Below are 105377 nucleotides of genomic sequence, written 5' to 3' on the forward strand. Positions count from 1 at the left end.
GGGCTGCCGGTGGAATTCGCCGACCTGCTGGCGGACATGACCGCCCTGGAGGAGCGGGACCGCCCGACGGCCCGTGACTGCGCCCGCACGCTGGCGGCGTGGGCCGACCCGGCCGGCCTCGCGGCCGACCCGCCGGCGCCGACCGGGAACCTCGTTCCCTCGCCCGCGGCGACGCGCTCGGACGACCGTACGCATCCGAAACCGTCGTCCTTCGGGGACCGGACCGCTCCCCGTGCCGCGCCCGCGCGACGGCGCACGCTCGTGGCGGGTGTGAGCGTCACGCTCGTCACCGTCCTGGCCACCGCCCTCACCGTCGCCGACGACTCCGCACCCCAGGGGCACGACCGAAGCGCGACCGAGGCCAGCGGCGCTCCCACCGGAGACGTGCATGCTCCACGCACCAAGCGGGAGACCGAGGCGTCAACGCCCGCTGCCGCGACACCGCCGTCCTCCGGCCACAATGCCTCCGACGAAACCGACCGGCAGGCCCCCTCCCCGTCCCAGGGCTCCGACCGTGCATCCGGTGCCGGCACGGCTGCGCACGACTCCGTGGCGCGGGGTGCGGCACGCGGCACGCGCGTCCCGCCTTCGTCGGCGGGACGCGGCCCGGCGGGCAAGGCCCCGGGCCATCGACCGCCCGGTCAGGCCAAGAAGACCGAACAGGCCGGTGACAAGCGACCGGGCAAGAGGGCCGAGCCGCCGAACGCGAGACGCTGAGGAGCCGTGAGGGGCGTCCGCTCCTGATCACCGCGCGGGTCGGGACCCGGTGGCGGGAGGTGGGTTCCGCTGCACCACCGGGCCCCAACTGTGAAAGCTGATGCCCGGGAAAGTGGCATTCGCACCCATTGCGGCACAACCGGCTTCCGGCGTCGGACATGCCGGTGGGCCCCGGACAGTGTCCGGGGCCCACCGATGGCTCGGGCCGGCTGGCGCTGCGCGGCTGTGCCGCGTCGGCTACCAGCGATACCAGCGGCCCTTGCGGCCGCCGCTGTCCGCGGAACGGACGACGAAGCCCAGCAGCCAGACCACCAGCACGATGACAGCGATCCACCACAGTGCCTTGAGGGCGAAGCCCGCACCGAACAGGATCAGAGCCAGCAGAAGAACGAGAAGCAGGGGAACCATAGTTATCAACCTCCGCCGCACCTCGTGCCCGCCACCAGGCAGAACACACACCTGACCGCCCTGATTTCTTCACGGCCCGACCACGGGCCGGGGTCACTCGTCGACGGCCGCGCCGAACCGTGCGTCGGCCGCCGGAGCTCCGAGGCGTGCCCCGTCGTAGGTCCAGGTGCCGGCGGCGACCAGACCCGACGGCGACGCGGGCAGCACCCAGATGAAGCCGTCGTCGCCGTTCTCACCCGGTGCCGCCGCCAGAAGTCCGTGGAGACCGTCCTTGTCGGCGTCGATCAGCCGGACCTGAGCGCCCCAGCGGTCGGACCTCTCCGCCGTTCCGGGAATGGCGGCGAGCTGCTGGTCGAAGCTCTTCACGCCCGTGCCGCTCAAGCCGGTCCGGTCGCCGCGCAGCACCCACACCGCGCCCGCGTCGGGCACGCTGCCGATGTCCTCGCCGGGCGCCCCGACGGCGAGGTCGGGGTGGCCGTCGCCGTCGGTGTCCCCGGCCGACAGTTCCGCGCCCCACTGGTCGCCCGCTTCCGCGGTCCCGGGCACTCCGGGGGAGTCCTGGGTCCAGTACTGCGCCGGCTCGGGCTCCAGCCCGGACAGGTCCCCGCGGCCGAGGTACAGGGTGATGCCACCTCCCGTCGGTGCGCCGGCCCCGGTGTCGCCGATGACGAGATCGTCCTGACCGGTGCCGTCCCAGTCGCCCGAGACGACGGCCGGACCACCCGGGAACGTGCCCCCGTCGCCGAGAGCACCGGAGTCCGGCGCGCCGTGCAGGACGTGCACCGTGCCCACACCCGGCCGCTCTCCGGTGGTGACGCCGGAGACGGCCAGGTCGGCCCAGGAGTCCTCGTTGTAGTTGCCGTGAGACAGGCTGCGGAACTCGAAGCCGGTGCCCGACGGCGCCAGATCACTCGCCCGCACACGGTGCTCGGACAGGGTGGGCTGCCGTGCCGACAGTCCGGGCGTGAGGGTGAAGAAGAGCAGGGTGTCGTCCTCCAGGACGGCGAGGGAATCACGCGGGTCGGCGTCCGGATCCGCCGGATCGGGGGCGAAGTACCGGGCCGCCTCGACCGCCCGTCCGAAGCTCGCTCCGGCCCGCGGGGCTTCGTCCTCCAGCCAGGTGCTGTCGGACCCGTGCAGTCCGGTGGGCGATCCCCAGAACACGACGGCGCCGCCCGCGTCGGACAGACCCCCGAGATCCTCGCCCGGTATGCCGACGACGGCGTCGTCGTACCCGTCGTCGTCCAGGTCACCGGAGGCGACGGCCGCGCCGAAGCCGTCACGGGCCTCCGCGCCGCCGGGGACGCCGGGGACGTTCTGGTGGAGCACGCTCTTTCTCGTCGTGCTCAGACCACCCGACGAGCTGTACTGGACGGAGACGTAGCCGGCACCCGGGGAGCCGCCCACCGTGGCTCCGGGGGCACCGGTCAGCACGTCGTCGTGACCGTTGCCGTCGTAGTCGCAGTTGCGCTGCTGCCACCCGATGGACGGGAAGGGCACGGGGGCCGGGGCCGCGGCCGCCGAGGGGGCTGTGGCCACCGCGCCGCCGAGACCGATGAGCGCGACCGTCGCGACGACCACTCGTCCGAAGTGACGTACCGGAAGGCGTACAGGAAGACGCACAAGAAGACGCACAGGAAGACCTCCCTGGTCTCCGGGACCGACCGCGGTCCATGCCGACCGCGGCGGGTACGGGCGAGGGTGTGCGACGCCCCGCGCGCCGGACACCAAGAGAGGGACTGGTGCGCGCCTGCCGCACGGCACCGGTCCGCGCCGCAGCCTCCAGCAGGTGAAGGACGTGCGGCCGTGTGCGTCTTCCGCCGTCGTGCAGTGCGGTGAGGGCACGGACCTTGTTGCGTTCACCGAGTAGACAACCGCGCGTCGTCGAAGGTTGTACGCACACCGGTGCGGGCTACGAGGTCGTCGCGGGATGCCGAGCGGAGCGCAGGGAGGGTCCGCCCCGCCCTCAGGCGGACCCGTGCTTCTCCTGGGGCTCCGTGCGGGATCCGGAGGGGACCGACGACGGCTGCCTCACCCACGCCAGCGCCTCTTCGCAGTCCAGCCGCGGGATCCAGGCGTCGGACCGACCGCAGTCGCCGCCCTCGGGCAGTGGTCCCACCCCGAGCACTCGCAGGCCCGCACGGGCCGCCGACTCGATACCCGTGAGGGAGTCCTCGACGGCGAGCGCGGCCTGCGGCGGAACCCCGCAGAGGCGGGCGGCCCTGCTGTACACGTCGGGCCACGGTTTGGGCCGTACGGCCTGCTCCGGTGCTTCCTCCGTCACCGGCCTCGGCCCGCCGGAGTCTCCGGGCTGCACCGTGGGCACGACGACATGCCGGAAATACCGTCGCAGCCCGGCGCGGTGAAGGCTCTCGTCCACGACCTCCAGCGGGCAGTTGCTCGCGACGGCCAGGGGCAGCCGGCGCGCGCACAGCCGTACGAATTCCGAGGCGCCCGGCATGGTCAGCGGGTCCTCCGCGACGAGCGACAGGAAGTGCCGGAGCAGGGACGCGGAGAGATCGGCGGCCAGGTCGGGTTTGTTCGTCTCCTGCGCCATCAGGCGGCCGCAGTCGAGGTAGTGCACTCCCTTGGCCCGGTCGGCGAAACCCGGAGGAGTGGGCAGTCCGAACTCGCGGAAGGCGCGGGTGCGGGCGTCCTGCCAATGCCGTTCGGTGTCCATCAGGGTGCCGTCGCAGTCGAAGACGACGGCCTCGGGTGACCAGTTGCGCAGGGTGCGTGAGATCGGCGCCACGGTGCCTCCTGGGGTGGGCGGTGCCGCGTGGGGCAGGACCGCGTTCGTGGTGATGCCGCGTGGCGTGACGCGCGGTACGGACCGCCGCCGTTTCCTCCCGGGCTCCGGCCAGGGATGAGCATTACGGGCATCAGACGCAAAAGGAAAACATTGCGACGGCTACGTTATTTCCGGCCCGAAATGCGACGCAATCACCATTTCGAGTGCTCGCTCTTCGGGCGTTCGTGGTGTATACGCTATGGCGCGGAGGCAATTGCCAGTGGCCTGACGGTCAGTCATGAGCGGTGCAGCACAGTCGACTTGAGGCGTCTCGCCCGCCAGGCATTTCCTGCCGGGACGCGGTGACCGTGCGGCAAGGTCGACCAGGAATCGCGTCCAGCGGGGTCACAGGCCACCCGCACGCGTGCATCTTCGAAAGGAATGTGGAACATCCGCGCACGGTTGACGCTCGATTGCTCCAGGCGTACGCGGGCGCACTACATTTTCCGTCATTCATTCCATGACGACCCGAAAGCGCGGAACCTTGCAGGAACGGGCCAGAGCAACCCGCAGATCTCTCCTCGAGGCGGCCGCCTGCCTCTTCGCCGAGCACGGATACGCGGGGACCAGCGTCAATGACATAAGCGCCCGCTCCGGTCGCACCAGCGGGTCCGTCTACTTCCACTACACCAGCAAGGAGGGCATCGCGCTGGCCGTCGTCGAAGGCGGTTTCGCCACCTGGTCCGGCCTCGCCACCCGCTACGTCGACCACGCCGTGCCGCCGCTGGAACGCCTCGTCGTGCTCAGTCACGAGGTCGCCCGCGCGCTCTCCGAAGACCCACTGACCCGGGCCGGTGCCCGTCTGTGGGCGGAGCGCGACACCATCAACGTGCACCTCCCCGACCCGTTCGTCCTCTGGACGACCGCTGTGACCCGTCTGCTGGCCCAGGCCCGGATCACCGGGCACCTGGCCGCCCACGTGCGGCCGGCCGGCACCGCACGGACGCTGGTGCGTGCCTTCTTCGGCTTCTGCACCCTCACCGACGCGCTGGAAGGCCCGCACGCCGTCAGCGGTCGCGTCACCGACTGGTGGGAGCTGACGCTGCCCGCCCTCCAGTCGGAAGCGCGCCCGGTCGGCGGCGCGGCCCGCTCGGCGTGAGGCGGGAACACTGACGCGGAAGGCATCCGCCGGGCTCGTCGGGGCATGCGCACACCACGGCAACTCGTCCCCGGGCACACAGAGATGAGCGTGAAGAAGTGGCCTTCCCCGAACATCCCGGAACACCCGCCGACTCGACGCAGTCCTACTCCACGGCTGGGCGCGGCAACGGACTGGCCGTCGCCGCGCTCGTACTCGGCATCCTGGCCGTCCTCTTCTTCTGGACCGTCATCGGCGGCGCGGTCCTCGGACTCCTGGCGTTGATCTTCGGCATCATCGGCGCCCGCCGGGCCCGGGGCGGCCGGGCCCCACGCGGAAAGATGTCCGTCATCGGAGCGGTGCTCGGCGCACTCGGGCTCGTCGCCTCGATCGTGATCATCGCCATCGGTGCGTCGATCCTGAACTCGGACGAGTTCAAGGACTTCGACGACTGCGTCCAGCACGCGGACAGCCAGAGCGAGCGGGACGCCTGCGCGGACGACTTCAACGAGGACGTCAACCGCTGACGCGCTCGGTGCCGGTGGCGCGCGAAGGGCAGCGGGTCCTCGGCCCGCGGCGCCGTCTCCGTGAGCAGCCGGTCCGACGGCCGCCGCTGTCGCTGCGAGGGCGGCCCGGCCGTGCCGCCCGTTCCGCGTGCGGGCCTCCTGCGCGACCGCGGAGGTGGTCCCTGCCATGGCATCGACGCCGGCCGTCGGCGGGCGGTGAGCCCCGGCGTCCCGTACGGCGACGGCCACCGTCGTGCCCCTCCCGCTGGCGACATGCAGCCCGCAGCGGCACGCTGGAAAGGTGAGCAGCGCCCCCATAGTCGTGCACCGGCCCTCTGTAGCAGGCGGCCGGAGAGTCAGCGTGCACCATCACGGACGGGACGAGGTCCTCGGCACCGCCTACAGCGACCACGACCTGGTCGTGCTCCTGGAAGGCGCCGGCATGACCGACCCGGAGGACGTCCTCGACCAGCCGCAATGGGTGGAATGGCGCGAGGCCCCCGCTCACGATTTCGGTGCCGGCTGACGGGCGCGCCATGGGAGGCATCACCCGTGACGCGGAAGGCGCCGGCTCGGAGTTCTCACGCCTGCGGCGGGCCATGCCCCGGCCGGGAATCGGCCGCTCGGTCCTCGCACGTCACGCCGGGCTGTCACGCGGCCCGACGACGAGGGCGTCTCGATCTGGGGTGGCAGGCGGAAGGCCGCACGGACCCGTCCGCGTCCTGGACGGCGGACCGGTCCGCGTCCCGGATGTGTCAGCGTCCCCTCGACTACGTCTAGGCTTCCCCCCGGGTCAGCGGCGCGCCGAGGACTTCGCCCACCGCCCGGGCCGGACGCACGGCCTGCTCGTACCGCAGGCGGCGTACGGGGGAGGGGCCGGTCCGGGCGCGCGCATGAGGATGTGAGGACGACGCCAGTGGAGAACCTGGTCGAGGACGCCGGCTGTACCGCGCAGCCGGACGACGGCATGATGCGCAGCGACTGTGTGATGCGCAGCGCCTACGTGCTGGACGCGGAAGGCGACGGCTGTATCGGGGACGCCCGCCACCACGCCGTGACCTTCCTCGACCGGGCCGCCCGAGAGCACCGGCTGCCGGTCTCCGCACGGACGAGGGACCTCACCCAGCTGGTGGTCAGCGAACTCGTCACCAACGCCCGCAAGTACGCCCCGGGGCCGGTCCGAATAGCGCTGCGCATCAGCTCCCGCGCCGTGGACGTCGTCGTGTCGGACACCCACACCGCGGTGCCGGCCGCTCGTTCCGCCGATCCCCGCAGGATCGGCCAGCACGGCCTGGAGATCGTCAAAGCGGTCTCCGAGGAGCTGTTGGTGGAGCGGGAGCCGGGCGGCAAACGCATCACCGCCCGCATATCACTGGACAGCGCCCGGGCCACCGGGACCAGTACGACGCCGGCATAGCCGACGCGCCACGCCGCTCAGCCGTCCGTTCAGCGCGCCCACGTGCACAGCGCGCCGCTGACCCCGGCCGCACACCCGGCCGCACACACCGCCACGCCGACGCCCACGCCGCACGGCATCGGAGCAGATCGCGCCGCAGTCGCCGGCAGCGGGCCTCGTGGCGCGACGGCCGAGGCGGTACCCGGGGACGGGACGCGAGGGGGCCGGTCGGTCATCTCCGGTCGCCTTTGTGACCGCTCGGATCCAGGGCGTCGCGTTGCCCGGTTTGCTCCGCCTGGTCGAGACCGGCCATCGCGGGGTGGTGCAGATCGAAGGCGGGCGACTCGGAGCGGACCTTCGGCAGGGTGACGAAGTTGTGCCGGGGCGGCGGGCAGGACGTCGCCCACTCCAGCGAGCGACCGTACCCCCAGGGGTCGTCGACCTCGATGCGCTTCCCGCGCTGGGCGGTCTTCCAGACGTTGTAGAGGAAAGGCAGGGTGGACAGTCCGAGGAGGAAGGCGCCGATGGAGGAGACGGTGTTGAGAGCGGTGAAGCCGTCCGCGGCGAGGTAGTCGGCGTAACGGCGCGGCATGCCCTCGGCGCCGAGCCAGTGCTGGACGAGGAACGTCGTGTGGAAGCCCACGAACAGCGTCCAGAAGTGCACCCTCTCCAGTCGGTGGTCGAGCATGGTGCCGGTCATCTTGGGCCACCAGAAGCTGAAGCCGCCGAACATGGCGAAGACGATCGTGCCGAAGAGCACGTAGTGGAAGTGGGCCACGACGAAGTAGCTGTCGGTGACGTGGAAGTCGAGCGGTGGCGAGGCCAGGAGGACACCGGTCAGGCCACCGAAGAGGAACGTGACCAGGAAGCCGGCCGCCCACAGCATCGGTGGCTCGAACGACAGGGACCCCTTCCACATGGTGCCGATCCAGTTGAAGAACTTCACCCCGGTGGGGACGGCGATGAGAAAGCTCATGAACGAGAAGAACGGCAGCAGCACCGCGCCGGTGGCGAACATGTGGTGCGCCCAGACCGTGACCGACAGGCCGGTGATGGCGATGGTGGCGCCGATCAGCCCCAGGTACCCGAAGACCGGCTTCCGCGAGAAGACGGGGATGATCTCGCTGATCACCCCGAAGAAGGGCAGCGCGAGGATGTAGACCTCGGGGTGGCCGAAGAACCAGAAGAGGTGCTGCCACAGGACCGCTCCGCCGTTCTCCGCGTCGAAGACGTGGGCGCCGAACTGCCGGTCGGCCTGGAGCACCAGCAGGGCGGCCGCCAGCACGGGAAAGGCGAGGAGGACGAGCACCGAGGTGAGCAGCACGTTCCAGGTGAAGATCGGCATCCGGAACATGGTCATGCCCGGAGCACGCATGCAGATGATGGTGGTGATGAAGTTGACCGCGCCGAGGATCGTGCCGAACCCGGAGAGCGCCAGCCCCATGACCCACATGTCGGCCCCGTCGTAGGGGGTCCGCTCGCCGCCGCTGAGGGGTGCGTAGGCGGTCCAGCCGAAGTCGGCGGCCCCCTGAGTGGTGAGGAAGCCGGCCAGCACGATCAGGCCACCGAGGGCGAACAGCCAGTAGGACAGCATGTTCAGCCGGGGGAACGCGACGTCCGGGGAGCCGATCTGAAGCGGCATGATGGCGTTGGCGAACCCGGCGAACGTCGGCGTCGCGAACAGCAGCAGCATGATGGTGCCGTGCATCGTGAACGACTGGTTGTACTGCTCCGCCGACACGATCTGCAGGCCGGGCCGGGCCAGCTCCGCCCGGATCACCATGGCCAGCGCCCCGGCGACGAGGAAGAACGCGAACGACGTGATCAGGTAGAGGTGCCCGATCTTCTTGTGGTCGGTCGTGGACAGCCAGGTGATCATGACGTGACCCCCGCCGCGCCGCTCGGCCACGGGGACGGGAGCCACCGGCTCGGTATGAGTCGCCATCATGTCCTCACTGGGCGCAGCAGGTGACCGAGGACGGCGCCGCTCGGCCCCCTCCGGCCCTGGACCGGGCAGTGCGTGTCCAGCCCGGTGAAAAGTAGCCGTCCCCGCTCCCCGCCGCGTCCCCGCTCAGCCGTTCCTGGTCCGAAGAGCCGCATGTTCCAGCCGGACGGGTGAGACCCGGGCGTGTCTGCGCCCCGGCCCCGCAGCCCGTCACGGGCCGCCGCCCCCACGGCCCGTCACAGGCCGCCGCCCCCGCCCGGGTGACGACGGCCTGTACCTGGCGATGCTCAGTGCACTCAGGCCGGCGACGGCGGGTCGGCACGCTGGTTCCGAGCAGTCTCGAGCAGGGTCTCGACGAATGCGTGCACCTCCGGGGTGCTGTTCGCGGCTGCCCACAGGAGACCGTACGAGACCCCGTACTACTGCTTGGCCGACGAGGTGATGTGCGATCCGGCGGGGGCTGCGGAGTCCGGCACCCCCGCGTAGTCGGGGAGTTCGATGCCGTCGATCGCGCGCCCGACCAGCTCGGCGAACCATTCTCCGGCGAAATCGGGGAGCGGCTCCGCGTCCGGCCCGGGGAGGTCGCGACTCCGGGCGTTCAACCGGCCGATCTCCTGGTTGGCCTCGACGTACGGGCGCATTCTCGACTCGTAGCGGGCGAACCCGGCATCGGGATCCCACCCGGCGGCGGCCAGCTCTCCGGCGAGCACGTAGGCGCCGACCAGTGCCAGCCCGGTGCCCTGCCCCGACATCGGCGACGAGCTGAACGCCGCGTCCCCGAGCAGCCCCACCCGTCCGCTCGACCAACGGTCCATCATCACCTGAGCGACCTGGTCGAGATAGAAGTCCGGGGTGTCGTCCAGGTGCGCGAGGATGTCCGGGACCAGCCAGCCCAGGCCCGCCATCCGCTCACGCAGCAGGCGCTTCTGGGCCACGACGTCACGGTGGTCGACGTCGAAGTCGGACACGGCGAAGTAGAACATGGTCATCGCCCGGGTGGCGTCCTGGATGGGGCGCAGGAGGGCGGAGCGCCCGGACTCCGGGTCCTGATACTCGAGCAGCCAGCGGTCCAGGCCGAACGCGTTGGGCACACTGTAGAAGGCGAGCACGTGGCCGAGGTGGCGGAGGAACCGCTCATGGGGGCCGAAGACCATCGCCCGCAGCGGCGAGTGCAGCCCGTCGGCCCCGACCACCAGGTCGAAGCGCCTCCGGTCGCCGCCCGCGAAGACCACGTCGACCCCGTCCGCGTCCTGGGAGAGGCCGGCGATCCGGTCGCCGAAGAGGTACTCGACGCGGTCGCGGGTGTCGTCGTGGAGCAGTTGTGACAGATCCCCGCGGAGGATCTCGATGTCCGCGATGAACCCGTCGCCACCCTCGTCGTCCGCGCGGAAGGTCTCCAGCACCTGCCCGTGCACGTCCACGGTGTGCGCGCCGGCGGTGTCGGTGCACGCCGCGCGGACCGCCGCGTCCAGCCCCATGCGCCTGATGACCTCCTTGGCGACACCTCGTGCGTCCACCGCCTGCCCACCGGGCCGCAACTCGGGAGCCCGCTCCACCACGGTCACCTCGGCCCCCCGCCGATGCAGCCAGTGCGCCAGCGCGGGTCCCGCGATGCTCGCCCCCGCCACCAGCACCGCGGGACGGCCCACCCGCGTCCGCCGCTCGCCCGCCCGGGTCGTGCCGTCCTGCTCGGAGTCGTCGACGCCCATCACTGCCTCCATGCGCTTCCTCCCGCGCCGGATCGTCCCCAGCACAGGCCCACCTCTCTCGGCGGATTCGGCAGTCACGACTCCGGAACCGCACAGAACTCATCGGTACGCCGAAGTCGTGACCTGCACGCAGCGCAGGGAGCCCCTGGAAGTCATCGCGCACGGGCGGACCGGAGAGGTCATTGCACGCCGGTGCTCCAGCACTGCGGTCGAGGCCTGTCTCGGCGGATCTTCGGTCGGTATCGTCAAAGGATCATGCGATCTCTCGTCTTGTTGATGACTGTCCTGGTCGTTTTCGTCATGCCGACCTCAGCGGTCTGGCTGCTGGGACGGCGGGCGAGGATTGCGCGCGGGTTGCTGGTCGTGTTCTTGCTGACCGGGTGGCTGACCGTGCTCATCGGAACCGCCCTCTCGCAGCGGGCGCAGCCGGGCCTGTTTCCCGAGATGTCACCCTGCGGGAGGCACGGCTCTCCCGTCTCGCAGTACTTCCCGCCGGACTCGTTCTGCCGCGGCGCGGAGGGAGAGTTGCGGACGGTCAACGGCCCGGACGCCAAGCTCGTCTTCTGGACTGTCGCCAACACCACCGTGGCTACGGCGATCGCCGCCGTCTTCGTACGCCGCCGCCGGCGAGCTTGATCGGCGTGCCCCTCAGGGGCAGCCAGGACGGCACCGTGTCAGTGCCGTGCCGTACCTTGCCGTGTATCACGTGTTCCCGGCGACGAGGGGGATGGGAGTGCGAAGGCCGGTTGAGGGCGAAGTCCACGTCGACTACGGCCAGATCTATGTCATGAGTGATCCGGAGAGCTACGGTCCGGACCTTCAAGAGTCCTTCGCGGGTCAGAGTGCCGGGCTGTGCGGGGCCGCGACACCGGGCGTGCTGTGGTTGTCGACCGGGCTGCACACGGGCAACGTCTCCTTCGCCGTCGAGGTGCACGACGAGGCGCCACCGCTGGATCCGGCATGGGAGGACGTCGTTGAGGTGTCCTTCCGGCCCGTCTCGGCGGACAGCGCCCTCGTACAGTGGGCGTGTGAGGCCTCCTGGGAGCTCCATCTCCAGGAGACGGATTACCGGGTGCGCTACTGTGCCCAGGGCATGGACGCGGCACACCGGCAGGGCACCCGCCTGGACGCCGAGCCACCGCTGGATCGCTACCTGTTGCAGTTCTGGCCCGCTCCGCCCGCACCGGACGAGGTCCTGAAGCAGACCTCGAAGACTGCCGCCTACTGGCACGGCTACGCCCGTCAGCAGCCGGCTCCCCCTACGCCTGCCGAACGCGCCGAGGCCGAACGCCAGGACCGCCTCGCGCAGGAACACGCCGACGAAGAACGTCGGATTGCCCTCGAACGACGGCAGTGGGGCGGACGCCCGCCGAGCCACGCCCTGCGGAGGGTCGGAGGCAACGTGCGCGGTCTGCTCGGTTTCGACCCGGCCCTCGTCCACGCTATCGACGCCGCTACGCCGGAAACCCAGCGGGCGACGGCACTGCTGGCCGCGTGCCGCGCCTGTGAGGCGGCGGGACTCGCCGGACTCGACTGGATCGCCGCAGGGCTGACCGCCCTGGCCGAGGGGCGCCCGCTGCCGCCGCCCCTCGACGACCCGGCCCAGGCGTGGCGATGCCTGGAAGCGGACCCGCGAGTCCCGGACAGAACCGTCGGCCGGGCCGTCCCGCCCGAACGGTCCCTCTTTCCGCCGCCGGCCCACGGTGACACGCTCACGCCGACGCCCAAGCCCCAATCTCTGCCGGGGGGTACCGGCCCCGCGGCCGTCCTCGCGCAGCCCCCCGACCGTGCCGCACCACCGACAGCGCAGCCCGAGGGCGGGGTGCCGTACACGCTGAGCGTCACCATCGGCGAGCCGGACCCGGTTCTGCGGATGTCCCAGCCGCACATGGCTCTGCCGGCGCTGCTCGGCGCGGCCGAATCCGACCCGCTCCAGGCGGCCCTTGACGCGGTGTACGCGGCCGTGGCCGCTTATGGGGAGGACTACCGGACACTCCTGCAAGAGGTCTGGTCCGTCTGCCAGGAGCTGTGAAGAACAGTGCGGTGCGGCAATCTCCGAGGGCACGAGGTCAGCTGTGACCTTGCCGTCCGGGAAGGCGGGCGCAGCCGTCGCCCGTGTGCCGACGCGGCCTTCCGACCATTTCGGAGGTCGCAGGCCGTGCGGGGAAAGGAGGAGGGTTCGCGTGATTCTCACTCGATCGTGTAGATCGAACGACCATATGACTACAAGGCTTCTGGTCGCCGGTTAGCGTGCCTGCTCGGTCGGCCCACCAGGGCCGGCCCGGGGTGGGCGGGACCAGGGGAGGTTCTCAGAGATGGCGGACGAGTCTTCGGTTGAGGGTGGCGGGCTGTCGCGGCGCAGGCTGCTCGCCTCGTCCGTCGTCGCGGGTGGCGGGGTCTGGTGGTTGCGCGGGATGGTCCGGCCCGGCAGTGCCTACGCCGACGCCCCGTCACCGCCCGGCTTCCCGACCGGACTCGCGGTCTATCGGCGCGTCTACGAGAACTGGGCCGGTGAGATCCGCGCCGACCAGCTGTGGACGTGCGCGCCGCGCACTCCGCAGGACATGCTCGACGTCGTGAACTGGGCGCACGGTGCGGGCTGGACGGTACGTGCCCAGGGCAAGCGGCATGGCTGGGCTCCGCTCACGGTGGCCGACGGCACACCCGCCGCGACCCGGGTCGTCCTGGTGGACACCACCGCGCACCTCACCGGGATGTCGCTGGAGCGGCAGGACGCCGACGGTTCCGCTCTGGTCCGGGTCCAAGCCGGGGCCCTGCTGGAGAGGCTCCTGGCGTTCGCAGGCTCGCACGGATACGGGGTCGTCTCCGCGCCCGCGCCGGGGGAGCTGACGGTCGGCGGCGCCCTGGCCATCGGCGCGCACGGCACGGCAGTTCCCGCCACCGGTGAACGACCGTCCCCCGGGCAGGGCTACGGCTCGCTGAGCAACCTGGTCACCGAGCTGACCGTGGTCGTCTGGGACGCCGGAGCCGGGCGATACGTCCTGCGGACGGTCGGCCGGGCCGATCCCGACTGCGACGCCCTCCTCACCCATCTCGGTCGCTCTCTCGTCACCGAAGCCGTGCTGCGGATGGGCGCCGACCACAACCTGCGCTGCCGGTCCTTCCTGAACATCCCCGCGGCCGAGTTGTTCGCCGCCCCCGGGGCCCCGGCCGGTACCAGGACCCTGGCTGACTTCGTGGACAGGACCGGTAGGGCGGAGGCGATCTGGTTCGCGTTCACGGACAAGCCCTGGCTGAAGGTATGGAGCGTCGCCCCCGAGCGGCCGTTCGCCTCCCGGACCGTCGACGGTCCGTACAACTACCCGTTCTCCGACTCGCTCCCCGAGCCGGTTGCGCGGCTCGCCGGAACGCTCGTCTCGGGAGCATGGGCGAGCGCCCCGCTCTTCGGTCAGGTCCAGTACCTGCTGGCCAAGGTCGCACTGACCGGTGACATCACCGACGTTCTGCTCTCGCCGACCCTCGTGCGGGACGTGCTGACCGGCGACGTGCTCACCCACCTGCTGGCGGGCGGGCTGCGCTCGGACCTGTGGGGAGCCTCCCGCAACCTGCTGGAGTACGTGCGACCGACCACGCTGCGCGAGACGGCCAACGGCTATGCCGTCCTCACCCGCCGCGCCGATCTGCAGTGGGTGGTCAGCCGGTTCGCCGATTTCTACGGCACGCTGCTCGCCGAGTACGCGGCACGAGGCGAGTACCCGGTCAACGGCCAGGTGGAGATCCGGGTGACCGGCCTGGAGGATCCGTCCGTGTGCGGTGTCCCCGGAGCCCGGCCACCACTGCTGTCCGCCCTGCGGCCCCGTCCGGACCGGCCGGACGTCGACACCGCCGTATGGATCGACATCCTCTCGTTGCCGGACACACCCGCCCTGCACCGCTTCTACCGGGACATCGAGCTGTTCCTCCTGGCCCTGGACGAAGACCGGGCAACCGTACGTGTGGAGTGGTCGAAAGGCTGGGCCTACTCCGACACCGCCGCGTGGTCCGACCCGGACGTCCTCACCCGGGCCGTACCCGCCGCCCTGCGCGCGGGAGGCGGCCCGGGCTGGGACGAGGCGGTCGCGACCCTGAACCGGCTCGACCCCCACCATGTGATCTCCAGCCCTTTCCTCGACGCGCTGCTGCGCTGAAACCGTCAGCGTGCTCCACGTGGCGACAGCGACCTGGAGCACGCTGCCCCTGACCGGCCCCCGACCTGGAGTTGCACGTGCGGTCGCCGCTCATGACACGGCCGGACGTCGCACAGGAGCGTAGGAATGGCATCCGTCGGCGATCGGGGCGCAGGCCGGATCCACGAGGTGGCTGGGGAGTCCGAGTCCGTATCAAGTCCGTCAGCGGACGGCGCAGACCCGCCGACGCGTCCGCCGCGCGCCCGCGGCCCGGCCTGCCGGAGGGCGGCCGGGCGCGGGGCCGGGTCAGGAGGGGCGGGTCAGGAGGTGCGGCAGACCGTGCCGTTGAGGGTGAACGTGGTCGGTACGGGGTTGGCGCCGTCGTTGGCTCCGACGAAGCCGAAGGTGGCGGTGGTGCCGCCGCGCGGGGCCAGCTCGGCGTTGGCGCCGTTGTCGGTCACGTGGACACGCGTGCCCGAGCCGGTGACGTTCGCGTTCCAGGAGCTCTGCACGGACTGGCCGGAGGAAGGCCACGTGAAGTCCAGGGTCCAGCCGTTGACCGGGGCGTCACCGACGTTGGAGACCGTGACGGTGGCGACGAATCCGCTGCCCCAGCCGCTGTCCACCCGGTACGTGACCAGGCAGCTGCTGTCGCGCGGAGCCGTGGTGGCGAAGGTCAGCGGCTCGGAGGGCCGTGACAGGCGGCCGTCTGCGTCCCGGGCGAGGACGTTGACCGTGTGCTCGGAGCCCGGCGGCAGGTTGTGCAGAGTCGCCGAGGTGGAGGTCGAGGTGGCGAGCAACTGGGCGTTGGTGCCCAGGCGTTCGTACACCTCGTAGCGCACCGCCCTGCCGTTCGCAGGGGCCGGCCAGCTCACCGTGGCGGTCGAGTTGTCCACGGCGGTGGTCCTCGGTGCGCCGGGCGCGCCGAGCGAGGCCGCGGCGGCGTGCGGGGCCACGGTGATCGTGGTGATCGAGTACGGCGGCAGCACCTGGTCGCTCCCGGCGGTGGCGGCCACCCGGGTGACGTCGGTGTCGCCGCGGCCGTAACGGTGCACGACCGGTGCCTGCGCAGTGGGGGTGTAACCGGAGTAACTGATGGCCGCGGTACGGGCGTTCAACGGATCCTTGTTGATCAGCATCACGCTCAGCGTGCCGTCGGCCCGGTGCACGGCGTGCGCGGAGACCTGGTCGCTGTCGGTGGAGGAGGCGACCATCGTGTCGCCGGGACGGCCCAGCTCGGTCAGCGACTTGATGCCGAAGTACGGGTGGAACGGCGTGTTCACGGCCGGCTGGCAGACCTCGTCGACGCAGCCGCCGCTGGAGAGCAGACCGAAGTCGTTGAAGTCGGTGTCACCGTCCACCGTCTCCACCTTGGTGGGCCCGTTGTGGACGTTCCACCAGTCGACGTTGAAGACGCCGTTCTCCAGCGCCGTCATGTAGGTGTCCGCGGCGAACAGGCCGTTGGGGCGGCTGTTCATCTGGACGTTGGAGTTGACCTCGGTGAGCGCGATGCCGATCTTCGACGAGCGTTCCCCGGCGTACCGGTCGATCTGCCGGCGGACCTCGCGGAGCTGTCCGGGCAGCCGCGCGGTCCGGTCCAGGGCCTCGTCGGCGGTGGCGCCGCCCGGGTAGGAGTGCACGATGGCGAAGTCGATCGTCCCGGCGACCGCGGACAGCACGGTGTGGTTCCAGTCGGCCGAGTCGTCCGGGCCGGTGATGCCGTCCGGCCAGTCGCCCGGCGTGGTCAGCACGGCACCGATCTTGATCGTCGGGTCGACCGCCTTCATCGCCTCGGCGTAGGAGAGGACGTTGCGGGCGTACTCGCGCGGGCTCTTGTCCGGGTGGTCGTCGGCCTCCCAGCCGCTGCCGTAGTGGCCGTTGCCGTAGATCTCGTTGCCGATCTCCCAGTACTTCGCCCCGTAGCCGCGGGTGACGTTGGCGTACCGGACCCAGTCGGCGGCCTCCTGCGGGGTGCCCGTGCCGTAGTTGGCGATGATCATAGGCTGGGAGCCGGCGGCGCGGACGCTGCCCATGAACTCGTCGAAGGTGGTGCCGGGGGCCACGTAACCGCCGGGAGCGGAGTGGTCCTTCCAGTGGTAGATGTCGCCGTAGGAACCGCCGGGATAGCGCATGACACCGACGCCCGCCTCCTCCAGCAGGCCGGTCACCTCCGGGTCGTTCATGTGGGAGTCCCAGAGGGCGTGGTTGACGCCGAACGCCGCCTTGTCGATGGTGCCGAGACCCACCCCCGCGTTGACGGAGACCTCGACGGGCGACGCCACGTCGGAGGCCGTCGCCGTGGTGGCAGGGTCCGCGGCGGCCCGGCCGGTCGCGGCGGGCGCCGGGGGAGCGGCGGCGAGAGCGGCGACCGTGGCCAGGGCGCAGACGAGCGCGGCCGCGGGGCGTCTGCCCGCGGTTCTTCCGGCTCTGCCGGGTGGCCGGCCGGGACGGCCGGTGGCGGGGAGGTGTGCGAGCGGCATGACGTGTCCTCCTCGGACGAGCGCCGCGTCGGTCGGAGAGCCCGGTGCGAGTGGTCGATCGGGCTCTGTGATGCGGCGTGAGTGGGAGCGCTCCCACGATGATGCGAGGGAGGCATGACCGCGTCAATGGTGCGGACGAGGGCGATCTGATCTCCCGTCACCCCCGCGCCGCCGTACGGCGAGCCGTCCGGCCTCCGCGTGCCACCAGGTGGGAGGAGGCGGGCCGGTGACGCGGGCGGCCGTCTGGTCCGGGTGCAGCCCCGGCCGGTACAGGGTGTCGGGGCGGACGCGGGCCCGCGCGCCACGCACTGCCGGGTGCCTGCCTCGTCGTCGGGCGGGGCCGGGGCACCGGACGAGGTCCGGGCGCGTCTCCTCGGCGGCGAACGGCATCCGGTCGATGCCGCGCTCGCGCAGTCGGGCGCGGAGAGCCGCCGCCGGAAGCCGGAAGCCGGAAGCCGGAAGCCGGAAGCCGGAAGCCGGAAGCCGGAAGCCGGAAGCCGGAAGCCGGAGGTGTTCGGGTGTGCTCGACGAGGATCCACGCTTCCTCGTGGGCGGCTTCGGCGCAGGCACTCATGCGGCAAGGACACCCCTCGCGCGCCGCGCCTGCCTCGTCGCCGCCGCCGCCGGAGGAGGAGCGGCTCTCGCCTCCGTCTCGGCAACGGCATGAGGCTGATGCGACCGTGCCGGAGCGCGGGTCATGCCGCTGCCGGGTTCATCGGTCGGCGCCCAGTACCGCGGCGAGGCCTTCCCGCAGGTCCTCGACGAAGGGTTCGGGAACCTCCAGTGACGGGAAATGACCCCCCTTGTCGGGCAGGCCCCAGCGGACGATCCGTCGGTAACGCTGCTGCGCCCAGGGGCGCGGGCACTTCTCGACATCATGGGGGTAGGCAGTGATCGCTGAGGGGACGTCGACCCGGAGTTCCGGGTCCAGCGAGTTGTGGCTCTCGTAGTAGATACGGGCGGCGGACGCTCCGCTGCGCGTCAGCCAGTACAGCGTGACGTTGTCGAGGATGCGGTCCCTGGGGATGGTTTCGAACGGGGTGTCCTGGGTGTCCGACCATTCGGCGAACTTGTCGAGAATCCAGGCGAGGAGCCCGACCGGTGAGTCGACGAGCGCATAGCCGATGGTCTGCGGTCGGGTCGCCTGCTGCTTCGCGTACGCGGCGCGGTGGCGCCAGAAGTCACGGGTCTCCTCGGCCCATCGGCGCTCCGTCGCCGTCAGTCCCTCCGTCGTAAGCCCGGGCGGTCCCTCGGCGAAGGTGGTGTGGATGCCGAGGACGTGTGCCGGGAACCTGCCGGCGAGGACCGTGGTGATATTGCCTCCCCAGTCGCCGCCGTGGGCCAGGAACCGCCGGTAGCCGAGCCTGCCCATCAGTTCCACCCAGGCGGCCGCGGTCCTCTCGGTTCCCCACCCGGTGGTGGCGGGCTTGTCGCTGTAGCCGAACCCCGGCAGCGACGGGACCACGACGTGGAAGGCCGGCGTGTCCTCGTGCCTCGGATCCGCCAGCTCCTCCACCAAGTGGCTGAACCGGGCGACGCTGTCAGGCCAGCCATGCGTGAGAAGGAGGGGAGTGGCATCGGTCCGCGCTGACCGGCGATGCAGGAAGTGGATCCCCAGGCCGTCGATGGTCGTGCGGAACTGGCCGATCTGGTTGAGGTGCTCCTCGAACGCCCGCCAGTCGTACCCGGTACGCCAGTACTCCACGAGATCGGTGAGGTCGGCGAGCGGAACGCCCTGTTCCCACCGCCCGGGGCCGGGTGGAGCGCCATGAACGGTCTCGGCCTCCGGCAGCCGCGCCGCTGCCAGTCGCGCACGCAGGTCGTCGAGGTCCGCCTCCGTCGCATGAGCTTCGAATGCCTGCACGTTGCTGGTGGGGCGGGGCATGGGGCCTCCTGGCCGTCGCTTGCGCTGCAACCTGTAGTGAACCGGCTATGACGGTTCTACTATGTCCTCCTGTGAGCGTGCAACCGGCTATGGTGGTTCCATGCGTTCGGAATTCCCTGACTTCCGCCTGGGCACCGTGCTGGCGACCAGCTTCACGGGCACCTTGTCGGAGCGGCACGGCGATGCCGTGGAGCGCATCCCCACACCGCAGCGACTCGTCGACTGGCTGGCGGTGTACGGCCTGGCCGTGGACTCCTGCACCACCGCCCAGCTGGAGCTGGCCCGGCGACTGAGGGAGTCGATCCACGCCGCCGCGACGGCGGCCGCGCTCCAGTCGCCCCTGCCCACGGCCGCCGTCCAGGTCATCAACGACTGCAGCACCCGAGGGAGGGCAGCGGCCGTCCTGACGCCTGAAGGCACGCGGGAATGGCAGCTCGCCTCGACCGACCGCGTGGAAGACGCCCTCGGCGTGATCGCCGCCGACGCGGTCAGCGTCATCGCCGGGGAACGAGACGGAAAACTGGCCCTGTGCGCGTCACCGACCTGCCGAGCCGCGTTCTTCGACACCAGCCGGAGCCGCACCCGCAGGTGGTGCGACATGAACACATGCGGGAATCGGCAGAAGAAGGCGCGCTTCAACGCCAGTCGGGGCAAAGACCCCGCGTAGGCCGGGTGTGGCAGGACGAGAGACGGACCCGGGTCAGGTCGGGCGAGGCATGGCCCGCGGCCCGGGACCGCCGGCGCCCGACCGGATCACGACGTCGTGGTCAGGCATTCGGCGAGCAGGTCGACGACGTCGCGCCAGGCTCGCTGCGCGTGCCGTGCGTGGTATCCGACGCCGGGCACCACGGGGTGGTCGACCGGCGGGTGGTGGAACGCGTGCAGGGCGCCGCCGTAGACCACGAGGCGCCAGTCGACGCCCGCGGCCTGCATCTCGGCGGTGAACGCGCTCCGTTGCGCGGGCGGCATGATCGGATCTTCCGATCCGACCCCGGCCCACACCGGGCAGCGCATGCGCGCCGCCTCGCCCGGTCGGCCCGTGGTCAGGGCGTTGACTGTTGCGATCGCGCGCAGGTTGACGCCGTCGCGCCCGAGTTCCAGCCCGACGGCGCCCCCGGTGCCGTAGCCGACGGCGGCGATCCGGTCGGGGTCGGTCCGTGGCTCGGCGCGCAACACGTCGAGCGCCGCGTGACCGATGCCCCGCATCCGGTCGGGACTGGCGAGCAGCGGCATGCAACGGGCCAGCATCGCCTCAGGGTCACTGAGATAGCGCCCACCGTGCAGGTCGAAGGCCAGCGTCACATATCCCAGCTCGGCGAGAGCCTCGGCCCGGCCGCGCTCGACGTCGCTCAGCCCCATGCCCTCCGGCCCGAGCAGCACCGCGGGCCGGCGGTCGGCACCGGCCGGGAGCGCGAGGTGCCCGATCATCGTCAGGCCGTCGGCCGGGTACTCGACCGTACGCGTCGTGATCTTCGTCATGGGACTGGACTGTAGCGATCGTCGAGCCCCCTCCGGCCGGTGTTCTGCCGCGGGCAGAGCGGCACGTCTGTTCTCCGGGACACGGGGAGGGGCTGGCGCCCGGGGCTCCATGACGTCGCTTCGGCGTTCGCGCATCTCGGATGTCCCCCACGGTTTCTGTGACGCGAGCGTCGTAGGCCGGCCGTCTACCTTCCGAGCGGAGCCACTAGCCTCCGTCGCCGTCCGTCCGTTGCGAGGACGGCCGGTCGCCCGGCCGGGGCTGGTCACCGGGCCGGGGAGCGGAGCCGGGATCCGGAAGCACGGGGCTGGTGATGCCGGCTCGGGCGGCCTCCAGCTGGGCCGCGAACGCCACGCCCAGGAAGAGGGCCACGCCGGCCATGTTGGCCCACAGGAACAGGGCCATCAGCGCGGTCAGCGGCCCGTACAGCGAACCGAAGGACCCGCTGTACGCCACGTAGAGCGCCAGCAGCCAGGTAGCCGTGATCCACAGGACGAGCTGCACGACGGACCCGAACACCAGCCAGGTGTAACCCGGTTGGGCACGCCTGGGCGCCCACCGCAGGACGACGGCCGACGCCATGCAGGCGAGCGCCACGCCCACCGGGACCTTCCCCCATTCCCACCAGCTCAGCCACGCCCCGTGCCGGCCGAACACCTCCGCCACCGCCCTGCCCACCGCGCCGCCAGCCACCGTCACGAGAAAGCCCAGCACCAGCGGCCCGCCGGCACCGACCGCCAGCAGCAGGCTGCGGCCGTACTTCTCCAGGAACGGCCGGTCGCGTTCGATGCCGTAGATGCGGTTGCATCCCCGCTCGATCTGGCCCATCGCCGATGCGAGGTTCAGGACGGCGAAACCGAGGCCCAGCCACATGGCCACGGTGCCCGCCGCATCGGCGTCGGCATGCGTACGGGTCGTCAGCAGCCCCTCGCGCACGAGCTCGGCGCTGGCCGACGGAACGATCTCGGTCAAGGTCAGTTCGATCAGCCGTCCGACGCTTTCCGTGTGGATGGCCGCGGAGACCCCCACCAGGGCGATGGCGAGCGGCACCATCCCGATGACCAACTGGAAGGCGAGGGCCCGCGCGAAACTGAATCCGTCGGCGTACCGGAAGCGCAGGAACGCGTCGGTCACCAGCCGGCGCCCCCCGTAGCGGCGCAGCGCGGCCCAGGCTTCGTCCCCGGACAACTCGTCACCGATCATGTCCCTCGTCTGCGGTACGTGCACCACTGTTCCCATGCAGGAGGTGTGCTCCGCCGACCCGTTTCCATGCGGACGGGCGCCACCGTGCGCAGGTAACCCGGTGACGGGACCGGGTTCTCCTCGTCAGACGGCCGCCACGCAGTTGTCCGAGCTGTGGGTGCCGTGGACGGTGACCACGCCGGACGAACCGTCGCCGAAGAAGCGGGCCAGTATCCCGGCCGGCCGGCCGCCGAAGAGGAGCGGGCCGAGGACGGGCGCCACCTGGGCGAGGTGAGGCTCCGCCGCGCCGTCGGCGGCCAGGTACAACGGGCAGGTGCGCGGGGAGACGAAGTCCTGCACGACGCTCGTCCCCGACTCCGCGGCGGCGACCACCGCCGACTCCCACTGCTGGGGAGACTGCTCGCGGCCGATGGCGACCTGCTTGCCGCTCATTCCGATCCCCGCCTTGAGTACGAGCTGCTCACGGTTGGCCACGGCGTACGGCACGAGGTCCACCTTGCGACCGGCCCGGTGCGTGAAGCGGTGGGACAGCACCCGGGTCCACGGAACGTACCGTTCGACCAGGTGCTGTTCGGCGGCGCTCATCCAGGGACGTCCCTCCGACAGGAAGCCCAGGGTGAGCTTGCTGGACAGGAACGTGGACGTCTGCGTGCCCACCAGCAGGCAGCCATGATCGAGGGCGTCCTGCACGGGAGCGGTGTCGATGCCCAGTTCGAGCCAGTCCGGGATGGTGAAGTCCCTCAGCCCCACCCGGTAGCGCAGGTGCGGTGGGCAGTCCCAGGCCTCGTGGAGATCCTCCGGCTCGAAGAAGCGGGCGGCCAGCCCCCGGCCGGCGAAGTACTCGGTCTGCATGTCGAAGTACCGGGTCGAGCCGCCCTGGTCGCGCGCGCTGCCGAGGACCGCGACACGGGGGGCGACGCCCAGCTCGGCACACAGGCCGCGGAACATCTCGGCGCGTACGGCGAAGGGGTCCGGGCTGCTGAACGGCAGCCGTCCCTGGTCGTCGGTGTACAGGGCGCGCCAGACAGCCATGCGGGACCGCACCTCGACCGGGCCACCGAGCGCGCCGCTGACGTTGAACTCCACGAACCGCGGGCCGTCCGGGCCGACGACCACGTCCGGCCGGGTCACACAGTCCGCGTAGCGCTCCTCGGTGAACTGGTCGGTCAAGAAGAGCCGGTGCTCGCTCTCGGGCATGCGGTACGCGGCCAGCCGCCCCTGGGTGGTGGGCGCCGTCTCCAGCGCGGTGCGGCGCACCAGGTCGAGCAGCGCCGCGGTCACCCTGAACAGCTCCGCGCAGGACGCGTGCGGCAGCACGAAGGGGGCGGCGGGGAGCAGCCGCTGGTAGGGCCAGCCGGTGTCCCGTATCTCGTGGTCCAGCATCCGGCGGATCACGGCCGGGGGCACGGCGGGCGGGACTACGTGCCGGTCGCCGAACCACGGGTGGCCTGACGGTCCCCGCCTGCCGGTCTCCACGGCTGAGCTCATCGGGCGGCTCTCCTTCTCCTGCCCTCTCGGGCATGTCGCGGCCTGATGGGCCGGATCCGCGGCGGGCTGCGCCCCGGCGGTGGATGGCGTACGGTCGTCGCAGCTTTCGGCTACCGTGACGTGCAAGGGGGATCTACGCATGACGCTGCGCCGCGTCGGGGACGGCGAGTACGTGGAGGAACACGGCGGGGACTACGAGGACTTCGCCCCCGGGATGCTGATCAGGCACTGGCCGGGCAGGACCATCACCGAGACCGACAACACCTGGCTGACCCTGCTCACCATGAACCAGCATCCGTTGCACTTCGACCGTGCCTACGGCGAGGGCGCCGAGTACGGGCGGGTGCTCGTCAACAGCGGGATCACTCTCTGCCTGGTCGGCGGCATGACCGTGCAGGCCCTGTCCGCGCGGGCGGTGGCCAACCTCGGATGGGACAAGGTCCGTCTGAAGGACCCGGTGTACGTGGGCGACACGCTGTACGCCGAGAGCCGGATCCTGCACAAGCGGCTGTCCGGGTCCCGTCCGGGCCAGGGCATCATCACGGTGGAGACGACGGGACGGAAGTCGTCCGGGGAACCGGTGATCGTCTTCGAGCGCTCCTTCATGGTCCGCTGCCGCGAGTCGCGGGAGCAGCCCCCCGAGCCGACCGCCCCTCAGCCGCACGAGGCCTCGTAGAGGGCCGCGGCCGCAGCCGTGTCCTCGATGGCCATGCCGACGCCGCGGAACACCGAGGTACGGCTGTGGTCCGGCCGGGCCTCCGGGTCCGTCAGCGTGCCCAGTTCGGTCAGCTGATCCTCCCGCAGCAGCCCCGCGGCGAGTGCGGCCCGCACCTCGCCCGCCTCGGCGACCGCCGCCGCGCGTTCCTCGACCACGACCAACGCGTCCGCGAGCAAGGTGGGTTCGACCTCGACGGCGTCTTCGTGCGTGCCGCCGATCACGTTGACGTGTGCTCCGGGGGCCACCCAGTCGGCCGCCAGCAGTGGCTCGTCGTCGTCGGTCGAGGTCGCCGTGCAGATGATCCCGGCGTCCCGCACGGCGTCCCGGGCCGTGTCGCAGACCGCGACCCGCACCCCGGGACCCGCGGTGTCGCGCACCCACCGGGCGAACGCCTCCGTACGGGCACGGGTACGGGAGTACACCCGCACCGAGCGGACCGGTCGGACCGCCGACACCGCCCGCACCAGCGCACGGGCCTGCACACCGGCCCCGACGAGGGCCAGGTCACCGGCGTCCGGCGGGGAGCACAGGCGGGTCGCGAGAGCCGCGACCGCGCCGGTGCGCAGCGCGGTCAGTTCGGCGCCGTCCAGCAGCGCCGTGATGCGCCCGGTCTCGAGGTCGGTGAGCACCACAAGGCCGTGGATCAGCGGAAGCCCGCGGTCCCGGTTGTCCGGGGTGAGCGAGGTGATCTTGACGGTGCCTGCTCCGCGTCCGGCCCAGACCGCCGTGCCCGCCAGCAGTTCCCGCTGCGGTCCGTGCTGGACGACCGTCCGCGGCGGCGAGGAGGTCCGGCCCGCCGAGAGGTCGGCCAGGGCTTCGGCCAGCGCGTCGACCACCCGCAGCAGACGCCCGTCCCCGGCCATGTCCTCGGCCGTGATCATCGGTACTCTCACGAGGCCACGTCCTTGCCGCGGGTGCTCAACTCGGCGACGACGTCGACGATCAGGTCCTCCTGACCCGCCACGGCCTGGCGTCTTCCGAGCTCGAAGAACACGTCCCGCGGATCGACCCCGGCGCGCTCCGCCTGGTCCAGCACGTGGTGCTTGAACCCCGAGAAGACCCCGGCCAGACCGCTGACGATGCTCAGCGAACCGGTCACCGGCGGCGCGGGCATGAGCTTCCACTCCGCGAACTCGGCGGCGTCGAGCAGCCGGTAGAGGTCGATCCCCGTGCGGTACCCGGTGCGCTCCAGCACCGGAACGAGTACCTCAAGCTGCGTGTTGCCCGCTCCGGCGCCGAAGCCCCGGGCGCAGCCGTCGATGATGGTCGCGCCGCCTTCCGCGGCGGCCACGGAGTTGGCGACGGCCATGCCGAGGTTGTTGTGCCCGTGGAAGATCACCGGCACGTCGACAGCCGCGGCGATGGCACCGATCCGCTCGGTGACGTCGGCGGGCAGGAAGTGGCCGGCGGAGTCCATGATGCCGACCGCCTGCGCCCCGTACTCCACGGTCTTCGCCGCGTGCTCGGCCAGCTCGGCCGGTGTCGCCATGTGGCTCATCATGAGCACGCAGTGCGCCTGCGCGCCCTCGGACCGCAGGAACTCGAGGTGGCGCTCGGCCAGCGAGGTCTCGGTGCAGTGCACTCCGATACGCAGGACGTCGGCACCGTGCGAGATCGCCTTGCGCAGATCGGCGGAGGTGCCCCAGCCGGGCAGCATGAAGACACCCATCCGGCTGCGGGTCAGCGCCTCCCGTACGGTCGACAGCATCTCGTCGTCGCTGACGGCGGCCCGTCCGACCTGCAACGAGGAGGCGCCCAGGCCGTTGCCGTGGCCCACCTCCACCACCGGGATGCCCGCGGCGTCGGCCGCCTCGGCGTACCCGCGCAGCGCGGCGGCGTCGAGCCGGTGCCGTACCGCGTGCTGGCCGTCGCGCAGCGTCGGGTCGTGGATCGTCACGTCGGTCACCGGCCCGCCCCCGTCCGAGCAGCCGCGGAGAGCCGGACGGCGTGCTGTTCGGCGACCATGACGGCCGCGGAGTTGATGATGTCCAGGTTGCCGGCGTACGGCGGCAGTACCTCGCTGTCGGCGACGACTTCCAGGGAGACGGTGATCCGGTCGCCGTTCACCGAGCAGGCTACGGCCTGGTAGCCGGGCTGGGCGGCGCGGACGCGCTCGGCCGCCGCGGCGACGACGGCGCGCACTTGCTCGGCATCGGCTCCGGGGGCGATCGCGTGGACGGCCGTCCGGAACGGGGCCGGAGGCACGGCGGGGCTGATGTTGAGCACCGCCTTGGTGTCACCGACCCCGGAGAACGAGGTGACCGCGTGCTGGGTGGTGGTCACGTACTCGTCGAGGTTCAGCCGGGTCGCCCGGCCCGCGATGGTCGAGGCCACGGTCGAGACCACCTCGATGTACTCCACGTCGAAGCGCTGCGCGAGGGCGTGGGCGATCGGCACCGACGCCTGGCCGCCGCAGCTGATCAGGTTCACGTTCCGCACGGCCGGGGGCTGCGGGCCGGTGACGGTCGGCACCACCATCTGCCCGATCCTGCTGGGCGTCATGTCGATCACCAGGGCGCCCAGTGGTTCGAGCAGACGCCAGTGCTCGGCGTGCGCCATGGCGCTGGTGGCGTCGAAGACCACGTCGAACGCCCGTGGTGCGCCGAGGACCGCGTCGATGCCGTCCGCCGATGTGGGGGAGCCCAGCGCGGCGGCGTGGCGGAGTCCGGCGGAGCCGGGGTTGCGTCCGGCCACCAGGCCGCACGTCAGGAACGCGGAACGGTGCACTTTGGCGACCAGGTCCTGGCCGATGGCGCCGGTGCCGATCACGGCGACCGACACCGGTCGCACGCGGCCCGTACCGGCACTCGCGGTGCCCTCAACGACGGTCATCGGCGGTCTCCCCCAGCTCGCTCCACACGCCGCCGGCCCGGCGCCCGAAACGCTGCGCCCACGCGTCCCCGAGCATCACGGTGGCCCGGGCCCGGCGGGCGAACGGCGGGCCGACCATGCTTCCGTCGAGGAGGGCGACACCGCCGTCGGCGGCCTCCACCGCTTCGGTGACGCGTCGCGCGCGCTGCAGTTCCTCCGGCCGGGGCCGCAACGCGCGGTTGATGGCGTCCAGTTCGGCCGGGTGCACGGTCACCTTGCCCAGGAAGCCCAGCTCGACGGTCCGGGCGATCTCCTCGGCCAGCGCCGCGGGGTCACCGAGGCGGAAATTGGCGGTGTCGACGCAGGCCGCACCGTGCCGGGCGCTCGCCAGGGCCATGGCCTGCCGTGCGGGGAGCATGTTCGCCCAGGTGATCTCCACCCCCATCGTGGCCGCCAGGTCGGCGGAGCCGAGTATCAGACCGTCGGCGGCCTCGGCGATCGCGTCGATGCGGGCGAGGGCAGCGGGTGTCTCCACGGTCACGTAGATCTCGGGCCGGACGCCGGCCGAGGCGAGGGTGTCCCGCAGCAGGGTCACCTCGACCGCCGAGTCGACCATGGTCATCACCACGAAGCCCGGCTTGACCGGGCACTCGGCGAGCAGCAGCAGATCGTGGACCGCGTCCATGGTGCCCAGCGCGTTGACGCGCACCGCGACGTTGGCCGGTTCGGGAGCCTTCTCCAGGGCCGCCCGGCACACGTCCCGGGCCGCCGCCTTCCGTCCCGGCGGCACCGCGTCCTCCAGATCCATGACGTGGAGGTCGGCGTCGTACGACCAGGCTCTGACGACCTGGTCGAGCCGGAGCGCCGGCGTGTAAAGGAGGCTGCGGGGGACGGCCCGGCCCGTGCGGGTCACCGGGGTACCCCGGTCGCGGCCGGAGCGGCCGGAGCAGCCGGGCGGGCGCCGGCCTCGACGAGCACCTTGCACAGGTCGCGGATCTGCTGTTCGCTCTGGCCGGCTCGCATCATGACGCGCAGGCCCGCCGTGCCGCGCGCGACGATCGGGAAGAACACCGGGGAGACGTAGAATCCGGCCTCGATGATGCGCCGGCCCGCCTCGATGACCGTGGTGTCGCTCATCGGCACCAGCCGGATCGGGAAGGTGCCGTTGCTCTGGTCGGTGTGGACCAGTGAGTCGAAGAGCTCGATGTTGCGGTAGAGACGATTCTGCAGCGTGGTCAGCTCGTCGGTCCGGTGGATCTCGGCCGAGGCGAGGCCTGCGCCGACCGAGGCGGTGTCCAGCAGTTGGGAGTAGTTCAGGGCGCCGCCGAACCGTTCGACGACGCGCAGTGTCTTCCGGGACTGCCCGTCGAGCACGATCGCCGCGCCGCTCGTGCCGTAGGCCTTGTTCAGCGTGACCACCGTGATCGTGCGGTCGTTGCGGGCCGGGTTGTGGGTGCGGACATAGCCGATGCCCCGCTCGCCGTAGGCCGACAGCGAGTGCGAATCGTCGTAGTAGACCAGCAGGCCGTACCGGTCCTGCAGTTCCGCCAGCTCCTTGACCGGGGCGTAACCGCCCAGACTGTCGCTGCCGTCGCAGACGTAGGCCACCCGGTCGTACTTCCGGCACATGTCCTCGATGAAGTCGAGGTCGTGATGGCGGGAGGTGACCACCTCGGTCTCGTCGGCGCAGACCGGCTTGACGTTCGCCATGGACACGTGGGCGTTCTTGTCGAAGATCATCAAAGGGCGGACGCCGTCGCCCAGATGCCCCGAGGCGATCAGTGGCAGCAGCCCGAAGGTGGCGGTGCTGGCCGCGATGGAACACACGACCTGGGCGTCGAACAGCTCACCGAGCGAGGTCTCCAGCTCCAGCATGGCCGGAATCTGGACGCGGCTGCGTGCGATGCAGTGGTCCAGTACGCCGTAGCGGCGCAGCGCCCGGACCGCGCCCTCGATCACCTCGGGGTGGGAGTCGAGGTCCAGGTACGAGCAGCAGCTGAAGTTGACGAACTCGTGGCCCTCGGGAAGGGTCTCGTGGCCGTCCCGGGCCCGCAGGACGCCCGTCCCCGTGTCGTAGTCGGCCACGATGCCCGCCAGGCCGTGGTGCTCCGACATGTCCCAGAACTCGTTGCCGATGCCGATCAGCTTGTCGTTGTTGCGGTACTGGTGGGCCGGGGTGATGGTCCTGGGCTCGGTCATGAGGTGGTGTCCGCCGGTTCGTAGTTGTAGACGCCCTTGAGCTTGCGGTAGACGGCGGTGTAGACCGCCACCCCGAGCACGTAGGGGCGGCGGAAGATCTTCGGATCGCGCAGCCAGAAGTTCATGTTGATGTTCATGTCGTCCAGTGACTCGGCCTGGTGCCACCAGCCGAGCGGCAGGTAGAGCATCTCCCCGGGCCGCAGGATCAGTTCGCGTCGCTGGGCGAGTTTGGCGGCGAGCTTCGGGTAGCGGGCCCAGTCCACGTCGTCGAAGTCGAAGACCTTCGACTTGTCACCGAACCCGCGCCGCAGCGATCGCGGGTAGTACTCCCAGAACCCCGGCGGGGCCAGCACGAACCGCTTGCTGCCCTCCAGGCAGACGTTGAAGTTCTCCAGCTCGTCGAAGTGGCTCTGGGTGAACACGCCCTTGTGGCTGATCCACAGGTTGGCGGCGTTCATCGGGCCGCGGTAGTCGAAGAGCCTGCCCGCGTCGAAGCCCAGGACGGCGTTGACGTCGGCGGGGCTGTTGCGGAAGTTCGAGACGATGCGGTTCCAGGTGTGGGGGTCGTTCATGTACCGGTCGTCCTCGAAGAACTCCCGGAGCCTGATCTCGCGCGTGGTCCACCGCTGCGAGTTCTGCTTGTCGCCCGGCTCGGTGAAGAGGGTGACCCTCATGTCGCCGAGGCGCTCGGCCACACCGTCACGGCCCAGACCCTGGATTCCCTTCGGCAAGGTGATGACCACGGGGACGTCGGCCCGGATCAGGGCCTCCCGCCCGAAGGCCAGGAACTCGTCGAACGAGATGCGGGGAACCGGTAGGCCCCCGAGGGCTTCTCGCCCGGACACAGGATGCGCTGTCGTCACAACTCTGTCCTCGTTCCTCAGTGTTCTGCTGCTGTCATGTCCGGTGCCGGCCGCGCGGCCGGCCTGCCCGCGCGCAGCACGGGCTGCCCGACGAGGCTCAGTACCAGGGCGACGAGACCGCCGGCCGCCCCGGCCCACGCGGCGTGCGCGGACGTACCCACGTCGGCGAGGCGACCGCCGACGGCCGTACCCGACGCGATGCCCATCGCGCCGAAGCTGTTGAGCCATGAGAAGGCCTCGGACAGAGCTCCCTTGGGAGCCACCGATTCGAGGAGCGTGCTGCCCGCGATCAGGGCGGGCGAGACCGCGACGCCCGCGACGACCGCCAGGACCGCCATCACCGGGAGGGAGCCCGCGAAGGCCAGCGGGACCGCGCTGAGCGTCAGCACGGACGTGGTGAACACGAGCAGCGTGACCTGTGACACCCGCCAGTCGACGGCACCGTACGCGATTCCGGCGAAGAGGCTGCCCACCGCGATCAGGGCCAGCAGCACACCGGCGAGCCCCGGCGCGGACCGCTCCTCGGCGAACGCGATCATCGTGACGTCGATCGCGCCGAACAGAAAGCCCATCCCGGCGTAGGTGATCATCAGTACCCAGACCGCGGGCACCCCGATCGCCCTTCGCGGACGCTCGCCCGGCCGCTGGGCGCCGGCCGGTTCGGACCGTCGGTGCAGTGCCACGAAGACCGATCCGGTCACGGTCAGGACCGCGCAGGCGACCAGCCCTCCCGCCGGGTGCACCGACGAACTCAGCACGGTGACCAGCAGGGGTCCGAGCAGGAAGATCGTGTCGTCGAGCATGGACTCCATGGCGTACGCGGTGCGCAGCGTGCGCTGGTCGACGAACGACGCCCAGCGCGCCCGCATGAAACCGGTGAACGACACGGAGGTGCAACCGGTGAGTACGGCGGCGGCGACCATCATCCCGAGCGGCAGCTCCAGACCGACCGCGAGCAGGAGCAGGGTCATGCCGACCGCGTGTCCGAGACAGGCGCCGAGCAGCACCCTGCGCTGGCTGTGCCGGTCGGCCAGGCGCCCGAGGAACGGGGCGGCCACTCCCTGGGAGACGAGCATCGCCGCTGCCACCAGACCTGCGTCCCCCAGCGAACCGGTGACGGCGGAGATCAGCATGAGGCAGCCGATGGAGCGCATGGCGATCGGAAAGCGGCCGACCATGCCCCAGAACGCCAGCGAGGGGGCACCGGGCGCTCTCATGAGCCGGAGATAGGTACCCAGGCCGGAATTCGACGGCGACGCACTCCCGGACACATTTCTCCCGTGGCTGCAGAAAAATGACGCTGAAAATAACCCAGGTTTCCGGGGCGGATAACCTGATCGGTGGAGCGATCAGAAACCTCAGTGAGTGCCGGTGGCCTGAACCCCCGTTCGACCGGCCGTACGTAACGGTCCGTCATGCTAGGTGTGCCGTTCACAGCGTGTCAACGGTCATATTCGGCTGTGTGAAGACCCCGTCCTCCATTTACATCGGTCAAAACGCCTTGTCCTGCCGTGAGAGCGTCATTTCGGGCGGAGTATTATTCGCGCTTTCTTCGGCAAGGCGGCCCGCCCTTCGCACCCGGAGGCGGCCGGCGCGACAACCAGGAGGCGGCGTGACCGAGCGGACGCTCGCGACCCAGGAACCGGACGACCGGGGGGCTGGCCAGGAACCCCCGCAGCGGAAGAACGGTCTGTACCACGAGGTGAGTGAGGAACTCGCCGCGAACATGAGCCAGGGCTGGGCCGACACCGAGCGGCCGGACCTGCGGCCGATCCCCCAGGCGGGGCACACCGCCCGCCGCCGGACCGAACTGTCCGCCCGTTTCCCCGGGGAACGCCTGGTCGTCCCGGCCGGGACCCTGAAGACGCGCGCCAACGACATGGTCTACCGGTTCCGTCCCTCCTCCGACTACGTGTACCTGACGGGTGACCAGTCGGAGAACGGTGTCCTGGTCCTGGAGCCGCGGGAGGAAGGCGGACACGAGGCGACCGTCTTCCTGCTCCCGCGCTCCGACCGGGCCGACGGCGAGTTCTGGCTCTCCGACCGGGGCGAGCTGTGGGACGGGCGCCGCAACAGCCTCGGCGAGAACCGGCGGCTGCTCGGTCTGGCCTGCGGTGACGTGCGCGCCCTCGCGGGCACGCTGGAGGAGGGCACGGGCCCGGTCCGTCTGCTGCGGGGCCACGACGCCGGTGTCGAGGAGGCGCTCAGGGACAAGGTCACCGCGGAGCGCGACGAGGAGTTCCGGGTCTTCCTCTCCGAGATGCGCCGGGTGAAGGACGACTTCGAGATCGCCGATCTGCGCTTCGCCTGCGAGGCCACCGCCCGGGGCTTCGAGGACGTCGTGCGCTCCCTCGGCCGGGCACGGGCCACGTCCGAGCGGTACATCGAGGGCACGTTCTTCCTGCGGGCCCGGGTCGAGGGGAACGACGTCGGCTACAACACGATCGCCGCCGCCGGGCCGCACGCCACCACCATCCACTGGATGCGCAACGACGGTGCGGTGCGCGACGGCGATCTGCTGCTGCTCGACGCCGGTGTGGAGACCCGCAACCTCTACACCGCCGACATCACCCGGACCCTGCCGGTCAGCGGCCGGTTCTCGCCCCTCCAGCGCAGGATCTACGACGCGGTGCTGGAGGCACAGGAGGCCGGTATCGCGGCCGTCGGGCCGGGTGCCGCGTACCGGGACTTCCACGACGCGGCCCAGCGCGCCCTCGCCGTCCGGCTCGTCGAGTGGGGTCTGCTCGGCGACCTGACCGTGGAGAAGGTGCTGGAGCTGGGACTGCAGCGGCGCTGGACCATGCACGGCACCGGCCACATGCTCGGCCTGGACGTGCACGACTGCGCCGCGGCCCGGACGGAGGCGTACGTCGACGGCCCGCTGGAGCCGGGCATGTGCCTGACCGTGGAGCCCGGCCTCTACTTCCAGCCGGACGACCTGACGGTGCCGGAGGAGTACCGGGGCATCGGCGTGCGCATCGAGGACGACATCCTCGTCACCGAGGACGGCAACGAGAACCTCTCGGCCGCCCTCCCGCGCCGGGCGGACGAGATCGAGGCGTGGATGGCCCGGCTGCGTGCCTGACCGGCCGTGGGGCGCCACCCGGGGCCAGGGGTGGCGCCCCACGGGCGTACCGGTCCCGGAGGGCCGGTAATGCGCAGCAACATTGCGGAATTCCGCGCTCCGGCCGGATGCGGGGGGCCAGTTCGGCCACTTTGATCAGTGCGGGTCCTCGTCCCGACCAGCCGGATCACTTCCCGCCGGGGTGATGCGCCCTCATCTTCCGGCCATTACTTCAATTTTGCTGACCGGGGAATTCACAGCCGTGGCATGAACGGCATACAGCGCACCAGGTTGTTGATCCCATTTCATGATGGCGTGCTTTGCGGCCCGAACGGCACGACGCCCGGCAGCCGCTGGCGGAATTCGAGCTCTCTTCTGCTGAGTCGCCGTTACCCCGAGAACGGTGAACCATAGGGGCTTCTGGGGCCAGCCTTCGCCCGGATCCTCCTTGCCCGTACGCCAGTTCGGCACGCACCGCCGCGGCCGACTCGGCAGCCCCTCCGGGCGACGGGTCCGAGGCCTCCCGCTTGCCGCGGAATCGGCTGTAGCGAACGGGTCGGCTGCACTCGATGCGGTCGGCGAGCCGGCCGGTGGTGATGGCGTCCCGGCCCTCCTGTTCGGCGAGTTCGCAGATGACCGCCACGATGAGGCGCTCCGGCCGTTCCCGCAGCTTGTGTTCTTCTTCGGCACGAGTCTCTTCCTAGCAACGCTAGACAATCGAGCGTCAGCAGTACTAGCGTTGCCTCAACAGCTAGCGTCGCTAGATCGGTTACGGGAGAGGTCATCATGCTCAACGCACTCGAGGTTTTCACCACCGTGATCGTCGGCCTGATGGTGGGAGTGGAGTTCTCCGTCGCCTTCGTCATGAACCGGATCTTCGACGCCCTGCCCGAGGACAGTGACCAGCTCGCCCGCGCTCACGGGGGCCGGATGCTGGGCGCCCTCATGCCGTTCTGGTACATCGGCTCGCTCGTCCTCAGCGCGCTCTGGGCCATCGCCGGATGGGACCGCCCCGGCTCCGGGCTCGTCGTCATCGCCGCCGCGCTGCTGATCGTGAGTGTGATCATGTCGCTCCTGCTGCTCGTCCCGATCAACAACCGGGGCAAGACGTGGACCCCCGAGAACCGCCCCGCGGACTGGAAGGAGCAGATGAACCGCTGGGACCGCTACCACTACGTCCGCGTCGCCGTCATCGTCGCCGCCTTCGCCCTACTGGTCACCGCCCTTGTCTGAGCAGGACCTACCAGGCGGGTGCTTCGGCGTCGACCTTGAGTGCGTGAGTCCGCGGCCGGACCGGAATGCGTGAGCACCGCAACAAGGCATCCTCCCTGGGCATTGCCGGCGAAGCGCGACGATCACCAGGGTTCCGATCCAGGCCTGGAGTCCGGATCTCCGGGCGACGTCCTCGAAGTCCGTGAACGGACCTGAGCCCGGCGACTACGCACCGGCCACACGGATGCGACTACCGAGAGGACACCTGGTGAAGCGTCGGCGCCCCACACGAGCAGGAGAAGAACGCCGAACCGGCCGCCGTCGCTCATGGCCACTTGCGTATTCCTTGCACTGTCGTTGGGGCTCGGCGACGAACTGTGGGATCTGGCCGGCGTCTGGCACCGGGTTCGGCGCCGCCGTCGGAGTGCTGCTGCCGATCACGTTCACAGCGGCCGAACGCTCCTTCCGCCGGGCCGGCTCGGTCGGGAACACGCCCTCGCCTCGGTGGGCCGTGACTGGCGCGGACTACGCGACGGCAGCCTCGGTGAGCGGGATGGCCGCAGCCCGCGCGGTCCCCGGAAAGGGTTCCTCGGCCTCCTGTCACTGTGGGTGGCAACCATGCTGGGTGGGCCACCTCTATCCAGGTGCTTTCCTTGTGACACTGGGCAGCTTCGCCATGACGGTCGCCCTGCTGCACGGGCTGCCGAGACGGCTGTCCAAGGTGCGCCCGCGGCCCGGTCGATAGCTGCCGAGACAGCGGGGCAAAGGGACGGGACGCGTACGGAACCGCCCGGGGGATCGCACGGCTTGACCCGCGACCGCACGATCCCGGAGGCCGTGCCTTGGCCGGACGCCGTGTCCGCCGGAGCGCCGGAGAAGATGGCGACCGCGGCGGTCCTCCAGCGATTCTTCCGAGGTAGCTCTGCCAACTGGCTCAGCACGAACGCTCGGCCCCTGCGACGAGATGCGGCTTGCCAGCCGGCAAATCGCCATGCCCCCCTCGTCCCGGCTATGCCCGTCACGATCAAGGCCGGCTCCGGCCCACAGGCCGGGACGTGGAAAACCGGGTGACAGGCGACCTCCGGCAGACTGAGATGGCCCCAACGTCTGCCGCACGGGGCGGGCCGTTCCAGGAGCTGCTCTTGACAACCGAGAGAACCGCGGCCGCCCGCCCCACCATCGATGCCACTCTGGTGCGGCGCCTGGTCGAGACGCAGTTCCCCCAGTTTGCCGCTCAACCTCTGCAGCTGCTCGACCCGGCCGGCTCGGACCACGTGATCTACCGGTTGGGCGAGGAGCTGTCCGTCCGGCTGCCGCGTCATATCGGTGCCGTCGGACAGGCCGGCAAGGAGTACGAGTGGCTGCCCCGGCTCGCTCCGCACCTGCCCCTGACCGTCCCGGTCCCGGTGGGGGTCGGGAGGCCCGACTTCGGTTACCCGTGGCCGTGGGCGGTGTCCCGTTGGGTGGACGGTGACGTGGCGACCGCCGAGACACTGGCCGACTCACCCGATGCCGCCGTCGAGCTGGCAGAGTTCCTCAGCGCCCTTCAGCGTTTCGAGCCCGAGACGATCCCGAACCAGGACATGAGTGAGAGTCTTGCCGGCCAATCGCTGATCGCGCGGGATCCGTCGACGCGGGCCGCTATCGCGGAGGTCGACGGGGTGTTCGACGCTGTGGCCATGACCGAGCTGTGGGACGCAGCGATCAGCGCCCCCGAATGGGATGGTCCTCCGGCCTGGTTCCACGGCGACTTCCACACCGGAAACCTGCTGACGGTCGACGGCCGCCTCAGCGCAGTCATCGACTTCGGCGGACTCGGCATCGGTGACCCGGCCTGCGACCTGATGATCGCCTTCACGCTGATGTCGTCGCGGAGCCGGGCCGTTTTCCGCGCCGTGCTCGGCGTGAACGACGCCACCTGGGCCCGAGGCCGCGGCTGGGCACTGACCACGGCCCTGAGCGCCTACACCCACTACGCCACCGTGGATCCCCGGGTGGCCGCGCAGACCACCCGTCAGATCGCTGAGGCTCTCATCGGCTAGACAGCTGGGGCACAGGCGCCAGGCATCACCGGTGACCGGCCCAGGCGGCTACCCTGACCCGCCTCGGGCGAGCCAGGGACGCCTCAGGAAACGTTCGCCCGGTCCCCGTCCTCTGAGGCAGGGGTGAGTGTGGTCAGTCGGTTCGCGATCTCCTCTGCGGACAGCACGAGCGCGAACCCTTTGCGTAGGACGGCGAGTTCTGGTTCCTGCCGGGACTCGTCGTCGGTGGCTGTGACGTCAGACCCGACGACGACCTTGTAACCACGTTCGTACGCCTGACGGGCGGTGGTGCCGCAGCAGTAGTTGGTGAGTGTTCCCGTGACGATGACTGTGTCACGGGAGAGGTTGCGCAGCATCGTGTCGAGCGGGGTGTCGTAGAACGCGCCGTAGGAGGGCTTGCGGATCAGCGCCTCGTCGGGGCGGTGGTCCATCGGGGCCCAAACCTCGGCAGGCTCGGGCCGGCGCCAGTCGGTGTCGGCGTGTGGGAGGAACCGCAGGGCGTGCGGCCGGTCCAGTCCGAGATGGGTGTCGTCGAAGATGGTCCAGATCACCGGCACTGAGACGGCCCGGCACACCTCGACCAACTGCCGCAGCCGGGGTGCCATACGAGTGGCCGCGGGTACCCAGTAGGGGCTCCATCCGGGCCGGACGAATTCGTCCTGCATGTCGATGACCAGCAGCGCCGTCCGTTCGGGCTGTATGTCGAACGATGCCCGGCCGTGCTCGTAGGCGTTCCGTGCCCGTGCGGTCACCCATTCCTCGGTATACGTCATCCCCACCTCCTACATCGATTCGAGGTACATCGTTTCGATGTGCGAGAGTAGCAGCATGCTCGAACTCGCGATCCTGGGATTCCTGGCCGAGCGACCGCTGCACGGCTACCAACTGCGCCACCGGATAGCGCAGTTGTCCGGCCATGCCCGGCCGATCAGCGACGGCAGCCTCTATCCTGCGATCAACCGGCTGGTCAACGCCGGGCTGCTGGACCGGCGCACCGAACCGGGCGCCTCGGCCGCCCAGCGGCACACCCTGCACCTGACCGACGCCGGCCGCCGCGAACTGCTGCGCCGACTGAGGGACGCCGACGGCCTGGACATCAGCGACAGCACCCGGTACTTCACGATTCTGGCCTTCCTCTCTCAACTGCCTCGCACCGCTGACCAGCACGCAGTACTGCGTCGGCGGTTGGAATTCCTGGAACAGCCCGCGAGCTTCTTCCGTGACGGCGACCGCCCGCTGAGCGCCGAGGACACCGACGACCCTTACCGCCGTGGCATGCTCACCATCGCCCGCGCAACGAGCCGCGCGGAACGGTCCTGGCTGCGGGAAGTCCTGGACTGAGGACGCGCCGGCCCCTCGTCCGTTCTCACTCCGGACGCTCTCTTCCCGTGCGGCCGCGAGTCGCAGAGCCGGTACGGGTCCGTGAGATCGGCAGGCGTCAAGATCAGCTCACAACGTAACTGGATCGTTCCGGCTCACGGCGCGGCACGCTGCGCGGCGTCTGGAGGCATCGACGGCGCATCGGTGGCGCAGAGGAAACTCAAGTGCCCGCTCTCCCACCGCGGCTGACAGAAGCTCGTATCCGTACATCAGCCGGCCGATGGTCCCGGAGAGCAGCGGACCACCCTCGGTCCCGCCCATTGCCTGCCTGAACCGAGCCGACAATCGATTCACGTCGCCGCTTCGGCCGGACGCAGGCCGGCTTTCTCCGCCGAGTAGGACGAGGCGAAGGTGAACGCGTCCGGGCTCGGCCCGTGGGCGCGCAGTGTCGCCAGTCGGTCCAAGGCCTCCTCGACGGTGGGGAGGTGACCGACCGGGACCCACCAGAGCACCAGGTGTGCCTGCACGTGCCGGTCGAACCATTCGCGTCGGCGCCGCATCACCTCAAGATGCCCGCTGCGGTAGGTGAAGTCCCACAGCGCCTCCTGGCTCTCCCATACCGAGAGGTTGACGACCACGTCCTCGCCCGCGGGCCGCAGTCCGGTGGCGTCGTTCGCCCCGTCGGCCACAAGCCGCCACACGAAGCCCGGTGCGGCATCCGCGTCGGCGTTGATCGGGTCGAGCTGTGCGACGAACTCTGCCATGTGCGGGTCGTCGAAGGAGTGGCGAAGGGTGACGACGTTCAACTCGGCCAGGTTGAAGGCGTGTTGGGGTGTGGTCATGGTGACATCCCAACATGAGGCCGACTCTATGTCAACGAACGTTGTTTTTAGAGTTCCCGTCATTCCTTGAGTCTTCGAGGACCACGCAGCACCCTCCCGGCCGAGCCTCCATCCGCACCGCCACCGGGCCGTCTCCGATCAGCCCTTCGAGCAGGGCCAGATTCATACCGCAGACGAGCGGCGGAAAGCGTTCGGCGACCGTGTGGAAGGGGCAGTTGCGCATACGGACGACGCGTGGGCCCGCCTCGCCGTCCTCTCCGCCGCCCTCCAGTTGCGGCGCGTAGCCTCGGGCTGCCAGCACCCCCATGGCCTCCTCCAGATCCCCACAGGGCGTCACGGGTCCGCGGTCGGCCTCGCCCCGTCGTCGGGCCGTCGCGAAAAGCCGGCTGTCGAGCCCCGCCTCCTCGGCGGCTTCCGCGAGGAGGCTGGCGACCGTGCGGTAATCCCGGGCGGGCAGCGACACCGACCGCTCCGTGCGGGCGGGTGAGTAGACCTTGGCAGGGCGGCCCGCGCCGGGTCCCGAGCGGCCGGTCAGGCGGCGGTTGCCGCTGTTCAGCAACCCGACCTCGGTGAGCTTGTCCAGGTGGTGGGCGGCCAGGGTCCGCGTCACGCCGACCGCTTGGGCCGCCTCGTTGCGCCCGACCTCACGTCCCTGCTCCACCACGTACTCGTACAGGCGCCTGCGCACCGAGTCCTGCAAGGCCGCGATCGCTTCGATGTCTTCCACCGGGCCAGTCTATGAACAACGCAGGTTGGCGGTAGAGAGGTGCGGGAGCGGTTGGGCCGGTGCCCGGCAGCCTGGTCTGGCCGGAGTGGCGGTGCAGGGCGAGCAGGGTGATAGCCGGGCACCCGAGCACCGTTCAGGTGGGTCCTCGGCGTTCGTCGCTCGGTAGGTGTGCCAGGCAACACGCGATGTCTTCTCGGAACCGGGTCGCCACCGGGGTCGCGTCGATGAGACGGTTCTGATGGACTCACCGCATGACGAGACTGCCGCGACGTCTGCTGCTGGCCCTCGACGGGTTCAACGCCGCTCACCCCTGGGACCACAACGCCCATTACCACCGGTGGATCATGAGGCAGCTGCTCGGGAGCTTCGGCACCGCCCTGGACGTCGGCTGTGGCACCGGGGAACTGGCCAGACTGCTGGTCACGCGAGCCGCTGCGGTGGAGGCAGTCGATTCTGATCCAGCGGTGATCGCCCGGGCGCAGGAACTGACCTCTCCCGAGACTCCGGTGACCTTCACCACCGCGGACGCGCTCACCGGGGTCCCGGCGGGTTCCTACGACGTCATCACCTGCGTCGCCGCCCTTCACCACCTGCCCTTCGCCGACGCCCTCGCCCATTTCCGCCGGCACCTGGCGCCCGGTGGGACTTTGGTTGTCGTCGGACTCTGGCGTGCTCGGACTCCTGCCGACCACCTGCTCGGAGCCGCCGCCATTGTTCCCAATGCCGTCACGGGCTGGATCAAGAACAAGGGCCGCACGGCATGTCTGCCGGCCTCGATGACGGCGCCAGTGCGACCAGCGACCATGAGCTATTCCGAGATCGTCCACGAAGCCCGACGCATACTGCCCGGGGCACGAGTGCGCCGTCGGCTGTTCTGGCGCTACACGCTGGTGTGGCATCAAGGCTGAGCCGAGAGTCTGATCCTGTCAGACGGCGTTACGGATCAGCTGCTGGAGCACCTTCAGCGTGGTGACGTAGTCGGCGTCGTCGATGCCCTCGTGCAGGGCAGCACGGATTGCGGGGGCATTGCTGGCCAGGTCGACACGGGCCTGTTCGCCCTCCGTGGTGAGCCGCAGCCGGTCCTCTGCTTCCCGGGTCAGCCAGCCGCGTTCCAGGAGCACCTCGGCCTCCGCCGCCAGGTCGTCCTCGGGGCGGATGTAGGAGGCCATGGCTCGGCGCAGCTCGAGCAGGGTCATTCCCTCGCCGTCAGGCGAAAGGTCGTTCTTCGAGAGGTTGCGCAGTATCCAGAACTGGGGCTGGGTGTAGCCCTTTTCGGCCTGTCGGGCCCGGGTGTACGCGATGAGCGCCTCGTAGGCGACACCGGTCCAGTACGCGGCGGGTTGCCCGGCGAGTTCGGTGTCGGAGATCTGCTCGGTCGTCATGGGGGGTCCCTCCGGGTTCTTCTGAGCGGAGCCCGCACACCGTGCAGGCCGTGGGAAGAAGGTAGGACCTCAAGTTTGGTTGAGGGCAAGCCCGTGACCGTAGTGGCGCTGTGCTCTGGTCACGGTGGACGGCTCCCGGCGGACCGTGGGCACGGCGGGGCCCGGCAGGCGGGCGCCTGTGGCGGTCGGGCTCCCGCCGCCGTCGAGAGGCCTGCGGTGGTGCCGGAGCTGTCCCCGCTGCGGATCACGGCCAGGTGACCGTCCTGGGGCCGTGGGAGTCTCGTGAACGGGGAGTTGCCGGTCAGGGACGAATGAGGGCCTTGAGGGCGCGGCGGTCGGCCATCGCCCGGTAGGCGTCCGGCGTCCGGTCGAGAGGGAAGGTCCCACTGAAGACGAGCCCGGGGACGATCGTGCCGTCCAGGACGTCGGGCATCAGTTGCGGGATGTAGGTGCGGGCGGGGCTGGCACCGCCGGTAAGGGTGACGTCACGCATGAACTCGGCGGGGCCGAACGAGACTTGTTCGTACTGAGGCACGCCCAGGCGGCTGATGGTGCCGCCGTCCAGGACGGCGCCCAAAGCGGTGTCGAAGGCGAGGCGGGTACCGACGGCCTCGATGACCTTGCCGACGCCGCCGGTCAGTTCACGGATCCGCGTGATGCCCTCCTCACCGCGTTCGGCGACAACGTCGGTGGCACCGAAGTCGCGGCCCAGGCTGGTGCGGGTTGCGTGGCGGCCGGCGAGCACGATCCGCTCGGCGCCCAGCCGCTTGGCGGCGAGCACCGCGCACAGGCCGACCGCGCCGTCGCCGACTACCAGCACCGTGTCACCGCGGCCGACGCCGGCGGTGACGGCGCCGTGGTGGCCGGTGGTCATCACGTCCGAGAGGGCAAGGAGCGACGGGATCAGCGCGGAGTCGGCGGCCACGGGCAGCCTGACCAGGGTGCCGTCCGCGTACGGGACACAGACGGCCTCGCCCTGTCCGCCGTCGACGCCGTCGAAGCCGTACCGGCCGCCGTTGCGGCAGGAGATGTGCAGGCCCTTGGCGCAGTAGTCGCAGGTGTTGTCGCTGTAGGTGAACGGTGCGACGACGAGGTCCCCCGCCGTGAGGGTGGTGACGTCCGTGCCGGTCTCCTCGATGACGCCGAGGAACTCGTGTCCCATGGGGCGGCCGGTGCCGGTGGCGGGCATGGACGCGTAGGGCCACAGGTCGCTGCCGCACACGCAGGAGGCGACGACGCGGACCACCGCATCGGTCGTCCGGACGATCTTCGGGTCGGGCCGGTCCTCGACACGGACGTCGCCGGCTCCGTACATCACTGCTGCACGCATGGGGTCTTGCTCCAAACTGATTGGGGGATCGCAGGGGGCGTTGTCAGCGGTCGAGCATCCGGGCCTGGACATCCTCGGCGGTGTCGATCAGAGTGACGCCCAGGTCCAGCGCCCGGTGCACGGTCCTGGTCGACTCCGTGTCGTCGGTGCCCGAGTCCGTGTAGCCGTGAGACATGCCCCACGCGCCCTGTCGGATCTGGGAGACGTCCAGGCCACGCGGGTTGGTGTAGCGCATCGTGCCCCTTCGCGTCGTAGCGTGCCCCGGCGCCCTCACCGTCCTCCCGGCCGGCGGACCGTGCCTGTTCCGGGCCGGTGGGCCGGTCGAGGTGGTCAGGACGTCGGCGTCTTGCTGCTTCACCTTCGCCCGGATTCCGGTGGTGTGGCAGGGCGGGCTCTTCGGGGGTAGTGGCAGGGCCCCTCTCCCGGCTGCGCGGCAGGTGCGCGGTGCGTGAGACTGGGACCCATGGCATCCCAGAGCGCACCCCATGACGGCGCCGAGCTGGGCCGCTACCTTCGCGCCCGCCGGACCCAGACCAGCCCCGAGCACGTAGGGCTCACTCCCGGCGCCGGCCTGCGGCGCACCCCGGGGCTGCGCCGCGAGGAGGTGGCCACCCTCGCCGGCATCAGCATCGACTACTACGTCCGTCTGGAGCGCGGCAAGGAGACGCGCCCCAGTCCCGCCGTCCTCGACTCCCTCGCCCGCGCCCTGCGCATGGACGACCAGGAACACCGGCACCTGCGCGAGCTCGCCGCCCGCGCCGCCCGCTACATCGGCGAACCACCACCTGCCCCCAGCCCGACCGTGCGCCCCCACCTGAAGCTGCTGCTGGAGTCACTGCGGCCGAACCCCGCCTACGTCATCAGCCGCAGCATGGACATGCTCGCCTCGAACCCCGGCGGCCTCGCCTTGTACGCGGGCCTGGACGACTGGCCCGTCAAGCACCGCAACCTCGCTCGCTACCTCTTCCTCCACCCCGCCGCCCGCGATCTGTTTCCCGACTGGGACCGGCAGATCATGGGCTGCGTCGCCCGCCTGCGCGCCGTCGCAGGCACCGCCCCCGACGCGCCCGACCTGACGAACCTCGTCGGCGAACTCCTCCTCAAGAGCGCCGATTTCTCTGGACTCTGGGAACGCTACGAGGTCACCGGCCGCAAGCCTGCCCACAAGACCTTCCACCACCCACAGGTCGGCACCCTCACCCTCACGTCCCAGGCCCTGCACGTCGAAGGCACCCCCGGCCAGCGCATCGGCGTCTACACCGCCGAACCCGGAACCCCCGACCACGACGCCCTGCTCCTGCTCGACATGACCGCGCCCGCGATCACACACGGCAAGCAGCTTCCCCATCCACCCTCCTGAGATCACCCGACGCACCGGCTGCACGTGGCTATGGCGCCGCTGGCCCCCCGGGACCTGGTCTCCCACGGATTCCGGAGCCGGGTCGACGACCACCGCGTACGGATGGGTCTACGCCCCGGCAGACCTCGAAGCACTGCCGGCAGGCGCACCGCGGACTCTCTCCGAAGACCGGTCAGGAGCCGGCGACAAGCCGACTTGATACCGGCTCTGTCGAAGCAGTCCCGGGCTGTCACCACTCGCTACGACAAGCGGGGTCACCTCCATCTTGGCACCGCGACAGCGGCAGCCGGCATGCCCGCACCGTGATGCTGCCGCAGCACACCGTGGACGGGCTACGTCATCAACTCGATGTGCGGATGGTCGGGCTCCGCCGGGCAGACGAACAGGTGCTGCCGGTAGCCGCTGCCTATCTGGACCCCGGTCGCGTTGTAACCGCGGTGGCCGGGGTACGGTCCAGCACCGGGGTGGGGGTGTGGAGACCAGCTGTTCCCGGCGTCGTCCCCTTCCTCGAACGTGGCGACGGTCATAAGGACCTCCACGCCCGTGCCGCACTCGGAGCAGGGCTGCGGGCTGGGGTCGGTGGAGTCCCAAGCGGGCCAGCCGCCGACCTTCCAGCCGGGTGCGTTGGACAGCACACAGTCGTAGTACGTGTCCGGGTCCATGTCTTCCTCTGCTGCCTGCGGCACACTCCAATGCTTGAGCTTCTCCCGCAGTTCTTCGCTCAGCTCCAGATGGTCGGGGTACTCGGTGATCTGCTCCGGTTCGAGCACGCACGGGTCCGGCAGATAGCCGTCGAACTGCACTGCGGGCGGCTCTGGGGGCGTGTCGAGGATGTCGGTGACGGCGGCCGCCGAACGCCAGAAGAGCAGGGTCCTGGGCATGATCGGATGATCGAAGGGGCACCACAGAACCTGCAGCAGGTCCTTGCCCTCCGGCGGGCTCAGATCGGGCACGTCTCGCGCGTACAACTGCGCGACGGGCAGCATCGCCACGGGGCCGTCGAACGACTGGACCGCCAGCCTCAGCGGATATGTGCGAGGGGGCCGGATCCGCTCGAGAGTCTCCCGCTCTTCCGGAGTCAGGTCCCGGCCGTGCGAGGCGGCGAAGACCCGCCGTTCCAGCCGCAGATCCGCCGGAGACCGGGCTGGGTTGATGCCGTCCACCACATGCGGTTCCTCGCAGTGCGGCCACGGCTCCTCGGCAGGCCACAGCAGCGGCCCGCCGATCGAGCTGTCGTGCCACGTCGGCGCCCCGCGGCGGGGGTGCAGGCGGGTCGCCGTGCGGGCCAGCGAAGCCAGTTGGGGAAAGACCGCGACGACGTCGATCGGCCGTGGCGGAGTGACAGGCGTGACGTTCATGGCCGCAATCCTGCCAATCGCCTCTGACAACGGGCCTTGTGGCCCACGAACGCGGACGACCCGCGAGCAGGTCCACGATCGCCGCGTGGCCGCTCCGGATGTCGGTTGATCACCGTTCGCTGATCGCACCACTGCCCACGCCTGCCCCCGGTTTCGGCAGATGCCGTACCGGCCGAGCCCACTTGTCGTCCGTCAGATGTCCTCGCGCCACGATCAGAACGATGCGTCATGAGGCAGGACAGCCCACCAGGATCGGCCGGACAGCATGGCGGACCGATCGCGGCCCTGCGGCGGCGAGGTCCCTCCAATCCGGCGGAGTCCAGTTGAGGTGGTGACCGCGGGCTGCGCGCCTCAGCGCGGTGCCGGGCAGGGGCTTCGGGCGGACCTCCTACAGACGCGACGCGTTCACCGCCGTTCCGGGGCCCTGGTTGCCGGCGCCGACCATGATCAATCCGCGCCCGACCACCAGTCACCTGTGTGTGCGTGAGGCGTGCGCGTCTGCAGTGACGCTGCCTTGCGAGGTGTCTTCCTCGGAAGGCGGCTTCAGGACGCCCCGCCCGCGCGTCCGGTCCATCTCGCGCCATTCCGGTCGCAGTCCCGCCAGATTCGTGGTGAGGAAGTACGCGGCACCGCAGGTGAGCAGCACCGGCACGAGTCCGGCAGCGGTCACCGCCGCGCCGGCGAGCAGTCCGCCGAGAGGGATACCGGACCAGGCCAGCGAGTCGCCGAGGGCGTTGACCCGGCCCAGCATCCGGCGTGGCACCCGCTCGACGAGGACGGCCCCCAGTACCGGGTTGACGAAGCCGGCGCCGAACCCACTGATCGCAAAGACGGCTATCACCACCACCAACGGGGCGTCTAAGGCCAGGATCAGGAACCTCGGAGCCCCGGCAAGCAAGAACCCGGTGAGAACCACCATCCGCCGCCGCAGCCGGTGCGCGACCATCGCGGCGATCAGGCTCCCGGCGACCCCCGCGGCACCCATCATGCTGCCCATCAGGCCGATCGCGGTCGGTCCGTTGCTGGATTTCCTGGCCCAGACGGGTACGAGTACCGAGGTGATCGCCGCGTCCAGCAGGTTGGTGATGCCGACCATGACGATGACGGTGAGCAGCAGCGGTTCGCCGCGCAGGAAGGTGAAGCCTTCGCCGAACCGCCGCCAGTAGCCCGCATCCGTCTCCCCGGCCGGCGCCGGGGCTTCCTCGGCCGTCTGGCCCATGCCGCGAGGCAGGGCTAGTTTGATGATCACCGATCCGAGGGCGAAACAGCCCGCGTTGACCGCGAGCCCGGTCAAGGGACCGACCAGCGCCACCAGGGATCCGCCGACTGCCAGGCCGACGGTAGAGGCGAGCCGCTCGATCACGCCGGACAGCCCGGTGGCCCGCTCCAGCGGTACCCGGCCACGCTCGGCCGCCTCCGGGACCATCACCTCCTTGGCCAGGTCGCCGGGCCCCCGGGCCGCACCGATCAACGCGACCAGAACCAGCAGAAGGGGCAAGGAGAGCAGATCGAGGGTGTGGAGCAGGGGAACCGCAGCGGCGGCGGTCGCGCTGGCCAGATCGGTGGTCCAGGAAACGGCTCGCGGTCCGATCCGGTCCACCAGCGGTCCGGTGAACGCCTTGACCACCACGTAGGGAGTCATCTCGCAGAAGGCGACCAGTCCGGTCTGGGTGGCGCTGCCGGTGGTCACGAGGACGAACCAGGGCAGTGCAACAACGGAGATCCGAGTGCCGGTCAGCGACACGGCCATGGCCGTCAGCACTCCGCCCAGCGGTCGTAAGGACGTCCTGCCGGGTATCGCGCCCGGCTCCGAGGCGTCGTCGGTCATGACGTCGGGTCCCCTTCCTCTTCCTGAGGGCCAGGGCCGGGAGGGGGTGACGACGCGGCAGGGGCATCCAGTTCGGGCAGGATCTGCGTGATCACGGCGACCCGTTCAGCTTCCTCGGGGGCTCCTGCCGCCGTCTCCGGCGCATCTCGCCGGTAACGCGCGATGACGTCCGACAACTCCCGGTACAGGGCAGCGGCCTCCTCTGGCGTGAGCCGCAAGGCCCAGTCGCTCATGTCGAAGGTGTTCCGCCATGCGCGGGGCATCGTCTGAAGCCCGTTCAGGGTCTGCTGCGTGCGCAGGGTGTAGATGGCGGCGATGGACTGCTGGTAGGCCAGTGCGGCCTCGGGCTCCCGCTCGGCCAGCTCCGGATCGTTGAACCAGGTCGTCCGGTGCACCGACCGCCACCAGCGCTCTCGCGCGTTGCCGCGTTCGGTGTCCTCCTCGACGAAACCGGCCGCACCGAGCTGCCGGAGGTGGTAACTGGCCGTACCGGAATTCACGCCCAACCGCTCCGCGAGGCGGGTGGCCGTCGACGGCCCGTACTTCCGCAGCAGCCCGACCAACTGCACGCGCACCGGATGCGCCAGGGCACGCAACCCCTTGGCATCCAGGACGACCGAGTCCTCTTCAAGGTTCGGGCCGTCCGGCATCTCCACTGCATCAGCCATACCGCACACGGTAGTCTGCAAAGAGTTCTTCGCAAAGAGGTCTTCGCGAAGAACTCTTTGCGGTTCACTCTGCCTGCGAGGGTCATGCTGCTCTTGTGGCTGGCGAACACGGGACGTACCACCCCCCCGGACAGGGTCGCGCGGCTGTCGGAGCGGCACAGACAACCTGCGCGAACGAAGCGGATGCAGCGGCCCGCTGGCGTGGTCGCCGGCTCAGCGGTGGGTGCCGTGCTGGGCGGCCGTGTCGCCTCCCGTTTCCTGGTGGCTCGGTCCGGCCGCGTATGCCAGCGGAGGCGCGATCGCTTGCGCGTCCGCTCCCTCACCAACCCACAGAGCGATGAACAGCGCGGCGGTTGCTTCCAGGAGCCCCGCCCGTTCGAGACCGCCTCCAGCAACGGGTTCGCACCCTACGTCCTGCACCAACTCGCGTACCCGGTCGAGGGCCGTCTCGTCGTCCCCGCAGATGGGCACGGCCAGTGGCCGCCCGTCGAAGACAGGCGGCCGCATGCGCCACACGTCCTCGTGGCAGAGGTTGAAAGCCTTGACCACGTGGGCTCCTGGTGCCGCTACCGCAAGTTGCTGCGCGGCTGAGAGACCTCCTTCCGTCAGCAGCCGGAAGCCCGGCCCGACCGGGTTGGAGCAGTCGAGCAGCACCTTGCCCTTCAGGGCTGCGTGCAGGTCCCGCGCCACGTCTACCCCCGCCCCGAAGGGCAACGCGGCCAGTACCACCTGGCCGGATTCGGCCGCCGCGCGCAGACTGGCAGGCTTCGCGCTGCCCCCGAGGCGTGTCGCGAGCCGCTCCGCCTTGTGTGCGTCCCGTCCCCCGATGATCACCTCGTGCCCGGCCCGCACCCAGTGGGTGGCGAGCGCGTCAGCCATGTTGCCCGTTCCCAGTACGCCGATTCTCACCACGTGTTCCCTTCTCCGTGCCTGCTTTGACGGTTCGTACCGACGCTAGAAGGCCGTTCGGGCACCATTTGGTACGTGACCACCGACGCCTTCCTCGCCGACTGCCGTGCCCGCCTCGCCTTCGACTTGCTCTCCAACACCTGGAACGCCGTGGTGCTCTGGGCGCTGCGCGACGGCTCCAGGCGCCCGGTCGAACTACGGGAGCGGATCGGGGGGATCAGCTCCAAGGTCCTCACCGAGACCCTGCGGCGGCTGCAGTTCAACGGGCTGGTCGATCGGCAGGCACACCCCAACGCATCGTCAGGGGTTGAGTACCAGCTCACCGCTCTGGGACGGACCTTTCTGGCACCCATCGACGCGGTCGGCGCATGGGCCTTCGAGCACGGCGATGAGGTCATGGCCGCCCAGGAAACAGCATGCGCTCCCGACCCGCAGTCCCCTCATTCAACTTGCTAGTGGGATCAACAGCGTGAGCGCAGACGTCGCCGGCGGATGGGTGCGCATCCCAGAGTGAGGCAGGCTCAGTGGATGTCGTCACGGATCTCCCGGCGGATCCGTGGGCGGAACTGGGACGGGCGGGCGCACGCGTCTTTGACGACCCGGCGGTGAGCGCCCAGGTCGGAGCCGTGCTCGGCGCATCGGCGCATGATGTCAGCGGGTTCACACTGATATTCCTGGCCATGTGGCGGTACTTGTCGTGGTCGTAGCCGCGGTCGCCAAGTACCACGTTCACCACGTTCGGCCTGCGCCGAGGCCGACCTTGCTCGCCCCAGCACTGGCGGTACGGCTTCGAGCAGCGGGACGAGCTGAGTGACATCGTTGCGGTTCCCGCCGGTCAGAGCGGTGGCGAGCGCTATTCCGGTGGCGTCGGTGATCAGGTGGTGTTTGCTGCCGGTTCTACCTCGGTCAACCGGGCTTCGGCCCGTCTTGGATCCCCTGCGACGTCCGGATGCGGTAGCCGTCGACGGCCACTCCGGCGAACTCCAGGGCTTTCGCGCTGCGGAGGTTGGTGGCGAGGGCCTCGTGCAACCGGGGGCCACACCCCGATCTCGGACCACTCGGCCAGGCAGCCGCACCAGCAGATCATGCCCGAGCCGAAGCCAACTTCTTCCGGCATGTACTCCCACGGCCGTCACCCGGTTCACCTCTCGACCGCGACCGCCCCGATCATCGGGAGCCACCACCCTTCGTCCGAGGGCACGGCCGAAAGAGGTGGTCTGACCACTAGACCATCTGTCCGCCAAGTTCTAAAGTGCGCACATGCCCTTGCAACCAGTCAATCGGCGTTCGGTCCCTGACGAAGTGTTCGATCAGCTCTTCGGAGAAGTCATCAGTGGCAGCCTCGCCCCGGGTGAGAACCTGCCCAGTGAGCGCCGGCTCGCGGAGGTGTTGGGAGTCTCACGCCCGGCAGTACGCGAGGCACTGCAACGACTTGCCCACGCCGGCCTGGTGGAAGTGCGCCAAGGAGATGCCACCACGGTGCGCGACATCCGTCGGTCCGGCGGCCTCGACCTGCTGCCTCGCCTCCTGTTCGCCGGCGGCGAGATCGATCTGGCGGTCGCCCGGAGCATCCTCGAAGCGCGGCTCCACGTGGGCCCGAAGATCGCCGAACTGGCAGCCCGACGCCGGGGACCGACACTGGTCCCGCAGCTCGAGGCCGCTGTCCAAGCGCTGAAAGACGACGGCGATCCGGTCGCCCGGCAGCGACATGCGCTGACTTTCTGGGAGCACGTCACGGACGCCGCCGACTCCGTGACCTTCCGCCTGATGTTCAACAGCCTGCGAGCAGCCTACGAACCCGCGCTTGATGCTCTGGCCCAGGTCATGGCCACGGAGGTGGACCGGACCTGCGCCTACGACGCCGTGGTCGCCGCCATCGCCGACGCCGACGCCGACGCCGCGCACAGCCGTGCCGAGGCCTTGCTCCGCCCGGCCACCGAGGCCCTGATCGAAGTCATCAATCAACTCGAGGGGTGAGCAACCTTGCGCAAGACGACTGCGCAGCAGAAGCGGGACACCGAGAACGCCGTGACATCGGACGCCCGTGCCCGTGTGCGAGCGGACGAGTCCGCCCTCTCGGCGCCGCGCCGCACCGCTGTGACGCTGGGAGGCGCCTTCCGCGCCTTCTGCCGATACCCGTCGCCCTGGATCATCAGCGCGGTGCTGGGCGTACTGCTCACCGGCCGCATAGCCGTGGGGGACTGGAGAGGTGAGGACGCCTTCGCACCGCTCGTGCTGATCCTGCTGTTTCCCCTGCTCGAGTGGCTGATCCACGTCTTCGTCCTGCACTGGCGTCCCCGAAAGGTCGCGGGCCTCACTCTCGACACCCTGTTGGCGAGGAAGCACCGTGAACATCACGTCGACCCACGTGACACCCCCCTGGTCTTCATCCCTTGGAAGGCACTCATCTGGGTGATCATCGGCTACAACACAGCCGCCCTCGTGGCCTTTCCGCGACTCGGCCAGGCCCTGACCTTCATGATCACCGTGACGGTCGCGGGACTGGTCTACGAGTGGACGCACTACCTGATCCACAGCGACTACCGACCCCGGAACAGGGCCTACAAAGCTGTCTGGCGCAACCACCGGCTGCACCACTACAAGAATGAGCACTACTGGTTCACGGTCACCACGACCGCAAGCGCCGACCGCCTCCTGGGAACCTATCCCGACCCGGCGGCCGTGCCGACGTCGCCCACTGCCAAGACCCTGCACGGCCAGCGGTGACGCGCGAGCGCCCGCAGACGCAGGGGGCAGCCACGAGGGCCCGCGTACCTGGGGATGGCACCGCTGTGCACCCGGCTCCTCGGCGACCGACACGACAGCCCCTCGTCGCGGACCCGAGCGCCGGGGAGAGGGCTGGGTTCGCGGGGTGACGGTGCGCCGTTCGGCCCTGTCCGCCGGTCGCGGGCAGCCCGGCCCCGTGTCAGGGTCACACATGACCGGCCCCGCCTGGCCCGATGCCGGGACGCCCATGTGCCCGGCCGACGGCCGTCGCCCCCGCATGCGTACGTTGCGGCGCCTACGAGTCGAAGGAGCAGAAGCGCAATGACCGATGTATCGAGCCAGGGTCCCGCTCCCGGCGATGACCGCAGGGTGCTCACCAACCGGCAGGGACATCCGGTCTACGACAACCAGAACCAGCGCACCGTCGGCGCCCGCGGACCCGCGACGCTGGAGAACTACCAGTTCCTGGAAAAGATCAGTCACTTCGACCGGGAGCGCATCCCCGAGCGCGTCGTGCACGCCCGCGGAGTCACCGCGTACGGCTACTTCGAGGCGTACGGTGCCTGGGGCGACGAGCCGATCGACCGCTACACCCGCGCCAAGCTCTTCCAAGAGCGCGGCAAGCGCACCGACATCGCCCTGCGCTTCTCCACCGTCATCGGCGGCCGCGATTCCTCGGAGGCGACCCGCGACCCACGCGGCTTCGCGGTCAAGTTCTACACGGAGGACGGCAACTGGGACCTGGTCGGCAACAACCTGGGCGTCTTCTTCATCCGGGACGCCATCAAGTTCCCGGACGTCATCCATGCCCTCAAGCCCGACCCGGTCACGTTCGAGCAGCAGCCCCGGCGCATCTTCGACTTCATGTCGCAGACCCCGGAGTGCATGCACATGCTGGTCAACCTCTTCAGCCCGCGCGGCATCCCCGCCGACTACCGCCACCAGCAGGGCTTCGGCGTCAACACCTACAAGTGGGTCAACCGGACCGGTGAGACCAAGCTGGTCAAGTACCACTGGATGCCCAAGGCAGGTGTGCGCAGCATGACCGAGGAAGACGCCGCGCAGGTGCAGGCCGACTCCCTCGGCCACGCCACCAAGGACCTGTACGAGGCGGTCGCCCGCGGCGACTACCCGGAGTGGGAACTGCTCGTCCAGATGATGGACGACCACGACCACCCGGAACTGGACTTCGACCCGTTGGACGACACCAAGACCTGGCCCGAGCAGGACTTCCCGCCCAGACCGGTCGGCAGGATCGTACTGAACCGTATGCCGCAGAACTACTTCGCGGGGAACGAGCAGATCTCGTTCGGCACCGGTGTCCTCGTCGACGGCTTGGACTTCTCCGACGACAAAATGCTGGTCGGCCGGACCTTCTCGTACAGTGACACACAGCGCTACCGTGTCGGCCCGAACTACCTTCAACTCCCGGTGAACCAAGCCAAGAACGCCACCGTGCGCACCAATCAGCGCGACGGCCAGATGGCGTACCACGTCGACGGCGGTGAGAACCCGATCGTCAACTACGAGCCGTCCATCACCGACGGCAGCCTGCGCGAGGCGCAGTACCCAACGCACGACGAACAGGGGCCGGAGATCCGGGGCCGGGTCACCCGCAAGCGCATCCCGCGTACCAACGACTACCTCCAGGCCGGCCAGCGTTACTGCCTGCTGGAGCAGTGGGAGCGGGACGACCTGGTGAAGAACTTCATCGACCTGATCTCGCAGTGCGAGCGGCCGGTGCAGGAACGCATGGTCTGGCACTTCCTGCTGGTCGACAACGACCTCGGCCTGCGCGTCGGCGAGGGCCTCGGTATCAGCCCCCAGGACGTGGCGGGCCTGAAGCCGCTGGCCGGCCAGGAACTCACGGACGAGGACCGCGAGCGGCTGTCGAACCTCGGCAAGAACCCGCCGCGCGATGTCGAGGGCCTCACCATGACCCACTGTGTCCCGAACGAGCGGCACGTCGTCACTCGGTGATGACGCCGACGGTCGACCCTGTCGGAGCCCCGGTGAGCTGGTGCTCCTCGACGTTGCGGACGAGCACCCGGGTCTCGTGGAGGAACGTCGGCGGCCGTGCTGCCCGAGCGCAGAGGCCGTCGCGGCGACCGCGGCGGCCACGGCGTCGCGGGCGGCGGGGCGCGAGATCTCGCTCGGCACCTTCGGCGGATTCGAACGCGCGAGTCAAGGGTGAAGGCCATCCGTTCGGCCGGTCAGATCCCTTACGCCCTGTCACAGTCCTGGGAGATGAGGCCCTGCGGAAGCGGGGGACCGGGCGGGGCGGCAGGACAGGGTCGGGCGTGACCGAGCACTGTGCGACCGATCATGCCGCTTCGGGCCGGGCTGGGCCGGTTCCTGCCGGAGGGCTGGATCAACGCCGAGAACATCAGCGCCTTCGTAGGTGACTTCCTCTCCATCATGTCGGGGCGCAACAAGGGCACCCCGTACGATCCCCTCATCGCCGACGCCTGACCTGTTCACTCGGCCATGCCCTCGGGGACTTCGTCCGTGATGGTGGAGATCATCCGGTGAGAGACCCCGTTGCCCATCGGCCGACGTCCGCGCCGCGGGCTTCCGGGAGCCCGGGCCGCGGCGGGCAGACCGTCGCGGGTCTCGCCGGGACCGTGCCGTCGCTCAGCCGGGTGTCCGGACGAGGGTGTGCTCCAGGCGGACGACGATCCCCTTCGACGTAGGCTGGTTGCTGATGTCGGCGACGCTGTCCAGCGGCACCAGGACGTTCGTCTCGGGGTAGTAGGCGGCGGCCGAACCCTTGGCGGCCGGGTATGACACGACCTCGAAGTTCTGGGCCCGACGTTCGGTTCCGTCCGCCCAGACGCTCACCAGGTCGACGCGATCGCCCTGCGCGAGGCCGAGTTCGGTGAGGTCGGCCGGGTTGACGAGCACGACGTGGCGGCTGCCGTGGATGCCGCGGTAACGGTCGTTGTTGCTGTAGGGGACGGTGTTCCACTGGTCGTGGGAGCGCAGCGTCTGGAGCAGTAGGTGACCCGCGGGTGCCTGGGGGACCACCGGGTCGTTGCAGGTGAACAGTGCCTTGCCGACCTTGTTCGGGAACACGCCCTCGTTGACCGGGTTGGGCAGCTGGAAGCCTCCTGGGCGGGTCACCCGTGCGTTGAAGTCGTGGAAGCCCGGCACGATGCGGGAGATGCGGTCACGGATGGTGCCGTAGTCGCCCTCGAACTTCTCCCAGGGGATGTCCGGCTTGCCGTCCAGGGTGCGGCGGGCGAGCCGGCACAGGATCGCGACCTCGCTGAGCAGCAGCGGGGAGGCCGGTTCGAGGCGCCCTTGGGACGTGTGCACCTCGCTCATGGAGTTCTCGACGGTGACGAACTGCTCGCCGTCCGCCTGGACGTCACGCTCGGTGCGTCCCAGGGTGGGCAGGATCAGTGCGGTGTCGCCGCAGACGGCGTGCGAGCGGTTGAGCTTGGTGGAGATGTGCGCGGTCAGCCGGCACGAGCGCATCGCCTCCTCGGTGACCTCGCTGTCGGGAGCGGCGCGGACGAAATTGCCGGCCAGGGCGAGGAAGACCTTGACACGGCCCTCACGCATCGCCTTGATCGAGTCCACCGAGTCGAGGCCGTGCGGGCGCGGTGGGTCGAAGCCGAACTCCTTCTGCAGGGCGTCGAGGAAGGTGTCCGGCATCTGTTCCCAGATGCCCATGGTGCGGTCGCCCTGGACGTTGCTGTGGCCGCGCACCGGGCAGGCGCCGGTACCGGCGCGCCCCAGGTTGCCACGCAGCATCAGGAAGTTGACGATCTCCCGGATGGTCGGCACACCGTGCTTGTGCTGGGTGATGCCCATGGCCCAGCAGACGATGACACGCTCGCTGCGCAGAACCTCGTCGCGGACCTTTTCGATCTCCTCGCGGGTCAGCCCGGTCGCCGCGCGCACGTCGTCCCAGTCGACGCCGCGGGCATGCTCGGCGAACTCCTCGAAGCCCGTGGTGTGGGCGTCGATGAAGGCGTGGTCCAGGACGGTGCCGGGGCGGGCGTCCTCGGCCTCGAGCAGCAAGCGGTTCAGGGCCTGGAACAGGGCGAGGTCGCCGCCGGGCTTGATGTGCAGGAAGCGGTCGGCGATCTGGGTGCCGCGTCCGGCGAGCCCGCGCGGCTTCTGCGGGTTCTTGAAGCGCCGCAGCCCGGCCTCCGGCAGGGGGTTGACGGCCACGATCCGGCCCCCGTTGCGCTTCGCCTCTTCCAGGGCGCTGAGCTGGCGCGGGTGGTTGGTTCCCGGGTTCTGCCCGACCAGGAAGATCAGGTCGGCGTGGTGGAGATCGTCGAGACTGACGGTGCCCTTGCCGGTGCCCAGGGTCTCGCTCAGGGCGAAGCCGCTGGACTCGTGGCACATGTTGCTGCAGTCGGGCAGGTTGTTGGTGCCGAAGGCGCGGGCGAAGAGCTGCAGGATGAAGGCGGCCTCGTTGCTGGCGCGGCCGGAGGTGTAGAAGACGGCCTCGTCGGGGGAGGCCAGCGACCGGAGTTCCCGCGCGAGGACGGCCACGGCGTCGTTCCAGCTGATGGGCTCGTAGTGCTCACTGCCGGGCCGCTTGATCATCGGCTCGGTGAGCCGCCCCTGCTGGTTGAGCCACATGTCCGAGCGGGTGGCGAGGTCGGTGACGCTGTGCTCGCGGAAGAAGTCGGCGGTGACCCGGCGCGTGGTGGCCTCGTCGTTGATGTGTTTGGCACCGTTCTCGCAGTACTCGTTGCGATGCCGCCGGCCGGGGGCCGGGTCCGCCCACGCGCAGCCGGGGCAGTCGATCCCGCCCACCTGGTTCATGGCCAGCAGGTCCACGCCGGTTTTGCCCGGGGAGGTCTGCTTGAGGGAGTACTCCAGGGCGTGCACGACCGCCGGGACTCCGGCCGCCCACTTCTTCGGCGGTGTCACGGAGAGGCTGGTTTCCGGCTCCTCGCCGGGCGGATTCTGCATCGGTTCGCCTTTCTTCGTCCGGTACGCGGTCAGCCGACGGGCCAGTGGGCCACCCGGCTCCTGGGCGGTTCCGGCTGATCGTGCTGGACGCGGCCGTTGCGGATGGTGCCCCGCCAGGCCCCGCCCTCGTGCCCCAGTCCCTCGATGAAGTGCTTGAAGTGCGTGAGTTCGCCGCGTACCAGTCGGGCGGTCAGCCGGGCGGCGCGGGAAGAACGGGTGAGGATTCTCGCGGCTCCCCGCGGTTCCAGGAGTATGCCGACGGTGACCGCCGTGCCGCCGGACCCCGTAGGTCTGAACTCGACCTCACCCTGGTGGGAGGGGTTCTGCTCCAGACCACGCCAGGCCAGGTAGGCGTCGGGGTCCTGCTCGACGATCTCGACCGGGAAACGGTGGCGCAGTGGCCCGTGCCCGATGGTCCAGACGGTCACCGTGGGCCTGATCTGCTCGACGCCCTGCACCAGGTGCGAGAAGCGCGGGAAGGCCTTGAACTGCGTCCACTGGTTGTAAGCCGTCGGCACGGGCACCGCGATCTCGACCGTCTCCTCGACATGCCGTTGCGGCAGCGGACGTCGGCGGGTGACGCCGTCCTCGCGCGTCCCCGGCGTGTTCGGCACGGCGTGCTGGGCGTCGTCATCGAGCGCCATCGTGGTCTCTCCTTGGGTGCGGGAGCCGGGCGACCGGGTACCCGGCCTCCTCTCGTGCGGCGTGGCTCCTCTCCCGGTGCCCACATCGCGCGATTCGAGTCGTCCCGGTGCCGTCCGTCCTCCGTGTCGGCAAGCCTCTACCTGTCGCATCAAGGGCCCCTCTGGCCTCAGCCCCCGACGACAATCACATTGCCTGCCCTACGAGCCACTTTCCCGTCGGGCGGGACCATGCCGGGATCGGGCAGCAGCGAATCACCCGTTTGCTTGCCGACGCCGGCAGTCGCCCCCTCGTGCAAGCCACCACCGTGCACGCCGACGCCGACGCCGACGCCGACGCCGACGCCGACGCCGTGAGGTCGTGCCGCTGACGTGAGGCGGCGGGCCGATTGTGACAGAAGGATCAAGCCAACCGTTGGGTGATCAAAAATTCAGCTCGGGCCGGTCCCAGACCAGGGCGGGCGGGTTCGCCGCGGTGGTTCCCGTACGCAGCGCACCGACCCTGCGGTAGAAGCCCTCGGCCGGTGGACGCGATGCCACCCGGACACGCCTGAGCCCCGCCGCGCGCGCCTCGCTCATCATGTGCTCGACCAGGAGCCGCCCGATACCGCGTCCCTGCGTCCCGTTCTGGACGAAGAGCAGGTCCAGATCCGGCGGCGCGAGGACCAGCGAGTGGAAACCGACTACCCGACCCGGGGCGGCATTGGCATCGGCGTCGACGGCCACGAAGACGCGGTGACTCTCGATGTCGTCGGGACCGACGCGGTGGCCCGAGACCATCCCGGTGGGCACACCGGACCTCCACGTCCTCGACGGCTCGGCCCGACAGGTCCACGGCGCCGACGTCGCAGTCATCGTCACGAACGGCCGGGTGACCGGCCCGGCCGTGGCCTTCGCCGGACAGCAACGGCTCCCTGTCGTCGACCGCCAGACCCTGGCCGTCTGGGCAGCCGGCTCATGCCCCCTCTGGACTCTCTCAGACGCCTCCGTGACCGCTGTTCGAGGGAAGACGGAGATGAAGCATCACCGCTCACCCCCGTGTCGTGGTCACCACGCGCAGTGCCATCATCCGTCAGAACCCGACGTCGGGCCCCCGGTAGGTCGGCGGTCGCCGTGCCCGGGTGGCCTGTTCGTACGCGTAGGCCAGTCGCAGAAGAGTCGGTTCGCTCCAGGCCGTGCCCATGAAGGTCAGGCCGACCGGCAGGCCGAAGGCGAAGCCGGCCGGGACACTGACGGCCGGGTAGCCGGCGAGGGCCGCCGGGGTGGAGGAGCCTCCGCCGTGGGCGTCACCGCGGATGAGGTCGATCTTGGCCGGGGGACCCGAGGTCGGCATGACCAGGGCGTCCAGGCGGTGCTCGCGCAGTACGGAGTCGATGCCCTCGGCCCGGGACAGGCGGTGGTTGGTGGCGAGGGCCTCGCGGTACTCACGTTCACCGAAATCCAGCTCCTCGACGAGCTCCAGGCCGTCCTGCTGTACGTACCGCAGTTCCCGACCGGCGTGTTCGCGGTTGAACTCGATCAACTCGGGCAGGCTGCGCGGGTGTCGGCCGGGCGCGGCGGCCAGGTATCCGTTCAGCGCCTTCTTGATCTCGTAAGCCTGAACCACCATCGAGCTCGGCAGGTCTTCGAGGCGTTCGGCCGTGGGGATGTCCGCAGGGTCGATGACCGTCGCCCCCGCCCTGCTCAAATCCGCGATCGCCCGCTCAGCGATCTCGTCGGCGTGCCGGTCGTAGCCGAAGTACACGGTGCGTGGTACTCCGATTCGGGCGCCGCGCAGGCCGTCGGCGTCCAGGAAGCGGGTGTAGTCGCGGTGCCGGTGACCGCGGCCGGCCCGGGTCGCCGGGTCGCGTGCGTCGGGGCCCGCCAGAACGCCCAGCATGACCGCAGTGTCGCGGACCGTCCGTGCCATCGGCCCCACGCTGTCCTGGCTCGGCACGCCGGGGATGACCCCGCCTCGCCCGACCAGCCCGACCGTCGGCTTGAACCCGACCAGGCAGTTCGCGGAGGAGGGGTCGAGGATCGAGCCGTTGGTCTCGGTGCCGATGCCCGCGACGGCCAGGTTGGCCGCCACAGCGGCGCCCGTGCCGGAGCTGGACTCGTTCGGGGAGCGGTCGAGTTTGTAGGGGTTTCTGGTCTGACCGCCCCTGGCGCTCCACCCGGCGTGATGGACGAGAGACATGCCGCCCGCCCATTCGCTGAGGTTGGTCTTGCCGAGGATGACGGCCCCGGCCTCGAGCAGGAGGGCGGCGACGGTGGCGTCTGCGGTCGGCCGCAGACCCATCAGTGCGAGCGAACCAGCCGTGGTGTGCATGCGGTCCGCGGTCTCCACCAGGTCCTTCAACAGGACGGGCACGCCGTGCAGTGGCCCGCGAGTCCCCCGCAGGGCGTCGAGGCGCCGTGCTTCGCGCAGGGCGTCGGGATTGACCTCGATCACCGCGTGCAGGAGCGGGTCGACATGTCGGATGCGGTCGAGGTAGTAGCGGGTGATCCGCTCGGCATCGAGTTGCCCGTCGGACATCCGGCGGTGCAGCCCGGCTATGCTCAGCTCGTCCAGTTCACCGGGGGTGGTGTCGGGCGGCGGCGGAGCGGAAGCCGAAGCCGGGTTCGTGCCCAGCCAGGGCGTCGCAGCGGCGGCAGCGCCGAGCGCGAGCACGCTGCGGCGTGTGGTGGACGAATCGGGAGTACTCATGTGCAGCACGGTAGGGGTGTGGGCCGCTCGGTGCGCTGGGGCTGCCACCCGGTTCCGGCCGGGTGTACTCCCTACAACACGGCACGCGCACACCCGAGTTGCGGAACGGCCCGGCCGTGAATGTGCTGCTGCTTCGAAGGTTGATCGTTCGGCAGGTCGCACGGGTCCGCTCTTCGGGCGGACCCCGAAGCCGATCTCACTGCCGCTCGCGCAAGCCTGTACCCGATGATCCGTTGCGAGAACATGCCCCCGTGATCGACCACCGCGACGCGCGTCGTGCCGGTGAGCCCGGGCCGCGGTCAGATCATGCACGGCCCCGGGCAGCGCGTCAGCGAACCGGGAGATCGCACCCTGATTCCTCACGCCTCGTCAAAGGTTTCGAGCAAGCGCTCGTACGCCGGCTTCGGCCGCATGGCCTCGTCCCACGGCAGGGAATCGGCCGTGCGCGGAGGATAGACCTTGGTGTCGGCGGTGGAACCGTACCGGTCGGTGAATCCCCATGTGGAGAACGATGTGCAGTTCGGCTCCTCCAGGCAGACCCGCAGCTTGCCCGCCATTTCATCAGCCTGGGTCTGCTGCCCGTCCTCCTCGTCCTCACCTACGGAGACGTCCATCTCCGACACCCGCGCCTGAACCCCGAGCTCCGCCAGATCCCGCACATGGCTGCGGAAGGTCTCCGGGTCGATGCGGTCGCCGGGCGCATACTCATGGTTCTGGAAGCCCACGCCGTCGATCGGTACGCCGCGTTCCTTGAGCCGCTCGACCAGACCGTAAAGGGCGTCCCACCGCTCGCCTTCCTCCTCGACCCCGTACTCGTTGAGGAACAGCCGTGCCTTCGGATCGGCCCGGTGGGCGGCCCTGAACGCTTCGTCGATGTACTCCTCGCCCATGGCCTCGAACCACGGGCTCTGCTCGGAGCGCAGGCCGAGATCCCCGTTGGTGTAGCTCTTCTCGTCGTCGGACATGGGCTCGTTGACCACATCCCATTCCGCGACCGCTCCCTTGAAGTGCCCGGCGATCATGGCGATGTGCCGCAGCATGGTCCGGCGCACCTCCTTGGAGTCGTCGTTCTCCCTCATCCAGTCGGGCAGAGCCTCGTGCCAGACAAGGGTGTGCGCGTGCACCTTCATTTCGTTTGCGCGGGCGAATCGCACGAGTAGGTCCGCGTCGCGGAAGTCATAGACGCCCCGGCGCGGGTGGAGGAACTGTGGCTTGAACGCGTTCTCCGGAGTGAGCATGGAGAACTGGCTCCCCGCGAGCGCCCGGTAGCGTGCGTCGGTGAGCAGCGGGTTCTCGGCCAGAGCGGTGCCGACGTCGAACGGCCGCCCCACCTCTGCGGCTCGCGCACGCAGCGAGTCGTCGGACTGCTCCTGGCGTAGCTGCGGCGCCTCGATCACGCGGAGCGAGCCGCCGCTCTCTGCCCGCGCGATCAGCTGCGTCAGACGCCATCCCTCGCGGCGCTCGTCTTCGCCCGCGTCCGCTTCCAGACCGAACCAGACCGTGCCCTCGGCGAACACCCCCGGGTCCTGCACGGTTCCCAGCCGCCGCCCGTCAGCTTTCACGCGGAAGGTGTCACCGATGCTCGACACGGCCAGCGTCACCGTCCCGGAGCAGCCACAGTCGAAAGTCTTGGAGATGGCCGGATCATCGCCCTCGCCGTCCCAGATCTGTGCCTTCACTCGTCCGTCTGCGGTCACACCGACGCGGAGTGAGGGCCGCTCCTGCCGCCACTCGTCGTAGATGACCGGTACACGTCCGTACAGCCGCAGCCAGGAGTCGCCGTCATCATCACCCACACCGGACATGCGCGCAGTGACGGTGAAGTCGCCATCAGACCTGAGATGCGGGCCGGCCAGGTTCAGCGGGGGATTGGGCTGGCCGCCGGAGGAGTCCTGCTCCACGATGTGCCGATCCAATGCGCTGACGCGCAGGATGCCGTTCCGCGCGGTGGTGCCCGGCATCTGCCTCCAGTCGTGACTCCGCAGCAGGTCTTCGACGTTTCCGCCGCCCGCGCCTTCGCCCTTCCCCGTACACCCGGCCGCCACCGCCATGACGAGCATCACGGCGGTCAGCCGCTGCCACGTCCCCCCCCACCAAGGCCCACGGTCCCTCTGCTCTCTTGTGCGAGACGAGATCAACGTCTCGAAACCGGGCCACAGTTCATCACACGTGAGGTACGGGGGTGACGAGCTGGGCCGGGTCTGGAACAAGCAGGGGGACATGACCTGTTTCAGGGCAGACAGGTCACCGGTGGCTGCCGGTCAACGCGCGCCGCATCCGGGGCAGGAGGCCCGTTGGCTCAAGCTCACGGTGCGGACAGAGCACTATCCGGCTGCACGGGTGGCCGTGTCAGCCTCAGTTCCGGCGTCACCCAGAGCGCCCACACCGCGACCAGCCTCGCCGCGCGGCAGCTCCACAGCACCGGGGACCACCACCCGCTCGTCGGCGCCCCGCCCTTTCCCTGGCTCGACCGCCTGTTCACGAGGCTCGCGCCAGGAGACGACAGGTGACGAAAGGGCTCCTACGGCGAACGCGCCGGCCGGCACCGGCCGCCCTTCTCGCGTACGGAAACCGTACGGTTCACACGACGTGGACCGGGTGGCGGACGACCGCGTCGAACAGGTAGCCCTGCGTGTTGGCGGCCGTGGCGTCCGGCTGCGTCCGTCCGGTGCTGTCGGTGGCCCGGGCCAGCAGGGTGCGGGGGCCGGCGGCCGACGGCCGCCACCGGGTGGACCAGCGGACCCAGCCGTCCCGGCGCGGCCTGTCGTGCAACCGGGCCTCGCCCCAGGTGGTGCCGCCGTCGGTACTGACCTCGACCCGGACGACGCCCCCGGCCCCGGACCAGGAACGCCCGGTGAGCCGGTGCGTGGTGCCCGCGGGCAGGCGCGCCTCCCAGTTGAGCTCGAAGGCGCTCTTGACGGTCTGCCGGGTCAGCGGGGCGCTGCCGCCGGCCGGGTGGGCGTCCCCGAAGAGCCGGTAGAAGTCGGTGTTCCAGGGTGAGTAGAGGGGCTGCGCCGCCACCTCGATGTCACCGATCCACTTGATGGAGGCGATGCCGATCCAGGACGGCACCAGAAGCCGCACGGGGTGCCCGTGGTCGGGCGGCAGGGGTTCGCCGTTCATCTCGTGGACGAGCAGGACGTCGTCGAGGGCCTTGGACAGCGGCAGCGGACGGCGGACCCGGCCGAGGTCGGCCCCGTCGGCGGTGGAGTAGGGGGCGTCGAGACCGCGCGGCATGACGTCCACGGCGCGCCGGTCCAGGCCGGCCCGCCGGAGGACGTCGGCGAGGCGGACACCGCGCCAGCGGGCGGCGCCGATCGCGCCGAGCGTCCAGGCGGTGCCGCTGACGGACTGGCCCTGCTGGGAGGTGAACAGGCTGCGCCCGTTGCCCGCGCACTCCACGAACGCGCTGTGTGAGACGGCCGGGAACGTCTTCAGGTCGTCGAGGGAGAACTCGACGGGACGCCGGTGGCGGAGGCCGTCACCCCAGACGATGAGCGACCAGTCGGCGGCGTCGAGGACGGGCGTCGTGGTGTGGTTACGGACGAAGAAGCGCTCGTTGGGGGTGTGGTAGCCGGTTCCGGCGAGGGCGGCGAACCGGGTCTCGGCGTTGGTGCCGCGCACGGTGAACCACGCCTCGGGCAGGGGCTTGACGATCCCGGCCGCGGTGACGGCCCGGCCGGCGGCCCGCGCGAGGGGGCCCGGCGCCGCGGAGGCGGCGCCGGCCAGTCCGGCGGCCGCCAGGAGACGGAGCATGTCACGGCGGGCGACGCCGTCGGCGCGGGCCTCGCCGGCCAGCCACTGGCGGAGTCTGCGGCGGTCGTGAGCGGTTTCGGAGGGACGCATGGCGGCCTGCCTTTCGCCCGGAGCACGACCCTTGCCGGAGCACGGGCGATGCGTCGGGGACGCGGAGAACGGGGGAAGCTCCCGGGGCGGAGAGGCGCCCGGAGAGGCGCTCGGCACCGGCGCGGTGCGTCCACCCGGCGGACGGACGGGAACAGCGCGGCGCGGATCAGACGGTGTGGATCAACAACAGCCGTGGAGCACGAGCACACGGGACCGCGGGGCGGTGGTGCGGCGTCGGCTGGGGACCATGGCGCCATGCTACGAGAGCGGCGGCGCGCGTGGGCCGGAACCGGCGGACTCGCCCAGCGGCTCCGCCGGTTCCGCGCGGTCGGCTTCTCCGTCCACGCGGTCATCGTCGCAGACCGTCCGGGGCACGTGCTGCCTGACGAGGCACTGGTTGCCCGCCGCCGAGGGTCCCGCCGCGCCGCCCCTCCGGTAGCGCCGCGGCCGCAGCCGCGCCCCGCAGGCCCAGCCTGCCGGCGTCCCGGCCGGCCGCTGACCGCCCCCCGGCGGGGGCGTGGCGAACACACCCGACCCGCCCCTGCGGCCCCGCCGGGACTCCGGCCGACAGGAAGGCGTTCCACCCGCGTGCGAGAGCCTCCGCCGCGCCGTAGCTCAGCAGACCGGGCAACGTGCCGTCGCGCCGGTTGGTGACGACCAGCGTCGGGCGTGTGGTGCCCGAGGCGTCGGGACGCAGCAGGTATCCCGGCATGGGCGTGTCCCGTACGGGACTTCGAGCCGGACGTGGCTGCCGTGGGACGCGGCGACGAACCGGTCCCAGCAGGCTCGGTGCGCGCGGAAGGTGGGGAGGAACACCTACTGGTCGGCCATGCCGTCGATGAAGACCAGCGCCTTGCCGTAGTACTGGGATGCGGCCATCAGCGCTAGCGCGCCGTGTCGACCTGGCCCGCCTCCAGCGCCTCCTCGCCGCGCGCGGCGAGATCGGCGCCCAGCCCGGTCCAGGCGTCGAACCAGCTGTCCGGATCGCCGTCGGTGATCCGGTCGCCCGTCGAGAGGGACCGTCGAGAGCACCAGGCCGACGTCCCCGGCCCCGCACGCCGTGGCGCCCAGCATGATGCGGGCCTCGTAGTCGAAGTCGGCATCATGGAACAGACTGCCCGGTGCGGCGATGCGTCTGCGTCCGTCCATCCGCGCTCCGGCGTGGCGCCACAGTGCCTGCCGTGCCCCAACCGGACCGGGGCCCCGGCCGGCCGACCGCCGCGGCCACCGCTCAGAAGAAGAACTCCGCCCTCTTGACGATGGTCCCGGCCCTGCCACCCCGCCCGCCCGACGGCTTCCCCCGCGCGCACCGGTCTCCCGCGCCCGGTCACCGACTTATCTCGTCTGGTTGACGATATCTACGTCCGCCAGTTATCGTCGCACTGACGAAATCGAGGGGGTCCGTCATGGCCGACATCACCCGGCGCTTCGGATGGCGCCATCTGCGCTCCGCGCCCACCGCCCACATCCGCCACCACAAGCGCGGCCGGCTCGTCCACGACGGCCGGGGACTCAGCTTCTGGTACCGGTCGCTGTCGGCGGCGCTGTCCGAAGTGCCGGTCGACGACCGGGAGCTGGCCATGGCGTTCCACGCCCGGACGGCCGACTTCCAGGACGTCGCCGTGCAGGCCACCGTCACCTACCGGATCAGTGACCCGGCCGAGGCGGCGAACCGGCTGGACTTCTCCGTGGACCCCGACAGCGGGAGGTGGCGCGGCGCCCCCCTGGAGCAGATCGCCACCCTCCTGACCGAGACCGCGCAACAGCACACGCTGGACGTGCTGGCCCGCACCCCGCTGGCCGTCGCGCTGGTGGACGGCGTCGCCTCCGTGCGGGAACGGGTCGCCGCCGGTCTCGCCGCCGAACCCCGCCTGCCGGCCACCGGCATCGACGTGGTCGCCGTACGCGTCGTGGCTATCCGGCCGGAGGCGGAGGTGGAGCGCGCCCTGCGCTCCCCGGCCCGCGAGCAGATCCAGCAGGAGGCGGACCGGGCCACCTACGAGCGGCGGGCCGTCGCCGTCGAGCGCGAGCGTGCCATCGCCGAGAACGAACTGGCCAGCCAGATCGAACTGGCCAGGCGCGAGGAGCAGTTGGTCGACCAGCGCGGCACCAACACGCGGCGCGCGGCGGAGGAGACGGCGGCGGCGGACGGCGTACGGACCGAGGCCGAGGCGGCCCGCACGGTCCGCTTGGCCCGCGCGGAGGCCGAGGCCGCGCGCGCGACGGGCGCGGCGCGCGCCGAGGCCCAGGCCGCCTGGCTACGGGTGCACGGCGAGGTCGATCCGGCCACGCTGCACGCCCTGGCGGCGACCCGGCTGGCGGAGAACCTGCCGCGGATCGAGAGCGTCACCCTTGCCCCCGACGTGCTGACCGGGCTCCTCGCCAGGATGGGGCGGCCGGAAGGTCGGGCGGACGCGTGAGCCTGGCCCCGCGGGCGGTGCTCGTGCACCGCAGGACCGAGTACGAGGAACTGCTCGCCCGGCACGGGACGCACGGGCAGGCGGCGTTCTTCCTCTCCAGCCGCGGCCGCTCGATCGACGAGGTGGCCCGCCGCCACGACGCCACCCTGGGGGCGCTGCGGGAGGTGGCGTCGGCGGTGCCGCCGACCTGGCGCAGCACCAGGGTGGAACGGGCGGACCTGGACCGGTTCCTGTTCGCCCCGGAGGACGTGGTGGTCGTGGTCGGCCAGGACGGCTTGGTCGCCAACACCGCGAAGTACCTCTCCGGGCAGCCGGTGGTGGGCATCGACACCGATCCGGGACGCAATCCGGGGGTCCTGGTCCGTCACCGCTGCGCCGACGCGGCAGGTCTGCTGCGCGCCGCGACCGCGGCCCGGGACGGGGGCGGCGGGGCGGAGGAGCTGACCATGGCCGAGGCGGTCGCCGACGACACCCAGCGCCTCCTGGCGCTGAACGAGATCTACCTGGGGCCGCCCGGCCACCAGACGGCCCGTTACCGCCTGGGCACCGGGACGGACCCGGGCGAGACCCAGGCTTCCTCCGGCGTCCTCGTCGGCACCGGCACCGGCGCCACCGGCTGGCTCCGCTCCCTGTGGCTGGAGCGCGGCGCCACCGGGACGATGCCCGCGCCACGCGATCCGCGACTGCTGTGGTTCGTGCGCGAGGCCTGGCCTTCGCCCGCGACCGGCACCTCGAGGGTCTCGGGTGAACTGGGGCGGGGACAGGCGCTGCGGCTGACCGTGGAGTCGGACCGGTTGGTGGTCTTCGGGGACGGGATGGAGGCCGACGCCCTGGAGCTGACGTGGGGCCAGAGCGTGCGGGTGGGGATCGCCGCGGCGTCACTGCGCCTGGTGACGTGAAGGGCCCTGTCCGCGGGTCACCGGTGACCGGCTGGGGGGGGCGATCGCGGTCGGCGCGGCACCGGGACGCGGAGCCGTCGCGCGCGTGAGACGCCCGGACCGCCGGGGGGCCTGCGGTTTCGGGCGGGAGCGGAGCGTCACCGGACGGCGGGCGCGCCAGGGCCGGCCGTCCGGGCGAGGCCGAGCGGCACCGAGGCGGCCAGGCCGTGCCCGGCGTGCCGGGTCCGGCTCGTCACGCCCGGTGCGACCGCTCCTGCGACCGCACCCAGGCGGTGACTGCCTCGACCGCGTCGACCACCGCCTCGAAGCGGAGCGAGTGGTACAGGGCGAAGGCATTGTGCCCGCCGCGCAACTCGGCGTGGACGACCGGATTGTCGGACGCGTCGAGCAGCCCGTCGGCCACCTCTCGGATGTCGGCCGCGGGTACGCACGGGTCCAGGTCCCCGTGGACGATCAGCACGGGCGGCGCGTCCGGCCGGGCATGGCCCATCGGTGACGACTCGGCGCCCTGGTGCCAGTACGCGCCCAGGAAGCCGTTCAGGACGACGACGCCGCTTACCGAGGTGTCGGCTTCCTCGAAACCCGGCTGGAACGCGGGTTTGCCGGGGGTCAGTGGGGCGACGGAGCTCATGTGGCCTCCCGCCGAACTGCACGCCACGAACAAGGTCGACGGATCGGCGCCGTACTCCTGGGCGTGCTTTCGCGCCCAGGAGATCACCTCCTCCAGGTCGATCATGTGCTCGGGTGCCGGACGTGGGGTTTCAACCGGCTGGCGCTGATGGTCACCCAGCCACGGCTCGCCAGCCGGTAGTGGAGGGGGAGCGACTGGCTGTTCTTGCCACCGCCGCTGTAGTGGCCGCCGTGCACGTGGATCAGCACGGGCGCACCCTTGGGACGCGACCGGTGGTACACGTCCAGCAGGTTGTGGCGGCCCACGTCCCCGTACGACAGGTTGGCCACGCGTCGGACGTTCCAGCGGCGCCGGGGGATGGGGACGAACAGGTGCGAGCCCATGGCGCCTGCGCCGGAGCCCTTCGGCGAGGTCCGCGTCGATGGAGGCGCGCCACCCGTCGCCGAGGCCCTCGGTCGTAGCGCGCTCGATCCGGTCCCGCTCGCCCCAGGCGCGGTGGGCGATCACCGCGAGCCCGGGCAGGGTCACGACGGCCGGCCCGACGGTCGCCCAGGCGGCCGGCGAGTCGATGTCGCCCTCGGAGAAGGCCAAGTGCCGTCGGGACCAGCAGCACCCAGAAGAAGGCGGCGAACGGCAGCTCGTCGGCAGCCAGCCCGAAGAGGTAACTGGGGCGGCCCAGCGGATGCTCCCACGGCACCGGCCGCAGCGCGCACTACGTGCTGATCGCGGCGATCGTCACGGTGATCAGATATCCGACGGGCACGGCACCTCCTGGCACGGCGGTCGGCCCGGCCTGCGCGCGTACCCCCGGCGAGGGCGGCGGGCACCAGTCTTCCCTGGTGCTCGGGAAAGGCTCATTGCCGGGCCCCTCTTCGGCCGCACCGTGCCCGCTTCGCCGAACACGCCCCGCTGCGCCCGCTGTCGGAAGCACTACGGGTACGGGGTGCCAACCCCACCCCCCGATCACCTGCCAGCATGATGGCCGGGCACCGGCCGGTCCGACACCGTGGGGTGATCACCGATCAACGGGAGGACACCGTCGTGCGTACTGTCGTAGCGGCCGGCGCCGTCGCGCTCGCCCTGGCACTCACCGCCCCCACCGCCCTCGCACAGCCCGCGGCACCCCGGACCGACGGCGTGTGGCGGACGGACGGCTACGGCACCGTCGTCGTCCTCGACGGCGACACCCTGCAGGAGTACCAGACGACCGCCGTCGGCTGCCTGAAGGGCGACGCGGCCCGGCGCACCGCACCCGGCCGGTACACCGGGGCCGACGGCGACGTCATCACCGTCCGGGTCGCGGGCGACGGACACCACGCCTCCCTGAGCGTCGACGGCTCCGTGGGGCACCGCGCACTGCGACGGCTTCCGCTCCTGCCGGGCGCCTGCACCCGGCCGCTGCCCCAGGACCCGGTCACCACCTTCGACGTCTTCTGGCAGTCCTTCGAGGACAACTACCCCTTCTTCGCCGCCAAGGGCGTCGACTGGCACGCGGTACGGCAGCAGTACCGGCCACATGTGCGCCCCGACACCACCCGCGAGCAGCTCTTCGACCTCTTCAGCAGCATGGTCCGGCCCCTCCACGACGCCCACGTGGCCGTCCGTGACGGGGAGCGGGCCTACGCCGAGGTGCGCCCCGGCACCGAGGCCCCGGGCGCCGGCCTCGACGCCAGGGCGAGGGAGCTGATCACGACGAGAGACCTGCGCGACGCCCCCTACCGGCGGGAGTTCGCGCAAGGCCGCATCACCTACGCCGACCTCGCCGGCCCCGGTCGGCTCGGCTACCTGCGCGTCTCCGGCTTCGGCGGCTACACCGGCGACGACCCCTCCTACACGGCGCAGCTGCGGGAGCTGGACGCCGCCCTGGACACCGTGTTCACCGTCGACCGCGCCCACCGCCTGCGCGGTCTGATCATCGACCTGCGCGTCAACGGCGGCGGCTCCGACGCCCTCGGCGTCCACCTGGCCGGACGGCTCACGGACACGCCGTACACCGCCTACGCCAAGCGTGTCCGCAACGACCCGCACGATCCCGCCCGCCGCACCGCGCCCGAGCCCGTGCCGGTCCTCCCCTCGCCCGCGCCCCGCTTCACCGGGCCCGTCGCCGTCCTGACCGGCGGCTCCACTTTCAGCGCCGGGGAGACCTTCACCCAGGCGCTGATGGCCCGCCCGGGTCGGACGCTGCGGATCGGACAGGCCACCCAGGGCCTGTTCTCCGACGTCATGCACCGGTACCTGCCCAACGGCATGAACGCCTGGCTGCCCAACGAGGAGTTCCTCGACGCCGCGGGCCGCACCTACGACGGCACCGGCATCCCGCCCCACCTCGTCGAGCCGGTCTTCACAGCGCAGGAGTTCGCTGAGGGGCGCGACTCGGCCTTCGACCGCGCGGTGAATGCCCTGTGCCGGCGCTGACCCCGCACACGAGGACGCGGCTGCCGCGGTGACCGGATGCCGCGGTCGTTGCGCAGGGCCTGGAGGAGCCAGGGGTGCACCGGGATCAGGTTCGGCACCACCTGCCAGCCGTTGACGATCCACACCAGCCGCCAGTGCCGGTCCACCCTCGGATCGTGTACCTCTTCGAACTCCTGGACCATCCAGCCCCGGAAGCCAGTGTCAGGGGTGCGCGCGGACACCTCGGCGAAGCGATGCACAAGGTCGTCGATGACGGGTGCGGCCCGGCCGCTGAACGGGCCGATTCCCGACTCCAGGGCCGCGGGCACCGTCTGACGGGTGGCCTCCATCAGTTCCTCGCCCGCTTCGCTCTCGACGGCGAGGGGACGCCCAAACCGCGTGCTCTTCGCCCGCGTCGCCAGCCCTCCCCCTGACCGCCGTGGCCGAGGCCCATGTGCGACTCGCGCAGGGCGGCCTGCCCGGACGCATCGTCCTCGTGCCGTGAACCGCTCGCCCGTTGCCGACGGGCTCGGCGGCACGGTGCGCAGGTGCCGCCGATGCGCCTACCCCCGGCGCCCGCGCACCCCCGTCACCCGACCCAACGCACGGCAACACCACGAACCACGAAGGAAACCCACATGATGAACAGCGCTGTCCTCGGCGCCAATGGAGCCATCGGCTCCGCCATCATGCGCGAGGCCCCGCACCGGGGCCACCGCGTCACCGCGGGCGTCCGCGATCCCGAGAAGGCCGACGAACGGCACGCCGACCTGTCTGTCACCACGGGCGACGTCCTCGACCCGCAGTCGGTCACCGCTGCGGCGAAGGGGCGGGACGTCGTCGTCAGCACCGTCGTCGGCGGCGGCGCCGGCTCCCTGCGCACCCCGACGGCAAGCAGGTCGGGGGCACCCCCGACCTGCCCGACTTCCTCCTGCAGATCATGCACGCCCACGGCGACGCCCTCGACCACCACCGCACCGTGACCGACGTCGACTGGAGCAACCTCAGCCCCGCAGCGACGGTCACTCCCGGCGACCGTACCGGCGTCTATCGGACCGCCCTAGACGACCTCGCCATGGACCAGAACGGTGACCGCACCCTTTCCGTCGAGGACCACGCCGTCGCCCTCCTCGACGAGATCGAGCAGCCTCGCCACCACCGCCAGCGCTTCACCGTCGGTTACTGACCACCCACACCCCACCCCGGCTCCGCCGGTAAGGCGCCGATGGCAACCTGGCTGCGACCGGCACGCCGCCTACCGTGCACGAGCTCCGGGGCCACCAGCCCCGCTGCGATTGGGGCTTACCGGTAGTCCAGCTCGGCCAGCCGGCGCGCCAGCTTGTTGCGGACGGCCGGGATCCGTCCTACGCACGGGAGCATCGTGTTGCGGGCGGCTCGTAGAATCGGGTTCCGGGTGGTGGCGATCTTGGTCATCCGGTCGGTGAACGCGACGACCTCGGCCGCGATCGGCCGTCGCCGGCTCTCGTACTCTTCGACCCGCGCCGCCGCGATGGCGCGCCCGAGGGCGACACCGTCCTGGATGCCGGTGTTCATGCCCTGCCCGCCGGCCGGGCTGTGCACATGCGCGGCGTCCCCGGCGAGCAGCAGCCGGCCCACGCGGTAGGAGTCCGCCACCCGGTGGTGGATGCGGAATCGCGAGGACCAGGTCACCCGGTGCGCCCGCGCCTGGTCCGGCAGGCGTTCGTCGAGCAGTCGCTGCAAGAACCTCAGTTCCGGCTCCGCCGGGGCCTCGGCGCAGGTGGCGACGATACGGTAGTGGCCGCCGGGCAGCGGGGCGACGACGGTCAGACCTGCCGTGCCGAAGGTCAGCGAGACCTCGTTCGGCCCCGGTGCCCAATCCATCTCGACGTCTGCCAGTACGAAGGACTCCTCGTACGCACTGCCGCTGAAGCCGATGCCGGCCGCCTCGCGCACCGAACTGTGCATGCCGTCGGCACCGACCGCGTAGTCGGCGCGCAGAGTCTGCCCGCCGGTCAAGGTGAGGGTGACACCGTCCGCGTCCTGCGCGAGGGACTCGACCTCGTACGGCCGGTGCACATCACCGCCGAGCTCGCGAAGGCGGGCGAGCAGCAGAGCCTCGGTCTTGTACTGCTCCAGCATCAAGGTGTACGGGTATGCGGTCGGCAGCGCGCCGAAGGGGACGGTGAGCAGTTTCCTGGCTCCGTCGCGGACCGCGAACTCCTCGACCTTCAGGCCCTCTTCGACCAGCGGGGCGGCCGCACCCAACTCGTCGAGCACCTCGAGGGTGCGGGCGTGGACTACAGCGGCGCGGGAGGTGTTGGCGCCCTCGGCGAGCCGGTCCAGCAGCACGAAGTCGACGCCCTCGGTGGCGAGGGTGAGCGCGAGGGCCAGGCCCGTGGGACCGGCGCCGACGATGGCCACCCTGGTTCGGGTGGGGAGAGCGGCGGGCTGTGCGGTGGCGTTCACGGCATTGCCTCCGATTCCTTTGCCAACAGCCGTTGGCAAACAACTGTTGGCATTGAGGATGGACCCGCGTCGATGACATGTCAACACCTGTTGGCCTACAGTTGTTGGCATGACTGGGAACAGGGAGACAGCACCCGAGAACGAGGGTGCGGCGCGCCGCTCGAGCCGCACCCGGGCGGCGATCCTGGACGCGGCCAGACGGCGCTTCGCGGAGCAGGGTTACGACCGCACCACCATCCGCGCCGTCGCCGCGGACGCGAACATCGACCCGTCGATGGTGATGCGCTACTACGGCAGCAAGGAACGCCTCTTCGAGGCCGCACTCGCCGTCGACCTGCACCTGCCCGACCTCACGGCCGTGCCGCGCGAACAGCTCCCGCGCACACTGGTCCTGACCTTCCTCGACCGTTGGGAACGGGCCCCGGCGGGCGACACACTGCTACTGCTGCTCCGGTCCGCGGTGACGGCCGACCACGCGGCCGCCCGCATGCGGGAAGTCTTCGCGAGCCAGGTGGGCCCGGCGCTCGCCCCAGTCATCGGCCCGCAAGGAGCACCGGCACGGGCGGCACTGGTTACCTCACAGCTCCTCGGCCTGGCCCTGGGCCGCTACATCCTGCGCATTCCCTCTCTGACACACCCGTCTCCGGAGGAGATCGCGGACCTGCTCGCTCCGGCCGTCGCGGCAACGCTCGACTGACACCGCGACGGCCGTTCTCGACCGTGCGGAGCCGCTGCGGCTGGACCGGCCCGGCGCCAACGGCTGACTCGACCGGCCGCGTCGGGCGATCAACGGAGGTCGGGGATTGCGGCCCGTTCCTTCCGCGAAGGCGGGCCCGGACTACGGTGAGCGCCCCGCGAGTTGGCCACGGGTGCCCCCTGGCGATGCCGAATCAGTCAGTGACGGCGAGAGTCGGTCTCGCCGGTGTGGTGGCGTACTGCGGTGGAAGCCCGTTGCGTGCCGTGGAGCTTCCCGTGGCGGCTGACAGCCTCGGCGCCGGCGGCTCCGGAGCCCTATGCGGACCTCGCCGAGTTGTGGCAGGACCGACGCCCCGAACCCAAGCAGAGCTTCGAAGTGGACAGCTCCCTGAGCGCTGTGCCGGCGCAGGCGTACTTCTTGTTCCTCGACGGGGACATGGACGACGCCGTGATGGCCCTTGGCTCGGTCACGGGTGCGCGGCCCGACGTGGCCCGGGGCGCTGTCCCCTGGTTCGGCGAGGCACGCCTTCTCGGCGCGGTGAGTGCCCAGGCTCCGGACGAGGCGTGCCCGCGGACGTTGGACTACGGCCATGACCCCTCGCCGCGGCGCGCGGGTGGGCGGCCGAGGCGGGCCACCTCCTGGCCGGCGTGACCGCTGTGCGGCCCCGCTGGTACCCGCGCACGCTTGGATTGACACCCCGAGGAGAGTTAAAACAGCCTTCGGGCTGCGTACTCAGGTCGTGACGGCGGCCGGCTCGGGCAAGACCCCAGGTGCCGCGCAGAGAGCACGCGCTCCGGGCGGGCCGCGTGCTTGTGCCCGGCCCGGCCCGGCATGCCGCAGGCGAGGGCGGTGCTGAAGCGCGGGGAGCGCTCCAGGTCGGTGACGCGGTACGAGACTAAGAGCGTTCTCGCGCCGCTTCCCCGGCCCGGCGCACCCGGTAGCGGAGATGCGTGACGTCCCGGTCCTCGAGCCGCCGGACGAGTTCGAGCTCGGTGTGCTCACCACCGAGGTGCTCGAACAGTCGCCGGCCGCCTCCGAGGAGGACCGGCACCAGGTGGATCTCCATCTCGTCCAGCTGCCCGGCTCCAAGCAGCGCCTGTGCCGCCCCCGCACCGTGCACCATGACGGGCCGGTCCCCGGCGGCGGCGCGCGCCAGCCGGGCGCACTCGTCGACGTCGGTGACGAACCGCGCGTGGCCGGGTGGCTCGTCCCCGTCGTCCACGTGGTGGGTGAGGACGAAGATGGGCACGCCGTCGTGGTGGTCGCCCTGCCAGCGCCGGGCGAGCTCGAAGGTCCGCCGGCCGGAGATCAGCGCGCCGGTCGCCAGCGCCTCGCGGTAGACCTGGCCGCTCGGCCCGTCGGACTCCCGGTCGTCGAGCCAGTCGAAGAGCCGTCCGCCGTCTCGTCCCAGCTCCTGACCTGGCCGGTCGTCCGGCCCGGCGATGAACCCGTCGAGTGACATCGACATGTACAGCCGAATCGGGTGGGGCATCGTGGACTCCCTCGCTTCGCCACGCCTTCGGACCCGCGGCCCCTGCTCGGCCGACGGAGGTGCGTGTGCAAGGGAGACTGCCGACGACCGGCGAACTCATCGCACCGGCGCGCCGAGGAGGGTGTGACCGAAGATCGCGAGGACTCGCTCAGCGCACGAAGACCGCCGTCGCCACGGGCACCGCGAGCAGCAGACTGAGCCCGACCAGCGGGAGCCGGTCCAGCCACAGGACGGCGGCGAACTCGCGCAGGGTCGCGGACAGCCAGTACGCGGGGGAGGTCGGTGCGCCGACGACGTCCACGGGCACGCCGGCGCGGCGGGCCAGCAGGGTGGTGCGGTAGACGTGGAAGCCGCTGGTGACCACCGTGGCCCGGTGGCCGGGACCGGCGTGTTCCATGAGGGCCCCGCTGAAGCGGAGGTTCTGTCCGGTGTTGACGGAGTGGTCCTCCCGCACGATTCGGTCGCAGGACACTCCGCGGGCGCGCAGGTAGTCGGCCATGGCGTCCGCCTCGGAGACGACCTCGTCGTCGCCCTGCCCGCCCGAGACGACGAACGTCACAGGATCCGTGCCCGGTGCGTCGGGCACGTCGACCGCGAGGGCGCGCTCCAGCCTGCGCCGCAGCAACGGACCGGGCCGGTCACCGTCGAGCCCGGCGCCCAGGACGACGACATGGGTGGTCCCCGGAGGCGGGGTGCTGCGCCCCTGGACGATCACGTACCCGGTGAAGACGAGAAAGAGCAGCGAGAGGTACCCCGCGGCCGCGTTCACCGCGACCATGAGCCCACCCGCCGCCTCCCCGCCGACTGTGTGCAGGACGGCGTCGAGGCCGAGCACCGCCAGCACCGCGCAGCCGGCGGCGCCGGTGGCGAGCAACGGCTTCTGCGGCCCGTAACGCCGGACCAGGAGGACGGCGTCGACCAGCAGGAGCAGGCCCAGCGCGAGCCCCCCGAGCAGGGCGAGGACGGCGAGCACGGTGGCGACGGTGTGGTGGCTCTCCGCGCTGCGGGAGGACACACCGAGTCCGGCAGACGTCACCGCGAGGCAGAACAGGACCGCGGTGGAGAACCGGTACGGCGCCAGCAGGGCATGCACGAGGCCGCCCGCGGCGAACACCGCAGCGGCAAGGTACTCCGGGTACTCCAGCATGTCCCTCACCACTCCGCTCTCCCACCCGCGGGGCCCCTGGACCCGTCCCCGCCCGCCTGTCGCCGCTGCGTTCCCGACCTCGCGCAGCGGGGCGGGCCTGCTGCGGACGGCCAGCCGACATCCTCGCAGACCGGCCGTGACACGCCGCAGGCGGGCGTGCGTTGCCGCCATCGACGGAGACCGGATTACGCGGGTTACGCCGTTGCCCGGGACCGGCGTACGCCCGGAACCCGGCTTAGAGGTCCTAACAAAGACGCTGGACGTGGCGGTGGGTGATCAGGCAGGTGGCGAGGCCGAGGAATGCTTCGTGGATGTCGTCGCGTCGTTCCCAGCGGATGCGTAGGCGGCGGAAGCCGTGGAGCCAGGCGATCGTGCGCTCGACGACGTAGCGGAAGGTGCCCAGGCCGGTGCCGTGTGGCTCGCCCCGTCTGGCGATCACGGGGCGGATCCCGCGCTGCCAGAGCAGGCGGCGGTACTTGTCATGGTCGTAGCCGCGGTCGGCCAGCAACGCGCCGGGGCGACGGCGGGGTCTGCCGACCTGGCCCGCGACGGCGGGGATCTTGTCGAGGAGCGGCTCGAGTTGGGTGACGTCGTTGCGGTTGCCGCCGGTCAGGGACACCGCGAGCGCGCTTTTGGGCCCCGTCGGGCAGCCCGCACGTGTGAGGAGTCGATCACCGCCCGTTCCCAGTCCAGCTGGTTCTTCGACCTCAGCTCGTTGAGCAGCAGCTGGTGGATGTGGTCCCAGACGCCGGCCTCGTTCCAGGCAGCAAGGCGCCGCCAGCAGGTCATGCCCGAGCCGAAGCCAAGTTCTTGCGGCAGGTACTCCCACTGGATGCCGGTGTGCAGGACGAAGAGGATCCCGCACAGGGCCTGGCGGTCCGGCACCCGCGGTCTGCCCTCGGCCTTCTTCGGACCCGGCGCTGGCAGCAACGGCTCGACCAGCGCCCACAGTTCATCTGACACGATCCACGGCCGCGACTGACGGTTTCCCATACCCAGACATACGAACAGAGAGGCCGACAGCCTCATGATCAGCAGCTTTTGTTAGAGCCAGTTACGCCCGTCGCCCGGTCCAGATGCGCCAGGAGCGCAGCGGCTCAGCGACGGCGTAGATGCCCAGCCGGCCGTCACGGACCTTCCTGTCCAGATCCGACAGGGCGCCGTATGGCGCGGCGGTTCGATGCCTTCGCCGGACTGGTCCAGGTACTGGACGGCCACGAAGGCGACGAAGAGACTGTTGCGATGGGGGAGTGGCTCCCGCCGGACGACCGTGTGCAGGAGCGCGGCCGCGCTCCGGAGGGGTCCGGGTCGGATCCCTCCAGCGTCGGTATCCGGGTCTCGTCCCGCAACTGTGTAGCGGACGTAGTTCCTGCTTACTCGGCTGACGCCCGTCGGCGGCGGGGAACAGGGTTATCGGGCAGGGTGAGCACGCGAACGGACGCCAGAAGGAGTTCAGCAACAAGTCCGGGGCGGTGAATGAAGCATCATCGTCAGGATCTTCCTCGATCGTGGTCAGGTCCCGACGCGCCGGACAACCTCGCGGGCCGGAAGAGCGAACACGTCCACACCCTGGAACAACACTCGATCCGTTCGGGGCCAGGGCCTTACCAGCTCGATAGCTTCGAGCATGTCGCGCATGCAGCGGCTGCTGATCATCAGCCCGCTGGGGCGGAACACGTGTTGTCCTGGCCGGTCGGACTCCGAGATCGCAGAAGGGTCGCGGAGCGAGTCCAACGCGGTGTTGGCCGCGGGTCGAGTCACACCGGTCCGCAACGGGCCAACGCCGTTCGGTGGGGCGAGGTCGAAGTCCGTGCGGGCATGATCCCAAGCAGGTCTGTCGGCCAGTGACGTAGGGCCATCCGGTCTCGGTCGGTCACATACCGTGATGCATCCACAGAAGTTGGACCAGAACCAAAACTCATCGACAAGCGACGTCACTACTGCTCGATGAAGCCACCTGCTCCCGCTCGGGCCGGAACGGGCCGCACAGCAGGCTCCTGTGACGAAGCACGATAGCTGTCATCGTCGGCATCCGCTGGACTGCGACTTCAGTAGGCGAAGGACTCTGGTGTCACCGATGCGGCGCCCTGCCTGGCACAAGCGGCAAGCGAAACAGGGGCGAGGTCACCGCGTTCGGCTTCTGGCGAGCAGGGTGCTGAGCGGCGGCCCTCGGCGGTCACGGGCCGTATTTCCCGCGCCGTAAGCGAACCCCGCCTCCTACGATCACCTGGTACGACTGCTGGAGGGGCGGGGAATGCTTGAGAACATGGAGGACGGGGTAGCGGCAGCAACGCGGCTCGCGGATGGTGCGCCGCTTCAGAGCACGCTCGATGTCGCCCACCCCGGTGACTGGCTCGCGCTGGACGCAGCAGTGCGTGAGGTGGCCTGGCATCGCCCGCAGTTCTTGCCGGGATGGGAGCACTCGGCACCGCCGCCCGCTGAGCTGACTCACCTCGACGAGTCCCGGCTCGCACTCGCCCTCTGCCACCGCGACGGGCGGATCCGTCAGGAGGCTGTGCTCCAGTCGGTCCGGTACCCCGGCCTGCTGCCGCTGATCGTGATCCGCTGCACCGACTGGGTCGAACCGGTGCGCGAGCACGCCCGACGGCTGCTCGGTGAGGCCCTGAACGTGGGCTCTGCCCTCGACCTCGCGCCGCTCATCCTCCGCGTCGGCCGCCGCGACAGAGGCACCTTCGGCGTCGAGGCGCTCGGTCACATCCTGCGCCAGGCATCTCCCGGGCAGCTCGCTGTTCTCTTCACTGACCCCGACCGCGTCGTCCGCCGGTTCGCCTACCGGCTGGCCGTCGACGGCCGACTGTTCCGTCCCGCCGAGCTGGCCCGCGCGGCCGCCCGGGACCAGGACACCGTGGTCCAGGACCTGTGTGCCGCAGCGGCGCTCACGGCTGCGCAGGATGAGGAGGGCTACGAGGGGGTACTGCCTCCGCTGCTGTCCGCACGCAACCCCCGTGTCCGTTCGGCCGGCGTCACCGCGCTGAGACGGGCAGGGTGCTCGAAGCAGGCGGAGCCGTTTCTCAGCGATCGTTCCCCGCTCGTGCGTGCTTGTGCCCGCTACGTCGTACGACAGCAGGGTGGCGACCCGGCGGCCTGGTACCGGGAGTGGTGCACGGCACCCAACGGCCCCGAGTTGCCGCCCGGGGCGGTCATCGGGCTGGCCGAGTGCGGGAACCGCGCGGACGCCGGACTGCTGCGGCCGCTGCTCTCGCACCCGGCGGCCGGAGTGCGGGCGCGAGCCGTGGCCGGGTTGCGGGCGCTGGACTGCGCGGATGTGAAGCAGATGCGGCCGCTCCTCGACGACCCTGCCGCCGAGGTCGTCCGCGAGACCGCCACCGCCCTGCTGCCCTCGGCCAAGGAACTGCCCGCCGACTGGCTACTGGAACGCACCAGCTCCCAGCGACCGCGGCATGTCCGCGTCGGAGCGTTCCGGCTGCTCGACGCGCACGGCGGCATCGTGGCGCTACGGGCGGCGGTCCGTCTGCTCGAGGACCCCGATATGAAGCTGCGCACCTGGGCCGCGCAATCAGTACAGCGCTGGCATCCGTCCCCGGACGGTCGGCGCGGCGACGCGGAGGTGGGGGAACTGCTCGACCGGTGCCGACATCTCTTCAGCGACTTCGTACTGCGCAGGCGCAAGTGGGAAGCCAGGCTGGACAGCTGAGACTGCACCCCCGTCCAGACCTCCGCTCAACACTCGCCGCCCGGTGGCTCAGACAGCCCGCCTGCCTCGGTGACACCTATCGTGTTCTGGCTCAACGCCCTTCCTGTTGTCTGTTCGGCACCGTGACCTGCTACAGCTCGAACCGCAGGTCGACGATGTCCTTGAGTTCCACTTCGAGGCCGTGGGCGCGGCGGCCGCCGGCGCGGAAGTACACCTCCCCCAACGCCTGGGCCGCGAGTTCGCGGAGGTCGTCCTCGTCGACCCCGGCTTCCTGGGCCTGGAGGAGGCGGGCGGCGTGTGGGGCGGCAGGGCTAGGGTGAGGTCACGTGCGCGGACCTGGTCGGTGCTGCCGGCGGCGGTGTGGCCGAACCGCGTGGACCAAGTGACGGATGAGTGGCTGTGTTCACGCGCCGCGTCAGTGGTTGGACATGGGTTTGGGAGGCGTCCAGATCCACGGTCGGGTGATGTTCACGAGGTTTGTCAGCGCCGGGGTACTTGCGAGGACAGCATCGAGGTGTTCCCGGTGAAATGGTCCTGGTCATGCCGCAGATGTCGAAGGTCGAGCTGTACGCGGCGATCGCCGGTCGCCTGACCTTCAACGGCACCGTCATCGAAAACGGCACCGACTCCTACCGCCTCGCCAGCACCCGGGCACGAGCCGAGCAACCCGCCAAGGCTGGCTGACACTTACCGGTTCTGGCTCGACCACCGCCCTCACGGCCGACGGTGAAGAAGTCACTCAATCGCCGGCGCGGGCCATGAGCAACGGCTGGAAGAAGCCTGTCTCCTGCGGCATCCGCCACCGGACGTCGACAAAGCCGGCCTCAGCTGTGAGGCCGGCCAACCGGTCCTGGCTGACGGCCCAGTAGGTGGTCCGGCGGACCTGGACGTACCATTCTCCGCCTGCCGGAAGGAGTTGGAAGTGCTCCAGGTCGTAGTGCTCTCCGTCCTCGTGCCAGTGCCAGTGCCAGAGCTGGAAGGTGACCGTCCGATCTCGGTCGTCGGCGCACGCGGCGGTCCGGTGGACTTGTGGGGGCGTCGAAACGGGGGGCACGCAGCAAGTCGTCGTAGTGACGTGTGCTGACCAGTAGCAGGCCGTCCGGGCGCAGCACGCGGCGCATCGCGGCCAGAGCGGCGTGCACATCCTGCTCTGTCAGCAGGTGGGGCAGCGAGTTGTCAACGCAGACGACGACGTCGAACCGGCCGTCGGGAACGGGAGGCGTCGCATGTCGGCGGCCGCGGTGCGCACACTGAGGCCCCGGGCGAGCGGCCTCCCGGCCAGCGCGAGCGGAAGCGCGCGGGCTGAGATCGGTGCCGGTGACGCAGTGCCCGCGCAGCGCCAGACCGATGGCCTGCGTGCCGATGCCGCAGGAACAGTCGAGCATCTCGACGCCATCTCGACCGATAAGGGCGTGGAGGGCGTCCCCCTGCCGACGAATGCTGGCGTCCCAGTCTGAGGCATCGACAAACGCTGCTGCTGAACGTGAACGAAGCCAGATGGGCCCGGGCGTCATCGGTACGGTGTTCAGATGGCAGGCTTCCAGCAGGCCGCGGTCCACGAACGGCCGCACCTTGATCGCTGGTCACGTTCGAGGTTTCTAAGGCGTCGGTGAACCGGGCGGCCGCCGCGCCGCCGGGATCCCGCCGGGGCCTACCTCGGCAAACGCGAACTGCGCGCGCTGGTCGCCAACCCCTGCCTCCAGGTCTACGACGGCCCCAAGGGATTCCTGCCCTGCCACCACGAGGCGTTCACCGTGCTGTGCGACCCCGACCGCGACCGGGCGGGCGACGGCGCCCCTCGCACCCCCCTGTCACGTCGTCGGCGGTGCGCGGCGCGGCTCCTACGGCGTGGTGGACGGCAGCGGTGACAGTCCCCCGACCAGGGCGCGGGCGGCGGCGAGTTCCTCGCGTGCGGCCTGCTCGGCGGTCTCCAGGTAGGTGTAGGCGTCATCGCCCACCGGGACGCGCAACGGGGTGGGCACGTCGGCGGCGACGATGGCGAGGATCCGGACGGCCAAGTCCTGGGGCCGTCCGGTGGCGGGGTCGCCCGCCATGCCGCGCACCGCGCCCAGGGTTTCGGCGGTGACCGCGGCGTATTCAGGCAGCCGGCGGCTCGACTCGGCGAGTGAGGTCCCGTAACGGGTGGCGAAACCGCCGGGCTCCACCACGGTGACTCGCACGCCCTGGCCGGCCACCTCCGCGGCCAGCGCCTGGCTCATACCCTCCAGGGCGTACTTCCCGGCGACGTACGCGCCCAGCCCGGGGAACGCCATCCGGCCCGCCAGGGAGGAGACGTTGACGATGTGTCCGCCTCCCTGGGCGCGCATGAGCGGCAGGACCAGGCGGACCAGCCGCCAGGGGCCCACGACCAGGGTCTCCAGCTGGTCGCGCAGCTCGGCGTCGGAGACTTCCTCGACCGCGCCGAACAGGCCGGCGCCCGCGTTGTTCACGAGGACGTCAACCCCGCCCAGACGGTCGGCGGCAGCGCGGACGGCATCCTCGCACTGGGCGGCGTCGCGCAGTTCCAGCGGGAGAGGGACGATCCGTCCGGGCCAGGCAGCGGCCAGGTCGTCCAGGGCGGCGGTATCGCGCGCGGTGACCGCCACTTCGTGGCCATCCCGTGCCGCCGCCTCGGCCAGCGCCCGGCCCAGTCCCGACGAGCACCCCGTTACCAGCCAACGTCGCCCCATCGCTGCCTCCCGCACGCTCTCGACGGCCCGCGCCTCCATGGCGCCGGTCCCGGCCCGGCCCGCTCCCATGGTTGGCGCAGGAGCGCCGACGGTCATCTCCTCACGCGGGGGCGCTCCGGTGCATGCCGGGGGCGTTCGAGGGCGGGCAGGGGCCTGCGTCGCGGGGCCGCCGAGCTTTCTGGCGGCTCTCAGTATGGCGTTGCTGAGACGGTGACGTGGCGGCTCGGGCAAGAGCCGCAGGGGGTGTCGTCAAAGGACTGACCCTGCTGTTGAGCAGCACTTCCCAACTGGGAAGTGCCGTGATCTTTGGCGGCAGCAGCTCCATGGGCACAAGGTCGCGGGCGCTTCGCCTCCCGACGCCGACGCGAACCAGTGAGGCGTTACGGGCCGCCTCGTAAGCTTGGTCTCCGTACAGTCCGCCGACGACCAGCTCGACGTGAGCGAGAATCGGGTCGGTGGGGGAGTCGTCGTTCATGCCTGCGTCATTCCTTCCAGGTCGTTCAGCGAAGTCAGGTGGGCGGTGTCGCCCCAGGCGGCCAGACGCAGCCGGCGGCCGTCGCCGTTCCAGTGCGACACCGAGGCGTTCGGGACCGGCGGCAGTTCCTCGGGTGCGTCGGCGCCGATCCCGGCGAGGACGTAGCGCAGGGCGATGACCACTCCGTCGTGCGCTACGACCAGGACCCGCCGCCCAGGCGCGGCCCGGGCCAGATCGGAGACGAACTGGCCCACGCGTACGGCGACATCGGCGAAGCTCTCCCCGCCAGGCGGCCGGTAGCACCACTCACCGACCAGGTCCCGGCGGTCCGCCTCCTGCGGGGACCGGGCCCGCAGCGCCGCCGGGGGGTGCAGCTCGAAGACGCCCATCTCCCGGTCCCGCAGCCGCTCGTCGACGAGCATGTCCAGCTGCAGCCTGCCGAGCTCGGCAACACGGGCCGCCATACCCTCCCACGTCTGCAGCGCGCGCATATAAGGGGAGCAGACCACCAGGTCCGGTCCGGCCTCCGGCGCCTTTCCGGCCAGCCAGTCGCCCAGCGCGACCGCCTGCACGGCGCCCAGGTCGGACAGCGGAACGTCCCGGTCCCGGCCGGGCACCGGCACAGTGGTGCCGGAATCCTCCGCCGCGGCGAAGGCAACGTTGGCCGTGCTCTGCCCGTGCCGCACGGCCCACAGCCCGCCCAGCGCGCAGGGCGGCACCAGGGCAGTCGACGGCACCCCATCGGGCGGCGTTCGTTCGGTCATGACGTCCCTTCACCGGTCTCTCGTGCTTCGGCACGGAGCTGAACGGCGACAGCCCGGGCCTCCTCCGCCTGCTGCGCGGCTTCAGTGCGTCCTTCTTCCGCGACGATGCGGTCGAGCAGCGCAGCCTTGCGCTCGGTCAAGCGTGCACGGGCCAGCGGGTCCGGAGGCGTACGCATGTCGCCGTACAGGTGCTTGAGGGCATCGGGTACCTGCACCATCTCCTGCGCCGTGCTCAGGACCGGCAGATGGTCGGTGACGGGGTGGTCCGTCTTCCGGTGGGGCGGGATGTGCTCGCGCACCCACGCGTCGGGCCTCTGACCGGCCGTGGTGGGCGCGTACGCGGCCTCCTGCAGAGGCAGACCGCGTGCAGGGGCGCCCGGCGGAGCGGGGTAGTAAGGCTCCTGGAGGGCGAGTTGCCACTCCGCGACGGTCTCCTTGTACCGCTCGTGAGCGGACTGCTTCTCCACGTCGAGCTGTTCGCCGATGACCTCCCAGCCGGTGTGTTTCTGCAGCTCCGCCGAAAGGGCGGGGCGGGCCAGCGCGGTGCGGCCATATGCGCAGCGGTCAGCGTCGGGATCGGGCGTGTCCGTCATGCCGTCAGGCTAGGCCTGACGGCATGACGCGTCAGGCTCAGCCTGACAAGATTCAGCCCTCTTGTACGCTCCGCGCGCCGCCCTGGACAACCGCCGCGCCCGCCAGAACCCGCATCTTGCCGCCCTGCTGCACGTCCGCCTCGCCATCGGCCAGGCCCGCACCGCCGAGCGCACTGCGGCCGCCCGCTGTCTGCTGGCCGCCGGGCGCGCCTACGGCCGCATCGACCCGTCCGCCCCGGCACTGGCGTGGCCGGCGTTCCTCACCCCTGTTGACCTGTCCGGGCTGGCCGCCTCATCCACCTGGCACTGGGCCGCTATGACCGCGTCGAGGCCGCCACCGTCCAGGCCCTCCGCCCTGATCCCCACAGCGATGCGCCGCAACCGCGCGTACGGCACCGTGCAGCTGGCCGAACTGCAGCCGGCCCGCGGCGAGCGCGAACAGGCCGCGGCCACCGCCACCGGCCTCGACGCCTTTCTGCTCGACAGCCGCCGCATCACCGGCCGGCTGGCCACCGTGCGCCGCACCCTCACCGCCCAGGAGTCCCGCCCGTGACCGCGCTCGAACTCTCGACCCACAGCATTACGGCCCTCACCAGGCCGTCCAGGTCCGCCCACTTCTGCTGGAGATCTACGCCGAGGCCGCAGAAACCGACCCGTTCGCCGGCGTCGACCGCTTCGCCCGGGGCCTGGACGGCTGGAGCCGCCGCCTCGGCTGAACCTGAGTGGTCGGCCACGACCGCGACCAAGCCGTCGGCTACGCCTACGGCGCCCCGCTCCCGCCCGGCGCCTCCTGATGGGGCGGGCTGCTCATTCCCGCGCCCGTGTTCCACGCCCTGCTACTCGACCTCCCCAGCGCTGACCACAGCCCACCGCGGCCGAGGCTGTCGCAGCATGCAGGAGACGACGTTCCCCTCAGCCAGCTTGAGCTGGTCATAGAGACCGGGCAGCTGAGCACCTTCGGTGTGCAGCACCGGGTCCACCCACGCGCGGGTGGACCCGGCATGCCGCGTGATTATTCCCAGCCCGCCTCGACCTTCTGGACAGCGCCCCAGCAGTTACCCGTAAGGGTCGCTGTCGAGCCGTTCTGTACGACCGCCGTGTCGCGCACGTCCGGGTCCCAGAAGTCGACGCAGGTCACCAGGATCCAGGCAGTGCGGTCGTAGCCGAAGTTGTTGTAGCAGCTGGCCTTGCCCCAGGCACCGTCGATCCATGTCTGGCAGTAGGCCTGCGTCCCGGTACCACCCTGCTCCGTCGCCTGGGCGGGTGACACAGACAGCGCGCCGATCATCAGGGCCGAGGCGCCGAGGGCGCTTGCGATTCTCGTTCGGGTTCGCATCGTCTCCCCATTTCGTTGTCTCTGCGGCTGTTGTTGCGGACTGATGTCCACCTCTTTCCTAGCTGGTAGGAGTTGTTCGGGATCTGGCTCGGGTATTGAACAAACGGATCCCGAACAACTGAACCGAACGCGGGGGAAGGCGGATGTGGTGCCACGGGGGAACGTCCGCTGGAAGCGGGAGACGGTCTACTGCTGCGCCTGGCGGTGGGGTTGCGGAGCCTGCGGCACAGGGCCGGCAACGGGACATACCGGCAGTTGGCCGAGCCGACCTTCGGCGCAGCGCGGGACGATACCGATGCACGTCGCTGCCTCCGCGCTCTGGTCCCCACGGCTCCTGAACCCGGACCCGACTCCGAGGCCACTCCGGCTGCGGAATCGTCCGGTTCTCGTTGGCCACGCGGACATCGATTCTCCGATCGGACCCGGTCCCGGCACGCCACCGTCCACGCACTGCTGAAGGCGGGGCACAGCCGGCGCTCGGTGCAGCGGCAGCTCGGGATGACCTACCGCACCGTCAAGCAGCTCGCCGACGCCGTAACGCCGGAAGGGCTGTTCACCGGTCAGTGGCAGAACTGGCCCTCCGTCCTCGACGACTACAAGCCCTACCTTGACGACCGCTGGAACGAGGGCTGCACCAACGCCTGGAAGCTATGGGAGGAGATCGTGCCACTCGGGTACAAGGGCAGCCACCAGCGCGTCCGCGCCTACCTGCACGACAAGCGCACCGCACCGCACCCGGTGACCACCCGGCCGCCCTCACCCTCGCCGCAGGCATCGACCGCGACGCCGTCATCGCCGGTCTGACTCTGCCCTGGATCTCAGGCGTCGTCGAAGGACACGTCAACCGGATCAAGATATTCAAGCGCCAGATGTTCGGCCGCACAGGCTTCGCTCTCGTGCGGAAGCGCGTCCTCATGTCCTGGTCACCGACGACGGGAGGAACTCGATGGCAGCGGCGACGGCGGATGTGCAAGCCTTCCCCTCCCAGATGCCGACGGAGAAGACCTTGATGACCAGCGACGACGCCCTCGATCAGTTCAGACGCATCGCGCGCGAGAGGGCATTTGGCAGGCATGTCGGGTCGGACAGACTCATTCAGGCAGGTCTCGACGCGCTGATAGCCGGGGTCGAGAGCCCGTCCCTGGCCATGCTGGCGGGACTCCTCCGGAGCGAAGAGCCTGAAGCGCCAGAGCTCTTCGACCAGGTACTGGACGAACTGGGACTGCTCTTCCACCCGCCCGCGGACCCCCGAGCCGCAAAGTTGGCGATGGCCTACTGGATCGCTGGTCAGATTGCCGACGGGTCCCTGGATCCCGCCGTCGGCACTCACCTCATCTGGGCGGACGTCGCCTATGACCTCGGCTACCCCGAAGAGCTAGAACCCCTTGTGCACTGCGCGCACAACCTGGACGGCTGGGAGGAGAGCTGGGGAGTCTCCGTCGAGGAACTCAACGGAGAAGCGGTTGAGGCGGCGAAGCAGTTCCTCAGCAAGGGGCCGGGAGCCGAGGCGCGGGACTGACCAGCGGTTCTGTCCCGCTTTCTGCTACTCCTGGTCGACCACGCAGCCGTGGGCAAGGGAATGTCGGTCGCACTGGAGAGCATCATGGCCACCGACTCACCGGTCTTCGACGACGCCCGTGCCCGCATGGGTGCCGCCCTCACCCGCCTCCTCGACGCCGGCGCCGCAGCCGGCACGGTCCGCGATGACGTCAGCGGCTCCACTCCGCTGCGTGCCCTGGGCGGCATCTGCGCCATGCGCGTGAAGGAGGTGGCTCGACGAAGCCCGCCAGATCACCAGCCTCCTCCTCGACGGTCTGCGCCACAGCGCCCCCACGCGACCTGCGCCGAAAGCCGTCCGACGTGCCGTACCTGCCAGATCCAAGATGTCTCATGAGCCTTAACGAAGTCTGGAGAAGGACGGCTACCGCGCCCCGCTCGCCCGCTGGGCCAACCGGCGAGTGCTGCTGCACTCGAGGCAGGGCACCGACATGACCGCCGCGTTCCCGGAGATTCGCAACGCTGCGCGCGCAATTGCCCGGCGACGCCGGCCTGGATGGGGTCATCTGAGCTGAACGGGTGTCTCGGAACAGCGATGTCTCAGGCGGTGCACCTCTGTGGACGAGTCGCGTTCGCCTCCGACGTCTCGGGATCCGAGGGAGGTAAAGGGTCGTATGGCCATCGGCACCGCACGGATAACCTGCGCGAATGAAGCTGATTCAGCGGGCTGCTGGCGCGGTCGTCGGCTCGGCGGTGGGTGACGCGCTGGGCGCCCCCTTCGAGTTCGGCCCCCAGCGGGCGTTCTCCGCGCGGTTTCCCGCGCCTGGTGCCGGTGGCGAGATGTGCGGAGGCGGTGGCTGGGACCCCGGCGAGGCCACCGACGATACGCAGATGGCCGTCCTCGTCGCGGAGTCCCTGCTGGAACGGGGCAGGCTGGATCTGCCGGACATCTTCGCCCGCTTCCAGCGGTGGGCGGCGTCAGAACCGAAGGACATCGGCTTGCAGACGGAAGACGTCCTGACCAACGGCATGCCCTGGGACCTCGCTGCCGCTATCCATTTCCAGGTCAATCAACGAGCGGCCGGAAACGGCTCCTTGATGCGGGCGGCGACCTCCTCGGTTCACTTCGCGGCCGCTGGCCAGGAAGCCACCATGGACGCTGCGCGCCGCATCGCTGCTCTCACCCACGGAGACCGAGCGGCCTGGGAGGGTACCGCGATCTTCCACGAACTCATCCGCGCCACTCTCGAGGAAGTCGACCCTCTCGCCGCACTCCCGGACATCCTGGGCCTCATCCACCCCGGCCACCGTGGACGGTACGCCGTAGTCCTCTCGCCCGACTGGCACCCCGAGCAGGCGACCGAGTTCAACGGTGCGGTCTGGCCCTGCCTGGGCTCCGCCGTCTGGGCCCTGCGCACCACCACCAGCTTTGAGGACGCCATACGCGCCGCGATCGACCTCGGAGGTGACACGGACACCGTCGCTGCAGTCACCGGAGGCCTCGCGGGGGCGTACTACGGGCTGGACGCAATCCCCGTCCGCTGGACCCAGCCGCTCCATGTCCCTCTCCCAGGCTTCGACGGACGGGTGCTGCACCTGACAGACCTGCTGCGCCTCGCGCACCGCCTCGCGGGAGAGCCATGATGAGACGGGCACGGCAGCCCACATAAATGGGGAGCTGGTGGTGTGGGGAGCCGACTGCCCGGTGTTTGAGCGGCTGCGGCAGCGCCACCACACCCTGCAGCCCGGCGACTATGTCAGCCTGCGCGGCGGCCGCGGCACCGACTCGGACGCGAAGAACGTCATCCACCGTCAGAACCGCACCCTCATCTGGAACAACGACAAGGACACGCCTCTACTTCAACAAGCCTTCCGGCTCCCGCGCCGACGTCGACGCCTGCACCAAGAAGGCCAACGACCGCGACGGCACCGGCTGCATCACCTAGCACGGCTGACCCGCCCCCCGGGACAGGGCCGGCCGCCCGGCGGCCACCTCCGGTCCTGCGTCTGCACCATCGACTGTTGGCGGTGGGGGAGGGGGCACACCCCGTGGGCCCTGGGCTGTGACCGAGCGGCCATTTCTGCGGCCCGTCTCAGGCACCCTGACCCTCGCCCGTCCAGAGGCTCTCCACGGCCCGCGCCGGGCCGCCCACTCGGCTGACTTCCTCCATGGCCACCCGGACGAACGCCCGTAGCCGGGCCGTCTCGTGACCGGTGGGCCAGACCAAGGCGTAGTCGATGTCCGGGGAGTCCGTGAGCGGCTTGAAGACCAGGCCAGGGCGGCTGTAGTAGTGCGCGCCGGCCGCGGCCACCGGTGTCACGCCCTTGCCCGCCAGGACCAGGGAGAGCGCATCCTCCCAGTGCGTCATCGCCTGCCCGTGCGGGATGGGCCGCCCTGACGGCGTCTGCCGCGGGAAGTGGTGGTCCAGCCAGTGCGCCGGCACGTTCCCGGCGACCGTCAGCAGCGTCGCCTCCGCCAGGTCCTCGATGCTCACCGAGTCCCGCTCCGCGAACGGGTGCGCGGACGACATCAGCAGCACTCTGGGCTGCGACACCAACACCGGCCCCAGCGTCAGGTCGGGTTCGGCGATCGGAGGCTCGGTGACCTGCAGCTCGACGTCGCCTGCGCGTAGCGGACCGAAGGGGTCCGAGATCTGCACCTGGCGAACCTGGACGTCCACGCCCGGGTGCTGGCGCCCGAACACCTCGGTGATGTTGTGCAGCAGATGGCCGGTGAACGCACCGGAAAAGCCGATCCGCAGCGCGCCGGTGATCCCCCGTCCGGCCGACATGGCCCGCGCGACCGCTTCCCCCACCCCCCGCCACGCGGGCGCGAGGTCGGCCTTGAGCTGCTCCCCGATCGGTGTGAGCGTGACCTGACGGCTGGTGCGGTCGAACAGCTTGGCACCGATCCGGCGCTCCAGCCTGGCGATGGTCTGGCTGACCCGGCTCTGTGAGACGCCCACGCTCTCGGCGGTCCGCCCGAAGTGCAGTTCTTCAGCGAGAGTCAGGAAAATCTCGATCTCCTGGCGTTCCATGACCGAATCTCCCCGCGTCCTTCATGTCACCGACCTCGAACGATGAGCCCAGCGAATCGATCGTTGCACAGATCGTGCTTGTTGCGCAGGGCTCCCGGTTCGAGGCTGATCAGGTCCGTCGAACAGCCTGGAAGGACCACTCATGGCCGTCACCGAATCCGCACCATCCGCCCGGCAGGCTCAGGACGTCGCCGCGCCACCCGGGCCCGCCGCCGACGGTGCCGCCCTCGGGACACGAGAGTGGCTGGTGCTGATCACTCTGTGCTGCGCGACCTTCATGTGCGGCTTGGACTTCTCCATCGTCACCGTCGCCCTGCCCGACATCGGCACCGCCCTCGGCTTCTCCTCGGCCGGCACCCTGCAGTGGGTGGCCACCGCCAGCCTGCTGCCGTCGGCGAGCCTGCTGCCCCTGTTCGCCCGGGTCGCCGATCTGATCGGCCGCAAGCGGCTGTTCACCCTTGGCGTCGCCGTCTTCACTCTGTTCTCTCTGGGCGCCGCCCTCGCCGACAGCCCCGGCATGCTGATCACCACCCGCATCGGCCAGGGCACCGCTGCCGCGATGATCGCCCCGTCCGCCATCGCCCTGATGACCGGCTACTTCCAGGAAGGCCCCAAGCGCGCCCGTGCGCTCGGCCTCAACGGCGCCGTGATGTCGCTGGGCTTCGTGCTCGGCGCGCTCGGCGGCGGTGTCATCACCAACGGCTTCAGCTGGCGCTGGACCATGGTCGTGCTGTGTGCGATGGGTGTGCTGGCGCTGGCCGGCGCGCTGGCCCTGCCGTCGATCCACCAGTCCGGTGCGGCCCGGCGCATGGACATCCCGGGTGCCGTCCTGGCGACCCTCGGCCTCTTCGGCCTGGTCTACGGCATCTCCACCGGCGGTGACGAGGGCTGGATCCGCCCCTCGGCGCTCGGTCCGATCATCTGCGGACTGGTCCTGTTGGCCGTGTTCCTGCTGGTCGAACGACGCCACCCGGAGCCGCTGGTGCCGCTGTCCGTACTGAACCGGCGCTGCGTCAAGTGGTCGGGGCTTCTCGGTGTCATCACCTTCGGCATGTGCGCCGGCACGACCGTGCTGCTGAGCCTGTACATGCAAGACGTGCTGGGCTTCACCGCCCTTCAGGCCGGCCTGAGTTACCTCGGGGAGGGCGCCGCCGCGACACTCGGCGGCATGTACGTCGCCCGGCTGCTCGGCCGGTTCGGCGGGGTCAAGGTACTGGCCGCGGGCCTGTTGATCCAGGGCGCCGGCACGGTCGCGATGTTCACCCTGCCCGCAGACGTGAACCTGACCGCCCTGCTCGTCACCTCGTCGGTCATGGGGCTCGGACACGTCTTCAGCGTCGTCTCCTTCATCACCGTGATGACCACGGGCGTCACCGAGGAGGACCAGGGCGTCGTCGGCGGCCTGTCGCAGCTGCCGCAGTACGTGGCCGCGATCGGCGTCTCCGGGCTGAGTGCGATCGCCGCCGCCCGCACGGGCGCCCTCTCCTCCGGCGCCGTCCCGTCCCGCGCCGACATCCTGGGCGGACTGCACGCGGGCATGGTCACAGCGGGCGTCGTCGCCCTCGCGGGCGCCCTGCTCGCCGGCACCGTACTGCGCAAGCGGACGACAGCGTAGGCCATCCCGTGCCCGGCACACGGCACCGTCCGCGCACCCGGCGCGGCCGCCCACCGCCACGCGGCGGGCGGCCGCGCCTCCCGTGTCAGAGCCGCACCCCACGCTTTCTACCGCGAGGAAACCAACCATGAACGACAACCGACTGCGCAGGCCCTCCGCCGTGTGCACCCTGCGCGTGGGTGAGCTGAAGGTCAGCTACGTGCCCGACGGGGCGATGCTGCTGAAACCGGCCGGCACCCTCCCCTCAACCGTGGACCGCCAGTGGAGCAGATACGGCAACTACCTCAACGACACCCACCGGCTGGTCGCCAACACCGGCGGCCTCCTCGTCGAACTCGGCCCGAGGGCTCTGCTGATCGACGCCGGTTTCGGCCCGCACGCGGTACCGGAAGACCCTGACCACCCCTACCGGGGTGCCGTGCACGGCGGCTCGCTGCCCGGCAACCTGGCCATGCTCGGGCGGTCGCCGACGAACATCGAGACGGTGGCTTTCACCCGCCTCCACACCGACCACACGGGCTGGGCCGGCGTCGAACCTCCCCTGTTCACCCGGGCCACCTTCGTCATCCCGAAAGTCGAGTGGGACCACCGCGACGCCGCCGCGACGGCCCTCGAACCCCGCGCCCGACTGGTACTCAACGGCGACGAGATCTTCCCCGGTGTCCACGCGCTCACCCTGCCCGGCCACACCGCGGGCCACACCGGCTTCGTCATCGCCTCGCACGGCACGCGCCTGCTCGCCTTCGGCGACACCCTGCTCTCGCCCCTCCAGATACGACACCCCGAGTGGTCCGCAGTCTGCGACGCGGACCCCACCCAGTCCGAGTGCCACCGCCGCCGTCTGATCACCGAACTCCTGAGCCCGGGCACCCTCGGCTTCGGCATCCATTTCGCGGACGTGGTCTTCGGCTGGGTCCGGCCGCACGGGAAGGGTGCCGCCTGGCATCCTCTGTGACCCCGGTGCCGTGAGTGGCCGTTCGGCAATCGGCGGTGCCCAGCAACCGTGACGCCATCCGCTGCGACTGGCTGGGTGCTGCTGACCCACCGGCGCGCACGGCCCCGACCTGGCCTGCCACTGAGGCTCGCGCCTGACCACCTGGGCCGCCGACTGTATGGGCCACAACGAGCTCCTCAACCGTCCACGTCTACGTCGGGCAACGGGACGGACCAGTAGAGACGGCCCTTGGCCAGCCCCTCCCCATCAGGGCGCATGCCGCTTACTTGGCGTACCTACCGGGTGCCAGCAGTACGACCAGACGTTGCTCAAGGCAGGTCTTCTGGTTCGGTTGAGGTGGTGGCCCACCGGGCGGCCAGGGCGGTGTGGAAGGTGAACATGGTCTTGTCGCCGGCTGCGGCGATGTCGACCACGACCAGGCCGGGTTCGGACACGTGTACGTCGTTGATCCCTTCCATGACCGGCACGACGCCGAGTCTTTTGGGCGGCAGTTCTCTTTCGCTTCGCATTCACCCCCGCGAGGTCCTCGTCGCACGCTCCCCGCCCGACGCACGCCTCTCGGGTGAGAACCTCCTGCCACAGTCTGGTCGTGGAAGTGACAGAAGGGGAAGCCTCAGCCCAGTTTCTTCCACACGATGACACCGATCAGCACGATCAAAGCAATAGCGCCGGCGACACCGGCCGCCTGGCCTTCGAAGAGGTACTCCCGAGCGAGGTACATTACGCATTCCTTTCCTGACGGCGCGCACAAGCGGGCTGGCGGGCCTCCGGGACAACGATGAGAAGGGCCTACCCGCGTACTCGCATACCCGCCGTGGTCAGAGTTCCGCGTGAGGACCAGCACAATGAAGACCTCGTTGATAGTCTTTTCTTTGTCGGGAGGGAGTGGCGCCCAACCGGCAGACCAAGGCAAGAACAGCGAAAGAGAACAAGGAATGAACCAGTAGCGATACGCCATTGGAAAGCGCGACGAAGAGGGGTTCTACCCCGTCACCGTCGACCAGACCCCGGCCGGAACCGTCCACCGCCGTCACGGCAGCTGGTACGCGACCATGCCCGGCCACCCCGCCCAGCGCGCCGCCGACAGACACCAGGCCGCCGCCCACCTCGTCACCCTCCTCGAGCAGGGCAAGCGTCCCACCCTCCCCGCACAGGCACCCGTCACCCCCGCCAGCCTGATCCACGGCCTCCGGGCAACCCGCTCCTACTCCCACCTCATGCCGAGGGTGCGCCTGAACCTGACCAACCTGGTCCGGGCCACAGAGGCCATGGCCCGGCTCGCGCAGGTGGGGATGGACCCCGCTAGGGCTACCCCGACGCGGACCAGCCGTGGCTGATGGGGTGCCGCTTCGGGTCCCCCCTGCGGGGCCGCAAAGGCGACAACACACCCCGCTCCCTCACCCGGCACCCCGGGTGCAAGCCCGTCGCCGACCATGCAGCAGCACTCAGCACCCTTGCGGCAGAACACACCTGGGAGTGCCCTTGCACCCCCAAGCGCCCCACCTGACTGAGCGAGTGCCGAGACACCCTCGAAGCCATTCAAACGGCTCTAAGGGCTGTCCCGCAATGATCAAGAAGCACGCGCTCGCGGACGGGCGAGCTGTGAGAGGACACCGTGCGCCCCACGGAACCGGCATGAGCTTCGTTCGCTGAGCCTGGGAAAACCGTTGGACCTGTTGGCGGTGGCACGTCATAGGGTTCGGGGCGCGGACACGCGGTTGGCGGGAAGGGAACGGTGGATGGCGGGGCTGTACGAGATCTGGCAGCGGGCGGAGGTATCGCGCCGACTTGAAGTGTTGTCGGGCTTCGTCGCGATGTGCGTGGCGGGGGACGACGACGCGCGACGCCGTCTCGCCCAGCTGGTTGCCAGCGCTGATGCGGCCCTCTCCGCCTCGCCTCCGGATTTGATGGTCGCCGCGGAGCACCTGGGCGAACTCGTCTGGTGGGCTGACACGGAGTGGGCCGATCACCCCTATCGTCCCGTTGAAGCCCGGCCTGACGAGGCCGACCGGCAGACGCGTGACTATGCCAAGGATCTCCGACACGTCGCGCTCCCGGTCGGCGTTCGGGACGAGATGGGCCGCATCGAACTCAGTCTCGAAGTGCGGTTCCTGGCCCTCTGCCGCCAACCGGGGTTGGACTGCAGGTCCCGGCAGGACCTCTTCTACATTGCCGGGCGTGCCGCGATGGCCCTCGACCTCGGGCACCTGGAAGCAGCAGAGCGCGAGATCCAGCGCATGGAGCAGGTGGGTTCCGCGGAACACCGGGAGTGCCGCTGCGGCTGAGTCGCGGCTTCCGAGGTCCACAGGTGGAACGATCTCTTCACGTGGCTGGTGTGATCACGGCGTCGGAACCGCATTGGATAGCCCCGTTCAGTGGGCTGCAACCGCGGGACTTCCGCAGGCTGATCGCTACTTTGCGCCGAGAAGGTGCTGCGCTGACTCGGCGGGGGCGCCCCTGGTCACTGCCGCTGGAAGACCGGGTGCTGCTGGTCACCGCGTACTGGCGCACCAACCTGACATTGCGCCAGCTCGCCCCGCTGTTTGGCATCTCCAAGTCAGCTGCCGACCGCATCATCGACCACGTTGGGCCGTTGCTGGCGCTCAAGCAGCGGCAACGCTTCCGCGCCGGCACCGTTCTCATCGTCGACGGCACGCTCGTGCCCACCCGCGACCACAGCGCCGCTGAGCAGTCCAATAACTACAGGTACTCCACCAACCACCAAGTCGTCATCGACGCAGACACACGAATGGTCGTTGTGGTCGGACGGCCGGTGCCTGGCAACCGCAACGACTGAGAGGCATGGGAACTGTCCGGCGCGAGGGCCTCCGTCGGCCGTACCACCGTGATCGCGGACGGCGGTGACCGGGGCACCGGCCTGGTCATCCCGCACCGCCGCGAACCAGACCAGGCCGAACTCCCAGCCTGGAAGGAGGAACACAACGCTTCCCATCGCAAAGTCCGAGCCCGCGTCGAGCACGTCTTCGCCCGCATGAAGAGCTGGAAGATCCTTCGGGACTGCCGCCCGAAAGGCGATGGTGTCCACCACGCCATGCGTGGCATCGCACACCTACACAACCTGGCCCTCACCGGATAGATGCGAGTCGGGGAGTGGTACGTCATGCGGCAGCTCAGAGATCATTTACGGGACAAGACTTAGTAGTGCTTCGTTAGGTTGTGGGCTGTCTGCGGCTGCTCCGAGGGCGGGGCAGGGGGCGTCCGCAGGTGGTACAGGTACCGGTCCAGCACCTCAGCAGGTCCTGAAGAACGTCGAGGACCTGGTAGAGGGTCAGGCCGGTGTGCGGACTTTTGGGTCGAGCCGCCTGAGGGTGAGGAAGGCCTGGGCCGCGGTGACGAGGGTGACGTGGTGGTGCCAGCCGCGCCAGGTGCGGCCCTCGAAGTGGTCCAGCCCGAGTCCGTGCTTGAGCTCGCGGTAGTCGTGCTCGATGCGCCAGCGCATCTTCGCCCACCGCACCAGGTCAGCGACCGGGGTGGTGGCGGGCAGGTTTGATATCCAGTAGTTGGTCGGAATGTCCTGGCCGTCCGGCCACTCGGCGAGAAGTGTCTGGACGGGCAGGACACCGTCCCAGCGGTTGCGGCCGCCGCCCGCCTCCTGGGCTGCGGCCAGGGACTGCTTGCCAGCAGGCCGCACTGTCAGCACCGCGAACCGTGAGGTCATCGCGCCTTTGCTGCCCTGCCTCCAGGTCACCTCGGTGAACTGCTCCGCACCCGCCTGCGCTGCGAGGACGCAGACGGCTCGCGGTGGGGTGCGGTAGCGGGCAAGGGTGGGCGGTCCGAGCCCACCGTAGGCCGGCTGGTGCGGCTCGGCATCCTCCGGGTGGGCGACTTCCTTCCCGGTCAGGGCCAGGACATAGGACAGCCCTCGTTCCTGGAGACCGAGGCGGAACGGGGTGCTGACGCCGTAGCCGGCATCAGCGACCACGACCGGCGCCTTCAACTGCCACTCGGCGAGTGTGTCCAGAAGGCCGAGCGCGAGACGCCACTTCTCCTGGTGCACCACGTCGTCGGGGACTCCTGCCCTGCGGCACCGGTCCGGCTCGTCCGTCCACTCACGCGGCAGATACAACTGCCACTCCAATGGGCACGAGGCGGTGTCGGTGGCGGCATGGACACTGACCGCGACCTGGCAGTTCGCCCGTTTCCCGGCCGCCCCGCAGTACTGGCGGGCCACCCCGGCCGACGCCTTGCCGCACTTGGGGAACGACACGTCGTCGATCACCCACACCTCAGGAGTGATCACCTCGGACAGCCGCTCAGGGATCCGCTGCCTGACCGGCAGCGGATCCCACGGCGACTGGTTCACGAACTGCTGCAGGGCCTGCATGTTCCCGTCCGGCAGCCGCTCGGCCATCGGCTGGACCGACTGGCGCCGGCCGTCGAGCATCAGGCCCCGCAGATAACACTCGCCCCACCGCCGCTGATCCCGCCGCGGCACCGAGGCGAACACATCGGCAACGAACTCCGATAACTCACCCCGGAGCCGTTCCACTTCCCCCAGCCTCATGCCAGAAGATGCCCAACACCAGGCGAGATCACCCGACGTAACGAAGCACTATTAGGTCCTGTCCGGCGGATCACCGTCGGCTGCCCTGATGGGTGTTGTGCTGCCCGACTGCCGTGGAAAGGATTGGGTAGTTGCTGTACTACTTGATCAGGAGTCCATTGTGAGTCTGACCAGCCAGATACTTCCGCTCGTGGGTGTCGCCCTGGGGGCTGTCACGTCGTTCCTGGTGAGCAGCGCGAACGAGCGTACGAGGTGGCGCAGACAACAGGCCGTACGATGGGACGAGCACCGCTTGACGGCCTATGCCGAGTACGCTCACGCCGTCAAAGAGCTAGCGGCTCGCTGTCAGATGATCGCTGCCGCCCGCGGGTTGGTGTCAGGGCCCATGCCGTTGGAACCGACACCCGAAGTGCTGTCGGCTCTCGGCCAGCTGGAGTCTCGTCGTTCTGCGCTGTCGGAAACGCTCGGGCTGCTTGGCGACACAGAGACGAACACCGCGTCCAAGACCCTAGACCATTGCTTGTGGCGGTTGGAGTGCCTGGCTCGGGGCATCGCCACAGAAGTCGAACAGAACTGGGATCAGGCGTATCTGGAGTTCCGGGATGCCCGGAGTCGCTATGTTGAACACGCTCGGGCGAGCCTCGGTGTGTCAGGGGCCGTTGCCCGGGACGTGGTCTGGCCAGCTGCATGGCGTCCTGCGGCCGGGTCGTCGTCTTCACAATGACGCGTGGAGAACGGGTGAGGTCTGAAGCCAGAGTCGGATTGCGGCGACTGTGACGGTGCCGTGGAAGACGTAGGCACGTTTGTCATATCTCGTGGCCACGGCCCGGAAGTTCTTGAGCCGGTTGATCGTCCGCTCAACTTCGTTCCTGCGCTTATAGATCGCTTTATCGAAGCCTGCAGGTCGGCCTCCTCGGCTGCCGCGGCGCTGGCGGTTGGCGCGCTGGTCCTTCGGTTCCGGGATGGTGTGCTTGATGTCGCGTCGTCGCAGGTAGCGGCGGTTTCGGCGGGAGCTGTATGCCTTGTCGCCGCTGACGTGATCGGGCCGAGTCCGGGGCCGTCCGCCCAGAGGGCGGGGAACCCGGATTCGGTCCAAGACCTCGATCATCTGCGGGGCGTCGCCCCACTGGCCCGGAGTGATCAGGAGAGCCATCGGGCGGCACCCGCCTTCCCCGGCAAGGTGGATCTTGCAGGTCAGCCCGCCCCGGGACCGTCCGAGCCCCTCGTCAGGGCGGTGATGCCGGGGCGTCGTCCCCTTTTCGGAACCCGCGGGGTGGCATTGTGCGCTCCGGCCGCGTGCTGGTGGGCCCTGCAGGAGGTCGAGTCAACACCGACCATGCCCCAGTCAATCCGGCCGGCCAGGTCGGCGTGGGCCTGGACCGCCTGCAGGATCCGGTCCCAGGTGCCGTCCGCCGACCAGCGGCGATGCCTCTCGTAGACGGATTTCCAGGAGCCGTATCGTTCCGGCAGGTCACGCCACGGGACGCCGGTGCGGATCCGGAACAAAATGCCATTGAGCACGGTGCGGTGATCGTTCCACCGGCCTCCCCGCCTGCCGGAAGGCGGCAGATGCGGCTCCATAAGCGACCACTCGCGATTCGTTAAATCTCCCCGCCCCATGACCGCACCAACGAGCGACTAAAGGTTGTCCCGTAACTGATCTTGAGGTCGGTTTTGACGTGGTCGACTGCTGCATGCACTCACCTGTCATCCAGCGAGGTTGAGGTTGTGCAGGCGAGCGATGCCGAGCATGGCGTAGTGGATGCCGTCGCCCTTGAGGCGGCAGTCGCGCAGGATCTTCCAGCTCTTCATGCGGGCGAAGGTGTGCTCGACGCGCGCCCGGACGTGTTTGTGGGAGCGGTTGTGTTCTTCCTTCCAGGCGGGCAGGTCCTCGCTCTTGGCCCTGCGGTGCGGGATGACCAGGCCGGTGCCCTGGTAGCCGCCATCGGCGATGGTCACGGTCTTGCCGACGGCGCCCTTGGCACCGGATTCCTCCCAGCCGCGGGAGTCGTGTCGGTTGCCGGGCAGAGGACGGCCGACCACGACGACCAGCCGGGTGTCGGCGTCGATGACGACCTGGTGGGCTGTGGAGTAGCGGTAGTTCTTCGACTGCTCGGCGATCGTGCGATCCCGGGTGGGGACCAGGGTGCCGTCCACGATGAGCACGGTGTCCTTCGCGAACCGCTTGCGCGGCTGGAGCGCGAACTGGGGCCCGAGGTGGTCGATGATCCGGTCGGCCGCCGACTTCGAGATGCCGAACAGCGAGGCGAGCTGGCGCATCGTCAAGTTCGTGCGCCAGTACGGGACGACCAACAGGATGCGGTCCTCCAGCTGCAGCCCCCATGGACGCCCGCGATGCTCCTTGGCCGCAGTTTCGCGGCGCACAGCCGTCACCAGCTTGCCGAAACAGCGTGGGCTCAGCCCGGTGAACGGGGCTATCCAGGACGGCTCCGACGCCGTAATCGCACCGGCCATCCGGAGATCATTTCAGTTGCCGGCACTCTTCCTCACGGCGATCCTGGGCTACGAACAGCCAAGGGGGGACAAGGTGGGACTGATGCTCTTCCCGGGCGACGACGACGTGGCGAGTCCGGACGTCTCCTGGTCATACACCGGCTTCAGCATGTTCAGGAAGTGGTTGGCTCAGGCCGAGGGGTTCACCCTCACCGAAATGAACGGGTTCGGTGGAGAGCGCCAGTGGCGCAGTGTCTCCACCACGCTGGCGCCACTGCTCAACCATCCAGACGACGACGGCCCCGACCTGACGCCTGCTCAATGCGCGGCGATGCTGCCCCGGCTGGAAGCGATTCTCGACCAGCGGCAGTCTGACGACAGCGACCCTGTCATCCGACGGCGCATCGAAGACGTCAGGGAGTCGATCACTGTCCTGCGGTTCTGTGTGGACAAGGACGTCGAGCTCATCTTCGGGTAGCCCCCGGGAGCGCGGAGTGCCCCGCCCGCGGGGATGGGCCGTAGTTACGGGACAGCCTTTAAGGGCTGTCCCGTAATCCCAGGAGGCTGAGGGTCACGTTGTGTCCGGGTCGGTGCCGATGGCGCCGGCCGAGCGAAGCGAACGTCCGAGGTCTCCGGTGAGGATGCGGGGGTGTCGCCACCACCACAGGTCGGGGCCGGGCAGCCAGTGGAACTGGTCGAGTGCTTGGCCATCGTCGTCGATGGTTGCGGCCTTGTACCCGTCGTCCAGGGCTTTGATCTGCGGGGTCCAGAGTTGGACGATGTGTTCGTCCAGCAGGAGCCACGCCTCGTGCAGCCAGTTTCGGCAGTACAGGTCGTTGGTGTACTCGTAGATGTCGTCGCCGTAGCCGCGCTCGATGAATCTCACCAGGGCGGCCCACGCGTTCACCCTTTCAGCGACTGTGAATGCCGTCCGCCAGCCGCGCTGGTGCAACAGCTCTCCCAACGTGTCGGCGCTGGGGACTCGGATCCACCCCCACTACGGAGTATTCGCGCCCGTCAGAGGTGAGTACGTCGACCTGGTCGCGCACACGCCGCTGCCGCCCGTGGCCCGACACAGTCCCGCCACCAGTTCGGCATTCGACCTCGGAACGGGAACCGCTGTCCTCGCCGCGGTCCTGGCTTGCCGCGGTATCAACCGCGTCGTGGCCACCGACATCAGCCCACGCGCCCTGGCCTGCGCCAGGGAGAACGTCCACCGGCTCGCACTGACCGACCGCATTGAGGTGCCGGTGCCGGGCCCCGGCCTGTATCCCGAAGGCCGCGCTGACCTCGTCGTTTGCAACCCACCATGGCTCCCCGCCCGTCCGACCAGCCTCATCGAACAAGGCGTCTACGACCCGGACAGCACCATGCTCCACAGCTTCCTCGCCGGACTGTCCGCCCACCTCCGACCAGGCGGCGAGGGCTGGCTCATCCTGCCCGACCTGGCGGAGCACCTCGACCTCCGGACACGTCAGCAGCTGCTCGACGCCATCCAGGCATCACAGCTTCGCATCGTGGACAAGATCGATACCAAGCCCCGACACCCACGCTCCAAGGACGCCGCCGACCCACTCCACACAGCACGAAGCGCCGAGACCACGTCCCTCTGGCGTCTGTTCCCGGCGCCATGACCGGCACTCGGACCACGTAACAGCTTCGCACCTCCCGGTTCAGTAGGTGAGCACATCCCATGGGCAACTTCGCCGCGCTTACGGGATGGCGAGCCGGAAGATCAAAAATCCCTAGGTATGCAGTGAGCGGGCTGGATCCGAGAGGCGAGGCGACCGGTACGGCGGTTCCGGTGAATGAACGCGGCCGTCCTTGTATGACACAGGCGTCTCGGATTGGCCTGCTGGCTGCATCTTTGGCCGGGGGAGTTCACTGAGCCGGTGGGAGTGTTGTGTGGCCGTCATCTTCTCGTCGTTGCGACTGCGGGCGTGGGCCGGTCAGCGTGCACCGTCACGGCCGGGACGAAATCCTCGCCACCGCCTACAGCGATCACGACCTGGTGGTGTTCCTTGAGGGCGCCGGCATCGACGCGCGGAAGCCGTTCTGGACGACCGGCGGTGGGTGGAGTGGCGCGGCGGTCCGGCTCACGAATTCCGTGCCGTCTGACCCACATGCGCGCGCAACGAGCGGGCGTGGAAGGGGGGATCACGTATGACGTGGATGCTGCCGTGGCTGGTGCTCAGCACACTGGTGGCCGACTCTGGCCTGTTACTCGGCTGTCCTGCGGGTTGATGGCTGAGCCGATGTGGGGGTTTCTGTGGGCTTCGTTGTGTCTCTGAAGGCCTGTGAGGCAGGTTGTCCGCGTACTCGTCGGAGTGCTCAGCCAGGTACGGATGAACGTGCTCAGCTCGACGTTCAGTAGCGTGGGGGCTTGGAGGATTTCGGGAGGCCACGGAGTGCGACAATCTGGCCGTGTCTGAGGAGTCGTCGCGCTGGTATCGAGGCCGCCTGGTCGTAGGGCCGTTCACGCCGTTCGAGGTCGGTGAAGTTGAACGTCTCGAACGGGAGATCGGGCTTCCGCTGCCACCTTCCTATCGCTCGTTCCTGGAGGCGGCGGGCGGGGAGAGCCTCACGTACTCGGTCCGACTGCCGGCTTGCGACCCGGAGCCGCTCCAGAGTTTCGACGACCTCTATCGGCTCGGCCGTGACAACGACGGCGAATGCGGCTGGGGCACCCTTCGGGGCGAGTACCGCCGTAGCCGTGAGGGGTGGCTCGCCCATGAGGTCTCGCTGGCGGGCCTTCTCCCGATCGCCCGCAACGGCGGGAGCGACACGCTGTTCCTGGACCTGAACCCGGCGACCCATGGCCAGCTCCATGCCTTCGTGCATGGCATTCCTCACCCGGGATACCTGTCGAAGGGGGTCTTCACCAAGGTCGCCGACGACTTCGACGCCTACCTCGACAGCCTCGTCGTCGATCCGGACGTCGCGGAAGACACCTGGGCCGATGTCGTCGACAGTGACTCCACCGACCCTTGGCGGCGGACCGTCGAGGAATGGCTGGACAAGGAACTGCCGGGCTGGCGTGCCGAGCCGTGGGCGGCAGCCTGAGGTCCCGGGCTGGGTGATTGATCAAGCCACGTTGGTGTCGCGCTCGATGGCGGCGAGCCGGTTCTTCAGCCGGTAGCTCGGGCCGTTGATGGAGACGACGTCGCAGTGGTGCAGGAGCTGGTCGAGAATGGCGGTGGCGAGGACTTCATCGCCGAACACCTGTCCCCGTTCGCTGAAGGTTTTGTTCGAGGTCAGGATGATCGAGCCTTTTTCGTAGCGCTTGGAGATCACCTGGAAGACCAGGTTCGCCTCAGCGCGCTCGAGGGGCTGGTAGCCGACTTCGTCGACGACGAGGACGCCGGGCCGGAGGTAGGTGCGGAGCTTGCTGTTGAGACGTCCGGCCGCCTCGGCGACCTTGAGCTGGCGGACCATGTCGTCGAGGGTCGTGAAGTAGACCGAGAATCCGCCCCGGCAAGCGGCGACCGAGAGCGCGACGGCGATGTGTGTCTTGCCGACCCCGGGCGGGCCCAGAAGGGCCGCGTTGGCCTTGGCCTCGACGAAGGCGAGGGTGGCGAGATCTTTGATCTTCCGGGGGTCGAGTTCGGGCTGGAAGGAGAAGTCGTACTCGTCGAGTGTCTTGTGGTGCGGCAGCTTGGACAGCCGCAGGCCCTGGCGGAAGCGCCGGTCGTCACGGATAGCGAGTTCCTCGGCCAGGACGAGGTCGAGGAAGTCGAGGTAGCCCATCTTGGCCTCGTCTGCCCGGCCGGCGTACTGGTTCAGGCTCTCGGCCAGGTGGGGCAGGCCGAGTTTGGCGGCTGTGGTGCGGATTCGGGTGCTGACCAGCTCGCTCAACTGGGCTCCTCCTGTGTGGGATGGGTGGTGAAGGGACGGGTCCCGGTCAGTTCGTCATAGACCGACAGGGGTCTGCGGCCGACCTCGACGCGGACGGCCGCGGCCCGGTTCAAGCGAGCCGGCCGTCTCCTCGCCGAGCGGGTGCTGATGACGAGGCCGCGGAGGAACGTCACCGGTGGTGGTCCGTCGGTTCCGGCCGTCGGGAAGACCGTCCCAGTGCTTCTCGTCGACGACGCAGGCCCCGCGGCCGACAGCCCTGCTGTGCGTTGCCAGCAGGGTGTCGCCGTTGGCGTCGGGGACAGTGGAGTGCAGAGTGATCTGGGACTTCGTGGCCCTGACTTCCACCAGCTGACGTGGACGGACCTTGCGGGCCGGCACCGAGTAGAGGTTCGCGTCGAAGGCGACCAGGCAGTCCTTGCCGACGTAGCGAAGGTGCCGCTGGGTGACCACGTAGGGTGTCGCCGGCAGGGGCCTGAGGGCCATGTGGTCGCGGATCGCGCGGTGCCCGATCACTTCGCCATGGGTGCCGTGGGACTTCGCCCGGCGCAACGGCCCCCAGGCGTTGAAAGCGGAGTCCAGCTCTTCGATGGAGGAGAAGGACCGTCCGGCCAGGACGTGGTCGCGGACGATCAGGACCTGCCGCTCGACGCGGCCCTTTCCGGTGGGGCGGTAGGCGGCCAGGACGTCGATGTCGAAGTCGTAGTGTCCGGCGAATCCGACCGCTTCCGGGTGCAGCGGAACGGCCTCGCCCGGTGCGACGTGGCGTCGGACAACGGTCTTGGTGCGGTCGTAGACGATCGACATCGGCACCCCGCCGAAGTGGGCGAACGCCTGTCGGTGGCAGTCGAAGAAGGTGGCCAGGTCCTGGCTGGTGGTGAAACAGCAGAACGGATCTCGCGAGTAGGACAAGGTCATGTGGAACGAGTAGACCTTCGGGATGCCGACGTGGGCGAGGATCTGCCCTTCGTCGGCCCAGTCGACCTGGGCCTGCGCTCCGGGCACGACCTCGAATCTGCGGTGCAGCCCGGCCAGCTCGCCCGGGCTGATGCCCAGTGTCTCCGCGATCCGCGGCCGGGCCTCCTGCATGTAGAGCTTCACCCGCTGGTAGTTGCCGGTGAAGCCGTACTCGGCCACCAGCCGCTCGTGAACCACGGCACCTTTGATCAGAATCTCCGACCGCAGCATCGCATCGATCAGCGGCGCGACCTCATCCACCATCCATCGACGGGCGCGGCCGCGGCGAGCCCCAGCCCGCTGGGGTGGTGCGGCCGGGGCCCTGGAGGACAAGTACTTACGGACTGTACGGCGATTGAGCCCAGTTTCTCTTGCGATCTCCGACAGGCTCATGGCCCCGGACTCAAGCAGCCCGCGAAAGCGTCGAAGCTCCATCCACCGTTGCGGATCCAACACCACGGTCAGCCGCCCTCCACCACCCTGATCAGGCCAGCGGCAGACTGCCCACGAACGATCCTCAGTACGTCAGCAACTGGGCACGTTCATCCGTACGTGACTGGGCATGTTCACGTGTACGCCGACACAGGTGGAGGTGTGGTTGCTGTGGGGCCGTTGTTGGGATGGTGGTGGGTCGTCTGGTGCGGTCGTCGTTACGTCTGGTCGGTGGTTTCTCGCTGTGGGCCGTAGTAGAGCCGGAGAAATTCTTCCATGGCGGCGTTGACGCCGGCGCGGTCGCCGGTGGCGAGGAGGTCCAGCAGCAGGCCGCGGACGGTGGCGAGTCCGAGTCTGGCCCGGTTGCGGGCCCGGGCAGGGCCTGCTCCCGCCCTGGCCTCGGCGGCTGCGAGCGGCTCCAGCCAGTCTGTCACCAGCCCTTCGAGGATCGCAGCGGTCTCGGGGTGGCCGCGCAGTGCGTGCCCGCAGATTTCGAAGAAGAGCCGCTGCTGGCCGGCCAGTTGTGGGTCGGTGAGCTGCTGCCACAGCAGGCGCGCGACGTCGGCGGGTGAGGGGCCGGGTTCCAGGCGGAGCCGGGAGAGTACGTCGCGCTGGCGTCGCTCCGACGTGCGGACGATCTCGATGAGCAGCTGTTCCTTGGAGCCGAAGTAGTGGATGAGCATGCGGTGGCTGACGCCGATGGCGGCGCCCAGCCTGCGCAGGCTCAGGTCTGCGATGCCGTGTGTCGCGATGTGGTCGACTGCCGCGTCCACCAGTTGTGTGCGCCGGGTTCCGGGCGGGCCTTGCGCGGCCTGGTCCTGGGGGTGTGAGTCGTCCTTGGCCACCACGTCATGACTGTACCAATCGGTACAGGGCGCATGTACCGTGTGGTACATGAAGTCTGTCACTGTGTCGATCGACGTACCTCAGACTCCCGAGCAGGTCTACGGCTTCCTCGACGTCATGGCGAACCACGAGCGGTTCACCGACCACTACCTGACCAACTGGCGCTACACCGGCCCCGCCAGAGGCATCGGATCGTGCGCCACCGTCACCGCCGCACTGGGCGGCACGAAGAGCGACGTCACCATCGATGTCGTCGAGGCCGAGGCTTCTCGGCGCATCGTCGAACGCAACGTCAGCGCGGCCGGCCGGCGTCAGGGCCGCGGCATCTACACCATCGAGCCGCTCCCCGCAGGCGGGGCCCGCGTCTCGTTCACGTACACGTGGGTACGCGCGCCACTCGCCGACCGGCTGCTGGCCCCCGTCGTACGGGCCACGATGCGGCACGCCAACCGCATGGTCATGCGACGCCTGGCCACCGAATTGGCCTGCCACGTGTCCACCGCCGAATCCTGACGGCGGCCGGTGGCGCCCCTTGCCCCGGCGCAGGCCCGACGCCCACCGGGGCCCTGCCCTCGGCCACGGACTGCTCTGAGCGGCGCTATGTCTCGACCACTTGCACATGACTGGTCTTGGCGCAGGCCGCACACATACCGGCCTCCCCACTCCGCGGAGATATGGGTGTTGGTTCGTGGTGGGCTTCTGGGGGCCGGATTGGCTGTACTGCTCAGTGGGGTGGTGTCGGGGGTGGGTGGTGGGGGTTCAGGCTGGTGGGGGTTCAGGCGGGTGTGGGTGTGGGTGTGGGGTTGGGGTTGGGGGTTTGGGTGGCTATGAGTTGGCGGTATGGGGTGCAGCGTTGGAGG

At 70.1% G+C, this 105377-nt stretch carries 90 protein-coding genes and 13 pseudogenes (1 of these 103 running past the window's edge); 45 read left to right on the forward strand and 58 right to left on the reverse strand.

Annotated elements, in window-relative coordinates; genetic code table 11:
- On the forward strand, positions 1 to 717 hold the end of the coding sequence (locus EV562_RS28585; RefSeq protein WP_133889749.1) for a serine/threonine-protein kinase. 717 nt of this gene lie to the left of the window's left edge; only the last 717 of its 1434 coding nucleotides appear in the window; its start codon lies beyond the left edge, outside the window; the stop codon is at positions 715 to 717.
- A 237-nt stretch (positions 718 to 954) separates the two neighbouring features.
- On the opposite strand, the gene EV562_RS28590 is transcribed toward EV562_RS28585, so the two are convergent.
- The 3 genes from EV562_RS28590 to EV562_RS28600 all read right to left on the reverse strand — a co-directional run bounded on the left by EV562_RS28590 (position 955) and on the right by EV562_RS28600 (position 3877).
- On the reverse strand, positions 955 to 1125 hold the full coding sequence (locus tag EV562_RS28590; protein ID WP_059247750.1) for a hypothetical protein: 171 nt from the start codon (positions 1123 to 1125) through the stop codon (positions 955 to 957).
- Between the two features lie 93 nt (positions 1126 to 1218).
- Entirely contained in the window at positions 1219 to 2706 is a 1488-nt protein-coding gene (locus EV562_RS28595; RefSeq protein WP_133889750.1) for an FG-GAP repeat protein, read from the reverse strand.
- Positions 2707 to 3091: 385 nt separating this feature from the next.
- A complete protein-coding gene (locus EV562_RS28600) occupies positions 3092 to 3877 on the reverse strand; it encodes an HAD family phosphatase (RefSeq protein WP_133889751.1) in 786 nt (261 codons plus the stop codon).
- A 499-nt stretch (positions 3878 to 4376) separates the two neighbouring features.
- On the opposite strand from EV562_RS28600, the gene EV562_RS28605 reads away from it, so the two are divergent.
- The 4 genes from EV562_RS28605 (at position 4377) to EV562_RS28620 (ending at position 6917) form a co-directional block, all read left to right on the forward strand.
- Complete coding sequence (locus EV562_RS28605) at positions 4377 to 5015, forward strand: ScbR family autoregulator-binding transcription factor (RefSeq protein ID WP_208298443.1); 639 nt, start codon at positions 4377 to 4379, stop codon at positions 5013 to 5015.
- Between the two features lie 98 nt (positions 5016 to 5113).
- Positions 5114 to 5521: a DUF4190 domain-containing protein gene (locus tag EV562_RS28610; RefSeq protein ID WP_133889752.1), complete on the forward strand. Its 408-nt coding sequence runs from the start codon at positions 5114 to 5116 to the stop codon at positions 5519 to 5521.
- Between the two features lie 280 nt (positions 5522 to 5801).
- Positions 5802 to 6026 carry a hypothetical protein gene (locus EV562_RS28615; RefSeq protein ID WP_133889753.1) on the forward strand — a complete coding sequence of 75 codons (225 nt, stop codon included), beginning with the start codon at positions 5802 to 5804 and terminating at the stop codon, positions 6024 to 6026.
- A gap of 462 nt (positions 6027 to 6488) precedes the next feature.
- The gene (locus EV562_RS28620) at positions 6489 to 6917 is read left to right on the forward strand and encodes an ATP-binding protein (protein WP_133889835.1); all 429 of its coding nucleotides are present in this window, start codon (positions 6489 to 6491) and stop codon (positions 6915 to 6917) included.
- Positions 6918 to 7128: 211 nt separating this feature from the next.
- Here EV562_RS28620 and ctaD read toward each other — a convergent pair whose 3' ends face one another.
- Positions 7129 to 8841: a cytochrome c oxidase subunit I gene (ctaD, locus tag EV562_RS28625; RefSeq protein ID WP_133889836.1), complete on the reverse strand. Its 1713-nt coding sequence runs from the start codon at positions 8839 to 8841 to the stop codon at positions 7129 to 7131.
- Between the two features lie 419 nt (positions 8842 to 9260).
- Entirely contained in the window at positions 9261 to 10562 is a 1302-nt protein-coding gene (locus EV562_RS28630) for an FAD-dependent monooxygenase (RefSeq protein WP_243860216.1), read from the reverse strand.
- Between the two features lie 264 nt (positions 10563 to 10826).
- Between EV562_RS28630 and EV562_RS28635 the strand changes: the two genes are divergently transcribed.
- The 3 genes from EV562_RS28635 (at position 10827) to EV562_RS28645 (ending at position 14698) form a co-directional block, all read left to right on the forward strand.
- Complete coding sequence (locus tag EV562_RS28635; RefSeq protein ID WP_347877079.1) at positions 10827 to 11186, forward strand: hypothetical protein; 360 nt, start codon at positions 10827 to 10829, stop codon at positions 11184 to 11186.
- 151 nt (positions 11187 to 11337) lie between these two features.
- Positions 11338 to 12582 carry a hypothetical protein gene (locus EV562_RS28640; protein ID WP_166662026.1) on the forward strand — a complete coding sequence of 415 codons (1245 nt, stop codon included), beginning with the start codon at positions 11338 to 11340 and terminating at the stop codon, positions 12580 to 12582.
- Between the two features lie 283 nt (positions 12583 to 12865).
- Positions 12866 to 14698, forward strand: a complete 1833-nt coding sequence (locus EV562_RS28645) for a cholesterol oxidase substrate-binding domain-containing protein (RefSeq protein WP_133889756.1) — start codon at positions 12866 to 12868, stop codon at positions 14696 to 14698.
- Positions 14699 to 14997: 299 nt separating this feature from the next.
- Here the strand turns inward: EV562_RS28645 and EV562_RS28650 are convergent, their stop codons facing one another.
- A complete protein-coding gene (locus tag EV562_RS28650; RefSeq protein WP_133889757.1) occupies positions 14998 to 17157 on the reverse strand; it encodes a cellulose binding domain-containing protein in 2160 nt (719 codons plus the stop codon).
- Positions 17158 to 17869: 712 nt separating this feature from the next.
- On the reverse strand, positions 17870 to 19042 hold the full coding sequence (locus tag EV562_RS28660) for an epoxide hydrolase family protein (RefSeq protein WP_133889759.1): 1173 nt from the start codon (positions 19040 to 19042) through the stop codon (positions 17870 to 17872).
- A gap of 100 nt (positions 19043 to 19142) precedes the next feature.
- Here EV562_RS28660 and EV562_RS28665 point away from each other — a divergent pair, with 100 nt between their 5' ends.
- On the forward strand, positions 19143 to 19709 hold the full coding sequence (locus EV562_RS28665) for a CGNR zinc finger domain-containing protein (protein ID WP_133889760.1): 567 nt from the start codon (positions 19143 to 19145) through the stop codon (positions 19707 to 19709).
- A gap of 86 nt (positions 19710 to 19795) precedes the next feature.
- Here EV562_RS28665 and EV562_RS28670 read toward each other — a convergent pair whose 3' ends face one another.
- The 3 genes from EV562_RS28670 to EV562_RS28680 form a co-directional block, all read right to left on the reverse strand.
- Positions 19796 to 20521: a dienelactone hydrolase family protein gene (locus EV562_RS28670; RefSeq protein WP_133889761.1), complete on the reverse strand. Its 726-nt coding sequence runs from the start codon at positions 20519 to 20521 to the stop codon at positions 19796 to 19798.
- A 205-nt stretch (positions 20522 to 20726) separates the two neighbouring features.
- Positions 20727 to 21758: a YihY/virulence factor BrkB family protein gene (locus EV562_RS28675; protein WP_133889762.1), complete on the reverse strand. Its 1032-nt coding sequence runs from the start codon at positions 21756 to 21758 to the stop codon at positions 20727 to 20729.
- A gap of 87 nt (positions 21759 to 21845) precedes the next feature.
- Entirely contained in the window at positions 21846 to 23210 is a 1365-nt protein-coding gene (locus EV562_RS28680) for a hypothetical protein (RefSeq protein WP_133889763.1), read from the reverse strand.
- A 139-nt stretch (positions 23211 to 23349) separates the two neighbouring features.
- On the opposite strand from EV562_RS28680, the gene EV562_RS28685 reads away from it, so the two are divergent.
- Positions 23350 to 23886: a MaoC family dehydratase gene (locus EV562_RS28685; RefSeq protein ID WP_133889764.1), complete on the forward strand. Its 537-nt coding sequence runs from the start codon at positions 23350 to 23352 to the stop codon at positions 23884 to 23886.
- On the opposite strand, the gene EV562_RS28690 is transcribed toward EV562_RS28685, so the two are convergent.
- The 7 genes from EV562_RS28690 to EV562_RS28720 are packed head-to-tail and all read right to left on the reverse strand — an operon-like array spanning position 23865 to position 31018.
- Complete coding sequence (locus EV562_RS28690) at positions 23865 to 24821, reverse strand: ornithine cyclodeaminase family protein (protein ID WP_208298444.1); 957 nt, start codon at positions 24819 to 24821, stop codon at positions 23865 to 23867. The two genes, EV562_RS28685 and EV562_RS28690, sit on opposite strands and share 22 nt — an antisense overlap.
- Positions 24818 to 25834, reverse strand: a complete 1017-nt coding sequence (gene dmpG, locus EV562_RS28695; RefSeq protein WP_133889765.1) for a 4-hydroxy-2-oxovalerate aldolase — start codon at positions 25832 to 25834, stop codon at positions 24818 to 24820. The genes EV562_RS28690 and dmpG overlap by 4 nt, the downstream gene beginning before the upstream one ends.
- Positions 25831 to 26760: an acetaldehyde dehydrogenase (acetylating) gene (locus tag EV562_RS28700; protein WP_133889766.1), complete on the reverse strand. Its 930-nt coding sequence runs from the start codon at positions 26758 to 26760 to the stop codon at positions 25831 to 25833. The genes dmpG and EV562_RS28700 overlap by 4 nt, the downstream gene beginning before the upstream one ends.
- A complete protein-coding gene (locus EV562_RS28705) occupies positions 26747 to 27652 on the reverse strand; it encodes a CoA ester lyase (protein WP_133889767.1) in 906 nt (301 codons plus the stop codon). The genes EV562_RS28700 and EV562_RS28705 overlap by 14 nt, the downstream gene beginning before the upstream one ends.
- On the reverse strand, positions 27649 to 28938 hold the full coding sequence (locus EV562_RS28710) for an aminotransferase class I/II-fold pyridoxal phosphate-dependent enzyme (protein ID WP_133889768.1): 1290 nt from the start codon (positions 28936 to 28938) through the stop codon (positions 27649 to 27651). The genes EV562_RS28705 and EV562_RS28710 overlap by 4 nt, the downstream gene beginning before the upstream one ends.
- Positions 28935 to 29783, reverse strand: coding sequence for a cupin-like domain-containing protein (locus EV562_RS28715; protein WP_243860217.1), 849 nt, complete (start codon positions 29781 to 29783; stop codon positions 28935 to 28937). The genes EV562_RS28710 and EV562_RS28715 overlap by 4 nt, the downstream gene beginning before the upstream one ends.
- A 35-nt stretch (positions 29784 to 29818) precedes the next feature.
- Complete coding sequence (locus EV562_RS28720; protein ID WP_133889769.1) at positions 29819 to 31018, reverse strand: MFS transporter; 1200 nt, start codon at positions 31016 to 31018, stop codon at positions 29819 to 29821.
- A 395-nt stretch (positions 31019 to 31413) separates the two neighbouring features.
- Between EV562_RS28720 and EV562_RS28725 the strand changes: the two genes are divergently transcribed.
- Positions 31414 to 32886, forward strand: coding sequence for an aminopeptidase P family protein (locus EV562_RS28725; protein WP_243860218.1), 1473 nt, complete (start codon positions 31414 to 31416; stop codon positions 32884 to 32886).
- 445 nt (positions 32887 to 33331) lie between these two features.
- Here EV562_RS28725 and EV562_RS35735 read toward each other — a convergent pair.
- Positions 33332 to 33535: pseudogene (locus tag EV562_RS35735) on the reverse strand (TetR family transcriptional regulator); the annotation flags it as partial.
- Between the two features lie 116 nt (positions 33536 to 33651).
- On the opposite strand from EV562_RS35735, the gene EV562_RS28730 reads away from it, so the two are divergent.
- Positions 33652 to 34098, forward strand: a complete 447-nt coding sequence (locus EV562_RS28730; RefSeq protein WP_133889770.1) for a DUF1772 domain-containing protein — start codon at positions 33652 to 33654, stop codon at positions 34096 to 34098.
- Positions 34099 to 35219: 1121 nt separating this feature from the next.
- Positions 35220 to 36119, forward strand: coding sequence for an aminoglycoside phosphotransferase family protein (locus EV562_RS28735; protein WP_166662041.1), 900 nt, complete (start codon positions 35220 to 35222; stop codon positions 36117 to 36119).
- Positions 36120 to 36202: 83 nt separating this feature from the next.
- Here the strand turns inward: EV562_RS28735 and EV562_RS28740 are convergent, their stop codons facing one another.
- The gene (locus EV562_RS28740; RefSeq protein WP_133889771.1) at positions 36203 to 36892 is read right to left on the reverse strand and encodes an isochorismatase family cysteine hydrolase; all 690 of its coding nucleotides are present in this window, start codon (positions 36890 to 36892) and stop codon (positions 36203 to 36205) included.
- Positions 36893 to 36947: 55 nt separating this feature from the next.
- Between EV562_RS28740 and EV562_RS28745 the strand changes: the two genes are divergently transcribed.
- Positions 36948 to 37460, forward strand: a complete 513-nt coding sequence (locus EV562_RS28745; RefSeq protein ID WP_166662042.1) for a PadR family transcriptional regulator — start codon at positions 36948 to 36950, stop codon at positions 37458 to 37460.
- Between the two features lie 329 nt (positions 37461 to 37789).
- On the opposite strand, the gene EV562_RS28750 is transcribed toward EV562_RS28745, so the two are convergent.
- A complete protein-coding gene (locus EV562_RS28750) occupies positions 37790 to 38281 on the reverse strand; it encodes a DUF3291 domain-containing protein (RefSeq protein ID WP_133889773.1) in 492 nt (163 codons plus the stop codon).
- A 31-nt stretch (positions 38282 to 38312) separates the two neighbouring features.
- Positions 38313 to 39008, reverse strand: a complete 696-nt coding sequence (locus EV562_RS28755) for a transcriptional regulator (protein WP_133889774.1) — start codon at positions 39006 to 39008, stop codon at positions 38313 to 38315.
- A 251-nt stretch (positions 39009 to 39259) separates the two neighbouring features.
- Between EV562_RS28755 and EV562_RS28760 the strand changes: the two genes are divergently transcribed.
- Positions 39260 to 39916, forward strand: a complete 657-nt coding sequence (locus EV562_RS28760) for a class I SAM-dependent methyltransferase (RefSeq protein WP_133889775.1) — start codon at positions 39260 to 39262, stop codon at positions 39914 to 39916.
- Positions 39917 to 39934: 18 nt separating this feature from the next.
- Here the strand turns inward: EV562_RS28760 and EV562_RS28765 are convergent, their stop codons facing one another.
- The 3 genes and pseudogenes from EV562_RS28765 to EV562_RS28775 all read right to left on the reverse strand — a co-directional run.
- Entirely contained in the window at positions 39935 to 40390 is a 456-nt protein-coding gene (locus EV562_RS28765) for a MarR family winged helix-turn-helix transcriptional regulator (RefSeq protein WP_133889776.1), read from the reverse strand.
- 301 nt (positions 40391 to 40691) lie between these two features.
- Complete coding sequence (locus tag EV562_RS28770) at positions 40692 to 41720, reverse strand: alcohol dehydrogenase catalytic domain-containing protein (RefSeq protein WP_208298445.1); 1029 nt, start codon at positions 41718 to 41720, stop codon at positions 40692 to 40694.
- 76 nt (positions 41721 to 41796) lie between these two features.
- Positions 41797 to 41955 (reverse strand): annotated as a pseudogene (locus tag EV562_RS28775) (aldo/keto reductase); the annotation flags it as partial.
- 228 nt (positions 41956 to 42183) lie between these two features.
- Here EV562_RS28775 and EV562_RS28780 point away from each other — a divergent pair.
- Complete coding sequence (locus EV562_RS28780; RefSeq protein WP_133889777.1) at positions 42184 to 43080, forward strand: helix-turn-helix transcriptional regulator; 897 nt, start codon at positions 42184 to 42186, stop codon at positions 43078 to 43080.
- A 332-nt stretch (positions 43081 to 43412) separates the two neighbouring features.
- Here the strand turns inward: EV562_RS28780 and EV562_RS28785 are convergent, their stop codons facing one another.
- The 4 genes from EV562_RS28785 to EV562_RS28800 all read right to left on the reverse strand — a co-directional run bounded on the left by EV562_RS28785 (position 43413) and on the right by EV562_RS28800 (position 47843).
- Positions 43413 to 44438, reverse strand: a complete 1026-nt coding sequence (locus EV562_RS28785; RefSeq protein WP_133889778.1) for a hypothetical protein — start codon at positions 44436 to 44438, stop codon at positions 43413 to 43415.
- A 469-nt stretch (positions 44439 to 44907) separates the two neighbouring features.
- On the reverse strand, positions 44908 to 46266 hold the full coding sequence (locus tag EV562_RS28790; protein ID WP_133889779.1) for an MFS transporter: 1359 nt from the start codon (positions 46264 to 46266) through the stop codon (positions 44908 to 44910).
- On the reverse strand, positions 46263 to 46934 hold the full coding sequence (locus EV562_RS28795) for a helix-turn-helix domain-containing protein (protein ID WP_133889780.1): 672 nt from the start codon (positions 46932 to 46934) through the stop codon (positions 46263 to 46265). The genes EV562_RS28790 and EV562_RS28795 overlap by 4 nt, the downstream gene beginning before the upstream one ends.
- Before the next feature lie 213 nt (positions 46935 to 47147).
- On the reverse strand, positions 47148 to 47843 hold the full coding sequence (locus EV562_RS28800) for an NAD(P)-binding domain-containing protein (RefSeq protein WP_133889781.1): 696 nt from the start codon (positions 47841 to 47843) through the stop codon (positions 47148 to 47150).
- 75 nt (positions 47844 to 47918) lie between these two features.
- On the opposite strand from EV562_RS28800, the gene EV562_RS28805 reads away from it, so the two are divergent.
- From EV562_RS28805 to EV562_RS35210, 5 genes are all read left to right on the forward strand, one after another.
- A complete protein-coding gene (locus EV562_RS28805) occupies positions 47919 to 48299 on the forward strand; it encodes a helix-turn-helix domain-containing protein (protein WP_133889782.1) in 381 nt (126 codons plus the stop codon).
- 804 nt (positions 48300 to 49103) lie between these two features.
- Positions 49104 to 49820, forward strand: coding sequence for a GntR family transcriptional regulator (locus EV562_RS28815; protein ID WP_133889784.1), 717 nt, complete (start codon positions 49104 to 49106; stop codon positions 49818 to 49820).
- A 6-nt stretch (positions 49821 to 49826) separates the two neighbouring features.
- Positions 49827 to 50570, forward strand: coding sequence for a sterol desaturase family protein (locus EV562_RS28820; RefSeq protein ID WP_243860220.1), 744 nt, complete (start codon positions 49827 to 49829; stop codon positions 50568 to 50570).
- Positions 50571 to 50891: 321 nt separating this feature from the next.
- Entirely contained in the window at positions 50892 to 52550 is a 1659-nt protein-coding gene (locus EV562_RS28825) for a catalase (protein ID WP_133889785.1), read from the forward strand.
- A gap of 345 nt (positions 52551 to 52895) precedes the next feature.
- The gene (locus tag EV562_RS35210) at positions 52896 to 53042 is read left to right on the forward strand and encodes a hypothetical protein (RefSeq protein WP_166662027.1); all 147 of its coding nucleotides are present in this window, start codon (positions 52896 to 52898) and stop codon (positions 53040 to 53042) included.
- A 162-nt stretch (positions 53043 to 53204) separates the two neighbouring features.
- Here EV562_RS35210 and EV562_RS28830 read toward each other — a convergent pair whose 3' ends face one another.
- From EV562_RS28830 to EV562_RS28840, 3 genes are all read right to left on the reverse strand, one after another.
- Complete coding sequence (locus tag EV562_RS28830; RefSeq protein WP_133889786.1) at positions 53205 to 55508, reverse strand: FdhF/YdeP family oxidoreductase; 2304 nt, start codon at positions 55506 to 55508, stop codon at positions 53205 to 53207.
- A gap of 29 nt (positions 55509 to 55537) precedes the next feature.
- Positions 55538 to 56152 (reverse strand): SRPBCC family protein, encoded by a 615-nt coding sequence (locus tag EV562_RS28835; protein ID WP_133889787.1) that lies wholly within the window; start codon positions 56150 to 56152, stop codon positions 55538 to 55540.
- A gap of 420 nt (positions 56153 to 56572) precedes the next feature.
- Entirely contained in the window at positions 56573 to 56929 is a 357-nt protein-coding gene (locus tag EV562_RS28840; RefSeq protein ID WP_133889844.1) for a GNAT family N-acetyltransferase, read from the reverse strand.
- On the opposite strand from EV562_RS28840, the pseudogene EV562_RS36025 reads away from it, so the two are divergent.
- Positions 56895 to 57035 (forward strand): annotated as a pseudogene (locus EV562_RS36025) (hypothetical protein); the annotation flags it as partial. The gene EV562_RS28840 and the pseudogene EV562_RS36025 overlap by 35 nt on opposite strands.
- A gap of 186 nt (positions 57036 to 57221) precedes the next feature.
- Here EV562_RS36025 and EV562_RS28850 read toward each other — a convergent pair.
- The 4 genes from EV562_RS28850 to EV562_RS28865 all read right to left on the reverse strand — a co-directional run bounded on the left by EV562_RS28850 (position 57222) and on the right by EV562_RS28865 (position 63790).
- Positions 57222 to 58838: an amidase gene (locus tag EV562_RS28850; RefSeq protein ID WP_133889788.1), complete on the reverse strand. Its 1617-nt coding sequence runs from the start codon at positions 58836 to 58838 to the stop codon at positions 57222 to 57224.
- A 359-nt stretch (positions 58839 to 59197) separates the two neighbouring features.
- Positions 59198 to 60898 (reverse strand): endo-1,4-beta-xylanase, encoded by a 1701-nt coding sequence (locus EV562_RS28855; protein ID WP_133889845.1) that lies wholly within the window; start codon positions 60896 to 60898, stop codon positions 59198 to 59200.
- A gap of 520 nt (positions 60899 to 61418) precedes the next feature.
- Complete coding sequence (locus tag EV562_RS28860; RefSeq protein ID WP_133889789.1) at positions 61419 to 62684, reverse strand: sulfite oxidase; 1266 nt, start codon at positions 62682 to 62684, stop codon at positions 61419 to 61421.
- An 884-nt stretch (positions 62685 to 63568) separates the two neighbouring features.
- On the reverse strand, positions 63569 to 63790 hold the full coding sequence (locus EV562_RS28865; RefSeq protein WP_133889790.1) for a hypothetical protein: 222 nt from the start codon (positions 63788 to 63790) through the stop codon (positions 63569 to 63571).
- A 300-nt stretch (positions 63791 to 64090) separates the two neighbouring features.
- On the opposite strand from EV562_RS28865, the gene EV562_RS28870 reads away from it, so the two are divergent.
- Both EV562_RS28870 and EV562_RS28875 read left to right on the forward strand, forming a co-directional pair.
- Positions 64091 to 65104 (forward strand): SPFH domain-containing protein, encoded by a 1014-nt coding sequence (locus tag EV562_RS28870; RefSeq protein ID WP_133889791.1) that lies wholly within the window; start codon positions 64091 to 64093, stop codon positions 65102 to 65104.
- Positions 65101 to 66003, forward strand: coding sequence for a hypothetical protein (locus EV562_RS28875; protein WP_133889792.1), 903 nt, complete (start codon positions 65101 to 65103; stop codon positions 66001 to 66003). Before EV562_RS28870 ends, EV562_RS28875 begins: the two co-directional genes overlap by 4 nt.
- A 232-nt stretch (positions 66004 to 66235) precedes the next feature.
- Here EV562_RS28875 and EV562_RS35740 read toward each other — a convergent pair whose 3' ends face one another.
- Positions 66236 to 66739: an alpha/beta hydrolase gene (locus tag EV562_RS35740; RefSeq protein WP_243860222.1), complete on the reverse strand. Its 504-nt coding sequence runs from the start codon at positions 66737 to 66739 to the stop codon at positions 66236 to 66238.
- A complete protein-coding gene (locus EV562_RS35745) occupies positions 66736 to 66963 on the reverse strand; it encodes a hypothetical protein (RefSeq protein ID WP_243860223.1) in 228 nt (75 codons plus the stop codon). The genes EV562_RS35740 and EV562_RS35745 overlap by 4 nt, the downstream gene beginning before the upstream one ends.
- A gap of 712 nt (positions 66964 to 67675) precedes the next feature.
- Here EV562_RS35745 and EV562_RS28885 point away from each other — a divergent pair.
- Together EV562_RS28885 and EV562_RS28895 are read left to right on the forward strand one after the other, a co-directional pair.
- The gene (locus tag EV562_RS28885; protein ID WP_243860224.1) at positions 67676 to 69049 is read left to right on the forward strand and encodes a S41 family peptidase; all 1374 of its coding nucleotides are present in this window, start codon (positions 67676 to 67678) and stop codon (positions 69047 to 69049) included.
- 617 nt (positions 69050 to 69666) lie between these two features.
- A pseudogene (locus tag EV562_RS28895) lies at positions 69667 to 70214 on the forward strand (NAD(P)H-binding protein).
- 116 nt (positions 70215 to 70330) lie between these two features.
- Here the strand turns inward: EV562_RS28895 and EV562_RS28900 are convergent.
- Positions 70331 to 71476: an FAD-dependent oxidoreductase gene (locus EV562_RS28900; RefSeq protein ID WP_243860225.1), complete on the reverse strand. Its 1146-nt coding sequence runs from the start codon at positions 71474 to 71476 to the stop codon at positions 70331 to 70333.
- 109 nt (positions 71477 to 71585) lie between these two features.
- Between EV562_RS28900 and EV562_RS28905 the strand changes: the two genes are divergently transcribed.
- On the forward strand, positions 71586 to 72173 hold the full coding sequence (locus tag EV562_RS28905) for a TetR family transcriptional regulator (RefSeq protein ID WP_133889794.1): 588 nt from the start codon (positions 71586 to 71588) through the stop codon (positions 72171 to 72173).
- Positions 72174 to 72431: 258 nt separating this feature from the next.
- A complete protein-coding gene (locus EV562_RS28910) occupies positions 72432 to 72824 on the forward strand; it encodes a hypothetical protein (protein WP_243860226.1) in 393 nt (130 codons plus the stop codon).
- A gap of 244 nt (positions 72825 to 73068) precedes the next feature.
- On the opposite strand, the gene EV562_RS28915 is transcribed toward EV562_RS28910, so the two are convergent.
- From EV562_RS28915 to EV562_RS35750, 4 genes and pseudogenes are all read right to left on the reverse strand, one after another.
- The gene (locus tag EV562_RS28915; RefSeq protein ID WP_133889795.1) at positions 73069 to 73665 is read right to left on the reverse strand and encodes a dihydrofolate reductase family protein; all 597 of its coding nucleotides are present in this window, start codon (positions 73663 to 73665) and stop codon (positions 73069 to 73071) included.
- A 148-nt stretch (positions 73666 to 73813) separates the two neighbouring features.
- Positions 73814 to 74812 carry a YdcF family protein gene (locus EV562_RS28920; RefSeq protein ID WP_166662044.1) on the reverse strand — a complete coding sequence of 333 codons (999 nt, stop codon included), beginning with the start codon at positions 74810 to 74812 and terminating at the stop codon, positions 73814 to 73816.
- Between the two features lie 244 nt (positions 74813 to 75056).
- Positions 75057 to 75805, reverse strand: a pseudogene (locus EV562_RS28925) (transposase).
- A 61-nt stretch (positions 75806 to 75866) separates the two neighbouring features.
- Positions 75867 to 76158, reverse strand: a pseudogene (locus tag EV562_RS35750) (toxin Doc); the annotation flags it as partial.
- 920 nt (positions 76159 to 77078) lie between these two features.
- On the opposite strand from EV562_RS35750, the gene EV562_RS28940 reads away from it, so the two are divergent.
- Positions 77079 to 78488 (forward strand): hypothetical protein, encoded by a 1410-nt coding sequence (locus EV562_RS28940; protein ID WP_243860227.1) that lies wholly within the window; start codon positions 77079 to 77081, stop codon positions 78486 to 78488.
- A gap of 130 nt (positions 78489 to 78618) precedes the next feature.
- Here EV562_RS28940 and EV562_RS35755 read toward each other — a convergent pair whose 3' ends face one another.
- Positions 78619 to 78711, reverse strand: coding sequence for a terminal protein (locus tag EV562_RS35755; protein ID WP_243860229.1), 93 nt, complete (start codon positions 78709 to 78711; stop codon positions 78619 to 78621).
- A gap of 341 nt (positions 78712 to 79052) precedes the next feature.
- Between EV562_RS35755 and EV562_RS28950 the strand changes: the two are divergent.
- Positions 79053 to 79172, forward strand: a pseudogene (locus tag EV562_RS28950) (AAA family ATPase); the annotation flags it as partial.
- 55 nt (positions 79173 to 79227) lie between these two features.
- On the opposite strand, the gene EV562_RS35760 reads toward EV562_RS28950, so the two are convergent.
- The 5 genes and pseudogenes from EV562_RS35760 to EV562_RS28970 all read right to left on the reverse strand — a co-directional run bounded on the left by EV562_RS35760 (position 79228) and on the right by EV562_RS28970 (position 83010).
- Positions 79228 to 79542 (reverse strand): hypothetical protein, encoded by a 315-nt coding sequence (locus tag EV562_RS35760; RefSeq protein ID WP_243860239.1) that lies wholly within the window; start codon positions 79540 to 79542, stop codon positions 79228 to 79230.
- 67 nt (positions 79543 to 79609) lie between these two features.
- Positions 79610 to 80002: pseudogene (locus EV562_RS35765) on the reverse strand (methyltransferase domain-containing protein); the annotation flags it as partial.
- 327 nt (positions 80003 to 80329) lie between these two features.
- Positions 80330 to 81178 carry an SDR family oxidoreductase gene (locus EV562_RS28960; protein WP_133889797.1) on the reverse strand — a complete coding sequence of 283 codons (849 nt, stop codon included), beginning with the start codon at positions 81176 to 81178 and terminating at the stop codon, positions 80330 to 80332.
- A gap of 471 nt (positions 81179 to 81649) precedes the next feature.
- Positions 81650 to 82417: a histidine phosphatase family protein gene (locus tag EV562_RS28965; protein WP_133889798.1), complete on the reverse strand. Its 768-nt coding sequence runs from the start codon at positions 82415 to 82417 to the stop codon at positions 81650 to 81652.
- A complete protein-coding gene (locus EV562_RS28970; RefSeq protein WP_133889799.1) occupies positions 82414 to 83010 on the reverse strand; it encodes a hypothetical protein in 597 nt (198 codons plus the stop codon). The genes EV562_RS28965 and EV562_RS28970 overlap by 4 nt, the downstream gene beginning before the upstream one ends.
- 61 nt (positions 83011 to 83071) lie before the next feature.
- Here EV562_RS28970 and EV562_RS28975 point away from each other — a divergent pair, with 61 nt between their 5' ends.
- A complete protein-coding gene (locus EV562_RS28975) occupies positions 83072 to 83563 on the forward strand; it encodes a hypothetical protein (RefSeq protein WP_133889800.1) in 492 nt (163 codons plus the stop codon).
- Positions 83564 to 84022: 459 nt separating this feature from the next.
- On the opposite strand, the gene EV562_RS28980 is transcribed toward EV562_RS28975, so the two are convergent.
- Positions 84023 to 84280 (reverse strand): hypothetical protein, encoded by a 258-nt coding sequence (locus EV562_RS28980; RefSeq protein ID WP_208298446.1) that lies wholly within the window; start codon positions 84278 to 84280, stop codon positions 84023 to 84025.
- A 564-nt stretch (positions 84281 to 84844) separates the two neighbouring features.
- Here EV562_RS28980 and EV562_RS28985 point away from each other — a divergent pair.
- From EV562_RS28985 to EV562_RS35775, 5 genes and pseudogenes are all read left to right on the forward strand, one after another.
- Positions 84845 to 85150 carry a hypothetical protein gene (locus EV562_RS28985; protein WP_133889801.1) on the forward strand — a complete coding sequence of 102 codons (306 nt, stop codon included), beginning with the start codon at positions 84845 to 84847 and terminating at the stop codon, positions 85148 to 85150.
- A gap of 142 nt (positions 85151 to 85292) precedes the next feature.
- On the forward strand, positions 85293 to 85865 hold the full coding sequence (locus EV562_RS28990; protein ID WP_243860230.1) for a hypothetical protein: 573 nt from the start codon (positions 85293 to 85295) through the stop codon (positions 85863 to 85865).
- A 9-nt stretch (positions 85866 to 85874) separates the two neighbouring features.
- Positions 85875 to 86178 (forward strand): annotated as a pseudogene (locus tag EV562_RS35770) (TetR/AcrR family transcriptional regulator); the annotation flags it as partial.
- 373 nt (positions 86179 to 86551) lie between these two features.
- Complete coding sequence (locus tag EV562_RS29000) at positions 86552 to 87487, forward strand: ADP-ribosylglycohydrolase family protein (protein WP_133889802.1); 936 nt, start codon at positions 86552 to 86554, stop codon at positions 87485 to 87487.
- 82 nt (positions 87488 to 87569) lie between these two features.
- Positions 87570 to 87789 (forward strand): annotated as a pseudogene (locus tag EV562_RS35775) (lamin tail domain-containing protein); the annotation flags it as partial.
- A 147-nt stretch (positions 87790 to 87936) separates the two neighbouring features.
- Here the strand turns inward: EV562_RS35775 and EV562_RS29010 are convergent.
- Positions 87937 to 88881 (reverse strand): LysR family transcriptional regulator, encoded by a 945-nt coding sequence (locus tag EV562_RS29010; protein ID WP_133889803.1) that lies wholly within the window; start codon positions 88879 to 88881, stop codon positions 87937 to 87939.
- Between the two features lie 142 nt (positions 88882 to 89023).
- Between EV562_RS29010 and EV562_RS29015 the strand changes: the two genes are divergently transcribed.
- Together EV562_RS29015 and EV562_RS29020 are read left to right on the forward strand one after the other, a co-directional pair.
- Entirely contained in the window at positions 89024 to 90496 is a 1473-nt protein-coding gene (locus tag EV562_RS29015; protein WP_133889804.1) for an MFS transporter, read from the forward strand.
- 127 nt (positions 90497 to 90623) lie between these two features.
- Positions 90624 to 91451, forward strand: a complete 828-nt coding sequence (locus tag EV562_RS29020) for an MBL fold metallo-hydrolase (RefSeq protein ID WP_208298447.1) — start codon at positions 90624 to 90626, stop codon at positions 91449 to 91451.
- A gap of 308 nt (positions 91452 to 91759) precedes the next feature.
- Here EV562_RS29020 and EV562_RS29025 read toward each other — a convergent pair whose 3' ends face one another.
- Entirely contained in the window at positions 91760 to 91960 is a 201-nt protein-coding gene (locus EV562_RS29025) for a DUF6207 family protein (RefSeq protein ID WP_133889805.1), read from the reverse strand.
- A gap of 543 nt (positions 91961 to 92503) precedes the next feature.
- Here EV562_RS29025 and EV562_RS29030 point away from each other — a divergent pair.
- From EV562_RS29030 to EV562_RS29040, 3 genes and pseudogenes are all read left to right on the forward strand, one after another.
- Positions 92504 to 92788, forward strand: coding sequence for a hypothetical protein (locus tag EV562_RS29030; protein ID WP_133889806.1), 285 nt, complete (start codon positions 92504 to 92506; stop codon positions 92786 to 92788).
- Between the two features lie 402 nt (positions 92789 to 93190).
- Positions 93191 to 93736, forward strand: coding sequence for a hypothetical protein (locus EV562_RS29035; protein WP_133889807.1), 546 nt, complete (start codon positions 93191 to 93193; stop codon positions 93734 to 93736).
- Positions 93737 to 93777: 41 nt separating this feature from the next.
- Positions 93778 to 94548: pseudogene (locus EV562_RS29040) on the forward strand (transposase).
- Between the two features lie 192 nt (positions 94549 to 94740).
- Here the strand turns inward: EV562_RS29040 and EV562_RS29050 are convergent.
- The 3 genes from EV562_RS29050 to EV562_RS29065 all read right to left on the reverse strand — a co-directional run bounded on the left by EV562_RS29050 (position 94741) and on the right by EV562_RS29065 (position 98451).
- Positions 94741 to 95976: an IS701 family transposase gene (locus EV562_RS29050; protein WP_133889808.1), complete on the reverse strand. Its 1236-nt coding sequence runs from the start codon at positions 95974 to 95976 to the stop codon at positions 94741 to 94743.
- 715 nt (positions 95977 to 96691) lie between these two features.
- Positions 96692 to 97596, reverse strand: a protein-coding gene (locus EV562_RS29060) for an IS5 family transposase (protein ID WP_133889810.1) whose coding sequence is annotated in 2 segments (ribosomal slippage) — positions 96692 to 97230 and positions 97230 to 97596 — 906 coding nt in all. Because the reading frame shifts where the segments join, the coding sequence is not laid out codon by codon here.
- 87 nt (positions 97597 to 97683) lie between these two features.
- Positions 97684 to 98451: a transposase gene (locus tag EV562_RS29065; protein WP_133889811.1), complete on the reverse strand. Its 768-nt coding sequence runs from the start codon at positions 98449 to 98451 to the stop codon at positions 97684 to 97686.
- A 73-nt stretch (positions 98452 to 98524) separates the two neighbouring features.
- Here EV562_RS29065 and EV562_RS29070 point away from each other — a divergent pair, with 73 nt between their 5' ends.
- The gene (locus EV562_RS29070) at positions 98525 to 98908 is read left to right on the forward strand and encodes a hypothetical protein (RefSeq protein ID WP_133889812.1); all 384 of its coding nucleotides are present in this window, start codon (positions 98525 to 98527) and stop codon (positions 98906 to 98908) included.
- A gap of 93 nt (positions 98909 to 99001) precedes the next feature.
- On the opposite strand, the gene EV562_RS29075 is transcribed toward EV562_RS29070, so the two are convergent.
- Positions 99002 to 99337, reverse strand: a complete 336-nt coding sequence (locus EV562_RS29075) for a hypothetical protein (protein WP_243860232.1) — start codon at positions 99335 to 99337, stop codon at positions 99002 to 99004.
- A gap of 55 nt (positions 99338 to 99392) precedes the next feature.
- Between EV562_RS29075 and EV562_RS29080 the strand changes: the two are divergent.
- Positions 99393 to 100064: pseudogene (locus EV562_RS29080) on the forward strand (class I SAM-dependent methyltransferase); the annotation flags it as partial.
- Positions 100065 to 100854: 790 nt separating this feature from the next.
- On the forward strand, positions 100855 to 101493 hold the full coding sequence (locus EV562_RS29085) for an SMI1/KNR4 family protein (protein ID WP_133889814.1): 639 nt from the start codon (positions 100855 to 100857) through the stop codon (positions 101491 to 101493).
- 21 nt (positions 101494 to 101514) lie between these two features.
- On the opposite strand, the gene istB is transcribed toward EV562_RS29085, so the two are convergent.
- The 3 genes and pseudogenes from istB to EV562_RS29100 all read right to left on the reverse strand — a co-directional run bounded on the left by istB (position 101515) and on the right by EV562_RS29100 (position 104519).
- Entirely contained in the window at positions 101515 to 102285 is a 771-nt protein-coding gene (gene istB, locus EV562_RS29090) for an IS21-like element helper ATPase IstB (protein WP_133889815.1), read from the reverse strand.
- Positions 102282 to 103674, reverse strand: a pseudogene (gene istA, locus EV562_RS29095) (IS21 family transposase). The gene istB and the pseudogene istA overlap by 4 nt, the downstream one beginning before the upstream one ends.
- A 215-nt stretch (positions 103675 to 103889) precedes the next feature.
- The gene (locus tag EV562_RS29100) at positions 103890 to 104519 is read right to left on the reverse strand and encodes a TetR/AcrR family transcriptional regulator (protein WP_243860234.1); all 630 of its coding nucleotides are present in this window, start codon (positions 104517 to 104519) and stop codon (positions 103890 to 103892) included.
- 46 nt (positions 104520 to 104565) lie between these two features.
- Between EV562_RS29100 and EV562_RS29105 the strand changes: the two genes are divergently transcribed.
- On the forward strand, positions 104566 to 105030 hold the full coding sequence (locus tag EV562_RS29105) for an SRPBCC family protein (RefSeq protein ID WP_133889817.1): 465 nt from the start codon (positions 104566 to 104568) through the stop codon (positions 105028 to 105030).
- Positions 105031 to 105377 lie beyond the last annotated feature (347 nt).

Origin of the sequence: Streptomyces sp. BK208 (assembly GCF_004364245.1) — a bacterium.
Taxonomy (GTDB): domain Bacteria; phylum Actinomycetota; class Actinomycetes; order Streptomycetales; family Streptomycetaceae; genus Streptomyces.

Excerpts from the sequence above, each read along its gene's own strand:
- EV562_RS29105 (WP_133889817.1), top strand. The coding sequence starts at position 104,566 with ATGAAGTCTGTCACTGTGTCGATCGACGTACCTCAGACTCCCGAGCAG.
- EV562_RS28860 (WP_133889789.1), bottom strand. The coding sequence starts at position 62,684 with ATGCGTCCCTCCGAAACCGCTCACGACCGCCGCAGACTCCGCCAGTGG.
- EV562_RS28815 (WP_133889784.1), top strand. The coding sequence starts at position 49,104 with ATGCCCTTGCAACCAGTCAATCGGCGTTCGGTCCCTGACGAAGTGTTC.
- EV562_RS29015 (WP_133889804.1), top strand. The coding sequence starts at position 89,024 with ATGGCCGTCACCGAATCCGCACCATCCGCCCGGCAGGCTCAGGACGTC.
- EV562_RS28835 (WP_133889787.1), bottom strand. The coding sequence starts at position 56,152 with ATGGCGCTCGATGACGACGCCCAGCACGCCGTGCCGAACACGCCGGGG.
- EV562_RS28630 (WP_243860216.1), bottom strand. The coding sequence starts at position 10,562 with ATGGAGGCAGTGATGGGCGTCGACGACTCCGAGCAGGACGGCACGACC.
- EV562_RS28590 (WP_059247750.1), bottom strand. The coding sequence starts at position 1,125 with ATGGTTCCCCTGCTTCTCGTTCTTCTGCTGGCTCTGATCCTGTTCGGT.
- EV562_RS28865 (WP_133889790.1), bottom strand. The coding sequence starts at position 63,790 with ATGATGCCGACTTCGACTACGAGGCCCGCATCATGCTGGGCGCCACGG.
- EV562_RS28795 (WP_133889780.1), bottom strand. The coding sequence starts at position 46,934 with ATGGCTGATGCAGTGGAGATGCCGGACGGCCCGAACCTTGAAGAGGAC.
- EV562_RS28750 (WP_133889773.1), bottom strand. The coding sequence starts at position 38,281 with ATGACCACACCCCAACACGCCTTCAACCTGGCCGAGTTGAACGTCGTC.
- EV562_RS35210 (WP_166662027.1), top strand. The coding sequence starts at position 52,896 with ATGCCGCTTCGGGCCGGGCTGGGCCGGTTCCTGCCGGAGGGCTGGATC.
- EV562_RS28870 (WP_133889791.1), top strand. The coding sequence starts at position 64,091 with ATGGCCGACATCACCCGGCGCTTCGGATGGCGCCATCTGCGCTCCGCG.
- EV562_RS28710 (WP_133889768.1), bottom strand. The coding sequence starts at position 28,938 with ATGACCGAGCCCAGGACCATCACCCCGGCCCACCAGTACCGCAACAAC.
- EV562_RS29030 (WP_133889806.1), top strand. The coding sequence starts at position 92,504 with ATGCCCGGCCACCCCGCCCAGCGCGCCGCCGACAGACACCAGGCCGCC.
- EV562_RS29035 (WP_133889807.1), top strand. The coding sequence starts at position 93,191 with ATGGCGGGGCTGTACGAGATCTGGCAGCGGGCGGAGGTATCGCGCCGA.
- EV562_RS28660 (WP_133889759.1), bottom strand. The coding sequence starts at position 19,042 with ATGCCCCGCCCCACCAGCAACGTGCAGGCATTCGAAGCTCATGCGACG.
- EV562_RS28740 (WP_133889771.1), bottom strand. The coding sequence starts at position 36,892 with ATGACGTATACCGAGGAATGGGTGACCGCACGGGCACGGAACGCCTAC.
- EV562_RS28790 (WP_133889779.1), bottom strand. The coding sequence starts at position 46,266 with ATGACCGACGACGCCTCGGAGCCGGGCGCGATACCCGGCAGGACGTCC.
- EV562_RS29050 (WP_133889808.1), bottom strand. The coding sequence starts at position 95,976 with ATGAGGCTGGGGGAAGTGGAACGGCTCCGGGGTGAGTTATCGGAGTTC.
- EV562_RS28605 (WP_208298443.1), top strand. The coding sequence starts at position 4,377 with ATGACGACCCGAAAGCGCGGAACCTTGCAGGAACGGGCCAGAGCAACC.
- ctaD (WP_133889836.1), bottom strand. The coding sequence starts at position 8,841 with ATGGCGACTCATACCGAGCCGGTGGCTCCCGTCCCCGTGGCCGAGCGG.
- EV562_RS28620 (WP_133889835.1), top strand. The coding sequence starts at position 6,489 with ATGCGCAGCGCCTACGTGCTGGACGCGGAAGGCGACGGCTGTATCGGG.
- EV562_RS29010 (WP_133889803.1), bottom strand. The coding sequence starts at position 88,881 with ATGGAACGCCAGGAGATCGAGATTTTCCTGACTCTCGCTGAAGAACTG.
- EV562_RS28920 (WP_166662044.1), bottom strand. The coding sequence starts at position 74,812 with ATGCTGGAGTACCCGGAGTACCTTGCCGCTGCGGTGTTCGCCGCGGGC.
- EV562_RS28940 (WP_243860227.1), top strand. The coding sequence starts at position 77,079 with ATGGAGGACGGGGTAGCGGCAGCAACGCGGCTCGCGGATGGTGCGCCG.
- EV562_RS28645 (WP_133889756.1), top strand. The coding sequence starts at position 12,866 with ATGGCGGACGAGTCTTCGGTTGAGGGTGGCGGGCTGTCGCGGCGCAGG.
- EV562_RS28960 (WP_133889797.1), bottom strand. The coding sequence starts at position 81,178 with ATGGGGCGACGTTGGCTGGTAACGGGGTGCTCGTCGGGACTGGGCCGG.
- EV562_RS29025 (WP_133889805.1), bottom strand. The coding sequence starts at position 91,960 with ATGCGAAGCGAAAGAGAACTGCCGCCCAAAAGACTCGGCGTCGTGCCG.
- EV562_RS28700 (WP_133889766.1), bottom strand. The coding sequence starts at position 26,760 with ATGACCGTCGTTGAGGGCACCGCGAGTGCCGGTACGGGCCGCGTGCGA.
- EV562_RS28635 (WP_347877079.1), top strand. The coding sequence starts at position 10,827 with ATGACTGTCCTGGTCGTTTTCGTCATGCCGACCTCAGCGGTCTGGCTG.
- EV562_RS28680 (WP_133889763.1), bottom strand. The coding sequence starts at position 23,210 with ATGAGCTCAGCCGTGGAGACCGGCAGGCGGGGACCGTCAGGCCACCCG.
- EV562_RS28970 (WP_133889799.1), bottom strand. The coding sequence starts at position 83,010 with ATGACGGACACGCCCGATCCCGACGCTGACCGCTGCGCATATGGCCGC.
- EV562_RS28760 (WP_133889775.1), top strand. The coding sequence starts at position 39,260 with ATGACGAGACTGCCGCGACGTCTGCTGCTGGCCCTCGACGGGTTCAAC.
- EV562_RS28675 (WP_133889762.1), bottom strand. The coding sequence starts at position 21,758 with ATGGGAACAGTGGTGCACGTACCGCAGACGAGGGACATGATCGGTGAC.
- EV562_RS28850 (WP_133889788.1), bottom strand. The coding sequence starts at position 58,838 with ATGAGTACTCCCGATTCGTCCACCACACGCCGCAGCGTGCTCGCGCTC.
- EV562_RS29000 (WP_133889802.1), top strand. The coding sequence starts at position 86,552 with ATGAAGCTGATTCAGCGGGCTGCTGGCGCGGTCGTCGGCTCGGCGGTG.
- EV562_RS28985 (WP_133889801.1), top strand. The coding sequence starts at position 84,845 with ATGACCTACCGCACCGTCAAGCAGCTCGCCGACGCCGTAACGCCGGAA.
- EV562_RS28770 (WP_208298445.1), bottom strand. The coding sequence starts at position 41,720 with ATGCGTGCAGCAGTGATGTACGGAGCCGGCGACGTCCGTGTCGAGGAC.
- EV562_RS29020 (WP_208298447.1), top strand. The coding sequence starts at position 90,624 with ATGAACGACAACCGACTGCGCAGGCCCTCCGCCGTGTGCACCCTGCGC.
- EV562_RS28855 (WP_133889845.1), bottom strand. The coding sequence starts at position 60,898 with ATGCTCGTCATGGCGGTGGCGGCCGGGTGTACGGGGAAGGGCGAAGGC.
- EV562_RS28990 (WP_243860230.1), top strand. The coding sequence starts at position 85,293 with ATGGCAGCGGCGACGGCGGATGTGCAAGCCTTCCCCTCCCAGATGCCG.
- EV562_RS28650 (WP_133889757.1), bottom strand. The coding sequence starts at position 17,157 with ATGCCGCTCGCACACCTCCCCGCCACCGGCCGTCCCGGCCGGCCACCC.
- EV562_RS28720 (WP_133889769.1), bottom strand. The coding sequence starts at position 31,018 with ATGAGAGCGCCCGGTGCCCCCTCGCTGGCGTTCTGGGGCATGGTCGGC.
- EV562_RS28745 (WP_166662042.1), top strand. The coding sequence starts at position 36,948 with ATGCTCGAACTCGCGATCCTGGGATTCCTGGCCGAGCGACCGCTGCAC.
- EV562_RS28640 (WP_166662026.1), top strand. The coding sequence starts at position 11,338 with ATGAGTGATCCGGAGAGCTACGGTCCGGACCTTCAAGAGTCCTTCGCG.
- EV562_RS28830 (WP_133889786.1), bottom strand. The coding sequence starts at position 55,508 with ATGCAGAATCCGCCCGGCGAGGAGCCGGAAACCAGCCTCTCCGTGACA.
- EV562_RS28905 (WP_133889794.1), top strand. The coding sequence starts at position 71,586 with ATGACTGGGAACAGGGAGACAGCACCCGAGAACGAGGGTGCGGCGCGC.
- EV562_RS28825 (WP_133889785.1), top strand. The coding sequence starts at position 50,892 with ATGACCGATGTATCGAGCCAGGGTCCCGCTCCCGGCGATGACCGCAGG.
- EV562_RS28665 (WP_133889760.1), top strand. The coding sequence starts at position 19,143 with ATGCGTTCGGAATTCCCTGACTTCCGCCTGGGCACCGTGCTGGCGACC.
- EV562_RS28965 (WP_133889798.1), bottom strand. The coding sequence starts at position 82,417 with ATGACCGAACGAACGCCGCCCGATGGGGTGCCGTCGACTGCCCTGGTG.
- EV562_RS28780 (WP_133889777.1), top strand. The coding sequence starts at position 42,184 with ATGGCATCCCAGAGCGCACCCCATGACGGCGCCGAGCTGGGCCGCTAC.
- EV562_RS28765 (WP_133889776.1), bottom strand. The coding sequence starts at position 40,390 with ATGACGACCGAGCAGATCTCCGACACCGAACTCGCCGGGCAACCCGCC.
- EV562_RS35740 (WP_243860222.1), bottom strand. The coding sequence starts at position 66,739 with ATGATCGACCTGGAGGAGGTGATCTCCTGGGCGCGAAAGCACGCCCAG.
- EV562_RS29065 (WP_133889811.1), bottom strand. The coding sequence starts at position 98,451 with ATGGCCGGTGCGATTACGGCGTCGGAGCCGTCCTGGATAGCCCCGTTC.
- EV562_RS28915 (WP_133889795.1), bottom strand. The coding sequence starts at position 73,665 with ATGCCCCACCCGATTCGGCTGTACATGTCGATGTCACTCGACGGGTTC.
- EV562_RS28730 (WP_133889770.1), top strand. The coding sequence starts at position 33,652 with ATGCTCAACGCACTCGAGGTTTTCACCACCGTGATCGTCGGCCTGATG.
- EV562_RS28670 (WP_133889761.1), bottom strand. The coding sequence starts at position 20,521 with ATGACGAAGATCACGACGCGTACGGTCGAGTACCCGGCCGACGGCCTG.
- EV562_RS28685 (WP_133889764.1), top strand. The coding sequence starts at position 23,350 with ATGACGCTGCGCCGCGTCGGGGACGGCGAGTACGTGGAGGAACACGGC.
- EV562_RS28785 (WP_133889778.1), bottom strand. The coding sequence starts at position 44,438 with ATGAACGTCACGCCTGTCACTCCGCCACGGCCGATCGACGTCGTCGCG.
- EV562_RS28840 (WP_133889844.1), bottom strand. The coding sequence starts at position 56,929 with ATGGTCTCGGGCCACCGCGTCGGTCCCGACGACATCGAGAGTCACCGC.